Origin of the sequence: Streptomyces sp. MAR4 CNX-425 (assembly GCF_048656465.1) — a bacterium.
Classification (GTDB): domain Bacteria; phylum Actinomycetota; class Actinomycetes; order Streptomycetales; family Streptomycetaceae; genus Streptomyces.
In genome coordinates this window covers 57,672-170,982 of the sequence record NZ_JBMDLF010000008.1, presented here as the reverse complement: position 1 = coordinate 170,982, position 113,311 = coordinate 57,672, and the positions used below count along the sequence as shown (strand labels likewise).

The following is a 113,311-nucleotide window of genomic DNA, read 5'->3' as shown; positions in this document are numbered from 1 at the left end:
CTCGGAGTGGCTGGTCGCGGTGTCCGGGCTGGTGGCGCTCTCCGCGGTGCTGCCCTGGGGCATATGGCGGGTGGCGCGCAACGCCGTCACCATCGCGCATGAGGGCGGCCACGGCCTCGTCGCCGTGCTCACCGGGCGCCGGCTGGAGGGCATACGGCTGCACTCGGACACCTCCGGCCTGACCGTCAGCCGCGGCAAGCCCTCCGGCCTCGGCATGGTCCTCACCGCCGCCTCCGGCTACACCGCCCCGCCGCTGCTCGGCCTCGCCGGCGCCTGGCTGCTGGCCGACGGGCGCATCACGGCCGCGCTGTGGGGCGCGATCGCGCTGCTCGCGGCGATGCTGCTGATGATCCGGAACGCGTACGGGGTGGTGACCGTCGTCCTGACGGGCGCCGCGTTCTTCCTGGTCTCCTGGCTGACCGAGCCGGAGGTGCAGGCGGCGTTCGCGTACGGGGCGGTGTGGTTCCTGCTGCTCGGCGGCGTGCGGCCGGTCTTCGAGCTCCAGCGCAAGCGGCGCCGCGGCGAGGCGCCGCAGTCGGACGCCGACCAGCTGGGGCGGCTGACGCACACCCCCGCGGGGCTGTGGGTGCTGCTGTTCTACGTGGTCGCGCTCTGCGCCCTGGCCGGCGGCGCCCGCTGGCTGCTGGACCTCTGACCCGCCCCGCGCCCGCCCGGCTCCGGTCGGGGCCCGGCCGCCGGCGCCCGATCCCGGCCGCCCCGGTTGTCCACAACGCGGCGGTGGTCCACAGGCCGCGGCCGGTCCCTGCGCGGGGCGGGCCGGCCCGCATAGGGTGAGGACCATGAGCGCTTCAGAGAGCAGCCTGTGGCCCGCGCCGTCCGCCTCCGCCCCGGTGACCGCGGCCGTCACCGTGCCCGGGTCGAAGTCGGTCACGAACCGCGCGCTGGTGCTCGCCGCCCTCGCCGAGGGCCCGGGCCGGCTGCGCCGGCCGCTGCGCTCCCGCGACAGCGCCCTGATGGCGGGCGGCCTCACGGCCCTCGGCGTCGGCATCGAGGAGGCCGCGGGCGCGGACGGCGCCGAGGAGTGGCGCGTCAGCCCCGGCGGCGGGCTGCGCGGTGACGCCGCGGTGGACGTGGGCAACGCGGGCACGGTGATGCGCTTCCTGCCGCCCGTGGCGGCCCTCGCCGACGGCCCGGTCCGCTTCGACGGCGACCCGCGCAGCCACGAGCGCCCGCTGCACGGCGTGATAGACGCGCTGCGCGCCCTGGGCGCCCGGATCGACGACACCGCGCAGGGCAGCCCCGGCGCGCTGCCGCTGACGGTGCACGGCGGCGGCGCGCTTCAGGGCGGCGCGGTCGAGGTCGACGCCTCCTCGTCCTCCCAGTTCGTCAGCGCCCTGCTGCTGTCCGCGCCGCGCTTCGACAAGGGCGTCGAGCTGCGGCACACGGGCGACCGGCTGCCCTCCATGCCGCACATCCGGATGACCGTCGAGATGCTGCGGGCGGCCGGTGCCGAGGTCGAGGCGCCGGAGGACGGCGGCGAGCCGCATGTGTGGCGGGTGTCGCCGGGCGCCCTGCGCGGCCGGGACCTGACGGTGGAGCCCGACCTGTCGAACGCGCAGCCGTTCCTGGCCGCCGCGCTGGTCACCGGCGGCCGGGTGACCATCCGCGACTGGCCCCGGCGGACGACCCAGCCCGGGGACGCGCTGCGGGCGATCTTCACCGAGATGGGCGGCTCCTGCGAGCTGGTGGCCACCGCCGAGGGCACGGACCTGGTCTTCTCCGGCGCCTCCGCCGGCTCCTCGGCCGGCGGCGTGCGCGGCATCGACATCGACCTCTCCGAGGTCGGCGAGCTGACCCCGGGCATCGCGGCGGTGGCGGCGCTGGCGGACTCGCCGTCCCGGCTGCGCGGCGTCGGCCACCTCCGGCTGCACGAGACCGACCGGCTCGCCGCCCTCACCGCGGAGATCAACGGGCTGGGGGGCGACGTCGCCGAGACCGGGGACGGCCTGCTGATCCGCCCGCGCCCGCTGCACGGCGGCGTCTTCCACACGTACGACGACCACCGCATGGCCACCGCGGGCGCCGTCCTGGGCCTGCTGGTGCCGGGGGTGCGGGTGGAGAACGTGGCGACGACCGCCAAGACCCTCCCCGACTTCCCCGGGATGTGGGACGGCCTGCTCGCCGGGGCGGACGCCGCCCCCGCCCGGAGAGACTGACCCCGCGATGCGGCGCTACGGCAAGAACCCCGACGAGGACGACGTACGCGTACGCCCGGACCGCCGGGGCAGCCGGCCCCGCAGCCGCAACCGGCCCAAGCACGAGGGCGCCGCCGAGGGCTTCGTCCTGACCGTCGACCGCGGCCGGATCACCTGCCTGGTCGAGGAGCGCGCCGTCACCGCCATGAAGGCGCGCGAGCTGGGCCGCAAGGGCGTCGTCGTCGGCGACCGGGTCGCCGTCGTCGGGGACGTCTCCGGCGACCCGGGGACGCTGGCGCGCATCGTCCGGGTCGAGGAGCGCACGTCGGTGCTGCGCCGGACGGCCGACGACGACGATCCGTACGAGCGCGTGGTCGTGGCCAACGCCGACCAGCTGGCCATCGTCACCGCCCTCGCCGACCCGCCGCCCCGGCCGCGGCTGGTGGACCGCTGCCTGGTCGCGGCGTACGACGGCGGGCTCGACCCGCTGCTCGTGCTGACGAAGTCGGACCTGGCGCCCGCGGACGAGCTGCTGGAGTCGTACGCGCCCCTGGGCGTCCGGGCCGTCGCCTGCAACCGCGACGAGCTGGCCACCGGCGCGGGCGCCGCCCGCGTGCTCGACCTGCTCACCGACCGGGTCACCGCCTTCGTCGGCCACAGCGGCGTCGGCAAGACCACCCTGGTCAACGCGCTGGTGCCGGAGCACCGGCGGGCCGTGGGCGAGGTGAACACCGTGACCGGCCGCGGCCGGCACACCACCACGTCCGCGCTCGCCCTGCCGCTGCCCGACGACAAGGGCTGGGTCATCGACACCCCGGGCGTGCGGTCCTTCGGCCTGGCGCACGTCGACCCGTTCCGCGTCATCCACGCCTTCCCCGACCTGGAGCCCGGCACCGCGGACTGCCCGCGCAACTGCAGCCACGACGAACCCGACTGCGCGCTCGACGCCTGGACCGTCGAGGGCCACGCGGACCCCGCGCGGCTGGCCTCGCTGCGCCGGCTGCTGGCCACCCGCGAACGCCGGGAGGGCGACTGACGGAATGTCGGCCCGACGGGGGATCGGCGCCGTTCGGCAGGTCCGTCGCCCCCGCGGGGGCGCGTTGGGCATAATCGCAGAAGCGTCAACCGAATGGGAGGCACCACACGATGGCGTGGCTGCTGGTCGTCGTGGCCGGAATCCTCGAAACTGGCTTCGCGGTCTGCCTCAAGCTCTCCCACGGCTTCACCCGGCTCTGGCCGACGGTCGCCTTCTGCGCGTTCGCGCTCGGCAGCTTCGGCCTGCTGACGCTGTCGCTGAAGAAGCTGGACGTGGGCCCGGCGTACGCGGTGTGGACCGGCATCGGCGCCGCGGGCACCGCCATCTACGGCATGGTCTTCCTCGGCGACCTGGTCTCCGCGCTGAAGATCGTCTCGATCACGCTGGTGATCGTCGGCGTCATCGGCCTGCAGCTGTCCGGCTCGGCGCACTGACCGTCAGCAGCCCGCGGACCATCCGCTCCACGTCCTCGCCCCCGGCGGCCGGCGCGACCACGTACGACAGGGTCAGCCGGGTCACCGCCTCGCAGACCCGCCGGCGTTCGGCCGGCGCCCCCGGCAACTGCTCCGCGAGCGCCCGCAGTACCCCGTCGCGCACCTTGTCGACGAGCTCCGCGGGCGACTCCACGGGCCGCTCCCGCTCCGTACGCCGCGCCCCCGGCGCCCCGCCGCCCCGGGCGGGCACGTGCCGCGCCGGCGCCGGGAGCTGCTCGCTCCAGCACCCGGTGAGCGCGGCGCGCACCAGCGGGTTGCCGCGCGCGGCGCGCAGCGTCCAGGCGACCAGCGCGAGCAGCCTGCCGCCGGCGTCGGCGCCGGTCCTGCGGGTGCCGGACAGCGTCCGCTCCACGCCCGCGAGATAGCCGTCGATCTCGCGCCTGACGAGGGCCTGGGCCAGACCCTCCTTGCTGCCGAACTCGTTGTAGAGGGTCTGTCGGGACACCCCGGCCGCGGCGGCGACGTCGACCATCCGCACCCCCGCCCAGGGCCGGCTCCCGAGCGCCGCGAAGGCGGCGTCGAGGAGTCCTTCTCGCGCTGTGGGCATCGTGGCCTCCAGAGGGCGACCGTGCGCTCAGAATTGACGCACCGCCAGGTGCTGTCAAGGGTCCGTACGGGGGCCCGGGGACCCGCCACGCGCCCCGGCGGAGGTTGGCGGTGCACCTTTGGGGTTACTGTTCGTTGCATGGCCGGTTTTCATGATGATCTGCGTCTTGCCCACGTCCTGGCGGACGCCGCCGACGCCACCACGATGGAGCGGTTCAAGGCCCTCGACCTGAAGGTCGAGACGAAGCCGGACCTGACACCGGTGACGGAGGCGGACAGGTCGGCGGAGGAGCTGATCCGCTCCTCGCTGCGGCGCGCCCGGCCACGTGACGCCGTGATGGGCGAGGAGTACGGCACCGACGGCACCGGCCCGCGGCGCTGGATCATCGACCCCATCGACGGCACGAAGAACTACGTGCGCGGGGTGCCCGTCTGGGCCACGCTGATCGCGCTCATGGCCCCGGGCCCCGAGGGCAACCAGCCGGTCGTCGGCGTGGTGTCGGCCCCGGCCCTCGGCCGCCGGTGGTGGGGGGTGCAGGGCGGCGGCGCGTACACCGGGCGCAGCCTGGCGAAGGCGAGCCCGCTGCGGGTGTCGGGCGTGCAGCGCATCGAGGACGCCTCGTTCGCGTACTCCTCGCTGCACGGCTGGGACGAGCGCGGCCGGCTCGACGGCTTCCTGCACCTGACCCGCGACTGCTGGCGCAGCCGGGGCTACGGGGACTTCTGGCCGTACATGATGGTCGCCGAGGGGACGGTCGACATCTGCGCCGAGCCGGAGCTGTCGCTGTGGGACATGGCGGCGTGCGCGGCGATCGTGGCGGAGGCCGGGGGCTCGTTCACGGGCCTGGACGGCGAGCCCGGCCCGCACAGCGGCAACGCGGCGGCGTCCAACGGGCTGCTGCACCAGGAGCTGCTGAAGTACCTCGGCCCGTAGGACACCGGCCCTGCGCCCGGGCTCCGGCAAACCGGCGCCCGGGGGCGCGGCCCGGACCGTCCGGTCCTCTCCCGCCCCCTTGTTGCCCTCCGCGGAGCGTGCCAGTCTGACGGTGACCAACCTTGTGAACTTGTGAAAGGCTTCACAGGCACCCCACAGGGTCCCGCTACGCCAAGGAGGTGGCTCCACCCCATGCTCGTACGCGACGCCATGAGCACGGTGGTCCTCACCATCGGCCCCGCGCACACCCTCCGCCAGGCCGCCCGGCTGATGTCGGCGCGGCACGTCGGCGCGGCGATCGTCCTCGACCCCGACACCAGCGGGCTCGGCATCCTGACCGAGCGCGACATCCTCAACTCCGTCGGCGCGGGCCAGGACCCGGACGTGGAGAAGGCCGGCGACCACACCACGACCGACGTCGTCTTCGCGGCACCGGGCTGGACCCTCGACGACGCCGCCGAGGCGATGACCCGCGGCGGCTTCCGCCATCTGATCGTCCTCGCCGACGCGGAGCCGGCCGGCGTCGTGTCCGTACGCGACATCATCCGCTGCTGGACCCCGCAGCGGCCGGAGCCGGCGCGCCGCGAGACGGCCCTCGCCTAGCGCGGCCGCACGCGTCAGAGGGGCCGGGAGCCCGACCGGCGTCCCGACCCCTCTGTCCGGTACGGCAACCGGCCCGGGCCGCGAAGGGCCTGGACCGCGACCCCGCGGCCGATCGCCGCAGTCTCCGAGGGTGCCCACATTAGACACAGTCCAAGTCAAGATGTCAATGAAGTCCGTATGGGTTCTGGCCATAGAGCGTGACGCTGCTACCCTGAATGCATGAGCGACCTCCTGGAGCGACTGCGCGGCCGCGGCTTCCGGCTCACCGCACAGCGGCGAGTCGTGGCCGAGGTCCTGGACGGCGACCACGTGCACTACACCGCCGACGAAGTACTCGCGCGCGCCACCGCCCGCCTCCCCGAGATCTCCCGGGCGACGGTCTACAACACCCTGGGCGAGTTGGTCGCGCTCGGCGAGGTGCTCGAAGTCAGCACGGACGGCCGCGCCAAGCGGTACGACCCCAACGCGCACAGCGCCCACCAGCACCTGGTGTGCAGCCGCTGCGGCTCGATCCGCGACGTGCGCCCGGAGGGCGACCTGCTGTCGGCCCTGCCCGAGGGGGAGCGCTTCGGCTTCCGGGTCTCCGGCGCGGAAGTCACGTATCGCGGCATCTGCCCGGACTGTGCCTAGCCCCGCGGACAGCGATTTGCGCTGGTCGACCGGCCAGGGGTAGTGTTGGTTTCACCGACGCGGGGTGGAGCAGCTCGGTAGCTCGCTGGGCTCATAACCCAGAGGTCGCAGGTTCAAATCCTGTCCCCGCTACCAATGACGAAGGCCCGGACCACACGGTCCGGGCCTTCGTCGTGCTCCGCACGCGGATCGCGGCGCCGCCCGCGGTGCGGACCGGCGGCGAAGTACCACCGGTCCGCCCCGGGCCTTCCGGCCCGTCAGGCCGTGAGCTCCTGCGCGAGCGCGTCCCGCAGCCGGGCGGCGCGCTCGGCGACCTCCGCCGGGCCCAGCTCCACCGCCCGCGACGACCACCGCTGGCTCTCCGGCAGGTCGCCCCGCCGGGCCGCCAGCAGCGCGAGCCGCAGCGCGGCGCGGCCGTGGCCGTGCTCGGCCGCCCGGCGCCACCAGATCGCCGCCTCCGGCACGCTGCCCTCCCGGGCCAGCAGCAGACCCAGGTTGAACGCGCCGTTGCGGCTGCCCGCCTCGGCCGCGGCCCGGTACCACCGGCCCGCGGCCTCGGTGTCGCCGCGACCGGCCGCGCGCATGCCCAGCCGGACCTGCGCCCGCCGGTGGCCCTGCCGCGCCGCCTGCTCGTACCACCGCTCACACTCGGCCGCGGTCACGGCCGCAGACGCGCCGCCGGCGTCCGGTCCGCCGGAGCCGGCCGCGCCGCCCCGGGCCGCGCGGCGCGCGGCCCCACGGCGCGCACGCCGTCCGCCGCGCCGAGGGCGCCCACGGCGCCGGCGGCGTCCGCCCCGGGACCCGCTCCGGGCCCCGGGCGCCGGTCGTCCAGCAGCGCCGCCAGCCGGAACGCGCCCTCGGCGCTGCCGCCCTCGGCGGCCGTCCGCAGCCGGTGCTCCGCCCGCTTCTCCTCGCCGTCGCGCAGCAGCGCGATGCCGACCTGGAGCGCCGCCTCCACGTGCCCGGCCGACGCGGCGCGCTCGTACCACTGCCGGGCGCCCGTCTCGTCCTCGCGGCCCGCGTGGATGATCCCGAGGTTGAACGCGGCGTCGACGCTCCCCGCCTCCGCGGCCTTCGAGAACCACGGCTCCGCGCCGGCCGCGTCACCGCGCTGGAGCAGCAGCACGGCGAGCGCGTTGGCCGCCTCGCAGTGTCCGGTGTACGCGGCCTGCCGGTACCACTGCTCGGCCTGCTCCAGCCGGTTCTCCCCGGCGCAGAGCAGCGCCAGGTTGTACGCGCCGTTGACGTCGCCCGCGCCCAGCGCCGCGCGGTACCAGCGCTCGGCCTCCTGCGGCTCGCCGCGGTCCGCGTACAGCGCCCCGAGCGCGTTCGCCGCGTTGCCGTCGCCGTCCTTGGCGGCCTGGCGCCACCACACGGCCGCGCTGGCGTCGTCGCCGGCGTCGCGCAGCAGGAAGCCCAGCGCACAGGCCGCGCGCGGCTCGCCGCCCCGCGCGGAGATCACGTACCACCGGCCGGCCTCCTGCGAGTCGCCGCGCTCCTCCAGGAGCGTGCCGAGGTGCAGCGCCGCGCGCACGTGCCCGCGCGCGGCGGCCTGCCGGTACCACTGCTCGGCCTCGGCCACCGGGTCGTCGCCGGCCCCGGGCCCGCCGCGGACCAGGCTCACCGCGCCCGGCCGCCCCGCCGGCGGCGACAGCCGCGTGCCGGTCTCGACGCCGCTGCCGGAAGGCGCCCGGGTGCCGGTGTCGAGGATGCGCGCCAGGCGGTACGCCGCCTCGCGGTGCCCCTTGTCGGCCGCGCTGCGGAACCAGCGCTCGGCGCCCACGTCGCTGCGGTGCTCCAGCAGGTCCGCGAGCGCGTACGCGCCCAGCGCGTGCCCGGCCTCGGCGGACTGGCGCAGCCAGTACTCGGCGCCGGGCTCGTCGCCGTTCTCCCGGTAGTACCGCCCGAGCGCGTGCGCGGCGGCGGGCGAGCCGCCGACCGCGGCGATGCGCCACCAGCCGGCCGCCTCGTGGGCCTGGCCGCGCTGGTAGAGCAGCACGCCCAGGTTGTTCGCCGCCGCCCGGTCGCCCTCGGCGGTCGCGGCGCGCAGCACCGGCTCCGCGCTGTCCAGATCCCCCCTGCGCAGCAGGGCGGCGCCCCGCGCGCTCAGCTCCGCCACGGCCGGATCCGGGCCGTCGTGCGCAGCCGTCAGCTCACCGGCGGCGGGAGCCTTGCGCTCCGGCCCACCGGTGCCCCCTGTCCTACGGGCGTCCAACACCCTTGCCTCGTCCCCCATGAGGTCCATCGTCGCACCACCTGCAACCCGCGTACACCTGGTATACCGCAGCCAGGAAGGTCACTTCAGCGGTTTGTCGACTTCCCGACACGACGACTCATCAAACCTTGTCACGCCCACAACCCCCAAAGCAATGAGCCCAAGAACATCTGCACGACACGTCCGCCCCCCGCGCACCACCGCCCCCACAGACGCGCGGGGACCTCTCGTCTCACACACGTCGAGGCCCGGAGTCCGATGGACTCCGGGCCTCGATCTCGCGTAGCGGGGACAGGATTTGAACCTGCGACCTCTGGGTTATGAGCCCAGCGAGCTACCGAGCTGCTCCACCCCGCGTCGTGTGCCGTAAGGCTATCACGGTACGGAGGGGCCCGGCGCCGCCGGGCCGTCCGGCCGGTGGCCCGGCGGACGTCGACGTCCGCCGGGCCACCGCCGCCCTAGGCTCCGCCGCCTCCGCCGTCACCGGCATCACCGGCATCACCGGCATCACCGGCATCGCTGCCGCCTCCGCCGCCTCCGCCGCCGTCCGCGCCGCCGCCGTCGCCGCCGCCGTTCGAGCGGGCCTGCTGGGCCTCCTCGATCCGCTGGAGAGCGTCCTGCAGCTCTTCCTGGGCCCTGCCGTACGCCTCCCAGTCCTGGGGCTGCTCCCGGAGCGCCTGCTGGCCCTCCTCGTAGGCGTTGCGGGCGTCCTCCACGGCGTCCTGGAGACTGCCGCCGGCCGGCGGCTCCTCCTCCGGTGGTGGCTCCTCACCCGTGTCCTCGGGTGGTGTCGCCTCCTCCACCCCGAAGACGACGTTCAGCGCCTTGGGCAGCGTGTCCTCGAAGGCCGTCTCGTCGCCGTACGTGACGAGCACCTTGCGCAACAACGGGTAGCCGGTGCCGGTGCCTTGCACGTACACCGGCTCGATGTAGATCAGTCCGCCCTCCAGCGGCACCGTGAGCAGGTTGCCGTAGATGACTTCCGAGTCGCCTCTCTGAAGGATGTTGATCTGGTCGGCGATCGCGGCGTTGGAGTTGAATCTGGACTGCACGAGCTTCGGTCCCGGCACGGGACTGTTGGGCGGCAGTTTCAGGATTCTGATCTTCCCGAAGTCGTCGCTGCGCGCGTCCGCGCCCACGGCCATGAATGCGCCGAGGTTGTTGCGGTTGCGCGGCGTGAACGTGGTCGTCAGCGAGAACGTCCGGGAGTCCTGGTCCGGCATCTTCATGCTGAGGTAGTACGGCGGCACCGAGCTCTCGACCTTGGTGGTCGGGTCGTCCGGGATCTGCCACTGCTCACTGCCGGAGTAGAACTGCTTCGGGCTGGTGACGTGGTACTGCGTCAGCAGCTCGCGCTGGACCTTGAACAGGTCCTGCGGGTAGCGCAGGTGGTCCATCAGCTCGTCGCCGATCTCCGCGCGCGGCTTCACCGTGTCGGGGAACGCCTTCATCCACGTCTTGAGCACCGGGTCCTCGGTGTCCCACTCGTAGAGGTCCACGCTGCCGTCGTAGGCGTCGACCGTGGCCTTGACCGAGTTGCGGATGTAGTTGACCTGGTTCTGCTGCGCGATCACCTCGCGCTGGTCGTCCGTCAGCGAGTCGGTCGTCGTGGAGCCCAGGGTGGTCCTGGTCGAGTACGGATAGCCGTTGCTGGTGGTGTAGGCGTCGACGATCCACTTGATGCGGCCGTCGACCACCGCCGGATACGGGTCGCCGTCGATGGTCAGCCAGGGCGCGACGGCCTCCACCCGCTGCTTCGGGGTGCGGTTGTAGAGGATCTGCGAGCCCTCGCCGATCGCGCCGGAGTACATCATCTGCGGCTCGCTGAACGTCAGCGCGTACGCGGCCCTGTTGATCGGGTTGGACAGGTCGACGCCGCTGTCGCCCTTGTAGCGGTACGTCTTCTCGCCCTCGTCGTCGGCGTAGTCGACCTCGTCCTGCGGGCCGCCCACGATCGAGTAGTCCCGGGTCTGCTCGCCGTAGTAGATGCGCGGCTCGTACTCGCCCTCGACGAGCTCGCCCTCGGGCGGCAGGTCCTTCTCCGTGTACGACGGGTCGCCGTCGTCGGTGACCTCGGTGCCCTTGGCGGCCACCACGCCGTAGCCGTGGGTGTACCGGAAGTGGCTGTTGATCCAGCCCTTCTCCGGGATGCCGTTCACGTTGATCTCACGCAGACCGACGACGGTGTCCTGCGAGTTGCCGTCCTCGTCCTCGTACCGGTCGACGTCGAGCGTGCCGGGGAACTGGTAGTAGCCGCGGACCTGCTGTTGCTGCTGGTACGTCGGCGAGACCACGCTCGGGTCGAGCAGCCGGACGCTCGCCGTCGTGTCGACCGCGTTGCGCAGCTGCTCGTTGCTGGTGCCCTTGGGCGCCTGCCCGGAGTAGTCCCTCACCTGAGAACCGTCGATGCCGTACGCCTTGCGCGTCGCCTCGATGTTCTTCTTGATGAACGGCGTCTCCTTGGCCTGCTCGTTGGGCTGCACCTGGAACTTCTGCACGATCGCCGGGTAGAGCCCGCCGATCAGGATCGCCGACAGCGCCATGAGGCCGAGGCCGATGAGCGGCAGCTGCCACGTGCGCCGCCACAGCGTGGCGAAGAACAGCACCGAGCAGATGATGGCGATGACGAAGAGGATCGTCTTCGCCGGCAAGTAGGCGTTCGCGTCGACGTAGCGCAGACCGGTCCAGCCGTCGGTGGTCTTCAGGCCGCTGGTCTTGGTCGCCAGGCTGTAGCGGTCGAACCAGTACGCCACGGCCTTGAGCGCCACGAAGGTACCGAGCAGCACCGCGAGGTGCCCGGTCGCCGCGGAGGTGGCGCGGGCGCCGGGGCTGGAGATCCGCAGGCCGCCGTAGAGGTAGTGGGTGAGCGCGGCGGCGATCGTGCACAGCACGACCGCGACGAAGCCGAAGCCCAGCAGGAAGCGGTACCACGGCAGGTCGAAGGCGAAGAAGGAGATGTCCTTGTGGAACTGCGGGTCCTTCTCGCCGAACGACTGGCCGTTGACCCACAGCAGCCAGGTGCGCCACTGCCCGGTGGCGGAGGCACCGGCGATCAGGCCCACGAGCGTGGCGACGCCGAGCAGCACCCACTTCTTGTACGGCGCGAGGTTCATCCGGTAGCGGTCGAGGCTCTCCTGCTCCAGCGACATCGCGCTCAGCGGCGGCCGGAGCCGGTGGGCCAGCCACATGTTGAAGCCGACCGCGACCGCCATCAGCACGCCGAAGACGAAGAACAGCCCCACCTTCGTCCACAACCGGGTGGTGAAGACGGAGGAGTAGCCGACGGAGCGATACCAGAGCCAGTCCGTCCAGAAGCCGGCGAACATGACGAAGATGATGCCCAGGATGGCGAGCACACCCAGTGTCATCAGCAGCGTTCGTACTCGCCGGGACGGCCTGCCCACACTGATCCGTGGCCCGGTGGGGCCTCCGCCGCGGTCCGGCATCTGGAAAGCCAAGGTGGCACCTCGAGACTTGAACGTCCGGTCATACGGCCCCCGCGGGCACAGGGGCTCAATGTGGCAACTTACTAAAGCTTTACTCAGTTCCCGCCGGGGGGTGGCAGAGAGCGATGAGGCAGGATGGCGAGCATGTCCAACTCTCCCACCGGCGGACCACCCCTGGCAGCCGACCCGCTGACACGCGCGGTCCTGGAGCTCGACGAGTACGCGGCCGGATTCGGCTGGGACCGGCCGCCGCGGCTCTTCGCCCTCGTCGACACCGCGCAGCTGCGCGCGCAGGAGCCGGGGCTCGCCCGGCGGCTCGACCTCGACGCCGGGGACGGCGCGGAGGCCGACGCCGGCGCCGGGTCCGCGGCGGCGCCGGCCGCGCAGGTTTCGTACACCCCGATCGAGCAGCAGGAACTGCCCGAGGGGCAGCCGCTCGACGAGTTCCTCGGCACCATCGCCTGGCCCGACGCGGTCGGCGGCTGCGCGCTCACGGTCGAGCGGCTGATGCTCCCGCCCACGGCGGAGGCCCAGGTCCCCGAGGGTCTCGACGAGGCGGGGCTCGCCACCTGGGTCGCCGGGCACCCGGGGCGCGAGGAGGTCCGCATGACGGTGGGCGTGCTGCGCGACGGCACCCGGGAGGCCGCGCTGCGGCTGCGCTCGAAGGACGCCCCCACCGAGGTGCTCACCGGGCCGGACCTGGTCCCGGGGCTCGCCCGGGCGCTGGCGGCGACGTTCGACTGACGGCGTAGGGCCGGCCGGTCCTCCGGGGTGGCCGGCCCCGTCGCGCCGGACCGCCCGGCCTACGCACCGCGCGCCGCGGGGCCGTAGGCTAGCCCTCGCACTCCTCCAGCCGGTCGACGCTGCCCTCGCGGATGTGCTTCAGCGCGGCCATGGCGTCGTCCATCTCCCCGACCTTGACGAGCGTGAGCCCGTCGGGCACGTCGCGGGCGGCCGTGGGGCAGTTCTGGGCGGGCGTGAGGAAGTACTCCGCGCCCTGGTCGCGGGCGCCGATGGTCTTCATGTGGATGCCGCCGATCGGCCCGACCCGGCCGTCGGGGTTGATGGTGCCGGTGCCGGCGACGAACTCGCCGCCGGTGAGGTCGCCCTTGGTGAGCTTGTCGACGATGCCGAGCGCGAACATCAGGCCCGCGCTGGGGCCGCCGACGTCGGCGAGCTTGATGTCTATCGCGAACGGGAAGGTGTGCGCGGTGCCGGCCGTGATGCCGACCATGGCCTTGCCGGGCTCCCGGTCCGACTCCCCGGCGGTGACGGTCAGGTCCTTGCCCGGCAGCTTCCGGGGGTCGTCGCCGGCCTTCTCCGCCTTCGCGGCCCGGTCCGCGGGGACGACCCGGAAGGTGACCTTCTCCCCCGGCTTGTGGCCGGTGACCAGCTCGACCACGTCGCCCGGCGCCGTCACGGGCCGGCCGTCGACGGCCTTGATCACGTCACCGGCGTGCAGCGTGCCCTGCGCGGCGCCGCCCGCGAGCACGGAGGCCACGATCACGCGCGTGGTGAAGGAGATGCCCAGCTCCTCCAGGGCGGCGACCTTGGCGCTCTCCTGGGAGGCGGAGAACTGCTCGGCGTTCTGCTGGTCGACTTCCTCGGCGGTGGCGTCGTCCGGGTAGAGCGACTCGTGCGGCACGACCGCGTCGTCGGGCGAGAGCCAGCCGTAGACGGCCTCGACGAGGTTCATCTTGTACTCGGCGCCGGTGACGCGGACCGTCGTCATGTTGAGGTGGCCGCTGGTCGGATACGTCTTGCGGTCCTCGATGTGCAGGACGGGCTCGCCGTCGTGCGCCCCCAGGGTGTTCACCGTCGGCCCGGGCGACATCTCCGCGTACGGCACGGGGATGAAGACCCCGGCGATGAGGATGGCGAGGAGCGTCACGGTGGAGGCGAGCAGCGTCGCCGTGCGGCGTGGCATAGAACGACAGTACGGGACGCTCAAGCGGCCCCGGAACGGGAGTGGCTGCGCTCCATCGCCTCCCGGAACCGGGCGTACCCCGCGAGTTCCGTGCTGTCCCCCACCTTGCGACTGCGCGTCGCCCAGCCGGCCCATATCGCGGCCGCCCCGGCTGACGCGAGGGGTATGACCAACCAGGCTATCGCTGCCATCCCGTACTCCTAGCCGACGTGACTTCCTTCCGATAAGCCAACGCTTGCGCGGGCCCGGAAGTTACGCAACTCGACGGGCTCAGCCAGCGCCGACCCACTCCTCCGTCCCGTCCGTGAACTTCTGGTGTTTCCAGATGGGAACGTCCCGCTTGAGGGTGTCGACCAGGCGGCGGCAGGCGTCGAACGCCTCCGCGCGGTGCGGGCAGGAGACGGCGACCACGACGGCGAGATCGCCCACGGCCAGTTCGCCCACGCGGTGGACGGCGGCCAGGGCCCGTACCGGATAGTCGGCCGCGACCTTCTCCGCGATCCGGCGCATCTCCGCCTCGGCGGTGGGGTGCGACGAGTACCCCAGCGCCGTGACGCCGTCGACGCGCTCGGACGCCTCGCGGCGGTCGTGGTCGCGGACCGTGCCGACGAACAGCGCCGTGCCGCCCGCGGCGGGGTCGCCGACGGCGGCGAAGACCTCGTCGACCGAGAGCGGGGTCCCGCGGACGGCGACGAGGCGCACGGGGTCCGCGGCGGTCCGCTCGCCGGGGTGCTGCGGGGTGTCTGCCATGCGTCCATCCTGCCGCACGGCCCCGGCACCGCACCCGCGGGCTGCGCGCGGCTCAGATCTTGCCGCGCCGGGCCTTGCGCACCCGGCGGACGACCGCGGCCGTGCCCAGCAGCGCGACCGTCGCCCCGGCCGCCCCGGCGGCGCCCGCCGCGGCGGCGTCCTTGCGGCCCAGCCGGCGGCCCGCGACCGTGTGCCGGCCGGAGACCTCGTCCAGCAGCTCGGCCAGCACCTCCTCGTTGGTGTGCTGGGGGCGCCAGCCCGCCTCGTGCAGCCGGCTGCCGCTGACGACCCAGGGGTACATCGTGTACGCCAGGTCCCCCGCGGGCGACGGCGTGAGCCCGAGGCGGTGCAGCCGGGAGGCGGCGCCGAGCGCGACGGCCGACGGCAGCTCCATGCGCCGGATGCCGGTCAGCTCCTCGACCTCGTCCTGCTCCAGCCAGCCGTCGCAGCCGACCGCCAGCTCCCCCTCGGCCTTCTCCAGCGCGGCGAACGTCAGCGCCGCGGCCAGGTCGTCGATGTGGCAGAACTGCCAGCACGGCCGGGTGCCCTTGACCACCAGCAGCCGCGGCGACTCGAAGTACCGGGTCAGCGGGGTGTCGACGCCGCCGACGACGGCGGCGGGGCGGACCACGGTGACGTTCAGGCCGGGGTGCGCCCGGGGCGCGCGGCGGCCGAGGCGCTCCATCTCCAGCAGGTCGCCGACGCCGGTGGCCTCCTCGGTGGCGCGCAGCTCGGCGTCCTCGGCGAGCGGGACGGGGTTGTCGGGCAGGGCGCCGTAGACCATGGCGGAGGTGCACAGGACGACGCGGCGCACGCCGGCGGCCGCGGCGGCGGTGAGCACCGTCTGCGTACCACGTACGTTGTACGCGGTACGGGCGGTGGCGTCGGTCTCCAGGTCCAGGTCCATGGCGAGGTGCACCACGACGTCCGTGCCGCGCAGCTTGTCGGCGATGGCCGGGTCCCGCACGTCCAGCACGTGCCAGTGGGCCTCGGGCAGCTCGCCGCGCCGCTCGTCGATGGCGACGACCTGCCTGACCTCGTCGGAGGCCGCCAGCCGCTCCGTGACCAGGGCGCCGATGCCGGCCGCCGCCCCGGTCACGGCGACGACGGGGCGCCACGCCCCCGGGGCGGGCTCGTCGGCCGCGGCCCCTTCTGCGGCCTTTCGCGCTGCGCGAACGTTCGGTTCCGGGGAACTCACCGGGCGGCTCCAGCTGTTGTGTGCAGTAGTTCCATCCATCCTGCCCCAGCCGCGCCCCCGTCGGTGGCGGCGGGCGCCAGGACATCGTGCAGGCATACGAAGCGGCATAGGGTGGAGGTAGTGGAGGGCGTACGCCGCCGGCCCGGTGCAGGCGGCCCGACGAGCCGAGGAAACCGTGAGTGACACCCCATTCGGATTCGGCCTCCCCCAGGAGCCGGACGACGACGGCGAGGGCGACGGCAAGGATGCCCGCAAGGGGGACGGCGACCAGAGCGGACGGGACCCGTTCGGATTCGGGGGCGCCGCCGGCGACCCGCAGAACCCGTTCGCGGCCCTCTTCGGCTCCCTCGGCGGCGGCCCGGGCGGCGCCATGGGCCCGCAGGACCTGGGTGCGGCCTTCCAGCAGCTCGGCCAGATGCTGAGCTACGAGGGCGGGCCGGTCAACTGGGACATGGCCAAGGACATCGCCCGCCAGACCGTCTCCCAGGCCGGGGAGTCCGAGGGGGCGTCGAAGGACGCCAGCGTCGGGCCGGCCGAGCGCAGGGGGGTCGAGGAATCCGTACGACTCGCCGACCTGTGGCTCGACGGGGTGACGTCCCTGCCCTCCGGCTCGGGCACCGCGCTGGCGTGGAGCCGCGCCGAGTGGGTCGAGGAGACCCTCCCGGTGTGGAAGGAGCTGGTCGACCCGGTCGCCGAGCGCGTGGGCGCCGCCATGGGCGGGGTGCTGCCGGAGGAGATGCAGGCCATGGCCGGGCCGCTCATGGGCATGATGCGCTCGATGGGCGGCGCGATGTTCGGCACCCAGATCGGGCACGCGGTGGGCGTGCTGGCCGGCGAGGTCGTCGGCTCGACCGACATCGGGCTGCCGCTGGGGCCGGCGGGCAAGGCGGCGCTGCTGCCGGTGAACATCAAGAAGTTCAGCGAGGGCCTGGGCGTGCCCCAGGACGAGGTCCGGCTGTACCTGGCGCTGCGCGAGGCGGCGCACCAGCGGCTCTTCGCCCACGTGCCGTGGCTGCGCTCGCACCTCTTCGGCGCCGTCGAGGGGTACGCGCGCGGGATCAAGGTGGACACCTCCAAGCTGGAGGACCTCGTCGGCCAGGTCGACATCGAGCGCCCCGAGCAGCTCCAGGAGGCGCTGCAACAGGGCATGTTCCAGCCGGAGGACACCCCGGAGCAGAAGGCGGCGCTGGCGCGGCTGGAGACGGCCCTGGCGCTGGTCGAGGGCTGGGTGGACGCGGTCGTGTACGCCGCCGCGGAGCCGCACCTGGACGCCCCCTCGGTGAACTCGCTGCGCGAGGCGCTGCGCCGCAGGCGCGCCACCGGCGGTCCCGCCGAGCAGACGTTCGCCACCCTCATCGGGCTGGAGCTCCGGCCGCGGCGGCTGCGGGACGCCTCGCGGCTGTGGGCGTCGCTGGCGGACGCGCGCGGGGCCGACGGGCGGGACGCGCTGTGGGCACACCCCGACATGCTGCCGACGGCGGCCGACCTGGACGACCCGGACGGGTTCGTGCACAGCGAGCAGGCGGACTTCTCCGAGCTGGAGAAGATGCTGGGCTCCGGCGGGACGCCGGAGGGGCCGGATTCCGCCGCCGGCGGCGGTGACGGTGCCGACGGCGACGGCGGCGACGACGGGCAGGACGGCGGCAAGGGCGACGCGGACAAGTGACGCTGCGGGACGACGCCGAGCGCGTACTGAAGGAGTGGAGCGCGCCGGACGGCGGTCAGGACGCGCTCCGCGGGACGTACCTGGAGCATCTGGCGGCCCACCCCGACGGGATGTACAAGCCGTGCGCGACCGGGCACGTGACGGCCAGCGCGCTGATCGTCGACGTGCCGCGCGAGCGGGTCCTGCTGACCCTCCACCGCAAGCTGAACATGTGGCTGCAGACCGGCGGGCACTGCGAGCCGGAGGACGCCACGCTGGCCGCGGCGGCGCTGCGGGAGGCGGGCGAGGAGTCCGGCATGCCGGGTCTCACGCTGCTGCCCGGCGGTCCGGTGGGGCTCGACCGGCACCACACCCCGTGCGCCTGGCACCTGGACGTGCAGTACGCGGCGCTGGCCCCGGCGGACGCGGTGCCGTCGATCAGCGCGGAGTCGCTGGACCTGCGGTGGTACGGGTACGACGAGGTGGCGGCCGTCGCCGACCCGTCCGTGGCGCAGCTGATGGAGCGTACGCGCGCGCGGCTGGCCTGACGGCGGCGATCGGCCGGGGCCTGCCCGGGCCGTTCCGGGGCGGGGCTGGCGTGGGACGGCCCGTCGGCTGGTCGGCTAGTCGCCGATGGACGGGGGGCGGCCGGAGGGTGCGGGGCGGGGGATGAAGGGGAGGCTCTCGCCGGCGACCACGCCCTCCAGGTAGCCGCGGGCCCGCTCGGTGCGGGGGTAGGCGGCGACGAGGTTCCAGAAGCGGGGGCCGTGGCCCGGCACGAGCAGGTGGGCCAGCTCGTGGATCAGCACGTAGTCGATGACGTACTCCGGCATGCCCTTCAGCCGGTGCGAGAGGCGGATCGTGCCCTCGGCGGGGGTGCAGGAGCCCCAGCGGGTGTTCTGGTTGGTGACCCAGCGCACGCTCCTGGGCCGGGCCTGGCCGTCGAGGTACTGGGCGGACAGCCGCTCGGCGCGGTCGGCCAGCTCGGCGTCGCCCGGCATCCGCCGGTTCTCCTGGGCCTGCAATTTGTCGAGCATGACGGTCACCCAGCGCTGCTCCTCGGCCTCGCTCATGCGGGCGGGGATCAGCACGACGGTGCGGTCGCCCTCGCGATACGCGGAAACGGTCCTGCGCCTGCGCGTGCTGCGTCTGACCTCGACCGCTCGCGACGGTTTCGGCCGTCCTGGGCTGTGCTCTGGGTCAGCGGGCACGGCACGACGTTACCCGGTCGGGGCGGGGAAAGTCCCGGCCGGAAGCAGCCCTACGGCGCCGCAGCGGGAGCTGTGCCCAATTCGTAATACTTTTTCCGTCACCTGTGGATAACTTGCGATGAGTCGCGGCGCCGGCCGGCAGAGTGGCGGAGGAACGAGGGGGGCACGATGCATCCGATGATCAAGCCGGCGCTGCGCCGGAGCTGGCGCGGCAGGCACACCGTCCAGATGGGCGTGACCAGGGCACATGCGGTGTCGATCGAGCCGGTGGACGCGGCGACGGGGCTGTTTCTGCGCCGGCTGGACGGCACGCGCGGGCTGGAGTCGCTGCGCCGCGAGGCGCACGGGTTCGGGCTCCCGCCGGGCTCGGTGGACGCCCTGGTCGCCGGATTGACCAGGGCGGGGCTGATCGACGAGGGTCCGCCGCCGCGGAATACCACCGGAACTCCCCCGGACGACCACCCGGCCTCCACCGACCGTCCACGCGACGTCCACCGGACCGGGGCGATACCGGCACGGCTGCGCGGCGACCAGGCTTCGCTGTCCGTCGTGCACCCCGAGCCCGGGGCCGCCCGGGAGCGGCTGGCGGCGCGGCGGGGGCTGCGGGTGCTGGTGCGCGGCGCCGGGCGGGTGGGCGCCTCCGTGGCGGCGCTGCTCTCCGCGGCGGGGATCGGCGAGGTGGACGTCGTCGACGGCGGCCGCGTCGAGCCGTGGGACGTCGCGCCGGGTGGGGTCGGCCCCGGGGAGGTCGGCCGGCGGCGGGCGGAGGCGGTGCGGGGCGCGGTCCGGCGGGCGGGGCCGTGGCCCGCCGCCCGCGGCGGGCGCCGCCCCGCGGCGGTCTCGCTGGTGGTGCTGGCGCCGCGCGACGGCCTCGCGGCGTACGCGCCGGATCCGGACGTCGCGCGGCACTGTCGCGAAGCGGGCATTCCGCACGTGTACGCGGGTGTGCTGGAGGGCACGGGGGTGGTGGGACCGCTCGTGCTGCCGGGTGGTTCCGCGTGTGCCGGCTGCCTCGCGGAGGCCCGCGCGGAGCGCGAGCCGGAGTGGCCGCGGATGCTCGCCCAGTGGCGGGCGGGAGGTGACCGGGAGGGGGTCGCCGCGTGCGATGTGGCGTTGGCGACAATGGTGGCAGGGCTGACGGCCGCCCACGCGCTGACCTTTGTCGACGGACGGCTGCCGGCCTGCACGGGGGCCCGGCTGGAGTTCGCGCTGCCGGGCCTCGCCTGGGAGTTGACGAAGCTCGATCCACACCCGAGGTGCGGGTGCGGTGCGGCGGCAGCCGCTGACCGGGATACGGGAGTGGCCCATGACTGACCTTCCGCGCAAGGCGATCACACGTACCGCCCGGCTGGCCTCGCTGCCGGTGGGCTTCGCCGGGCGCGCCACCTGGGGAATCGGCAAGCGGATCGGCGGGCGGCCGGCGGAGCTGGTGGCCCGGGAGGTGCAGCAGCGCACCGCCGAGCAGCTGTTCAAGACGCTCGGCGAGCTGAAGGGCGGGGCGATGAAGTTCGGGCAGGCGCTGTCCGTCTTCGAGTCCGCGCTGCCGGAGGAGATAGCCGGGCCGTACCGGGCGGCCCTGACCAAGCTGCAGGAGGCGGCGCCGCCGATGCCGGTGCGCACGGTGCACGGCGCGCTGGCGGAGCGGCTGGGCCCGGACTGGCGGGACCTCTTCGAGGAGTTCGAGGACACGCCCGCGGCGGCGGCCTCGATAGGGCAGGTGCACCGGGCGGTGTGGCACGACGGCCGGGAGGTCGCGGTCAAGGTGCAGTATCCGGGCGCGGGCAAGGCGTTGCTGTCCGACCTGGCGCAGCTGGGCCGCTTCGCGCGGTTGCTGGGCCCGCTGGTGCCGGGGCTGGACATCAAGCCGCTGATCCAGGAGCTGCGGGACCGGGTCTCGGAGGAGCTGGACTACGAGCTGGAGGCGCAGGCCCAGAGCGCGTACGCGGCGGAGTTCGCGGACGACCCGGACGTGCTGGTGCCGGACGTGGTGCACCAGGCGGACCAGGTGCTGGTGACCGAGTGGCTGGACGGGGTGCCGGTCTCGGAGCTGATAACGGACGGCTCCCGGGCGGAGCGGGACCGGGTGGGCCAGTTGCTGGCGCGGTTCCTCTTCGCCGGCACGGCGCGCACGGGGCTGCTCCACGCCGACCCGCACCCGGGCAACTTCCGGCTGGTGAAGGAGGGCGAGCCGGAGGAGTGGCGGCTCGGGGTGATGGACTTCGGCACGGTGGACCGGCTGCCGGGCGGGCTGCCGGAGGAGATCGGCACGGCGCTGGGGATGACGCTGGCCGGCCAGGCGGACGAGGTCTACGAGCTGCTGCGGGAGCAGGGGTTCGTGAAGCCGGACGTCGAGCTGGACCCGGAGGCGGTGATCGACTACCTGCTGCCGATCATCGAGCCGGCCGCGGTGGACGAGTTCACCTTCGACCGGGAGTGGATGCGCACCCAGGCGGCCCGGATCGCCGACCCCCGCAATCCCGCGCACCAGTTGGGCCGGCAGTTGAACCTGCCGCCGTCGTATCTGCTCATCCACCGGGTGACGCTCAGCACCATCGGGGTGCTCTGCCAGCTCGGCGCCGAGGTGCGGATGCGCGACGAGCTGACGGAGTGGCTGCCGGGCTTCGCCGAGTACGCGGAAGGGGGCCGTCCGGAGGACGACCCCCACGAGGGTTCCGCGACGGAGGACCCGGCGCCGGCAAGCGCCTGACGGCCCCCGGAAGCCATCCGCGGCCCCCGCCGCCCACCCGGAAGGGCGGACGGCGGGGGCCGGTGCCGTACGTCGCCGGACGGAAGGCCGCCCTCGTACCGGGGTGGTCGGGCGATCCCGACCACGCGGCGAGGTGCGGCACCAGGCGTCGTGGCGCGGGCGGTGTGTGCGGATGGGTCCTTACTGCATGACCGCCATGGCCAGCGCGCGCCGGGCGCGCATGTGCGCGCGCTCGGCCCGGCGCTGCATCCGGCGGGCGATGATCAGGCGCATGGCCCTGCGTTCCTCTTCGGCAGCCGCCATCCGGTCCTGATACTGGGCCCGGGCGAGGGCTTCTGGCATGAGTTGCATCTCAAGGTTCCTGTTCTGGCGCTCGTCGTAGGCGCCTGCTTCGTGACGTGCTGCGGGGTAGTCGGTGGACGGGCTCATCGTCGTTTCCTGCTCTGCCGGTTCGTGCGGACGCGGACGGTCGATCGTGCCGTGGGCGTTCATGCCACGACCGGGTTCTTCCGCGGGCGACCACGCGGCCGCTTGCGCGGCACGACGACTCCCTGGACGAACAGCTCGCCGCCCCAGACGCCCCAGGGCTCGCGGCGCTCCTTCGCGCCCGCGAGGCACGCCTCACGCACGGGGCAGGTCTGGCAGAGGGACTTGGCGTACTCGACGTCCGCCGGGGTCTCCGCGAAGAACACTTCGGGGTCGTAGCTCCGGCAGGGCACGAGGTCGCCGAGCGCGTCGATGCGCTCGTCGAGCTCGGTGAGAGCGGTCAGCTGGGTCGTCAAGGGGACCTCCAGGTCGGTGGTGCCGGGCACGGGGTCGGGCGTGGGCCTGTGCGGGGTGTGCACGGGGAGGGACACGGTTCCGTCCTTGCTCGTCGTCTTGATCAACTTTTGCGTTGGGCAAATCAAAAGGGCCGCGGATCCCGATTCGGGTTCCGCGGCCCTGGAAGGTGCCGTCTCGATCTTGTCGATCAAGATGGTTCTTTCCAGGGATCAGGCCCGCGGAAGGCCCGCATGTGCTGCGTCGTGGCCGCGATGCCGCCGGCAAAGGCGCCATTGGCCCACTTCTGCTGGAGGTCGGCACCCGCTGCCGCCGCCGCATAGGCCGGAGCCTGCGGCGCTGCTACCAGGAGTGCCTTGGTCGGTCGCTCGTCACGGACATCGGCACCCAGACCGCCGAGGACACCGGACACACCGGTGGCACGGAGCTGAGCGTCGGAGACCGCGAGCAGGCAGGAGGAGACGACCTCGCGACCGGCGGCAGCACGACTGTCGAGTTTCGTGATGCTGATCATGGTTTCTCCTCCTCTCCGCTCTCGTCGGACCGGCGAGCCGGTCCAAGGTCTCCTAGTACAACACGGAATCACCGGCTCCGTGAAGAGCTGTTCTTCCGTGCCGGAAGGCTATGAGGCTCCCTCCGGGGATCGCAAACCATTTTTCGGGGAAATTTTTTCCGGGACCCGTCAGGGCTCCCCGGCGGCCTCGCCGGAGGGTTCGCGGCCCGCGCAGAGATCCAGGACATCGGCCCCATATCGGTCGAGCTTCCGCCGACCGACGCCCGAAATGACCGACAGCTCCTGCTCGTTGACCGGCATGGCCTCGGCGATGGCGATGAGGGTCTTGTCGGTGAAGACGCAGTACGCGGGTTGCCCCAGCTGCCGGGCCTGGTCCGCGCGCCAGTCGCGCAGGCGCTCGTACAGCCCCTCGTCCATGTCCGACGGGCAGTCCTCGCAGCGCATCAGCTTGATCTCGCCGGCGTCCGTCAGCGTCCGCCCGCAGACCCGGCAGCGCACCGGCCCGCGCCGCCGGCGCCGGGCGCCCGCGCCCCGCTCCGCGCCGCCGCGCTCCACGCCGCCCTGCGACACCGCCCCGGCGCCGCCCCCGCGCCCGGAGCCCGGCCGCAGCCCGGTCAGAAAGCGGCTCGGCCGCCGCCCGGCCCGCCCGCCCGGCGCGCGCGCCAGCGCCCAGGACAGCGACAGGTGCACCCGGGCCCGGGTGACGCCGACGTACAGCAGGCGGCGCTCCTCCTCGACCTGCTCGGGGGTCTTCGCGTACGTGATCGGGAGCATGCCCTCCGTGAGCCCCACCAGGAACACCGCGTCCCACTCCAGGCCCTTCGCGGCGTGCAGTGAGGCGAGGGTCACACCCTCGACCGTCGGCGCGTGCTGCGCCGCGGCGCGCTCGGCCAGCTCGTCGACCAGGTCCCCCAGCGACGCCTCCGGCCGGGCCCGGCCGAAGTCCTCGGCCAGCCGCACCAGCGCGGCCAGCGACTCCCAGCGGTCCCGCGCCGCGCCCGAGCCCGCCGGCGGCTCCGCGGACCAGCCCTTCGTGCCCAGCACGGCCCGCACCTGCGCGGCCAGGTCGCCGTCCCGGGCGGCCTCGGCCAGCAGCGCGTCGTTCCCGCCGGCCCGGGCCGCCCCGCGCAGCGCGACCCCGGCCTCGCGGACCTCGGGCCGCTCGAAGAACCGCTCCGCGCCGCGCAGCTGGTACGGCACGGAGCGGTCGGCGAGGGCCTGCTCGTAGACCTCGGACTGGGCGTTGATCCGGAACAGCACGGCGATGGAGCCGGGCGCCACGCCCGCGTCGATCAGCCGGCGGATGTGCCGGGCGGTGCCCTCGGCCTCCGCGGGCTCGTCCGCGTACTCCGTGAAGACCGGCTCGGGGCCCGGCTCGCGCTGCGCGACCAGCTCCAGCCGGGCGGCGGCGGCCCGGCCGGTGGCCTGGGCCAGCACCCCGTTGGCCAGGTGGACGACCTGGGGGGTGGAGCGGTAGTCCCGGACGAGCTTGACGACCGTGGCGTCCGGGTGCCGGACGCGGAAGTCGAGGAGGTGGTCGGGGGTGGCTCCGGTGAAGGAGTAGATCGTCTGGCTGGCGTCGCCGACGACGCACAGGCTGTCCCGGCCGCCGAGCCACAGGTCCAGCAGCCGCTGCTGGAGCGGGCTGACGTCCTGGTACTCGTCGACGACGAAGTGCTGGTACTGCCGGTGCACCTGCTCGGCGATGTCCGGCCGGTCCTGGAGCACCCCCACGGTGAGCAGCAGCACATCCTCGAAGTCGATGACGCCGCGGTCGCGCTTCAGCTGCTCGTACCCCCGGTAGACGCCGGCGATCTCCGCCGGGTCGCGCGGGGCGTCCCGCCCGGCCTTGGCGAGCACCGCGGCGTAGTCCTCGGGGGCGGTCTGGGTGACCTTCGCCCACTCCAGCTCGCCGGTGACGTCCCGCAGCTCGTTCCGGTCGAGGCGGATACGGGCGCGCGCCGCGGCCTCCGCGACCAGCTGGACCTTGCGCTCCAGCAGCCGCGGCAGCTCGCCGCCGACGGCCCGCGGCCAGAAGTACTGCAGCTGCCGCAGCGCGGCGGAGTGGAACGTCCGCGTCTGCACCCCGGGGGCGCCGAGCTGGCGCAGCCGGCCGCGCATCTCGCCGGCCGCCCGGTTCGTGAACGTCACGGCCAGGACGCTGGCCGGCTGGAGCACGCCGGCCCGCACCCCGTACGCGATCCGGTGCGTGATGGCGCGGGTCTTACCCGTGCCCGCGCCGGCCAGCACGCAGACCGGGCCGCGCAGCGCCGTCGCCACCTCCCGCTGCTCCGGGTCGAGCCCGGCCAGCACCGCGTCCGCCGAGCCCGGGACGGCGGGGAACTCCGTGGTCTCCGTGGGCTCGGTGGACAGGGTGGGCCGGGAGGACTGCGGGGGCTGCGGTGCTGCTGTCACCCCGCCATGCTGCCAGGTCCGCCGGGACCGGTGTGCCGGTTGTCCACAGCCCCCGCGTCCGGCCCCGGCTGTCCACAGGCGGGGCGGGCGGGCCGGCGGGAATGGCGGCGGTCCGGGGTACGTTGACCCTCCGGAACAGAGCGCGCCGCGACCCGGCCGACCCCTGACCCCGACCCCTGAGGAGCGCAGCGACATGGCGGGCACCGTCACGATGTACAGCACCACGTGGTGCGGCTACTGCCGCCGGCTCAAGAGCCAGATGGACCGCGAGGGCATCACCTTCGAGGAGATCAACATCGAGCAGGACCCGGACTCCGCCGCGTACGTCGAGAGCGTGAACAACGGCAACCAGCTGGTGCCCACCGTCGTCGTGGTCCCGAAGCAGGGCGGCGAGTCCGTCGCCATGCCGAACCCGTCGCTGGCCCAGGTCAAGGCCGCCCTCGGCGCCTGACCCGGGGCGCCGGCACCGCGGGGCGGTGCCGGCCGGCAGGACCCGCGGCGGCCGTCAGCCCGGCCGCCGCGGCAGGTCCGAGCCGTACCACAGCTCGATCAGCCGCCCCGCGATCGAGATCCCGAACGGCGGCAGCACCTCGCCCGACTCGTACGCGGCGGCCAGCTCCGCGCGCGAGAACCAGCGCGCCTCGTGCAGCTCCTCGCCGTCCACCTGGATCTCCGCGCCCTTCTCGTCCTCCGCGCGCGCGAGGAAGCCCACCATGAGGCTGGAGGGGAACGGCCACGGCTGGCTGGCCACGTAGTCCACGTCGCCGACCACCACGCCCGCCTCCTCGCGGACCTCCCGCCGCACCGCGTGCTCCAGCGACTCACCGGGCTCGACGAAGCCCGCGAGCGTCGAGAAGCGCCCCTCCGGCCAGTGCAGCTGCCGGCCCAGCAGGATCCGGTCCTCCGGGTCCGTCACGGCCATGATCACGGCGGGATCGGTACGGGGGTAGTGCTCGGCGCCGCACGCCGGGCAGCGGCGGATGTGGCCGGCGGCGGCGATGACCGTACGCTCGCCGCAGCGCGAGCAGAAGCGGTGCAGCCGCTGCCAGCTCTCCAGCGCGACGGCGTGCACCATCAGCCCGGCGTCCCGCTCCGACAGCAGCAGCCCCGCCTCCCGCAGCCCCGCCGCGCGCGCGGTGTCGTCCATGCGGCCGGGCAGCGCGTCCTTCTGCAGCGCGAAGTAGCGCACGCCGTCGGCGTCGGTGCCGAGGAAGTAGCGGTGCTGCTCGGTCGGCGGGGCCTCGAAGGCCGGCGTCGTCACCAGCCGGGTCCCGCCGTCGGGGGTGTCGTCGATGAGCACCTGGCCCTCGCAGACCACGAAGACGCGGGTCGTCGGATGGCTCCAGGCCGCCGCCAGCCACGCCTCGTCGAGGCGGTGGTGGGCGGCGCGGTCGACGCCGCTGTCCGCCGTGAAGGAAACCGGTCGAGAGGCCGCCCGGTCGGTGCCCGTGGTCACTGCTGCTCCCCTTCCGCCGCGCCGCTCACGGCCCCCTCGCACACGTCCCGCGGGCACGCCGAAAGGTCGGCGACGCTGCCGGAGGTGATGCACATGCCCCCGAGCCTAATCCGTCCGGCCGGACAGCAGGGCCTCAAGCTCAGCTCTGCCCGGCAGCGCGGGCGGGCGGACGATCTCCCCGGTGCGTACGAACAGGAAGGCGGCGGTCACCTCGTCGAGGGGAAGCCGCTCCTGCTCGGCCCAGGCGAGGCGGTAGACGGCGAGCTGGAGGGGGTCGGCGCTGCCGCTGCGGCCGGTCTTCCAGTCGACGATCTCGTAGCGGCCGGCGGGGTCGCGGTAGACGGCGTCGATGCGGCCGCGGATCAGGCGGCCGGCGAGGCCGAGCTCGAAGGGGGCCTCCAGGCGGTACGGGGTGCGCCGGGCGTACGGGGACCGCTCGAACGCCTCCTTGAGCGCGGCCAGGTCGCGCTCGTCGGCGATGTCCGGCGCGTCCGGCCCGTCCGGCCCGTCCGCCGCGCCGCCGGGCAGCTCGTCGGGGCCGAGCATGGGCAGCGGCAGCGCCTCGAAGCGGGACTCGACCCAGGCGTGGAACCGCGTCCCGCGGCGCGCGGCGGGCATCGGCGGCCGGGGCATGGGCCGGGCCAGCTCGCGGGTGAACGTCTCGGGGTCGGCGGCGAGGCGGAGGAGCTGGGAGGCGGTGAGGGAGGCGGGCAGGGTGACGTCCCGGACGGGCTGCCGGGCGGCGCGGAGTTCGGCTTCGAGGGCGTCGAGGTCGCGGTCCCAGGACTCGACGACCCGCGCGTCGGCGCCCCCGAGGACGGGCGGCGCCGCCGGCGCCACCGGGGCGCCCGGGGGCGGGACGTCGCCCGTACGCGCCCCGGCCCCGCCCGGCGCCTCCGGCGCGGGCGGGGGGTCCGTCGCGGGCCTGCCCGCGGACTCGCCGGGTGCGCCGGACCGGGCTCCTTCCGGACCGGACGCGCCCTCGGCCGCGAAGCCGTGCTCCGCCGCCGGTGAGAGCGCGGGGTCCGGCCGCGTGCCGCCACCCGGCGCCTCCGGCGCGGGGGCGGACGCGTGGGGCACGGACCCGCCGGACGCGGGCGGCTCGTCGCCGGGCGCAGGCACACCAAGCGCGGACCCACCGGGCGCGGACACACCAGGCACGGGCCCGCCGGCCACGGGCACACCAGGCGCAGGCTCGCCGGGCGCAGGCTCGCCGGGCGCGGACACACCAGGCGCGGGTTCGTCGGGTGCGGGGGGGTCGTTGCCGTCTGCGCCGGGGGTCGGGCCGTCGGCGGTGCCGCCGCCCGCCGTGCGGCGGGCCAGGGCCGCGCGTACCGCCGCCGCCGCCTCGCGGCGGCGGGTCGTCGCCGCCGGGTCCAGCGGCAGCGGCCACGCGCGCTCGGCCGCGTGCTCCGCCAGGGCCGGATTCTCGGCCTCCTTCGGGGGCTCCGGCGCCCACGCCTCGACCTCCCCGCCGCCCCGCTCGCAGTGCTCCCGCAGCGCGTCCAGGAACGCCGAGGGACCGCGTGCCTCCTTCTGCGTCGGCCCCCACCAGTGCCCCGAGCCCAGCAGCAGCGACCGCGGCCGGGTCACCGTGACGTACCCCAGCCGCAGCTCCTCGACCTCCTGGTGCTCCCGCATCGCCGCCTTGAAGTCCTTCAGCCCCCGCGCCGTCCACTCCCCCACGTCCGGCAGCGTCTCCGCGTCCCCCCGCAGCGCGTGCGGCAGCACCTTGCCCTGGGTGACCCACGACTCCCGCGGCTGCCGGCTCGGGAAGTGCTTCTCCACCAGCCCCGGCACCGCCACGACGTCCCACTCCAGCCCCTTGGCCTTGTGCGCCGTGAGCACCTTGACCGTGTCCCGGCCGTCCCCCGGCAGCGAGCTGTCGAGCCCCTTCTCGTACTGCGCCGCCGTCCGCAGGAACCCCAGGAACCCCAGCAGCGTCGCCTCCCCGTCCAGCGCCGCCGACGCCGCGTAGTCCGCGGCGACGTCGAGGAAGCGCGCCAGCGTCTCCCGCCGCCGGGCGGCCAGCGCGTGCGGCGAGGCGGACAGCTCGACCTCCAGGCCGGTGGCGCCCAGGACCCGGTGCAGCACGTCCATCAGCGGGTCCGCCAGCGACCGCCGCAGCTCCCGCAGCTCCGTCGCCAGCCGGGCGAACCGCTTCCGCGCCGCCGCGCTGAACGGCAGCCCGTCGTCGGCCTGCCGGGCCTGGAGGAACGTGTCCAGCGCGTCGGCCAGCGACGCCACCTCCGCCGGGTCGACGCCGTCGACGGCCCGCACCAGCCGCTCGTCCGCGTCCGGCTCGCCGTCCGGGCCCGCCGTGGCCACCAGCAGCCGCGCGCGGCGCCCCAGCAGCGCCAGGTCGCGGGCGCCGATGCGCCACCGGGGGCCGGTCAGGAGGCGTACGAGCGCGGCGTTGGCGGCCGGGTCCTGGAGCACCTCGCACATCGCCACCAGGTCGGCGACCTCCGGCAGGTCCAGCAGCCCGGCGAGCCCCACGACCTCCACGGGGACGTCCCGGGCGACCAGCGCCGCCTGGATCTCGCCGAAGTCGCCGGCGGTACGGCACAGCACGGCGATGTCGCCGGGGGCCGTGCCCGTACGCACCAGGTGCGCCACCGAGTCCGCCAGCCACGCCAGCTCCGCCCCGTACGTCGGCAGCAGCGCGCAGCGCACGGTGCCGTGCCGCTCCGCGCCGGCCGCCGGGCGCAGCGCCTCGACGCCGACGTGCCGTTCGCGCAGGGGGGCGGCGAGGCCGTTGGCGAGGGCGAGGAGGCGGCCGCCGCTGCGCCGGTTCTCGCTGAGCGCCTGGCGGCGCGCGGGTCGGCCGTCGGCGTACGGGAAGTGGACGGGGAAGTCGTCGAGGTTGGCGACGGACGCGCCGCGCCAGCCGTAGATCGCCTGGCAGGGGTCGCCGACGGCGGTCACGGCGTGCCCGGCGCCGCCGCCGGAGCCGCCGAACAGCCCCGCCAGCAGCCGCCGCTGGGCGACGGACGTGTCCTGGTACTCGTCGAGCAGCACCACCCGGCACTCGTCGCGCAGCTGCCGCCCCACCGCCGGGTGGGCCTCGGCGAGCAGCGCGGAGTGGGCGATCTGGTCGCCGAAGTCGAGCAGGTCGCGGCGGCGCTTCTCGCGCCGGTAGTCCCGTACGAGCCGCAGCAGCTCCTGCCGGGCCTGCGCGGCGCGGGGGGCCTTGCGCAGCTCGTCGTTGGTGAGCCGGACCCGGTCCAGGTCGGCGAGCTGCGCGGCGCCGAAGTCGGCGAGCGCGTCCGGGTCCACGAGGTGTTCGGCGAGCTCGGCGTCGAGGGCGAGGAGTTCGGTGACGAGGGCCGGGAGGGACTTCGTCAGCGCCGGGAACGGTCCGGGGGCGGTGCGCAGGACGTGGGCGGCGAGCTGGTAGCGGGTGGCGTCGGCGAGGAGGCGGGCGCCGGGTTCGAGGCCGATGCGTACGCCGTGGTCCTTGAGCAGCTGGCCGGCGAAGGCGTGGTAGGTGGAGATCCGCGGCTCGCCGGGCTCGGCGTCGCCGTCGCCGTACGCGCCGTCCCCGTACGCCGCGCCCGCGGCCCCGTCCGCCGGCGTGACCCCCGCCCGCGCCAGCGCCCGGCGCACCCGCTCCGCCAGCTCCGCCGCCGCCTTGTTCGTGAACGTCAGCCCCAGCACCTGCTCCGGCGCGACCTGGCCGGTGCCGACCAGCCATACCACCCGGGCCGCCATCACCGTCGTCTTGCCGGAGCCCGCCCCGGCCACGATGACCTGCGGTGCGGGCGGCGCGGTGATGCACGCCGTCTGCTCCGCGGTGAAGGGGATCCCGAGGAGCTCCTTGAGCTGATCGGGGTGGGTGAGACGAGCCGGCATCCCAGCGAGCGTAGCGGCGCCCGCCGACAACCGGGGCCGCCCGGCCGTCGACGGGCGCGGGGGACGGGGGATGCGCTACGGGGCGTACGCGCCCGGTGGCGGCCCGGTCCCCGGCCGGCGTCAGCCGCCCAGCTCGTTGAGGTTCACCGCGTCGGCCGGGGCCTCGACGTTCACCTTCTCGTTGAACTTCGAGAACTCGGCCGAGCCCGGCTCGTCCCCGCCCTCGGTCTTCAGGCTGAGGATGTACGCCTCGCCCTCCGTGGCGATGTTCACCGTGGTGGTCTCGCCGTCCTCCTTCGAGATCAGCTCGATGGTCGGGGTGCCCCGCACCTCGCCCTCGTCGCCCTTCTCGGTGTTCTCCTTCTTGTCGCCCTTGTCCTCGTCCAGGCCCTTGAGGAGCGCGTCGAGGTCGCAGAAGGACGCGAAGTCGTCCTGCCCGCTGCCCGCCTCCACCCAGCGGTCGCCCACCGTCGCCTCGATGAGCTGCGCCTGCTCCGGGCTGCCGACGCTCTGCTCCCAGAACTTCGTGTCCGGCTTCATGTACGTCGTGCCGTCGACGCGCCGGACCTCCGCGTTGGCGCCGTCCATGCCGAGCGTGCCCGTACACTCGCCGCTCTTGGTCAGTGACATGCTCGCGGAGATCTTCTGGCTGCCCGTCTGCTCGAAGTCCAGCTTCATCGACTTGGCGGAGCGCATGGCGTCCACCGTCTCCTCCTGGATCTCCTCGGCCGACTTGCTCGCGAGGCCGTCCTCCTCGCTGCCGCAGGCCGACAGGACCGTCACACCCAGGGCTGAGACCAGGACCCCCGCCACCACGCTCTTCCGCACGTTCATTCCTTACTCGATGTTTACGCCTGACTGATTGGTCATACGACCACATTCGAGTCCGCCTGTCACACCGGGTCTCACTCTCCGGGCACCCCCGCGACCTCACTCCACGACGTGCCGCCCCTCCGGGCGGGCGCTGCACGAGCTGCGGAAAGCGCACTGCGCGCAGTGGTCGCCGGGCGTCGGCCCGAAGCGCTCGTCCAGCACCCGGGCGGCGGCGGTCGCCAGCAGCCGCGGCACCCAGTCGCCCTCCGGCGGCGGCTGCCGCTGCACCTTCGGCAGCGCGTCGCCGCCCTCCCGGACGGGCGCGCCGATACGCAGGTGGACCAGCTCCGCGCCGCCCGGAACGGTACGCTCCGCGCCGGCCGCGCCCTCGGCCACCGCCGCCTGGTACACGGCCAGTTGGGCGTGCTCGGCCACCTCCGGGCCGGTCGGCCGGGACTTGCCGGTCTTGAAGTCGACGACGTACGCCCGGCCTTCGTCGTCCTCCTCGACGCGGTCCATGGTGCCCTTGATCTGCACCTCGTACGTCCCGGCCTTCAGCGTGACGTCGAAGTCCCGCTCGCTGGCCACCGGCCGGCGGCCCCGCTCCAGCACGTGCCAGCGCAGAAAGCGCTCCAGGGCGGCGCGGGCATGGCCCTTCTCCTGCGCGGACTTCCACGGCGCGTCGAAGGCGAGCCCGTCCCAGACCCCGTCCAGGCGCTCCATGAGCGCGTCGAGGTCGGCGGGGGTGCGCCCGGAGGCGACCTCGTCGGCGAGGGCGTGGACGACGAGGCCGAAGCCCTGGGCGGCGGAGGCCGGTTCACCGGCGCGCACCTCGCGGCCGAGGAACCACTGGAGCGCGCACGTGTCCACCAACTGCCCCACGGCGCTGCCCGACAGCGCGACGGGCAGGTCGCGGTCGCGCAGCGGGACCGTGTTCTCGGTCGGGTCGTCCAGCCCCCACCAGCGCTCCGGGTCCGCGGCCGGCGCCAGCGGGCGGCCGTCGTCCGCCGGCGCCGCCAGCCGGGCCAGCCGCTCGGCGGCGGCGGCGCGCAGGGCGTCGGACGCCTCGGGGTCGACGGTCGTCGCGCGCAGCTCGGCGACCATCGCGGCGACGGACAGCGGGCGGCGGGGGCGGCCGGTGACGTCCTTCGGGTCGACACCCAGCTCGCCGAGGAACCGCGACGGCTGGTCGCCGTCCTCCGCCGGCGCCTTCACCGCCGTGACGACGAGCCGTTCGCGGGCGCGGGTGGCGGCGACGTAGAAGAGCCGGCGCTCCTCGGCGAGGATCGCGCCGGGCGGCAGCGGCTCGGCGAGGCCGTCGCGCCCGATGCGGTCGGCCTCCAGCAGGGAGCCGCGGCGGCGCAGATCGGGCCAGAGCCCCTCCTGGACCTGGGCGACGACGACGAGCCGCCACTCCAGGCCCTTCGCGCGGTGCGCCGTCATGAGGCGTACGGCGTCGGGACCGGCCGGGCCGCCGGGGGCCGCGTCGGCGCGGCGGGTGAGGAGGTCGGCCGCGATGTCCTGCGCCTCCAGCTCCGCCAGGAAGTTCAGCGCGCCGCGGCCGCCGGTGCGGTCCTCGGCGCGGGCGGCGGCCTCGAAGAGGGCGCACACGGCGTCGAGATCGCGGTCGGCGTTGCGCCCGGCGGGGCCGCCGCGGGCGGCAGCCCGCTGGAGGCGGTCGGGCCAGGGGGTGTGGTGCCAGAGCTCCCACAGGGCGGCTTCCGCGGTGCCGCCGCGGGTGAGGGTGTCGCGGGCGGTGCGGAGGAGGCGGCCGAGGCGGAGGGCGCCGGCGGCGTAGGCGCGGTCGTGGGCGACGAGGCGTTCGGGCTCGGCGAGGGCCTCGGCGAGGAGCACGTCGGAGGGGCGGGGGACCGCGCGCCCGGCGCCGCGCTCCTCCTCGCGGAGGGCGCGGCCGAGGCGGCGCAGGTCGGCGGCGTCCATGCCGCCGAGGGGGGAGGAGAGGAGGGTGAGGGCGGTGTCGGGGGTGATCCAGGGGTCGGGCGCGGGGTTGGTGCCGGGGTCGGGGTTGGAGTCGGGGGCGGGCGCGGGGTCGGTGTCGGGGTCGGGGTCGGTGCCGGGTGCGGAGGCGCTTGGCGGCTGCTCGCCGCCGGGTGCGGGGGCGCTGTCGCGCTCCTTCGGGTTCGTCCCCGGGTCGGGTGCCGCGGCTTCCGTCGCGCCGGTCGGCGGCGCCTCCGGCGCCGGGTCTCCCACCCGCCCACCCGTTGCCGGCGTACGCCCGGTTGCCGCACCGTCACCCGGGACCGCCGCGTCCCCGCGCGCCCCGGTACCCGTCCCCGGGTCGGGTGCCGCGCCCTCCGTCGCGCCGGTCACCGTCACCCGCCCGCCCGGCAGGGCACCCGTGGCGGCGACCCGCAGCGCCGTCAGCAGCGGCTGCGCCGCCGGTTCGTGACGCAGCGGCAGGTCGTCGCCCGTGATGTGCAGCGGCACTCCCGCCGACGTCAGGGCGCGGCGCACCGACGGGATCGTGCGGGCGCCCGCGCGGACCAGGACCGCCATCTCGCGCCAGGGCACGCCGTCTTCGAGGTGCGCGCGGCGCAGGATGTCCGCGACGTTGTCCAGTTCGCCGCTGGCCGTCGGGTACGTGTACGCCTCCACCCGGCCCCCCGCGCGCGGCGACGCCAGCGCCCGGTGGGCCCGTACCGCCGCCGACGGCAGCCGCGGCAGCGGCATCCGGCGGGTCAGCAGCCGCGTCGCCGCCAGCAGCTTCGCGCCGGAGCGCCGCGACGTGCCCAGGACCGCGACCGGCGCGGGCCGGCCGTCGCGCCGGGGGAAGACCTCCGGGAATGTCAGGATCCCGCCGACGTCCGCCCCGCGGAACGCGTAGATCGACTGGTCCGGGTCGCCGAAGGCGACCAGCGTCCGGCCGCCGCCCGCCAGCGCCCGCAGCAGCCGCACCTGCGCCGCGTCGGTGTCCTGGTATTCGTCGACGAACACCGCGTCGTACCGGCCCGCCAGCTCCGCCGCCACCCGCTCGGTCTCGGCGAGGAGCACCGCCCGGTGCACCAGCTCCGCGTAGTCCAGCACGCCCTGCATGTCGAGCACGTCCAGGTACTCCGCCAGGAACTCCCCCGCCGCCGCCCAGTCCGGCCGCCCGGCCGCCGCCGCGAACCTCTCCAGCGCCGCCGCCCCCAGCCCCAGCTCCCGGCTGCGCGCCAGCACCGCCCGCACCTCGTCCGCGAACCCGCGCGTCGTCAGGCCCGCCCGCAGCTCGCCCGGCCAGGACACCCGGGCCCGTTCGCCGTCCTCCTCGTGGCCGGCGAGCAGTTCCCGTACGACGACGTCCTGCTCCGGCCCGGACAGCAGCCGCAGCGGCTCGACGAACATCTCCGCGTCCTGGTGCGCCCGCACCAGCGCGTAGCAGTACGAGTGGAACGTGCTCGCCTGCGGCGTCCGGGCGCCCGCGCCGGCCAGCCGGGCGGCCATCCGGTCGCGCAGCTCCACCGCCGCCCGGCGGCTGAACGTCAGTACGAGGATCCGCTCGGGGTCCGTGCCGCGCCTGACCCGCTCGGTGACCGCCTCCACCAGGGTGGTGGTCTTGCCCGTGCCCGGCCCGGCGAGGACGAGCAGCGGTCCGTCGCCGTGGTCAACCACCGCGCGCTGCCGCGCGTCCGGCACAGGAGGGGCCGGCCGCACGGGCGGGGTGCGGACGAGCCGGTAGGCCGGGGAGGAGACGGACGCAGTGCTCACATTTATCGCCGGGGTAAGAGGTCGGACAGCCGGGGGAGGTCGGGCGGCCCGGAGGGGCCGCGGTTCGGGAGCCGGTTGCCGAACCGTACTCCGTACGGGCGGCGGCCCGGGCCGTTTGGTGCCCGGTGTCGGAAGCTGTCAGATATGACTCCCGACACCGTCGCCGCCGCCGTCCCAGCGGGCGCGACGGAGGTCGATGCGCTGCTCACCGGCGGTGGTGGTGCGCAGCGGCGTGCCCTCCACGCGGTACTGCTCCAGGGCGTCGCGCTCGTGGCCGGGCAGCAGGCGGCCGTCCGCGCGCACCACGCGCCACCAGGGCACGGGGCCGCCGTAGAGGGCCATCACCCGGCCCACCTGGCGCGGCCCGCCGCGGCCTATGAACTCCGCCACGTCCCCGTACGTCATCACGTGGCCCGGCGGGATGTGCTCTGTCACGGAGAGCACCCGGTCCGCATACTCGTCGAGAAGAGCCGCTTCGGGGCCCGGGGTGCCGGCGGGGGGCGTCTCGTCGTCCATCCGCCCCATCCTGCCGCAGGCCGCCGACAGCCGGCGCCGCGGCGGGCGGGGGCGGGGGACGGGCGGCGGCCACACCGCCGCAAAGCACACCCGGATGCGACCATCGGAGACATGCTCGTGCCACCATCGTGCGGGCGGTGACTGGTGATACGAGACGAAGACGGGACAACTCAGGGCATGCGGCGCGACTCCGCGGCCGAGCCTCCGCCGGCAGAGCCGGCCACGGAGGCGCAGAGCCCTGCCCGCCGGGACACCGGGAACGGCCGGGAGGACGGCCAGGACAAGGGAGACGGCCGGGACGGCGGTGACGGCCGGGACGGCGTCGACGTCAGGGACGGTCGGGACGGCCCGGGCAAGGGAGACCGCCGGGACGCGGACGCACGGGACGGCCGGGGCGCCCGCAACGGTGACGGCCGCGCGCCGCGCGGGCACCACGACTCCCGCCGCCGCGCCGCCCCCGGCCCCCTCGAAGGCGACGACCCCCTCCTCCCCGCCCGCGTGCACCGCCCGTCCGACCTCATGCGGCTCCTCCTCGGCGTCCTCGGCATCGCCGCCGTCCTCGGCCTCGCCGCGGTCGCGCACGCCACCACCGAGGGCCTGGAGGAGGACATCACCAAGGGCGCCGAGTACACGCCCTCGTTCGTCGTCACCCTCGGCGGCCTGACCTCCAGCATCGCCGTCCTCATCGTCCCGGTCGCGTTCGCCGTCGAACGCCTCGTCAAGCGCGACGGCCTGCGCATCGCCGACGGCGTGCTCGCCGCCGTGCTCGCGCACGGCGCCGGCCTCGCCGTCTCCCTCTGGGTCTCCGAGGCCGCCCCCGGCTCCGTGCAGGGCGCGCTGACGCAGATCGCCCGCGACGGCGAGCGCACCGACCCCGTGCACGGCTATCTCGCCCCCGTCATCGCCTACATGACCGCCGTCGGCATGTCCCGGCACGCCCGCTGGCGCGTGCTGATGTGGACGGTCCTGTCGCTCGACGCCCTCGCGGTGCTCGTCGGCGGCTACACCACCCCGTTCGCCATCCTGCTCACCGTCCTCATCGGCTGGACCGTCGCGTACGGGACGATGTACGCGGTCGGCTCCCCCAACGTCCGCCCCACCGGCCGCAACCTCCTCGCCGGCATGCGCCGCGTCGGCTTCCGCCCGGTCAGCGCGCTGGTGCCGGACGAGCAGCCGGACCTGGACGGCGACGGCCGCGGGCGGCGGTTCGTCGTCACCCTGGAGGACGGCCCGCCGCTGGACGTCACCGTCGTCGACCGGGAGCAGCAGGCCCAGGGCTTCTTCTACCGCGCCTGGCGCCGGCTCTCGCTGCGCGGCGTCTACCAGCGGCGCAGCATGCAGTCGCTCCGGCAGGCGCTGGAGCAGGAGGCGCTGCTGTCGTACGCCGCGATCGCCGCCGGCGCCAACGCCCCCAAGCTCATCGCCACCTCCGACCTCGGCCCCGACGCGGTCATGCTCGTCTACGAGCACACCGGCGGCCGCCCGCTGCACTCCCTCCCCGACGAGGCCCTCACCAACGCGCTGATGGCCGAGAGCTGGCGGCAGGTCAGGGCGCTCCAGTCGCGCCGCATCGCGCACCGCCGGCTCGACGCGGACGCCGTGCTGGTGACCGGCGGGGGCGAGGTGGTCCTCACCGACCTCAGCAGCGGCGAGATCGCCGCCGGCGACGTCGTGCTGCGCATGGACATCGCCCAGCTCCTCACCACCTTCGCGCTGCGCGTCGGCGCCGAGCGGGCGGTCGCGGCGGCGGTCGAGGTGCTCGGCCCGGACACGGTCGCCGACGCCCTGCCGCTGCTCCAGCCGATCGCGCTGACCCGGGACACCCGCGCGGAGCTGCGCCGGCTCTCCCGGGAGCGGGCGGCGCGCGAGCGCGAGGCGGTCATCGAGGCGTCGCGGTCGCGCAGGCACCAGGCGGCCGGGGACCGCAAGAGCATGCGGGCCGCCAAGCAGGCCGAGAAGCGGGCGATCGAGGGCGCGCTCGACGAGGCCCGCGAGGAGGACGTGCTCACCCAGATCCGGCACCACGTGCTGCGGATGCGGCCGCAGGCGCCGGTGGAGCCGGTGCGGATCGAGCGGATCCGGCCGCGCACGCTCGTCAGCATCATCGCGGGCGTCTTCGCCGCGTACTTCCTGCTGACGCAGCTCACCCACGTCAAGGTCGACGACGTGCTGGCGCAGGCGAACTGGCGCTGGGCGGCGCTGGCCGTGGTCTTCTCCACCGCCACCTACTTCGCCGCCGCGCTGTCGCTGCTGGGCTTCGTGCCCGAGCGGGTGCCGTACGCGCGCACGGTGCTGGCGCAGGTCGCCGCCTCGTTCGTCAAGCTGGTCGCCCCGGCGGCGGTCGGCGGGGTCGCGCTCAACACCCGCTTTTTGCAGAAGTCGGGCGTGCGGCCCGGGCTGGCGGTGGCCAGCGTCGGCGCCTCGCAGCTCTTCGGGCTCGGCAGCCACGTGCTGCTGCTGCTCACCTTCGGCTATCTGACGGGGACCGAGCGGACGCCGTCGCTGTCCCCGTCCCGCACGGTCATCGCGGGGCTGCTCGCGGCGGCGGTGCTGATCCTGATCATCACCGCCGTGCCGCTGTTGCGGAAGGCGGTGGCGTCGCGGATCCGGTCGCTGTTCGCGGGCGTGGTGCCGCGCATGCTGGACGTGTTGCAGCGCCCGCAGAAGCTGGCGGCGGGCATCGGCGGCATGGTGCTGATGACGCTGTCGTTCGTGCTCTGTCTGGACGCCTCGGTACGGGCCTTCGGCGGCGACCTCAGCTTCGCGAGCGTCGCCGTGGTCTTCCTCGCCGGCAACGCGCTGGGCTCGGCGGCGCCGACGCCGGGCGGCGTGGGCGCGGTGGAACTGGCGCTCACGGCGGGTCTGACGGCGGCGGGGATACCGAGCGACACGGCGCTGTCGGCGGTGCTGCTGTTCCGGCTGCTGACGTTCTGGATGCCGGTGCTGCCGGGCTGGCTGTCGTTCACGCACCTGACCCGCAAGGGCGCGCTGTAGCGGACGCGGGGGGCGCAGCGCGTACGCGGGCGCAGCGCGTACGGGCCGCGCGCGGGGCGCCGCCCGCTCACCCGTACGCCCCGCGCAGCGCGCGACCGCCCCCGGGCCGCCGGACGATGGCAGAACGCCACCGCCGACCCCCGGGGAGCCGCCGTGCGGGCCACCGCCACCCTGACCACCGCCGTCGCCGCCGCCGCGGCCGTCCTGCTGACCGCCCTCACCGCGGGCGGGTGCGGCGTCGCGGCGTCGTCCGACAGCTCCAGCGGCCGGGAGGACGGGGCGGCGGGCACCGGCATCGACTGGACGGCGTGCAAGAACCTCCCCGCGCCCGCGCCGGGCGCGCCCGCCGCCGAGGTCGACTGGCAGTGCGGCACGCTCGACGTGCCGCTCGACCACGACCGGCCGGACGGCGAGAAGATCGGCATCGCCATGATCCGCGCCGCGGCCACCGGCCCGCGGCCGGAGCGCCTCGGCTCGCTGCTGTTCAACTTCGGCGGCCCCGGCGGCTCCGGCGTCGACACCCTCCCGGGCCTGGCCGACCAGTACAAGACGCTGCGCAAGCGCTACGACCTCGTCAGCTTCGACCCCCGCGGGGTCGGCCGCAGCGAGGGCGTGCGCTGCCTCGGCGACCGCGCCCTCGACACGTACTTCGCCGCCGACAACACCCCCGACGACAGGGCCGAGGAGAAGGCGTACCTCGGCCGGATCCGCGACTTCGCCGCCGCGTGCGAGAAGAAGTCGGGCCGGATCCTGCCGCACCTCGGCACCGAGAGCGCCGCCCGCGACATGGACCTCATGCGCGCCGCCCTCGGCGACGACAAGATGCACTACTTCGGCATCTCCTACGGAACCGAACTGGGCGCCGTCTACGCCCACCTCTTCCCCGAGCGGATCGGCCGGGCCGTGCTCGACAGCCCGGTGGACCCGACGCAGAACAGCGCGGAGCTGTCGCTGGCCCAGGCGAAGGGCTTCCAGCGGGCGCTGGAGAACTACGCCGGGGACTGCGCGAAGAACGGCGAGGACTGCCCCCTCGGCGGCGGCCCGGCCGCCACCGGCGAGGTCGCGGACCTGCTGAAGCGGCTGGACGGCACGCCGATCCCGGGCGCCTCCGGCCGCGACCTGACCGAGTCGCTGGCGACCGGGGGGATCGCGCAGTCGCTCTACTCCCGGCAGCTGTGGCCGCTGCTGACGCAGGGGCTGCGGCAGGCGGAGGACGACGACGGCGCGACCCTGATGCTCCTCGCCGACGCGCTCAACGGCCGCGACCCCGACGGCCACTACAACACGCTCCAGTCGTCCTTCGTCGCCATCAACTGCGCGGACACCCGGGACCGGTACTCGCCGGCCCGGATCCGCGAGCAGCTGCCGGAGTTCCGGAAGGCGTCGCCGGTCTTCGGCGACTTCATGGCCTGGGGCATGGCGTCGTGCGAGGGCTGGCCGGTGACGGGCGAGCGCTCCACGCCGGAGGTGAGCGCGGCGGGCGCCGACGAGATCCTGGTCGTCGGCACCACCGGCGACCCGGCGACGCCGTACGAGGGCACGCAGAAGATGGTCGACGCGCTGGGCGGTGACGTGGCGGTGAAGCTGACGCGCGTCGGCGAGGGGCACGGGGCGTACGGCAGCGGCAACCGCTGCACGCAGCGGGCGGTCGACTCCTACCTGCTCGACGGCACGGTCCCGGAGGACGACACGACCTGCCGGAAGTAGGGCGGGCGCACGCGTGCGCGCCGCCGGGAACCGGCTCCGGCGGCGCGCGTGCGTCATCTCTTAATAGACGGGCTTCTGCGGCTCGATCTGGTTCACCCAGCCGACGACGCCGCCGCCCACGTGGACCGCGTCGGCGAAGCCGGCCGACTTCAGCACCGCCAGGACTTCCGCGGACCGGACACCCGTCTTGCAATGCAAGACGATCTTCTTGTCCTGCGGCAGCCCCTCCAGGGCGTTGCCCATCAGGAAGTCGTTCTTCGGGATCAGCCGGGCGCCGGGGATCGAGACGATCTCGTACTCGTTGGGCTCCCGGACGTCGATGATGTCGATGTTCTCACCGTCGTCGATCCACTCCTTGAGCTGCTTCGGAGTGATCGTGGAGCCGGCCGCGGCCTCCTGCGCCTCGTCGGAGACGACGCCGCAGAACGCCTCGTAGTCGATCAGCTCGGTGACGGTCGGGTTCTCGCCGCAGACCGCGCAGTCCGGGTCCTTGCGGACCTTTACCTGGCGGTACTGCATCTCCAGGGCGTCGTAGATCATCAGCCGGCCGACCAGCGGGTCGCCGATGCCGGCGAGCAGCTTGATGGCCTCGTTGACCTGGATGGAGCCGACCGACGCGCACAGCACGCCGAGCACGCCGCCCTCGGCGCAGCTCGGCACCATGCCGGGCGGCGGGGGCTCGGGGTACAGGCAGCGGTAGCAGGGGCCGTGCTCGGCCCAGAAGACCGACGCCTGGCCGTCGAAGCGGTAGATGGAGCCCCAGACGTACGGCTTGCCGAGCAGCACGCAGGCGTCGTTGACCAGGTAGCGGGTGGCGAAGTTGTCCGTGCCGTCGACGATCAGGTCGTACTGCGCGAACAGCTCCATGACGTTGTCCGAGTCCAGCCGCTCCTCGTGCAGCTGCACCGTGACCAGCGGGTTGATGCCGAGGACGGTGTCGCGGGCGGACTCGGCCTTGGAGCGGCCGATGTCCGCCTGGCTGTGGATGATCTGGCGCTGCAGGTTCGACTCGTCGACCTCGTCGAACTCGACGATGCCGAGCGTGCCCACGCCCGCGGCGGCCATGTACATCAGGGCGGGCGAGCCGAGACCGCCGGCGCCCACACAGAGCACCTTGGCGTTCTTCAGCCGCTTCTGGCCCTCCATCCCCACGTCCGGGATGATGAGGTGGCGCGAGTACCTGCGGACCTCGTCGACGGTCAGCTCGGCGGCGGGCTCGACCAGCGGTGGCAGCGACACGGGGACTCCGTAAGCGTGTGAGAGCACAGTGGGTCTTCCCGTAACACTGCCACGCGCCTCCTCATTCCGAGACACCCTGTCCGAGACGCGAGACAAGGGTGTCCCAGTAACCGGGCAGGGCCTCCCAGCCGGGCCGGTCGGTGAAGAACACCGAGGCCGCGCCCTGCCAGCGGGCGATCCGCAGGGCCTCCTCCAGATGCGTCGAGGGCACGCCGTGGACCAGGTGGCAGAACCGCTCGGCGGGCAGCTCCGCGGTCCACTCCGCGACCTGCGACCAGCGGTAGCCGGCCCACGGGCCGGCGAAGGTGACGAGCTGGTCGGCGACCTCCGCGTAGCCGGGGTACGGGTGCGTGCCGATGCCGAGGACGACGTGGGCGCGCGGGGACAGGGCGCCCAGCGTGGCCGCGACGCGCCGGACCTCCGGCAGCCGGTCCCGGTCGGCGGGGCAGCGGCCGAGGTAGAAGCCGTCGACGCGGTACCACTCCAGGAACCGGTGCGCGTCGGAGACGAGTTCGCCGAAGGGCCGGTGGCCGTTGCGAAGGTCGAGGCGGCCGAGGGTGCGCACCCGGGCCGACTTCAGCCGCCCCGCGACGTCCAGGCAGTCCGGGTCGGGGCGGGCGCCGGGGCCGGCGGCGACGTCGAGCACCGTCCAGTGCACGGCGCCGGCGGCGGCGGGCCGGGTCAGCGCGCCCCACTCGACGGGGGCGAGCAGGGGGTGCGCGTAGCCGGGGACGCCGAGGCGGAGGGGGGTCTCGGCGGGCGGCGGCGAGGGGCGGCGCAGCGCCTCGGGGGCGGGCGGGGCTCCGGACGGGCCCCGCAGCCCGGCGCCCGTGGGGCCCGTGGGGCCCGTCCACGTTCCGGTCTCCTCAGACCTCAGATGCGGCATGCCGCCTCCATCCAGATATCCGCGAGGCTCTCCTCGATTCCGATCCGGGGCCGCCAGCCGAGACGGTCCCGTGCCGTCCTGATGTCCGCCTGCTGCCAGGCTCCGCACCCGTCCGGATACGGATACGCCGCGGCGACCGCCGGCGGTTCCGTGCCGGGCCCGCCGTTCTGCCCGTGGCCGGGTCCATGGCCGGGGCCGAGGCCGTGCCCCGGGCCGTGCCCCATGCCGTGACCGGGCCCGTGCCCCGGGCCGTGGCCGCCGTGGCTCCCGTGGCTCCCGTGGCCGAGGCCGTGGCCGGAGCCCGCCGGCTGCGGGATGCGGCCGGTCAGCGTCGTGTCGTACTCGTGCAGCTGGCCGCCGTACCCCGCGATCCGCGCCAGCGCCGCCACCGCGTCCCGCAGCCGCACCGCGCGCCCCCCGCCGATGTTCACCACCCCCTGCGCCGCCGACAGCGACGCGGCGTGCACCGCCCGCGCCACGTCCCGTACGTCCACGAAGTCCCGCTGCGCGCCGAGCCCGCCGAGCTTCAGCTCGCCGTCGCCCTGCTGCATCGCCCGCCGCAGCGCCTCCGCCAGCCGGCCCAGCGGCGAGCCCGCCGGGGTGCCGGGGCCCGCGGGCGAGAACACCCGCAGCACGATCGCGTCCAGACCGGAGCCGAGCACCAGCTCGGTCGCGGCCAGCTTGCTCACCCCGTACGGGCCGCCGGGGCGCGGCAGCGCGTCCTCGGCCGTCGACGAACCGGCCGGGGAGGGCCCGTACTCCGAGGCGCAGCCGACGTGCACCAGCCGCGCCGAGCAGCCGCTGCGCCGCATCGCCTCGCAGAGGGTGGCGACGGCGACGGTGTTGTGCCGGGTCAGGTCCCGGGCGCCGCCGCGGGTGGTGCCGGCGCAGTTGACGACGACGCCCGGGTGGACGGCGTCCAGGAACCGGGTCAGCGCGCCGGGGCTGCCGGAGGACAGGTCGAAGCGCACGTCGGCGTCGTCGCCGCGGCCGAGCGCGGTGAGCTGCACGGCGGGGTCGGCGAGCAGCCGGTCGGCGACGTAGCGGCCGACGAAGCCGGTGCCGCCGATGAGCAACACCCTCATCGCGCACCCCCGGCGGTCGAGGAGGGTGTGGCGGGTAGTGGTGCGGTCATGTCGTAGTGCTCCTTGCGGTGATGCGATGGGCGGAGGCTCGGGTGAGGACGCCGCCGGCGTACGCCAGCAGCGCGAGCGCGGCGGCGCCGCAGGCGACCGCCGGTACGGCGGCCAGGCCGGCCCCTGCGGAGCCGGCGACCAGCAGCTCGACCGGACGGCCGAGCACGGCCAGCCCGGGCACCCGGGCGGCCAGGACCAGCAGCAGCGCCGTGACCTGCGCGAAGCAGGCGGCGGCGAGGCCGTACGCGGCGGCCCGGGGGAAGCCGTGCACGGCGAGCAGGCGGGCGAGGAAGAGGAGGGCGCCGAGCGCGCAGGCGGCGGTGACGGCGCCGGGAACGCCGGCGGCGTAGGGGGTGTGGACGGCGGGCTGCCGCGGCGACTCGGCGAGCTGACCGACGACGGGTTCGGCGGCCACGGCGGCGAGTTGCAGCGCGACGAGGACGGCGGGCACGGCGGTGACGGCGAGGGCCAGCAGCGGGCGGACACGGGCGCGGAACTCGGCCAGGTCCCGGCTGTCCCGCAGCCGGGCCCGGGCCCCGGCGGCGAACCACCGGGCGACGCCGGCGGCGGGCAGCACGGCGGCGGTGAGCCCGGCGAGGGCGGCGGCGGTGGGATACGGCACGACGGGCGCACGGGTGACGCCGGTGGCGCCGCCGAGCAGCTCGCCGAGGAGCCAGTCCCCGTACACGGCGTACGCCAGCAGCCACCCCACCGCCAGCCCGGCCGCCGCCGGCAGCCCCGGCCTGATGCGCAGCGGCCCCCGCTCCGCCCCGAGCACCAGCGCGACCACGGCCCCGGCCACGCCGACGCCGGTGACGGCGGCCTGCGCCCGGCCGGGCAGCGCGGTGGCGCCGAGGACGAGGAGCCCGCCGAGGAGGGGGAGGAGGTGGGCGAGGGGCGCGAGGGGGGTACGGGCGCCGGGGCCGGGGAGCGGCGCGGGTGAGGCGGGCGGGGCGGAGTCGGGGCGGCGGGTCCGTACGTACATCTCCTCGGCGAGGGAGAACACGTCCCGGTGCCGGCAGCGCAGCGCCGTCCGGTCGGTCACCCCGCGCGCCTCCAGCCCGGCGGCGATCTCCAGCGGATCGACGGCACGGTCGCAGAGGTCCCGGTGCCGGTACATGAGCCCGGTCACGGGATCGGCGGGCCCCCGCCGCCCACCGCCTCCGGCACGGAGGGGGGCGGGGGCCGCGGGGGTTGCGGGAGCCGCGGGGGTTGCCGCAGCTGCCTCGCCCGCGGCGGGCGGGGGGTCGGTCGAAGGTGGGCTGGTGAGGGGGTGGAGAGACGTTACGGCAGTGGGGGTCGGGGGCGGGCCGAACGCGGCTTCCAGGGCTTCCGCCAGGTCCTCCGCCGGGGTCGCCGGGGACGGGTCCCCGGCCGTGGCTCCCGGCGCCCGCGGCTGCGGCTCCGCCGCTCTCGGTCCGTCGTTCATCGGCCGACCCCCTCGAACCCGGCGCCCGCCCCCGCCGCCACCGGCTCCGCGCCCGGTGCCGGCGCGGCCGCCCAGCCGCCCGGCAGCAGCGCCTCCGCCGGGCGCGCGAAGGGCCGCGGCGCCTCGCCCGCCGCACTGCCCACGCCCGGCCGCGGATTGCCCGACGCCAGCTCCAGGTAGATGTCCCGGAACGCCCGCACGTTCTGCTCCACCGAGAACAGCTCCACCGCCCGCGCCCGCGCCGCCGCGCCCAGCCGCGCCCGGCGCGCCGGGTCGCGGAACAGGGCCAGGCAGGCATCCGCCAGCGCCCGCGGGTTCCGCGGCGGGACCACGAGGCCCGTACCGCCGATGACCTCCCGTACCGCGCCGACGTCGGTCGACACCGTCGCCCGGGCGCAGAACATCGCCTCCACCAGCCCCACCGGAAAGCCTCCCGCGACGCTGGAGCGCACCGTGACGCCGCCCGTCGCGTACGCCGCCGCCGGGTCCGGCACCGTCGGGTCGCCGAGTTCCTCGAAGGACACCGGGCTGGCGCCCACCGCGTGTGCGTCGGCCGCCTCGTCGGGGAAGAGGTGGGCGGCCAGCGCCCGGCAGCGGTCGCGGTAGCCCGCGTGGGCGGCGGACGGCGGGCCCGTCTCCACCACGACGAGGTGCGCGGTGGGCTCCGCCCTGCGGATCTCCGCGAACGCGTGCAGCAGCCCGACCAGGTCGCCGGCCGGTTCCGTCCGGCCGACCCAGACCAGGGTCCTGTCGTCCGCCCCATCCGCGCCGTCCGCCCCCGCCGCCGCGGGTCCGGGCTCCCCCACCTCCGCGAACCGCGCGCTGTCCATGCCCGGGTAGACCGTCCGCAGCCGCCCGCGCGACGCGCCCAGGCGCAGCGCCCAGCGGCGCGCGTGCGCGTTCCCGGGGGTGACGAGCGCCGCCTTGTCGTACGCCTCCGCCGCCAGCCGGCGGTGGAAGGCGGCGGTCAGCGCCCGTACGGCCACGGACACGCCGGCGCGCGCCCCCGCGCCGCTCGCCGCGCTTTCCACGTAGTGCCGCCGCAGCCGCACCCCGTACTCCGTCACCAGCAGCGGCGTTCCGAAGAACCGCCGCGCCAGCAGCCCCGGCAGCACCGCGGGACCGCCGGACAGCGCGTGGCACAGGTCGACGTCCGCCAGCCCGCCGTACGCCGCCGGTCCCGCCGGCGCCGGCCCGCCGCCGCCGTACCACCCCGCCGCCAACGGCCGCAGCGCCCCGTCCAGGCACCCCGCGACGGCCAGCAACTCCGCCACGCGCGCCCCCCGCACCACCGGATGCGCGCCCCGCGCGCGGCAGGCCCGCTCCAGGATCCGCACCGCCTGCTCCGACCGCAGCGCCCGCCCCGGCCCGCCCGCGTCGGCGGCCAGCTCCGCCAGCCCGTACAGCCCCGAAGCGAAACGGTCCTGCCCGCCCGCCGCCGTGTCCCCCGCCGCCAGCGCGGCGGCCAGCTCGGCGAAGTGCTCCGCGAACCGGCGCCGCTCCGCGCGCCCGTACCGGCGCTCGCCGGGCACCGGGCGACCCAGCGGCGCGACGTGCACCGCGCGCACCTGCGGCGGCAGCGGTACGAGCCCGGCCGTCTCCTGTGCCGCGTCGGCGGCAAACGCGAAAACGTCGAACTCGTGGTGCGCGAGCCCGCGCACGAGCCGGTCGCACCACCCCGGTGACTCGCCCGCGGCAAACGGAAATCCGCCCTCCGCGAGAAGGCCGATGCGCAACGAGAACACCCCCGAAACTCCTGTGGCTCCGTCCAGTGGGAGGACGGTACGCACGGGGCGGGGCAGCGCGATGGACGGTTGTCCGTCGCACCACCGGAAGGGGTGAATACCCGTGACTATTCGGGGAGCAGGGCGTTTTGTACGCCCCGCCGGTGGGCCCCCGTCAGTCGCGCGGGTACGGCCAGGGGTTGGGCTTGCAGGTCGCGCCGTCCGTCGACAGGTCCTTCGTCTGCTGCATCATGACCGGCGCGAACGCGCCGTCGCGCGAGCAGCCGACGTGATCCCTCCCGAGCCGGTGGCCGACCTCGTGGTTGATGAGCATCTGCCGGTACCCGTGGATGTCGTCGCCGTACGTCTTCGAACCCTGCGCCCACCGGAAGGCATTGATCATCACGCGCTCGGTGGCGGCGGAGTCGCAGGACACGTCCTGCTCGCTGGTGTCGAGCCCGGACTTGGCGCACCACTCGTCCGTGGTCCCCGGGCTGGCCAGGGTGATCACGAAGTCGGACTCCTCGCCGGGGCGCACCCGCTCGAAGGTGATCTCGCCCCGCCCGCCCCAGCTGCGGTCGTCGTTGATGGTCTTGTGCACGGCGGCGGCGAACAGCTCGCCGTCGAGGGGCAGTCCCTCCTCGACGTCCACGCGGTACGCCACGACGTCGCCGCGGCCGGGCGCCTTGTCGCCGCCGGGGACCGCGGTGAGCTTGCCGGAGCCGGTGAGGTCGCGGCTGATGGGGTACGTGGCCGCCATCTTCTCGCCGTACGTCGCGGGGGCGGCCCGCGCGCCCCCGTCCCGGCCGGCGCCGCTGCCGTCGTCGTCCGGGGCCGCGGGGTCGCCGCGGTCGGCGGAGCGGGAGGCGTCGTCGGCGGCGTCGCGCTGCTTGCGGGCGTCGGAGGCCGCGGCGTCGGCGCGCTTGGCGCGGCCGTCGGAGACCTGGTTGGCGATGGCGGCGGCGAGCGAGCAGGTCACGAGGGCGGCGGCGACGCCGGTGGCGACGCGGCCGCGGTTGGCCGTACGGGGCCGGGGGCGCCGGTGGCCGCCGGCGGACCGCAGGGCGGTGGCGGGGCCGGACGGCCCGTCGCCGTCGAGGTCCGCGTCGAGGTCCCCGTCCCGGTCCCGGCCGCCGTCCCCGGCCAGGTCGCCGTCGCCGAAGCCGTCACCGCCGGCGCGGCCACCGCCGGCGAGCGGCGGCCGCCCCCCGCGGTCGTCCGCCGCGGGCGACGGCCCCGGCACGTCGCCGGTGCGGCGCGGCGCGGGCCCGGCGGCGTGGCCGGGCCCGTCGAAGGCGTCGAGGTAGTCCTGCCGTACCGGTGAGGGCGCGGCGGAGACGGTGGCGGTGCCGAGGCCCCGGGGCGGCCCGTAGGGCGGCGTGCCCCAGCCGCCGCCGGGCTCCCGGTGCTGGGGGTGGCCGAGGGGGGTCTCGCCGGTGTCGTCCGTACGGGGTACGCGGTGCATGCCCCCGGTGTCGGCCACGCGCCGCGCGGCCCCGGTGTCGCCGGCCGCACGAAAGCCGCCGGTGTCGCCCACCGCGGGAAACCCGCCCGTGTCACCCACCGCGGGAAAGCCACCCATGTCGCCCACCGCAGGAAACCCACCGGTGTCACCGACCGCAGGAAAGCCACCCGTGTCACCGACCGCCGGAAAACCACCCGTGTCACCCACCGCGGGAAAGCCACCCATGTCACCGACCGCGGGGAACCCGCCGGTGTCGCCGACCGCCGGGAACCCGCCCGTGTCGCCCACCGCAGGAAAGCCACCCGTGTCACCGGCCCGCGGCACGTTCCCCGTGTCGCCGAACGGCCGCATCGGCCCGGTGTCGCCGACCCGCGGCACGCCGCCCGTGTCGCCGAAACGCGGCATCGGTCCCGTACCCCTGACCGTGCCGCCCGCGCCGCCTCGCGGCCGCGGCCCGGGCTGCGGCACCCGCCGCATCGAACCCGTGTCCCCCACGCGCGGCACCGGGCCGGTGTCCGTCACCCGCGGCACCGGACCCGTGTCCGTCACCCGCGGGATCGGACCGGTGTCGCTGATCCGCGGGATCGGCCCGGTGTCCCCGCGCCGCGGCAGCGGCGGACGCGACCGCGCACCGGCGCCGGCCCCGCCTCCCGCCCCGGCGCTGCCGGCACCGCCGTCCCGCGGCTGCTTCCTGCCCTTGCCGCCCGCTTTGTGCCTGCCCACCGTCTGTGTCAGCTCCCGCCCGGGCTCGCGTCGGCGGCCCCTGTCTCGTACTCGTCCAGCAGCTCGGTGAAGGCCCTGGCCACCACGTCCGGGTACTCCATCATGGCCACGTGCCCCGCCGCCGGCAGGGCCAGCAGCCGTGAGTTGCGGAACGCGGCCTTCGCCCGCCGCGCCATCCGGAACGATACGAGTTGGTCGCGCCCGCCGTAGACGAGAAGCGTAGGGGCTAGGACCCGTTCCGCCAGCCGCCAGAGCGAGTGCTGCCCGCCCAGGGTGTACGCCCCGACGACTCCGCGCGCCGAGCGCTCCATGGCGTCCCAGTGGTACGGCAGCCGCATCCGCCGGGCGTACTCGCGCGCGTGCTCCGCGAAGCCCTCGGGGCTGACGCGGCGCGGGTCGCCGTAGCAGAGGCCGAGCACCGCGCGGGTGCGCTGCTCGGCGGTCCAGTCCCGGGTGAGCCGGGCGAAGAGCGCGGTGACGCCGGGGACGGCGAGCAGCGCCGTGGGCACCGCGGTGCGCTGCGGGCGCAGCTCGGGCAGCGCCGGTGAGACGAGGGTGAGGGTGCGGACCAGGTCGGGGCGGAGCGCCGCGACGCGGGTGACGATGGTGCCGCCCAGCGAGTTGCCGAAGAGGTGTACGGGGCCGCGCTCGCCGGCGTCGAGGTACCGGATGACGGCGCGGGCGTGGCCGGAGAGGGAGTAGTCGCCGTCGTCCGGGGGCGGGGAGTCGCCGAAGCCGGGGAGGTCGACGGCCTCGCCGTCGACGCGCTCGGCGAGCAGGGGGCCGAGGCCGGACCAGTTCAGCGCGGAGCCGCCGAGCCCGTGCACGTACACCGCGGGCGGCAGTCCCGGGCGGGCGCCGGGGTGGGCGCGGACGGCGAGGGTCAGCCCGGGGAGCGTCATCTGCCGTCGGGTGACACCGTCCCGGCCTGGGGCGGAAGCGGGCGGTACGGTCCCGGGCGGCGTCCCCGCGGCAGACGCCTCTACGCCCGCCAGGTGGGGCTCTGTCGACGGCATGGGGCAATGTTACGAGACAGTCACGCAGTGGTTCATGTGTTCGCGCTCACAGGCCGCCTCGCGCCCGAAAGCACCCTCTCTTACGCTCGTATGGAGGACATCGACCGAAACTGCGCCCGAAGTCCACCTGACACGTCGGCGCGGGCGGGGGGCGGCGGCGCCCGGCGGCGAACGCCGGTGGGGCGAAGGCGACCGAAGGGGAGAAAGCGCATGGCGGTGCACCCGCAGGATCCGGACAGGTTCGACGAGCCGGCCCGCGGCACGGGCCCCGACGGCGAGACCCCGGAGGCGGACGCCGCGGAGCAGCGCGCCGAGGTCGAGAGCGCCGGGACGGGCGACGATGACACCCCGCAGGGCGAGCGCCAGGGCACCGAGGCGGACCCGGCGGACGCCGCCGAGCAGGCACGCGTCGTCGAAGAGAGCGAGGACGAATACCGGTGAGCTGCTCCGGATTGCCCCGGTTCGGCAGGGGCCCGGTGCGATGAAATTTCGCGCAGCGACGGAGCGCCGGACGATTACCCGCACGTACGATGGCACCTGCGGTCGGCCCGCCGGACAGGCCCGGCGTCCCGGGGGCGATCATCTGAGGAACCAGGAGGCGCAGTGACAGCCATCGAGCAGGCCGAGACGCGTCCACGCAGTACGAGGCTCCCCCGTCGCGCGCGCCGCAACCAGCTCCTCGGCGCCGCCCAGGAGGTCTTCGTCGCCCAGGGCTACCACTCCGCCGCCATGGACGACATCGCGGACCGCGCCGGCGTCAGCAAGCCGGTGCTCTACCAGCACTTCCCCGGCAAGCTGGAGCTGTACCTCGCCCTGCTCGACCAGCACTGCGACGCGCTGCTCAAGGCGGTGCGCGCGGCGCTCGCCTCCACGTCGGACAACAAGCAGCGCGTCGCGGCGACGATGGACGCGTACTTCGCCTTCGTCGAGGACGAGGGCGGCGCCTTTCGGCTGGTCTTCGAGTCCGACCTGACCAACGAGCCCGCGGTGCGCGAGCGGGTCGACAAGGTCAGCCTGGACTGCGCGCAGGCGGTCAGCGAGGTCATCGCGGAGGACACCGACCTGCCGGTGGAGCAGGCGATGCTGCTCGCGGTGGGGCTGTGCGGCATGGCGCAGATCACCGCGCGGTACTGGCTGGGCTCCGGCCAGCCCATCCCGCGGGACGCCGCCGCGAAGCTCATCGCGTCGCTCTCCTGGCGGGGCATCGCCGGCTTCCCGCTGCACGGCGGCCCGGACCCGGCGTAGTCCCGCGGGGGCCCGCCGCGGCGGCGCGTCCGCCGCGGTGTTCGCTGCGGGCGTGCAGGCATCGGCCCCGCGGGGTGTACACGCCGGGTTAGTGTGCATCCGTACATCCAACTGACCGAAAGGGATCAGGCCGTGGAGGTCAAGATCGGCGTGCAGCACGCCCCCCGAGAGATCAGCCTGGAGAGCGGGCAGTCCGCCGAAGAGATCGAGAGCGCGGTGGCGGACGCGCTCGGCGGCAAGTCGGAGGTGCTGACCCTGGTCGACGACCGCGGCCGGAAGATCCTCGTACCGGCCGGCCGCATCGCCTACGTGGAGATCGGCGCCCCCAGCACTCGCAAGGTGGGATTCGGCGCGATCTGAGGGCGGATTCCCCCGCTTGCGCAGCCCGTACGGCCCCCCGGCGCCCGCCGCCGGGGGGCCGCCGTTTGCCCGCGTATCCATGCGGGTAGACCCGGAGCGTCCGATTCGCCCCAGCAGTGGGGGCCCAACGAAGGGCGGGCGCGAGATGGTCCTGGCAGCTGTGTGCTCCGCAGTCATCGGCCTGGCGATTGCGCTGGCCGCGCTCGCCCGCTATCCGGACCGGTTCCGCCACCGGAATCTGACGCTGGCCACCGGCCCGGCCGGCGCGACGCTCGGCGCCGCCCTCGCGCACACGGTGCTGGGCGGGGGGCACCTGCCGATCGTCCTGCCGGTCGCCGCGGCGTTCGCGGCGGCGATGCTGTCGCTGCTGGTGAAGCACCCGGAGCGGAGCCGCCCGGCGGCGGCGTACCTCGCGGGACGCCCGGTGCGCTGAGCACCCGCGGGGCCGCGCGGAGCGGCCGCGGGCCCCGGGGCTAGGCCGACAGCCCCAGCGCCGCCATCCGCTTGGTGTGCGCCTCGGTGATACGCGAGAACATCCGCCCCACCTCCGCCAGGTCGAAGCCGTCGGCGACCCCGCCGACCAGCATCATCGACAGCGCGTCCCGCTCCGCGACCACGCGCTGCGCCTGGCTCAGCGCCTCCCCCATCAGCCGCCGCGCCCACAGCGCCAGCCGCCCGCCCACCCGCGGGTCGGCCGCGATGGCGCTGCGGACCTTCTCCACCGCGAACGTCGCGTGCCCGGTGTCGTCCAGCACGCTCAGCACCAGCCCGCGGGTGTCGGAGTCCAGCCGGACCGCGACCTCGCGGTAGAAGTCGCTGGCGATCGAGTCGCCCACGTACGCCTTGACCAGCCCCTCCAGCCAGTCGGACGGGGCGGTCTGGCGGTGGAACTCGTTCAGCGCGGCGGCGAACGGCTCCATCGCCCGCGCCGGCACCTCGTCGATCCCGGCCAGCCGGTCCCGCAGCCGCTCGAAGTGGTGGAACTCGGCGGCGGCCATCGCCGCCAGCTCCGCCTTGTCCTCCACGCCGGGCGCCAGCTTCGCGTCCTCCGCCAGCCGTTCGAAGGCGGCCAGCTCGCCGTAGGCGAGGGCGCCGAGGAGGTCCACGACCGCGGCCCGGTACTGCGGGTCGGCGGCGGCCTCCGCCCAGCTCTCGGCCGCCACGCCGGAAACGGCGGCAGCGGTGTCTTCGGCGTCCTTGGCGTCCTCGGTCCGCTCGGGGGCCTGGTCGGGAGGGGGAGTGTCCATGGAGCGGAGAATAGCGGCCCGCGCCGACCTGGGAAGGGCCAGGTCAGCCTGTGGACTATGAGACATCGCACAACACAGCTGCACGATTTTAGGTAGAGTGGTATAGCGACCGCCGGTCACGGCGGGTCCCCCGTGCCCGGGCGTGAGTCCGGAGGCGCGTGGGAAGCATGTACTGAAGGATGCCCGGTCGGTGGCCCGATCGGCTCCGACCCCGACCGCTCTCAGCGGAGCCCGTACGGCCTGTCCCGCCGTGCGCACCCCGCCGGAGGGAATTCTCGCGGCTGGAGCGCCCGAGTGACGGAAGAAGTGGTCCCGCGCCACCCCGCGCGGTACGACCCCCGTCCCCCGCCGCTCGCCGCGACCGACAGAAGAGGCAAGCATCCTGTCCACGTTTCGAGACCTGGGGATCCTCCCCGAGACTGCTGAGGCCCTGGAGGCCGTGGGAATCACCACTCCTTTCCCCATTCAGGAGATGACTCTCCCGGTCGCCCTCGCCGGCACCGACGTGATCGGCCAGGCCAAGACCGGTACCGGAAAGACGCTCGGCTTCGGCCTTCCCCTGCTGGAGAAGGTCGTCGTCCCCGCCGACGTCGAGTCCGGACGCGCCGACCCCGGCGCCCTGACGGAAGCGCCGCAGGCGCTCGTCGTCGTCCCCACCCGCGAGCTGTGCGTGCAGGTCACCAACGACCTGCTGACCGCCGGCAAGGTCCGTAACGTCCGCGCGCTGTCGATCTACGGCGGCCGGGCGTACGAGCCCCAGCTGGAGGCGCTGAAGAAGGGCGTCGACGTCGTCGTCGGCACCCCCGGCCGCCTCCTCGACCTCGCCGGGCAGCGCAAGCTGGACCTGTCGAAGATCAAGGTGCTGGTGCTCGACGAGGCCGACGAGATGCTCGACCTCGGCTTCCTCCCGGACGTCGAGAAGATCATCCAGCAGCTGCCGGCCAAGCGGCAGACGATGCTGTTCTCGGCCACCATGCCGGGGCAGGTCATCGGCCTCGCCCGGCGCTACATGTCGCAGCCCACCCACATCCGCGCCGCCCTGCCGGACGACGGCGGCGCGACCGTCGCCGCGGTCGAGCAGCACGCCTTCCGGGCGCACTCGATGGACAAGCCCGAGATGCTCGCGCGCATCCTCCAGGCCGAGGGCCGCGGGCTGACCATGATCTTCTGCCGTACGAAGCGCACCTGCGCCGACGTCGCCGAGCAGCTGACCCGGCGCGGCTTCGCCGCCGGCTCGGTCCACGGCGACCTGGGCCAGGGCGCGCGCGAGCAGGCGCTGCGCGCCTTCCGCAACGGCAAGGTCGACGTGCTGGTCTGCACGGACGTCGCCGCCCGCGGCATCGACGTCACCGGCATCACCCACGTGATCAACTACCAGACGCCGGAAGATGAGAAAACGTACCTGCACCGCATCGGCCGCACCGCCCGCGCGGGCGCGTCCGGCACGGCGGTCACGCTGGTCGACTGGGACGAGATCACCCGCTGGCACCTGATCAACAAGGCGCTGGAGCTCGACCTGGAGAACCCCGAGGAGACGTACTCCACCTCCCCGCACCTCTACGAGGCCCTGAGCATCCCCGAGGGCACGAAGGGCGTGCTGCCGCGCGCCGAGCGCACCCGGGCGGGACTCGGCGCGGAGGAGCTGGAGGACCTGGGCGAGACGGGCGGCGGCGGCCGCCGCGGCGCGGGCCAGCGCCGCGGCCGCGGGCCGGCGGCCACGGAGGAGCGCCGCAAGCGGACCCGTACGCCGCGGCAGCGCCGCCGCACGCGCGGCGGCCGCCCGCTGGCGGCGGAGGCCGCCGAGGGCGGCGGCGAGACGCGGGCGTCCGCGCCGGAGCCCGCCGCGGAGGCGGCGGGCGGCGACGCATCGGCCCGCAAGCCGCGCCGCCGCCGTCGCCGCACCCGCGGCGGGGGCGCGGGGCAGCCGACGGCGGAGTAGCAGAACCCCGACGGGCCCGGACCGTACGCGACGACGTACGGCCCGGGCCCGCGGTGTGTCCGCGAGCGTGCCGCGGCACGGGGAGCGGCGACCCCGGGGCGACCCGAGCCGGCGCGGCGCCCACCGGCGAGCCCGGCTGTGCCGCGGCAGCTCCGACCGGGGCCACGGCGGTACGGACGGCCGTATCCGCGCGCGTGCCGAGGCACGGGGAGCGGCGAACCCGGGGCGGCCCGCGCGGGCGCGGCGCCAGGCAGCCGCGGCGAACCCGCCGCCACCGCCGAGCCCGGCCCTGCCGCGGCAGCTCCGACCGGGGCCACGGCCGTACGGACGGCCGTCGGCCAACGCCCACAGCCCGCACGACCACCGCGCGGCGAACTCCCACCACGCCGGACCCGGCCGGGACCACGGCCCCCGCCGCCCGCACAGACCGCCGACCACCACCACCCACACCCCGCACGACTACCGCGCGGCGCCCCCCGCCGCCGAGCCCGGGGCCGCCCCCCCGCCGTCCGCCGCGGAGCGGGCCCCGCGGCCGGGTACGTACCGGCAGGGCCTAGGGTCGGGGCATGAGCAAGCCGCCGTTCGTCGCGTTGCCGGCCGGGGCCGAGGCCGTGCGGGTCGAGACCCCGAGGGGGGCGTTCGCCGCGCTGCGGGCCGGGCGGCCCGTCCACGGCACCGCGCTCCTCCTGCCCGGGTACACCGGCAGCAAAGAGGACTTCATCGCCCTGCTCGAACCCCTCGCCGCCGCGGGCTTCCACGCGGTCGCGGTCGACGGCCGCGGGCAGTACGAGTCGGAGGGCCCCGCCGAGGAGGCCGCGTACGCGCAGGACGAGCTGGCGCGGGACGTGCTCGCGCTGGCCGCCGCCCTCCGCGCGCCGGACGATCCGCCGCCGCACGTGCTCGGGCACTCCCTCGGCGGCCAGATCGCCCGCGCCGCCGTCCTCCGCGATCCCGGTGCGTTCTCCTCGCTCACCCTCATGAGCAGCGGCCCGGGTCCCGTGTGCGACGAGCAGCGGTCCCGCGCGAAGCTCCTCGCCGATGCCCTGGCGACGTACGACATGGAGTCGGTCTGGCAGGCGATCCGGGCCATGGACCCGCCCGAGGCCGCGGACGACCGCCCCGCCGAGGTGCTCGACTTCCTGCACCGCCGCTGGCTCGGCACCCGCCCCGCGCAGCTCGTCGCCACCGGCCGGCAGTTGTGCGAGGGGCCCGACCGGACCGGGGAGCTGGCCGGGTTGCCGCTGCCGGTGCACGTCCTGACGGGGGAGTCCGACTACGTCTGGCCCGTGGCGGAGATGGACGACATGGCGCGCCGGCTGCGGGCCCACCGCACGGTGATCGAGGGCGCGGACCACTCCCCCAACGTCGAGAGCCCCGCCGCGACCGCGGCGGCGCTGGCCGCCTTCTGGGCGGCGGGGGCGGTCGGCTGACCGGGCATCGTCGCACCTCAACCGCGGTTCAGGTCACGTTACCCTGGCGGGCATGACGCACCACCTGTCCCCGCGGGCCAAGGAAGCGACGATCGGCGAGCTGTCGGACCGCAGCGGAGTGCCCCAGTCCGCTCTGCGCTTCTACGAGCGCGAGGGCCTGATCAGCAGCCGCCGCACCAGCGGCAACCAGCGCCGCTTCTCCCGGGACACCCTCCGCAGGGTCGCGTTCATCCGCGCCTCGCAGCGCGTGGGCATCCCGCTGGCGGCGATCCGCGAGGCGCTGGCGGTGCTGCCCGAGGGGCGGACGCCGAACCGCGCCGACTGGGCCCGCCTCTCGGAGGACTGGCGCGACGACCTCAACACCCGCATCCGCCGCCTGGAGCGGCTGCGCGACAACCTCACCGACTGCATCGGCTGCGGGTGCCTGTCGATCGACGTGTGCGCCCTGGCCAACACCGACGACCGCCTCGGCGAACGCGGCCCGGGCGCCCGCGGCCTCGGCGTCTGACCGCGCGGACAGGCCCTTCCGCCGGGCCCGGATCCGGCGTCAGCGGCGTACCGGGGACGCGCCCGTCGCGCGGTCCACGATCTGCTCGTACACCTCCGGGGCGGTCGTGAACTCGCCCAGGCGGCAGGTCTTGCGCGACCCGTGGTAGTCGCTGGAGCCCGTGGCGAGCAGGCACAGGTCGGCGGCGGTGGCGCGGAGGCGGGCGCGGGTCTCGTCGTCGTGGTCCATGTGGTCCACCTCGATGCCGTCGAGGCCGGCCGCGGCCAGTTCCGCCACGGCGCTCTCCGGCAGGCACACGCCGCGCTTGACGGCGAGGGGGTGGGCGAAGACCGTGACGCCGCCGGCGCCCTTGATGAGGCGGATGGCGTCGAAGGGGTCCAGTTCGTGCTTCTCCACGTACGCGCGGCCGCCGGAGCCGATCCACTCGTCGGTGAACGCCTCCTGCACCGAGGGGACGACGCCCGCCTCGACCATCGCGCTGGCCACGTGCGGCCGGGCGATGGCGCCCTCGCCGGCGATCTCCTGCACCCGCTGCCAGGTGATCGGCACGCCCAGCTCGATCAGCCGCTCGGTCATGAGCCGCGCCCGGCGCACCCGGTCGTTGCGCACCGCGTCGCGCTCGCGGGTCAGCTCCGGCTCGCCGGGGTCGAAGAGGTACGCGAGCATGTGCAGGCTGACGCCGTCCAGGTCGCAGGACAGCTCCATGCCGGGGACGAGGGTCAGTCCCTCGGGCAGCGCCTCGATCGCCTCGGCGTGGCCGCCGACGCCGTCGTGGTCGGTGAGCGCGACGACGTCCAGCCCCGCGGCCGCCGCGTTGCGCACCAGCTCGGCGGGGCTGTCCGTGCCGTCCGAGTCGGCGGAGTGGGTATGCAGGTCGATGCGCACGGACGGTACCTCGCACGGGCTCGGGGTCGCTGGGAAGCACCCAGCTTACGGGCCCGGCCGGGCGTCCCTCCGACGGCGGTACGCGTTCCGGGCGCGGGCCGCGCCGCCGCGGGCCGCACCGCCGCCGCCGTCCCGCGCGGCCTCCTACAGCAGCCGCGGCGACAGCGCGCCGCAGGGCAGCAGCTCGATCTCCGCGCCGGCGTCCCGCAGGTCGGTGAGCACCAGCTCGTCGTAGAGCAGCAGGCCGGACTGCTCCGGCCAGACGATCGCCCACAGCCACAGCCCGCGCGCCTCCCCGGCGAAGACGGCCCGGTCCACCGGCACCCCGCCGACGTGCCACAGCGGGGTGGGCCGCCCGGCGGCGATGACCTTGGCGTCCGGCGGCTTGTCCGTGCACATCCCGGGCCCGGGGTCGGGTCCCTGGAGGCCCGCGAAGCGCGCGCCGAGCCCGACGCCCAGCTCCTCGGCGACCAGGACCAGCTCGCCCGGTCCGCCCAGCGGGCCGGGGCCGGAGCAGGCGACGGCGGTGGCGCGGCCGCCGCTGCGGTCGTCGCCGGCGTTGGCGACCCCGGTGAACAGCCAGCCCAGGGGCAGCGGCCACGGCATCCACACCGGCACCCGGGCCCGGTGCACCACCACGCCCAGCGCCTCGACGCTGGGCGGTATGACGGGCTGGAGCGGCTGCACGGGCCCGTGCTGCTCGCACTGCCAGGAGTCGGTGAAGAGACCGGGCGCCCGGACCCGCCCGCCGCACTTCGGGCAACTGGGTTCGCCCCTCATAAGCACTTACGGTCCTCCCCGGCCGCCGCGCCGTCAAGGACGATCACCCGTCCGGGGCTGCCCGCCCGGGCCGCCGCGCCGCTACGCGCCCAGGTCGACCCCGCGCCGCAGCGGGTCCCGCAGGTCCGTGCCCGCCGCGAGCCAGCGCTCGCGCAGCGCCGCCGCGCCGTGCACCCGCTTCCACGCCGCCTCGTTCGGCGTCATCGGCAGCAGCGGCAGGAACCGCACCGGCTCCCGCGGCTCCGGCAGCGCCACGTCGTCCACCAGCCCGCCCGGCTCCGCGACCAGCACCGCGCGGAACGGCGCCCCCGGCCACAGCGGCTCCCCCACCTCCAGCGACGTCCCCGGCGCCACGACCACCCCCTCCACCTGCGGCGACGCGGCGAGGACGGCGAGCGGGCGGAGCACCTTGCCGGTGTCGGCGACCCCGGCCCGTACCGTCAGCAGCAGCTCGGCGCGCGGGCCGCGCAGCGGGTCGGCGAGCGCCTGTGCGGGGTCGGTCATGGGCTGCGCGGACATGCCGAGGGTGGCGTAGCGCAGCAGCGGCTCCTGCGCGGTCCCGGACGTGAAACGCGCCACCTCGATGCGGTCCGTGCCGACGAAGGTCACCGACGCCCGCGCGTCGGGCTCGCCGAAAGCCCCGGTCAGCCGCCGCTCCACCAGCGCGAGCACGTCGTCGTACGCCATGGGCCCCAGCCTAGGCGGCCGCGAAACCGGCAAGGCTGCGCGGTCGGTTCACCGGCGGCTGGTAACCTTGCGTGTCGGCTTGATGCGCGTCGTACGTGCCGTGCGCGTCGTACGCACCGGGCCGGTACGGCTTCGAACTCAACGCCCTTCGACAGGGCCCGGCCGGAGGAGGTGGCGACCGCGGTGGATCCCAGCCGACCTTGCAGTACCGACAGCTCGCCCGCCCGGCCCGGCGTTCGCTGACCCTCTCCGGCCCCTCCCGCACCGTCGCGGGGACTTCCGGGCCGCTCCCGGCCACGCCCTCCGGCGCCCCGCGGACGAGCACGCACTTTTCCGTCATCCACTGACGTGCCGTCGGCGCGCTCAGCGGTGCCCGCTTTGTGGGTGTACCTCGGCGTAGATCCCCATTCCCGGCAGCGTTGACCCGCGCCCGGCAGGAGCGTGAAGGAGTTCGCCCATGTCGATGATCCGCGACCTGCAAGCCGTCGTCCGTCCCGCCCGCAGGCGCCGGGGCCCGTCCGCCCACGGCTACGACCCCGCCCGCGACCACGCCGCCGGCACCGCCGTCGTCGACTGCGCCGTCTACCGCGGCGGCCGGCGCACCAGCGAACGGCTCTCCCCCGCCCAGGCGATGCGCCGGGTGCGCGCCGAGGGCGGGTTCGTCTGGATCGGGCTGCACGAGCCGACGGAGCGCGAGTTCGCCGGCATCGCCGAGGAGTTCGGCCTGCACCCGCTGGCCGTCGAGGACGCGATCGACGCGCACCAGCGGCCCAAGCTGGAGCCGTACGAGGACTCGCTGTTCACCGTCTTCAAGACCATCCACTACGTCGGCCACGCCGAACTCACCGCCACCAGCGAGGTGGTGGAGACCGGCGAGGTGATGTGCTTCACCGGCCAGGACTTCATCATCACCGTCCGGCACGGCGGCCAGGGCTCGCTGCGGGCGCTGCGCGCCCGGCTGGAGCAGGACCAGGAGCTGCTGGCCACCGGCCCGTCCGCGGTGCTGCACGCCATCGCCGACCAGATCGTCGACGGCTACCTCGCCGTGGCGAACGCCGTCCAGGAGGACATCGACGAGGTCGAGATCGACGTCTTCTCACCGAGCGACGGCCGCAGCGGGCGGGGCAGCGACGCGGGCCGGGTGTACCAGCTCAAGCGGGAGGTGCTGGAGTTCAAGCGGGCGGTGGCGCCGCTCATGCGGCCGATGCAGCAGCTCTCCGAGCGGCCGACGAGGTTCGTCGAGCCGGAGATCCAGAAGTACTTCCGGGACGTCGCGGACCACGTGGCGCGCGTACACGAGCAGGTGGCCGGCTTCGACGAGCTGCTCAACTCCATCCTCCAGGCCAACCTGGCGCAGGCCACCGTCGCGCAGAACGAGGACATGCGGAAGATCACGTCCTGGGCGGCGATCTTCGCGGTCCCGACGATGATCGCCGGGATCTACGGCATGAACTTCGACCACATGCCGGAGACCACCTGGGAGTACGGCTACCCCACCGTGGTCGCGGTGATCCTCGCCATCTGCCTGGCCATGCACCGCGGCTTCCGCCGCAACGGCTGGCTGTAGGGCCCGCCGCTCCCCGGCCCTCGCCGCGGCGGTACGGGGCCGGGGTCCGGCGGCTACCCTCGTGCCCCATGGAGCCGATCGCCGCCGCCCTCGCCGAAGAGGCCGCCAAGAAGTCCGGGCTCGTCTGGATCGAGGGCCCCGACGGCGCGCAGCGCGCGCTGTGGCACGTCTGGCACGACGGCGCCGTCACCCTCGTCGGCGACGGCCCGGACGAGCAGCCGCTCGACGGGCTCGGGCTCGCCGACGGGGCGCGGGTGACGGTCCTCGCGCGGAGCAAGGACAAGGGCGGCCGGCTGGTCGCCTGGCCGGCGCGGGTGACCGAGCTGGCGCCGGAGAGCGAGGCGTGGCGGGCGGCGGTGGACGAGCTGAAGGGCAAGCGGCTCAACGCCGTGGACGCCGACCGCGTCCCCGAGCGGTGGGCGCGGGAGAGCCGGGTGCTGCGGCTGGTGCGGGACGGCGAAGCGGCCACCGGGGCGGCGCTGCCCGCCGGTTCGCTGACCGCCCCGCCGCCGGCGACCCCGGCGACGACCCGGCGGCCGGCGCCGGCGGCGCTGCCGCGGCTGCTGTTCCGGCGGCGGCGGCGCGGCTGAGCGGATCCGCGACGCGGGGGGCGCGGGCCGTAGGCCCGTAGCTCCGCGGGTTTCGTAGCCCCGCGGGTTTCGCGGCTCCATGGGTTTCGCAGGCCCGCGGGTTCGTGGGCCGTACGAAACGAAGGCGGCGGACGGTGCCCCGGCCGGTCAGCTCGCCGAGATCTTTTTCCCGTAGTCCACGACGTCCTCCTTGCGCGGGGCGTTGACCTCGAACTCCTCGTCCCAGTCCAGCAGCCGCAGCTGGCCCGCGTTCCCCGCCCGCTCCACCAGCAGCGGGTACGGCCGCCCCTCCAGGGCCACCTCCAGCGCGCCGCCCGCGCCGCCCGCGGCCGTCACCCGGATCGTGGTGAAGCCGTCGACCTCGCCGTTCTCCTCGGCGGCCAGCTCGCCCTCGAACTTCAGCAGCCCGTCGAGCAGCACCTTCATCTCGGTGAAGCCGCTGAGCTGCTGGTACGCGGCGTCCTTGGGCGGCACCTTCACGTATTTGCCGTCGAGCTTCTGCGCCGCCGCGACGTCCGCGTCCGAGGGCTTGCCGCCGCCCTTGCCCTCGTCCTGGTGCAGCCAGAAGTCGTCGCCGGCCTTCAGGTACAGGTCCTTCTCGTCGCGCAGCAGCGAGAACCGCGTGCCCCCGGTGGCCACTTCGCCGACCCCGCCGGCCGACGACAGCCTCATGTCCAGCTTGACCGGTTCGCCGTTGCTCACCAGCGTGCCCGCGAGCCGCACCGAACTCGCGCCCGCCGCCGCCCGCTCCGCCTTGGCCCTGATGCGCTCGGGGGAGAGCTTCCCGACGCCGTTCTCGCCCGCCTCCGGACCGTCCTCGGCACAGCCCGCGAGAAGGGCGGCGGAGACAGCGAGCAGCGCTATCCGGAAGGCCGATCTCCTCATCACGTGCGGCAGCGTACCGGGCGCCCGGGTACCTGCCTTTCCCCACCCGTGGCACTCGGCCGTACGCTGGTGCCATGGCTGTCACAGATGAGGCGGTGCGCGCCGCGCTCGCGACGGTGAACGATCCGGAGATCCACCGGCCGATCACCGACCTCGGCATGGTCAAGTCGGTCGACATCGGGACAGACGGCACCGTCGCCGTCGGGATCTTCCTGACCGTCGCCGGCTGTCCGATGCGGGACACGATCACCTCGCGGGTCACCGACGCGGTCGAGAAGGTCGCCGGTGTGACGTCCGTCACCGTCGAGCTGGACGTGATGAGCGACGAGCAACGCAAGGCGCTCGCCGCGTCCCTGCGCGACGGCAAGGCGGAGCGCGAGATCACCTTCGCCCAGCCCGGCTCGCTCACCCGGGTGTACGCGGTGGCGTCCGGCAAGGGCGGCGTCGGCAAGTCGTCGGTGACGGTCAACCTGGCGGCGGCGATGGCGGCCGACGGGCTGAAGGTGGGCGTCGCCGACGCCGACATCTACGGCCACTCCGTGCCCCGCATGCTCGGCACGGACGCCGCACCCACCCAGGTCGAGGACATGATCATGCCCCCGACGGCGCACGACGTGAAGGTCATCTCCATCGGGATGTTCACGCCCGGCAACGCGCCGGTCGTGTGGCGCGGCCCGATGCTGCACCGCGCGCTCCAGCAGTTCCTCGCGGACGTCTACTGGGGCGACCTCGACGTGCTGCTCCTCGACCTCCCCCCGGGCACCGGCGACATCGCGATCTCCGTCGCGCAGCTGGTGCCGAACGCCGAGATCCTCGTCGTCACCACGCCGCAGCAGGCCGCCGCCGAGGTCGCCGAGCGGGCCGGCGCGATCGCCGTGCAGACCCACCAGAAGATCGTCGGCGTGGTGGAGAACATGTCGGGCCTGCCGTGCCCGCACTGCGGCGAGATGGTCGACGTCTTCGGCACGGGCGGCGGCAAGCAGGTCGCCGAGGGGCTGACGCGCACGACGGGCGCGGAGGTGCCGGTGCTCGGCGCGATCCCGATCGACGTGACGCTGCGGGCCGGCGGCGACGAGGGCAAGCCGGTCGTCCTGACCGACCCGGACTCCCCGTCGGGTACGGCGCTGCGCGACATCGCGGCGCAGCTGGGCGGGCGGCCGCGGGGGCTCGCGGGGATGGCGCTGGGCGTCACGCCGCGCAACAAGTTCTGAGCCGCCCCGCCGGTCCGCGCGCCGGGGCGTGCGGCAGCGGGCAGGGGCGCGGGGGCGCGGGGGCGCGGCCCGTACGCGATCCGCGCCCCGGACCGCCGGGTGCGGCTACCCCCGGCGGTCCTCGTACGTCGTGATGTCCTTGATCACCGAGAACGCGAGCCCGTACGCGCTCATGCCGCGCCCGTACGCGCCCAGGTGCACCTGGTTCGGCGTCGTCCCGGCCAGCACCCAGCCGAACTCCGACTCCCGGTAGTGGAACTGCGCCGCCTCGCCGTCCACCGGCAGCGACAGCGCCGACCAGCCGGGCCCCTCCAGGTCGTCGGCCAGTTCCCAGGCCACCGACGTCTGCTGGTCCAGCCACTCCTCGCGCATCTGCCGCTCCATCTGGGTCGGCCAGGTGCACGACAGCAGCCCGGAGCCCGCCAGCCAGGCCGCGGACGACACGGACGTCGCCTCCAGCACCCCGGTGCCGTCCGCGCTGCGCCGCACGGGGCGGCTCGCGACGGTCACGACCACCGCGAAGCGGTGGTCGCGCATGCCGGCCTCGGCGAGGTACGAGGGCATGTCCCCGTGGCCCACCGTGCCGTGCTCCACGCCGCCGTCGCCGCCCCCGGTGGACTGCAGCCAGCGCGGGCCCGCGAACGCGCCGTCCAGCCCGTACCAGGGGAAAGAAGCCCGCAGAAAGCTGTCCACCAGGCGTGGCTCGGAATCCTGAACCGTCCCCCCGGGCTCCGCCTCGCTCGTCATCTCCATCAGCGTGGTGCCTCCTCGTGGCCTGGACCTGTCAGTCGGCGGTCGCCCCCCGCCGGGGCGCACGCCCCGCCTGGCACACCGCATGCCGGGCGCTCACCCAGACACACGGGAGGATATCCACCTGCATACGCTAGGACAGGCAGGTGGTCTGATATGTGAGCCGATCAGGTGGCGTCCGAGTCGTACGGGGGGCGCTCGGCGGTGGCCGTGCCCTTGGCCTCACCTGCGGGGTCGCCCTTGCTGTCGCCGCCGCTGCCGCCGTCCTTCGTCAGGCTCATGCGCTTGCCGGCCGCGGGGGCGTCGTCCTCGATGTCCCCGACGGTGCGCGCCGCCTCGCCGATCTCGTCGACCTCCTTCTTGAGGTCGAAGCCGTTACGGATCTCCTTCAGACCCAGGTCATCGGTGTCGAGCAGGTGCTTCTTGGCGAAGTTCTTCGGGTTCAGGTCCTCGAACTCGAAGTCCTTGAACTCCGGGCCCAGTTCCTTGCGGATGTCCTCCTTGGCACCGTCGGAGAACTCCCGGACCTTGCGGACGAACCGCATCGTGTCCTGGATGACCTTGGGCAGCTTGTCGGGGCCGAAGACGATCGTGGCCAGGATGATGAGAGCGATCAGCTCTAGGGGTCCTATGTCGAAGAACACCTGGCACTCCTTGCTGTCCTGTCCGTCGTCGGCCCGCTGCCGGCAGGTCCGGGCGCCTCTCACGGTACCTGCCGACCCCGCCCCACCGGGAGTACCGCATCGGCCGCGGTGGACTGGTCCGCCCGCGGCCGGTGCGGTGTTTGCGGGCCTTTGGCGCCTTTCAGCCCGTCGACTCGCTCTCGCCGAGGGTGACGTCGACGGTCAGCTCCTCCCCGTCACGCTCGATGGTCAGGCTCAGGTCCTCGCCGGGACTGCGGCTGCGGACCTTGACGATCAACTCCTCGCCGCTGTGCACCGCTTCGCCGTCCACCCCGGTGATCACGTCCCCCGGCTCGATGCCCGCGGCGTCGGCCGGGCCGCCCGGGGTGACCGGCTCGGTGCCGCCCTCCACCGCGGCGGTGCCGACCTGGGCGCCGTCGCCGGCGTACTGCATGTTGAGCGTCACGCCGATGACGGGGTGGGTGGCCTTGCCGGTGTTGATCAGCTCCTCGGCGACCTCCGCGCCCTTGTTGACCGGAATGGCGAAGCCGAGGCCGATGCTGCCGCCCTGCTCGCCCTGCGGGGCGCCGCTGCCGTCGCCGGCGCCGCGGATGGCGCTGTTGATGCCGATCACGCGGCCCTCGGAGTCGAGGAGCGGGCCGCCGGAGTTGCCGGGGTTGATCGGGGCGTCGGTCTGCAGGGCGTTGACGTACGAGATGTCGCTGCCGTCGCCCTGCTCACCGCCGGCGGTGATGGGGCGCTCCTTGGCGCTGATGATCCCGGAGGTGACGGTGTTGGGCAGGTCGTACGGCGCCCCGATGGCGACGACGGGGTCGCCGACGGCGACGGAGCGGGAGTTGCCGAGAGGCAGCGGCTTCAGCCCGGAAACACCCTTGACGCGGACGACCGCGAGGTCGTACCCGGAGTCGCCGCCGACGACCTCGGCGGTCTTCGACTCGCCGCCGCTGAACGTCACCGTGATGTCGCCGCCGTCCTCCGCGGGCTGCACGACGTGGTTGTTGGTGAGGATGTGGCCGCGCCGGTCGAGGACGAAGCCGGTGCCGGTGCTCTGCTCGGAGAGCCCGCTGACGCGCAGCGTGACCACCCCCGGCAGCGCGGACCGGGCGATCCCCGCGACGCTGCCGGGCGGGCGCTTGCCGCCGCCGTCACCGGCGGCCGACTGGTCCAGCTCCACCTGGCCGGTGGTGCCGTTGCGCTCGATGTAGCTGCCGAGGGCACCGCCGATGCCGCCGGCTACGAGCGCGATGAGGAGCGCGCCGACGAGAACGGCCGCCCGCCCCCTGCGCCGCTCGGGCGCGCTCGCCGCGTGGGCGGCGTGCGCGGGGGCCCAGGGGTCGTAGCGCACGGGCCCCTGGGGGGCGCCCTGGGCGGCGCCGGGCGGGGCACCCTGCGGGTGCCCGTAGGGGCCGGAGGTGTACGAGCCGGGCGGGGGCCCGCCGGGCCCGCCGCCGTGCGGGGCGGCGCCGTGGGCGGGCGGCGCGTGCCCACCGTGGGCGGCGTGGCGCCCGTGCGCGGCGCGATCGCCGCCGGACGCGGGAGCGCCGGGCGCGGACGCGGGAGCGCCGGGCGCGGGTGCGGGAGCGCCGGGCGCGGGTGCGGGTACGCCGGGCGCGGGCGCGCCGCCGGGCGTCCGGGGCGGGGGCGCGCCGTGCGCGGCCCCGGGCGCGGGGGCGCCGGGCGCGGGGCGCCGTGCCTCGGGCGCCCCGGGCGCCTCGGGCCCGTGCGGGCGCCCCTGCGGGCCGGGCCCGGGGTGCCGGATGTCCCCGGCCGCGGGCGGCCCCGGTACGTCGCTCTCGCCGCCCCCGGCCGCCGCGGCGGGGCCCGGGGCCCGACGGGGGCCGGGAACGTCGCCGCCGGGCGGCGGGGTGGCGTCGGAGATGACGGCGAGCTGGGTGGTGTCGTCGTCCTCGACGGGATCCCGGTTCGCCGGCGGCCCGGCCCCGGCGGGGTCCGCGTGCGCGGTGCCGGACTGCGCGGAGGGGGCGTCAGCCCCGGGTGCGGCAACGTCGCGGCGAGCCGGTGCCGAGGGCACGGCGCCGGAGTCGTCGCCAGGCTCCTCACCGCCGACATGGCCCGCCGGCGCCGCCCCGGCGCCCTCGTCCGCGTCGGCCTCACGGCCACCCGCAGCAGCGGACCACTCACCGCCCGACACGGAGCCGCCCCTCTGCGGGCCCTGCCCGGGCACAGCGCCGGGAGCGCCGGAATCGACGGAACCCGCCCCGGCCGCCCGGCCAGGCTCCTCACCGCCCACATGACCCGCCGGCGCCGCCCCGGCACCCTCGTCCGCGTCGACCTCACGGCCACCCGCAGCACCGGACCACTCACCGCCCGACACGGAGCCGCCCCTCTGCGGGCCCTGCCCGGGCACAGCGCCGGGAGCGCCGGAATCGACGGAACCCGCCCCGGCCGCCCGGCCAGGCTCCTCACCGCCCACATGACCCGCCGGCGCCGCCCCGGCGCCCTCGTCCACGTCGGCCTCACGGCCACCCGCAGCAGCGGACCACTCACCGCCCAGCGCGGAGCCACCAGTCTGCGGACGCTCCCCGGGAGCGCCCGAATCGACGGAACCCGCCCCGGTCGGCGCAGCCCCGGCCGCCCGGCCGGGCTCCTCACCGCCGACCGCCTGCCCCGCGGCGCCCTGCCCGGGCTCTGACGGGCCCGAGGCGGGCGTACGGGCGGCGGGCGCGGACTCGTCCGGCGGTGCCGGGCGCGCGGCGTCCTGGGGCGTGCCCACGGGCTCGGCGTCGGGGGTCTGCGCGTCGCGTGGGGGCAGGGCGGCCCGGCCTGCCCGGGCGCCCGCTACGGCGGACACCGCGGCGGGTATGCCCCTGCCGCCCGGTGGGCCACCCTCCCCGGTCTCCCCGGCGCCCTGATACGGCCGTACACCGGCCTCCCAGGGCCGCGCGTCCACGGCGTCCGCGTCCGCGCCGCCCGCGGCGGCGTCATCCCGGGACGGCGCCGCCGACCCGCCGCTCACGTCCGTCACCGCGTCCGTGTCGCTCCCGGAGCCCGGGGCGTCCGCCGAGGCGGCCGCGGCCCCCGCCGGGGGCACCCCCGGGTCCGCAGCCGGGGACTCGACCGCATCCGGCGCCGCTGGCGCACCCGCGCCCGGCGCCGCAGACTCCACCACGGCCTCGTCGGCCTCCGGGGCACCGCCCCACGCATCCGCCGAGCCGGCCGCGCCCCCCGCAGGGGACTCCGCACCCGGCGCCCGCGTCGGCAACGCCCCCGCACCCGCGCCCGGCCCGCCGGACTCCGCATCCCGCGCCGCAGGCACACCCGCCCCCGGCGCCGCAGACTCCACCACGGCCTCGTCGGCCTCCGGGGCACCGCCCCACGAGCCCGCCGAGCCGGCCGCGCCCCCCGCAGGGGACTCCGCACCCGGCGCCCGCGTCGGCAACGCCCCCGCGCCCGGCCCGCCGGACTCCGCATCCCGCGCCGCAGGCACACCCGCGCCCGGCGCCGCAGACTCCACCGTCGCCTCGCCCGACGCACCCGCCGCGCCCCCCGCAGGGGACTCCGCCGAGCGGCTCCGCTCCCTGTGGTACTCGTCCTCCCCGTCGCGCCACTCCCGCAGCGCCTGCCGTACCCGGCGCAGCTGGTCCACCTCCGGGTCGTATCCCGGTGGCGGACCCGCGTCGTCCGGCGGGGCCGCCGGGGTGGTCTGCTGCGCGGAGGCGTCGGAGTCGGTGGGCGGTCCGGCGGTGTCCGATTCGGCCTCGCGCGGAGACTCGCCGGGCTCCTGCCTCCACCAACTCGGCTTCCCCTGGTCCATGTTCTCCCCACACGTTCCGCATGCGACTGGTCTCGGACCGTCGTGGCGGCCCGCGTCTGTTGCTCACCCGCCGGGCAGGCCCTTGCGATTCAACCAGGTGCATGCGGTCCGGCGCATCGCCCCGGGGGCGACGGTCACCGGGCCCTGTGGGCCGTCACCGCGGGGGTGGGGTGTTCATCCCGCTCAGCGCGGTTTTCGGCGCGGGTGGTGCGGGCTGCGCGGGCGGTGCGGCCGTCGACGGCTTGGTGACGGCGACCACCGACAGCAGCGGCGGCTGTGGCGTCGCGGTCGACGCCGCCGTCGCGGAGGCGGCCATCTGCAGCCCGCTCTGCGGGGAGTAGGGCTGCACCCCGCCGGTGTCCTGCGCGCCGCCGGAGGTGGAGAGCTGGGGGTCGTACGAGTAGCGCGCGGGCACGCCGCGGTCGCCGGGGGTGACGGCCGGGGAGCCGGCGGGGTCGACGGCCGCCTCGATGGGCAGCGCGCCGCCGAGGGCGAGGGCGGCGAAGGAGACCGCGCCGGCGGCGGCGAACGCGAAGCGCCGCCCGCGGGCGACGGCCGGCCGGTCGACCTCGTGGATGGGGAACCCCGGGCCGCCGTCGAGGACGCCGCCGTCGAGGACGCCGCCGCCGTCCAGCAGGCCGCCGTCGAGGACGCTGCCGCCCGGTCTGCTACGGGCCGCACCGGCACCCGCGCCCGCCGGTGTCAGCCCGGGCCGGGGCCGCGGTCCCGCGTCGCGCCGGCCGCCGAAGCCGCCGGTCCGCGGCGCGCGGGCGCCGCCGGCGCGGCCGCCCGTGCGGGCACCGCCGGGCTCCCCGTCCGCGAACGGCGAGCGGCGGGCCGCGCCGTCGAGGCTGTCGAGGTCGACACCCGGCAGGTTCTCAAGGCGGGCCAGCAGCCCGTCCGAGGGCGGCGGCGGCGCGGCGGCGGAGAAAACGCTCTTGAGCCGACGCTGCTCGTCGGCCTCCGCCTTGCACCGGGGACATGTCGCGAGATGCGCCAGCACACGATCGCGTGCGTCGTGCGGCAGCTCCCCGTCGACCAGCGCCGCCAGCGCTTCGCCCAGGTGCTGCTCGGCGGGCGACAGACCGCCCACGCTGCTCACAGCGTTCCGCCCTCCTCGTCCGAGCCGTGGGCGCCCTGCCCCGCGCCGGCGAGCGAGCGCTGCTCGGCCCTCGCCTCCGGGGAGCGGTGCTTGAGCGCCTTGCGCAGGTGGGAGCGGCCGCGGTGGATCCGGCTGCGGACCGTGCCCAGCTTGACGCCCAGGGTGGCGGCGATCTCCTCGTACGACAGGCCCTCGATGTCGCACAGCACCACCGCTGCCCGGAACTCGGGCGCGAGGGTGTCCAGCGCGTGCTGGACGTCGGCGTCGAAGTGCGTGTCGTTGAAGTGCTGCTGCGGCGACGGCTCGCGGCTCGGCAGCCGCTCGGCGGCGTCGTCGCCGAGCGCGTCGAACCGGATGCGCTGCTTGCGCCGCACCTGGTCGAGGAAGAGGTTCGTGGTGATGCGGTGCAGCCAGCCCTCGAAGGTCCCCGGGGTGTACGTCGACAGCGACCGGAAGACGCGGATGAAGACCTCCTGGGTGAGGTCCTCGGCGTCGTGCCGGTTCCCGGTGAGGCGATAGGCGAGCCGGTAGACGCGAGCGCTGTGGGTGCTGACGATCTCCTCCCACGAAGGCGGAGTCCACCCCTTGGACGACGCGTCGTCGGCCGGGAACGCGGAGAATCCGGCAACGGTCACGGTGTCGGTGGCGTGGCTGCGGTCGTCAGCATTGTCGGTCACGGATTTCGGCTCATCCGGTGCCTGTGTCCCCCGGCGGAATCGCCGCAGGACGCCCTGGTCGCCGGACGCGGCCGCACCTCCCCTGGTGGCTCTGGTGGTGTCCAGTAGGCCCCCTACCATATCCACCTCGCCCGTTAGCTCCGGATAAGCTCTTCCGACCGGTATTTTCCCGCATTCAGCGGAACCATCCCCGCCGGCATCCTTACCTCGTCCGTATCACTTCCGTCTCCCCCAACGCACGGTCCGGCCCGCAGGTTCCCGGACGCAGCGGATACAGTCACGCTTGCGACGGATGCAGGTGCAGGTGCCAACGGGGAACAGGAGAAGGCGATTACCGGCAACCGGCTGGCGAGCTGGTCGTTCGCGGAGGCGTACGGCACGGACGGTGCCGCGGACGCCGACAGCGGCCGGGACGGGGCGACCCCGCGCGACCCGGCGGGTTCGACGCGTGCGCAGGGCTCGGCGACGGCGGCGCTGCACTGGGCGCGGCAGCGGGCCCTGGAGTCGGGGCTGCGCCAGGTGTCGGCGGGCGCCGGGGCCGCGCTGCGGCTGCTGGCGGCGACGGCGGGCGCGAAGGCGGTGGTCGAGATCGGCACCGGCACCGGGGTCTCCGGCATCCACCTGCTCCAGGGCATGCGCCCCGGCGGGGTGCTGACCACCGTGGACCCGGAGCCGGAGCGGCAGCAGTTCGCCCGCCAGGCCTTCCGGGCGGCGGGGTTCGCCGCGAACCGGGCGCGGATCATCGTCGGCCGGGCGCTGGACGTGCTGCCGCGGCTGGCGGACGGTTCGTACGACATGGTGTTCTGCGACGGCGACCCGCTGGAGTGCCTGGAGTATCTGGGCGAATCGTTGCGCCTGCTGCGCCCCGGGGGCGTCGTCTGCTTCGAGGGGGTCTTCGCCGACGGCCGCACGGTGGACTCGGCGGCCCAGCCCGACGAGGTGCAGAAACTCCGCGAGCTGCTGCGCTCGGTGAAGGAGAGCCCGGCGCTGATGCCCGCGCTGCTGCCGGTGGGGGACGGGCTGCTGTGCGCCGTGAAGCGCGACGCGTGACGGCGCGTGGCGACGGTGCCGCGGAGGGTGGGCCCCGGCCGCGGGACGGGGCCGGAGGCCGATCCGCCCCGGCCACCGCGTGGCCGGGGCGCATACAGGGTTCTTCCGGACCTCGGTCCGACTAGCTGACGACCTTCTTCAGGGCGTCGCCGAGCGCGTCGGCTTCATCGGGGGTCAGCTCGACGACGAGCCGCCCGCCGCCTTCGAGCGGAACGCGCATGACGATGCCCCGCCCCTCCTTGGTCACCTCGAGCGGGCCGTCGCCCGTCCGCGGCTTCATGGCCGCCATGCTCGTTCCCCTTCCTGAAACCAGCTCTTCGTTGAGAAGCCGCGACGGCCCGTGGACAGGCTCGTCGCCACCGGCATCGAACACAGTGCTTCTCGCCCATTATCCCGCATTGCCGGTCCTGATGACCAACATCGGTCCGCATCCTCTCGACGACGTCCGACCGCAAAACCCCCCAATTCCCGCCAGAGGGATGCGATACTGCGCCCTTCCCAGGCGGGGCGCGCCGCGTTTCTATTTGACGCACGTCACATGTCGCGGAGCGGTGATCTCCGCCATGCTGACGGCACCGGACGAGACGCGGCACAGCCCCCGGTCACCGAAGGGGGCGGAGCGAAGGGAAGAACATGGCGGACACCGTGCTGTACGAGGTCGCCGACGGGCTCGCGACCGTCACCCTCAACCGCCCGGACGCGATGAACGCCCTCGACACCGACACCAAGGCGGCCCTCCGCGACACCCTGCGGCGGGCCGCGGACGACGCCGCCGTACGGGCCGTCCTGCTCACCGGCGCCGGGCGGGCGTTCTGCGTGGGGCAGGACCTCAAGGAGCACATCGGCACCCTGGCCGCGGCCCGGGCCGCGCAGCGCACGGACCACGCGATGGACACCGTCGCGGAGCACTACAACCCCATCGCCGCCACCCTCGCCGGGATGCCGAAGCCGGTGGTCGCGGGGGTGAACGGGGTGGCCGCGGGGGCGGGCGCGGGGTTCGCCTTCGCCGCCGACTACCGGGTGGTGGCCGACAGCGCGTCCTTCAACACCTCCTTCGCGGGCGTCGCGCTCACCGCCGACTCCGGCGTCTCGTGGACCCTCCCCCGGCTCGTCGGCCACGGCCGCGCCGCCGACCTGCTGATATTCCCGCGCCGGATCGGCGCGGACGAGGCGCTGGCGCTGGGCCTCGCAAACGTCGTCGTCCCGGCGGCGGACCTGGCCGCCGAGGCGCAGGCGGTGGCCCGCCGGCTCGCGGCGGGGCCGACGGGGGCGTACGCGGCGATCAAGGAGTCGCTGGCGTACGGGGCGGAGCACGGGCTGGCGGAGACGCTGGAGCGGGAGGCGGAGCTGCAGTCCCGGGCGGGGGCGTCGGAGGACCACAGGATCGCGGTGGAGGCGTTCGTGGCGAAGGAGGAGCCGCGCTTCACGGGCCGCTAGGCCCTCGCCGGGCGGGCCATTGCGGACCGGGGCGGGCCTCGGCGGGGCGAGCGGCGGGTGGCACCAGGTGGCGTGTGCGGGGCACGCACGCGGCGCCCGCCGGGCGGGGCGGACGGGACGGGGCGCTGGGCACGCACCGCCCCGGCACCGGGCACACCCGAAGGATCCCGACCCGCCCGGCCCCACACGGACACGTGCGCCGCCGGCCGTGCCGCGCGGGCGGCGGCGGACCGGGCGGTGCCGGGTGGCGTGTCCGGGGCAGGTACCCGGCAGCCCCGCCGCGACCGCACCGGACACGACGTGCCAGCGACCTCCCGGGCCCGCGCCGGACCGGGCCCGGTACCCCCGCCGGGAGGCGTGCCCCGCCACTGGTCCGGGCGCGGGGCACGCACCGCACGGCGCCGCCCGCCCGTGCTCGGCTCCGCCCTGCGGTCAGGTGGTGCCCCCGTCACCGCGGGCCTTCCCGGCAGGGGTCACGTGGCAGTCCGCGAGGTGGTCGTCGACCAGGCCGCAGGCCTGCATCAGCGCGTACGCCGTCGTCGGCCCGACGAACCGCACGCCGCGCCGCTTCAGCTCCTTGGCCAGCGCCGTGGACTCCGGCGTCACGGCGGGTACGTCCGCGAGCGTGCGCGGCGCCGGGCGGCCGGCGGGGTCCGGGGCGTACGACCAGATCAGGGCGTCCAGCTCGCCCGGGGCCCAGGCGGCGAGGGTGCGGGCGTTGGCGAGGGTGGCCTGCACCTTCAGCCGGTTGCGGATGATGCCGGTGTCGGCGAGGAGCCGCCGCTCGTCATCGGCTCCGAACTCGGCCACCGCGGCGATCTCGAAGCCGGCGAAGGCGGCGCGGAAGCCCTCGCGGCGGCGCAGGATCGTCAGCCAGGACAGCCCGGACTGGAACGCCTCCAGCGACAGCCGCTCGAAGAGCGCGTCGTCGCCGTGCACGGGCCGGCCCCACTCGTCGTCGTGGTACGCGACGTAGTCCTCGGCGGACATCCCCCAGGGGCAGCGCAGCAGCCCGTCGGGCCCGGCCACGGCCCCGCCGGCGGCGCTCACGGCCGCCCGCCCAGACCGCCGCGCGGGTCCGCCCCGCTGTCCGGCCCCGGCCCGCCCGGGCCCGGGCCGCCGAGGTCGCGCCCGCCGGGATCCGGGCCGCCCGGGCTCCGGCCGCCGAAGTCCAGGCCGCCCAGGTCGCGCGCGCCGCCGAAGCCCGGTCCGCGGTAGTCCGCGGGCCCGGGCGGCGGCGCGTCCTCGTACTCCGGCGGTCCCGCCGGGCCGCCGCGGTACGCCGCCGCGTGCGCCCCCGCCAGCGCCGCCTCCAGCTCCGCGATGCGGGCGTCCCGCTCCGCCAGCTCGGCGGCGACGCGGTCCAGCGCGTCGTCCACGTCCGCCATCCGGTACCCCCGGGGGGCGACCGGCAGCCGCAGGCCGTCGATGTCGGCGCGGCCGATCGGGCGGTCGGCGGGCAGCGGGTCGTGGAACCGGTCGGGCCGCGGCTCCGTCAGTTCCTCCTCGCCGTTGCCCGCCAGCACGACGGTGACCGCGGCGACGACCACGACCATGGCGATGAGCATGAACCAGAACACGATGTCTCCCCGTGGACAGCCGGGGCGCGCGCCGAGGCCGCGCCCGGTACGCCGGGTGGCTGCGCCCCACCTTAGCCGGGCCCTGTGACAGCCCCCGGATCCCCGGCTCCCGCACCCCGGGCCCGCACCGCACCAGGTCCGCCGCACCGCACGGCATCGCGCCGCATCGCCCGGCACCGCGCCGCGCCCGCGGGCTAAGGTCGCTGGAGGAGCCCGGGCCGCCGTCCCGGTGGGCGTCTAAGGAGGCAGCATGCTGCGACTGGGGTCGCGCACTTTCGCCGCGCACGAGCCGGTGATCATGGCGATCGTCAACAGGACCCCGGACTCCTTCTACGACCAGGGCGCCACCTTCCGCGACGAGCCCGCGCTCGCCCGCGTCGAGCAGGCCGTCGCCGAGGGCGCGGCGATCATCGACGTCGGCGGGGTGAAGGCCGGGCCCGGCGAGGAGGTGTCGGCAGCGGAGGAGGTGCGCCGCACGGCGGGCTTCATCGCCGAGGTGCGCCGCCGCCACCCCGACGTGGTGATCAGCGTCGACACCTGGCGCCACGAGGTCGCCGAGGCCGCCTGCACGGCCGGCGCGGACCTGCTGAACGACGCCTGGGGCGGCGTCGACCCGCGGCTCGCCGAGGTGGCCGCCCGGTACGGCGCGGGGCTCGTGTGCACCCACGCGGGCGGCGTGCGGCCGCGCACCCGCCCGCACCGCATCGCGTACGAGGACGTGATGGCCGACATCCTGCGGGTCACCCTGGGGCTGGCGGAGCGGGCCCGGGAGCTGGGCGTGCGCCGCGACGGCATCCTGATCGACCCGGGGCACGACTTCGGCAAGAACACCCGGCACTCGCTGGAGGCCACCCGCCGGCTCGGCGAGATGACCGCGGCGGGCTGGCCGGTCCTGGTCTCGCTGTCGAACAAGGACTTCGTCGGCGAGACGCTGGACAGGCCGGTCAAGGAGCGGCTGGTCGGCACGCTCGCCACGACGGCGGTCTCGGCGTGGCTGGGGGCGCAGGTGTACCGGGTGCACGAGGTGGCCGAGACCCGGCAGGTGCTGGACATGGTGGCGGCCATCGCGGGCCACCGCCCGCCCGCGGTCGCGCGGCGCGGGCTGGCCTAGCGTCCCGCCGTACGGCCCGGGCGGCCCGTACGGCCCGGGCGGCCCGCCGCTAGGGCGTCTCCTTCGTGACCAGCTCCACGGCCTCGGTCACCTCGTCCGTGATGTGGAACAGGTCGAGGTCGTGCTCGGCCGCCTTGCCGCCGTCCACGACGGTCTTGCGCAGCCAGTCGACGAGCCCGCCCCAGTACTCGCTGCCGAAGAGGACGATCGGGAACCGCGTCACCTTCTTCGTCTGCACCAGGGTCAGCGCCTCGAACAGCTCGTCCATCGTGCCGAAGCCGCCGGGCAGCACCACGAACCCCTGGGAGTACTTCACGAAACACGTCTTGCGGACGAAGAAGTAGCGGAAGTTCACGCCCAGGTCGACGTACCTGTTGAGCCCCTGCTCGAAGGGCAGCTCGATGCCGAGCCCGACGGACAGCCCGCCGGCCTCCAGCGCGCCCTTGTTCGCCGCCTCCATCACCCCGGGCCCGCCGCCGGTGATCACCCCGAAGCCGGCGTCCACCAGCCCTTTGCCGATCGCGACCCCGCGCGCGTACTCGTCGCTGTCCGGCGCCGTACGGGCCGAGCCGAAGACGCTGATCGCCGGGCCCACCTCGGCGAGCGCGCCGAACCCCTCGACGAACTCCGCCTGCATCCGCAGCACCCGCCACGGGTCCTCGTGCACGTACTCCGCGGCGCGCTCCCGGGTGTCGAGCAGGTGCTGGTCCATCGTCCCGCGCTGGATGCGGCTGCGGCGGCGGATGACGGGGCCGAGTCGCTGCTCCTTGAAGCCGTCCCGGTTGGCCACACGCGCTCCCTTCCTCGTGGTTCCTGGTTGTTCCTGGTGGCGTCTTGTCGTTCGATCTCCGGCCCAGGCTAGGCGAAGCCGCCCGAAGCCATGTGAACCCCGGCAGAAACCGCGACGGAACAGCCGGTGACGCCCCCGCCGCTCACGCGGTGAGCCAGGCCCGCAGCCGCTCCTCGCAGTGGTGGATACGGGCCGTGTGGACGTGCTCGTCGCGCTTGTGGGCGTAGTTCGGGTCGCCCGGTCCGTAGTTCACCGCGGGGACGCCGAGGGCCGTGAAGCGGGCGACGTCGGTCCAGCCGTACTTCGGCCGCGGGGTGCCGCCGACGGCGGCGGTGAACGCGGCGGCGGCGGGGTGGGCGAGGCCGGGCAGGGCGCCCGGGGAGCTGTCCTCGACGGTGATCTCCGCGACGCCGCAGCCGGCGAAGTAGTCCCGGACGAAGGCGGCCGCCTCCTCTTCCGAGCGGTCCGGGGCGTAGCGGAAGTTGACGGTGACCTCGCAGACGTCCGGTACGACGTTGCCCGCGACGCCGCCGGTGACGCGGACGGCGTTGAGGCCCTCGCGGTACTCCAGGCCGTCGATGACGGCGTGCCGCGGCTCGTACGCCGCGAGCCGCGCCAGCGCGGGGGCGGCGGCGTGGATGGCGTTGGCGCCGAGCCAGCTGCGCGCGGAGTGGGCGCGCTCGCCCTCGGTACGGAGAACGACGCGGAGCGTGCCCTGGCAGCCGCCCTCGATCTCGCCGTCGGAGGGCTCCAGCAGCACGGCGAAGTCACCGGCGAGCCAGTCGGGGTGGCGCTCGGCGAGCCGGCGCAGGCCGTTGCGGGAGGCTTCGACCTCCTCGTTGTCGTAGAAGACGAAGGTGAGGTCGCGGTTGGGCGCGGGGACGGTGGCGGCGATGCGCAGCTGGACGGCGACGCCGGCCTTCATGTCGGAGGTGCCGCAGCCCCACAGGACGCCGTCCTCGTAGGTGCCGTCGAGGCGGGACGGTACGTTGCCGGCGATGGGCACGGTGTCGAGGTGCCCGGCGAGCACCACGCGCTCGGCGCGCCCCAGCCGGGTCCGGGCGACGACGGCGTCGCCGTCGCGGTCGACCGCCAGGTGCGCGAGGTCCCGCAGGGCGGCCTCGACCGCGTCGGCGAGGGGCTTCTCGGCGCCGCTGACGGAGGGCGTGTCGACGAGCTGGGCGGTGAGCCGTGCGGCATCGAGCGTCAAGTCCATGCCGACGACCCTACGGGCCCGCCGGCGGGCGCCCGGGCACGCGGTACGGGCCGGTCCCGCCCGCTCGTACGGGCCGGTCCCGCGCGCTCCCGCGCCGGAGGCTGTCGGCCGCGAGCGCTACGGTGGGCGCGTGCCCGCCTCCGATGTCTTCCGCCGCCGGCTCCTCCGCGCGCTCGTCGCGCTCGCGGTGCTCGGCGGCGTGGGCGCGTACCTGCTGATCCACCTCAACACCGGCGGCGGGCCCGCGCCGCGCTGCGAGGTGCGCGGCAAGGGCGGCGAGGAGCCGTACGAGCTGGATCCCGAACAGGCCGCCAACGCCGCGACGATAAGCGCCGTGGCGTCCTCCCGCCGGCTTCCCGAGCGCGCCGTGACCATCGCGCTGGCCACCGCCATGCAGGAGTCCGGCCTGCGCAACATCGCGCACGGCGACCGGGATTCGCTCGGGCTGTTCCAGCAGCGGCCGTCCCAGGGCTGGGGCACGGAGGAGCAGATCCTCGACCCGGTGTACGCCAGCGGCAAGTTCTACGAGCACCTCGCGGAGATCCCCGGCTACTCCCGGCTCCCGCTCACCGAGGCCGCCCAGCGCGTGCAGCGCAGCGGCTTCCCGCAGGCGTACGCGAAGCACGAGACGGCGGCCGCCCGGCTGGCCGCCGCGCTGACGGGCCGCGCGGGCGGCGCCTTCACCTGCACGACGGCGAAGGGCGACACCCGCCCGGGCGACCCGGGGCTGCTGCGCAAGGAGCTGAAGCGCGAGTTCGGCGCCGGCGTGCTGCCGGAGTCCGGGCCCGGGGGCGCGGGCGGGGGCGACGGCGGGGTGCTCGTGCTGCCGACCGCCGAGGACGGCGGCGGCCTCACGGGCGGCGGCGCGGCAGGCGGCGCGGAGGCGACCGGCCGCGGCTGGGAGCTGGCGCACTGGGCGGTGGCGCAGGCGCCGCGGCTGCGTGTCGCGCAGGTGTCCTTCGCCGGCCGCGAGTGGCGGGCGGAGGACTCGTCGGCGGGCTGGCGGAAGGCCGACGGCGGCGCGGCGGGGGCGGCGTCGGTGCGTATCGTCATCGCGCCGTAGCGCACGCTCCTTCGCGCGAGGGAAGCCGGTCAACGCGGCTTGACGCGGGACGGGGGCTGACGCCGCCTCGCCGTGCCGGTTCCACGATCCGACAAATCCCCGGTGAGCAGCGGTCCTTGGCCCCTCCAACGACCCGCCCGACGCCCCGCTTTGCCCGGTTATCTGGTGAAGCAGATAATGCGACGCATTGCCAATTCTTTACCCTGGGCGACCGCAACCTTCCGGCGCCTCACGCGGTAGTCACGGCGTCCGCACGGCGGACATGACCTGTCAGCAACCCTCCTCTAAGGAGCACCATGTCCCACCCCCTCAAGCGCCACCTCGCCCGGGTCGCACTCGTCGTCGCCGCCGGTGCCGCCCCGGTCGCCGGCGCCGCGGGTGCCGCAAGCGCCGTCGAGCTGCCGAGCACGAACGGCCTGAAGCCGGTCAGCGCCCTGGACACCGGCGCGCTGCCCGAGACGGCCTCCAAGACCGGCGGCGAGGTACTCACCACCGGTGCCGAGACCGCGACGAAGCTGGGCGAGACCGCCGGGCCGACCACCGAGCAGGCTCTGGGCGCCCTCCAGGACACCACCGGCAAGACCGTCGACCAGGGCCAGGCCGCGGTCGGCGACGCCGCGGGCAACCTCGCCCCGGAGCTGCCCGCCGCCGGCGGCCTCGCCCCGGAGCTGCCCACCGCGGGCCTGGGCCTCGTCTGAGCCTGCCCCGGCCGACCCACGAGGCCGCCGGTGGCCCGCGGAGCCGTCCTCCGCGGGCCCGGCGGCTCGTCACGTCCGGGGCGCGGGTGCCTCCAGCCGCTCCACGGCGGCGGCCACACGCTCGTCGGTGGCCGTGAACGCCACCCGTACGAACCGCTCCCCCGCGGCCCCGTAGAACTCCCCGGGCGCCACCGCGATCCCCAGCTTCGCCAGCTCCGCGACCGTGTCCCAGCACGGCTCGTCGCGCGTCGCCCACAGGTACAGCGACGCCTCGCTGTGCTCGATCCTGAAGCCCGCCCCCGTCAGCGCCCCGCGCAGCGCGGCCCGCCGGCGGGCGTAGCGCTCGCGCTGCTCCGTCACGTGGCCCTGGTCGCCCAGCGCGACGACCATCGCCTCCTGCACCGGCTTCGGCACCATCATCCCGGTGTGCTTGCGCACCGCGACCAGCTCGCGCACCAGCGCCGCGTCGCCGCCGGCGAACCCGGCCCGGTAGCCCGCGAGGTTGGAGCGCTTCGACAGCGAGTGCACGGCGAGCAGTCCGTCGTACGCGCCCTCGCTGACCGACGGGTGCAGCACGGACACCGGCTCGGTCTCCCAGCCCAGCTCCAGATAGCACTCGTCGGAGGCGACGAGCACGCCGTGCTCCCGCGCCCACGCCACGACGCGGCGCAGCTCCGCCGCGTCCATGGTGCGGCCGGTGGGGTTGGACGGGGTGTTGAGCCACAGGAGCCGCACCCGCGCCGGGTCGAGGTCCGTGACCGGGTCGGCGTACGTCACGGGCTCCGCGCGCGCGGTCAGCGCCCCGATCTCGTACGTCGGATACGCCAGCTCCGGATACGCCACCTGGTCCCCCGGCTCCAGCCCCAGCAGCGTCGGCAGCCAGCCGACCAGCTCCTTGGTGCCGATCGCCGGCAGCACCGCCTCCGGCCCGACCGCCGCCCCGAGCCGCCGGCCGCACCAGCCGGCGATCGCCTCGCGCAGCCCGGGGGTGCCCCAGGCGAGCGGGTAGCCGGGGCTGTCGGCGGCGCCGGCGAGCGCGGCCCGTACGACCTCCGGGACGGGGTCGACGGGCGTGCCGACGGACAGGTCGACGATGCCGTCCGGGTGGCCGGCGGCCGCGGTCTTGTAGGGCTCCAGCCGGTCCCAGGGGAAGACCGGCAGCCGGGAGGTGACGGGTCGCACTCTCACTGTCCTTGGTCGGCGTCGGCGAGCGGCGGCCGACGCAACAACCCCCGCCGATCAGCCCGGAGCCGATGGGCGGGGGCGATGCGTGTGTCGCCGTGGTTCTCAGTTACTACTCGTCGCCACTACTCGTCGTGCTCCTGCGGCGGCAGGGCCGCGACGATCGGGTGGTCCCGCTCGATGAGACCGAGCTTCGAGGCGCCACCGGGCGATCCGAGGTCGTCGAAGAACTCGACGTTCACCTTGTAGTAGTCCTTCCACTCCTCGGGAGTGTCGTCCTCGTAGAAGATCGCCTCCACGGGGCAGACCGGCTCGCAAGCACCGCAGTCGACGCACTCGTCCGGGTGGATGTACAAGAACCTCTGGCCCTCGTAGATGCAGTCGACGGGGCACTCCTCAATGCAGGCCTTGTCCTTGAGGTCCACACAAGGCTCTGCGATGACGTAGGTCACGCTGTCGTTCCTCCTCGATCAGGCTGGCGGCGCGGGAGCGCGGCGTGTCGATGCCCGCACCTAGTATCTCCGTTCCCGGGCACGGAGCGAACAAGAGGGGCGTGGAGAGCTGTGGAATTCACCACTGGGGCTCGGCTCGAAGTCCGTATCACCCCCGCTGACGTGGGAAAACGAGTTTCGGTTCGGCGACTGACAGATGCCTGCGACAGGCCCGCGCGGTTTACGGACGCGGTCGGCGTGCTCACATCGTGGGACGCCGGGGAGCTCCGTCTCACGAGGCGGAACGGCGAGGTCGTCCGGATTGCGGAGTCCGCGGTGGTGGCGGCGAAGGTCGTCCCGGCCGCGCCGGCGCGCCGCCGCGGCCCGGCGGCCTCGGCGGCGGAGCTGACGCGGGTGGCGGCGCGGGGGTGGCCGCCGGTGGTGAGCGAGCGGCTGGGCGAGTGGACGCTGCGGGCGTCGGACGGCTTCACGAGCCGGGCCAACTCGGTGCTGCCGACGGGCGACCCCGGGCTGCCGCTGGACGCGGCGCTGGAGCGGGTCACCCGGTGGTACGGGGAGCGGGGGCTGCCGGCGCTGGTGCAGGTCGCGACGGGTGCGCAGGACGGCGGGGAGGCGCTGGCGGCGGAGCTGGACGCGCGCGGGTGGGAGGCGCGGAGGGCGGCGCTGCTCCAGGTGGGGGAGCTGGCGCCGGTGGCGGACGCGGTGTCCGCCGGCCCGGGCGGCGCGGCCGTGGAGCTGGCCCGTACCGTGTCCGCGGCGTGGTTCTCGCTGTACAGCCGGGCCGGGGAGCTGACGCCGGCGGCGCGGACGGTCCTGGAGGGCGGCCCGTCGGTGTGGCTGGCGACGGTGCCGGGCCCGGACGGCGCCCCGGCGGCGATCGGGCGCTGCGTGGTCGACGGCCGCTGGGCGGGCTTCGCGGCGGTGGAGGTGGCCCCGGACCAGCGCCGCCGCGGGCTGGCGCGGGCGGTGATGGCCGCCCTGGCGGACCGGGCCCTGGCGGAGGGCGCCTCGGCGGCGTACCTCCAGGTGGAGCCGGACAACGCCCCGGCCCTGTCCCTCTACGCCGCCCTGGGCTTCACCACGCACCACGCCTACCACTACCGGTACCGCCGGACGGAGGAGTGACCGGCGGGAGCACGGCGGCGGCGTACCGGGGGCGCGGAACGCCCGCGGCGCCCCACCCGCCTCTCCATTCGCGGGACGTGCGCGGGGGTGCGGCGCACAATGGAGGCATGAGCGTGTCCGGCGTCGGCTACCGGGCCCGGTTCGCGGAGGAGGCCCGCGCGCCGCGGCCCGACCTCGCGCTGCTCTGCCTGCTCGTGGGCGCCGAGACCGGCCCCGGGCTCGACGAGGACGGCATCGACGCCGTGCAGATCGAGCTGGACGAGCTGGCCGGGCAGCTGCCCTACGCGCCCGGCGGGCCCCGCGCGTGGGCGCGGGCCGCCGCCGAGCTGCTCGGGGAGCGCTGCGGGTTCCGCGGGACGCCCGGCGACTACCGCCTGCTGGAGTCGTCCCAGCTGCACGAGGTGCTGCGGCGCCGCCGCGGGCTGCCGATCATGCTCTCCGTGGTCTGGATGGAGGTCGCCCGCCGCGCCGGGGCACCGGTGTACGGCGTGGCCCTCCCCGGGCACTTCGTCGTCGGCTTCGGCCCGCCCCCCGTCGGCCCCGGCCGCCCCGCCGCCACCGCAGACCCCACCGCCACGGCAGACCCGGCCGCGGGCGACCCCGTGCTGGCCGACCCCTTCGACGGCGGCCGCCTCCTCACCCTCGCCGACGCCGCGTCCCTCGCCGCCGACGCCACCGGCGGCGAGCCGCTGCCCCCCGCGGCCCTCGCCCCCGCCGACCCGCTCGACATCGTGTCGCGCGTCCTCAACAACATCCGCGCCTGGGCCGCCCGCCGCCCCGAGCAGACCGCCGTCCAGCTCGCCGCCGTCGAGCTCTCGCTCCTCCTCCCCTCCCACCCGGCCCGGCTGCGCCACGAGCGGGCCCAGCTCCTCATCGCCCGCGGCGACTTCGTCACCGGGGCGGCGGAGCTGGAGGAGTACGCCTCGGTGATAGCGGCGATGGAGCCGCAGGCCGCCGACGGCCTGCGCCGCCAGGCCCGCGCCGCCCGCGCCCGCCTCAACTGACCCGCGCGCGGGCCGGAACGACGACGCGGGGGCCGACGCCGGGGAACACCCCGGCACCGGCCCCCGCGCGGCGCGCGGCGTACCCCCGCCGCTACTCCTTCACCGGCGCGTCGCCGGACGCGTCCTCCAGGGTCACCAGCGCCTTGTCCAGGATGACCTCCTGCGCCCGCGCCACCGTCGGCTCCTCCGGGAAGTGGCACGCGGTCAGGTGCCCGCCGCGGTTCCCGCCGATCTGCACCAGCGGCGGCTCCTTCTCCGCGCACAGGTCCTGCGCCTTCCAGCACCGCGTCCGGAACCGGCACCCCGACGGCGGGTTGATCGGCGACGGCACGTCGCCCGCCAGCCGGATGCGCTCCCGCGGCGCCTCCTCCTCGTCGTCGGAGAGGGTCGCCTCCGGGACGGCGGAGAGCAGGGCGTGGGTGTACGGGTGCCGCGGCCGGTTGTAGATGTCCTCCCGGTCGCCGATCTCGACGATCTTCCCCAGGTACATCACCGCGACGCGCTGCGAGAAGTGCCGCACGATCGCCAGGTCGTGCGCGATGAACAGGAACGCGATCCCCATCTCCCGCTGGAGCTCCTGGAGCAGGTTGACGACCTGCGCCTGGATCGACACGTCCAGCGCCGACACCGGCTCGTCCGCCACGATCAGCCGCGGCTTGAGGGCCAGCGCCCGCGCGACCCCGATGCGCTGCCGCTGGCCGCCCGAGAACTCGTGCGGGAAGCGGTTGTAGTGCTCCGGGTTGAGGCCCACGGTCTCCAGCAGCTCGCGGACCCGGTTCTCCCGGCCGCCGGGCGGTTCTATCCCGTTGACCTCCATCGGGCTGCTGATGATGGAGCCCACGGTCTGCCGCGGGTTCAGCGACGAGTACGGGTCCTGGAAGATCATCTGGATCTCGGACCTGATCGGCGCGAGTTCCCTGCGCTTGGCGTACGTGATGTCCCGTCCGCGGTACATGATCTTGCCGCCGGTCGGCTCCAGGAGCCGCGTCAGCAGCCGCCCGGTCGTCGACTTGCCGCAGCCCGACTCGCCGACCAGGCCCAGGCTCTCGCCCGAACGTACCTCCAGGTCGACGCCGTCGACGGCCTGCACCGCGCCGACCCGCCGCTTGATCGGGAAGCCGCCCATGATCGGGAAGTGCTTGGTGAGCCCTTCGACGGTGAGCAGTTCCTCGCCCGGCACGGCCGGGCTGTCGTCCCGGGCGGCGGGGAGGGTGAGTTTTTCGCTCATGGTGGTCAGTCGCTCCCTAGCCCAGCCCGGGCTTGATCTGCTCGATGAAGATGTCCTGCTTCTGTCCGGCGGTCAGGTGGCAGGCCGCGCCGCGGCCGTCGGGAAGCTCCGGCCGGTCCGTACGGCAGGCGGCGCCGCCCACCTCCTGGACGAAGCGGCACCGCGGGTGGAAGGGGCAGCCCGGCGGCGGGCTCAGCAGGCTGGGCGGGGTGCCCTTGATCGGGGTGAGCGGCACGTCCACGTCCGACGAGAGCCGCGGCATGCTGCTCAGCAGGCCCCAGGTGTACGGGTGCTGCGGCCTGCGCAGCACCTCGCGCGTGCTGCCCCGCTCCACGGCGCGGCCCGCGTACATCACCAGGATGTCGTCCGCGACGTTCGCGATGACGCCGAGGTCGTGAGTGATGAAGACGATCGCGGAGCCGAACTCGCTCTGCAAGTCCCGGAGCAGGTCGAGGATCTGCGCCTGCACGGTCACGTCGAGCGCGGTGGTCGGCTCGTCGGCGATCAGCAGGTCGGGGTTGCAGACCAGCGCCATCGCGATCATGGCACGCTGCCGCATGCCGCCGGAGAACTGGTGCGGGTAGTCGTCGGCGCGCATCTTGGCGTTGGGGATGCCGACCTTGTCCAGCATCTCCACGGCCCGCAGGTGCGCCTCGCGCTTGGAGACGCCCATGTGCTTGCGGTACGGCTCGGCGATCTGCCGGCCGACCGTGTAGAAGGGCGACAGCGCGGTCAGCGGATCCTGGAAGATCATCGCCATCTTGTTGCCGCGCAGCTTCTCCAGCTTGCGCTCGGGCGCGCCGATCAGCTCGTCGCCGTCGAGGCTGATGGAGCCCTCGACGTTCGTGTACATCTGGTTGTGCAGGCCCAGCACGGTCAGGTTGGTGACGGACTTGCCGGAGCCGGACTCGCCGACGATGCCCAGGGTCTTGCCGCGCTCGACGTCGAAGGAGAGACCGTCGACGGCCTTGACGACGCCGTCCTCGGTGGTGAACCGCACGCGCAGGTCCTGCACCGAGAGGAAGGCTCCGTCCGCGGACGGAGCGGATCCTTCCGATTCCTTGGTCAGGGTGGTCACTGCTCTTCTCCTAGGACAGACGGACGCGCGGGTCGATGAAGGCGTACGCCGCGTCGACGATGACGTTCATCAGGATGATCATGCCGGACGAGAACAGCAGCACACCCATCAGCACCGGCAGGTCGGCCTTGAACACCGAGGCGATGGAGAGGTTGCCGAGGCCCGGCAGCGAGAAGGTGAACTCGGTGATGATCGCGCCGCCGAGCAGCGAGCCGAGGTCGATGCCGAAGATCGTGACGACCGGGATCAGGGCACCGCGCCAGGCGTAGCGGAAGAAGACCGTCGGTCCCGACATGCCCTTGGCCTTGGCCGTTCTGACATGCTCCTCCTGCAACTGCTCGATCATCGTGGACCGCACCATACGGGTGTAGTTCGAGCCGAAGATCGTGGCGAGCACCATCCACGGGAGGATGAGCCCGACCGCCCACTGCCATGGGTTCTCGGTGAACGGGTTGTACTTCGGGTCGCTGAAGAGCCCGGTGCTGTACACCAGTGCCCACAGCACCAGCGGGCCGATGAAGTAGATCTGCAGCGAGCCGATGACCAGCGAGCTGCCGCTGACGAACTTGTCGACCGGGGTGCCGCGCCGCCAGGCGGCGATCATGCCGGCGCCGATGCCGAAGACGAGGAAGACGACGGCCGCGCCGATGGTGAGCGACAGCGTGGTGGGGAAGCGGTCCTGGATGAGGGTGAGGACGTTCTCGTCGTGCACGAACGAGCGGCCGAGGCAGGGCGCCGGGCACTCGCCCGTCGGGTAGGAACGGCCCGTGAAGATGCCGGACAGGAAGTTCCAGTACTGCACCGGGACGGGATCGTCGAGGCCGAGGGACCTGCGAATCAGTTCGAGGTTCTCGGGCGTGCACTTCTCGCCGCAGGAGATGCGGGCGGGGTCGCGCGGGATGGCGAAGAACAGGAAGAAACAGACCGCGCTGAGGATCAGCAGGATGATCAATGCGCCGATTGTCCGGCGAATCAGGAAACGAAGCATGACGGTGGGCTGCTTTCGAAGGACAAAGCGGCGACGTGGACTGAAGGTGGTGCGCGGGGCCCGCCGATCGGGCGGGCCCCACGCACCTGGGGTGGTGCTACTGCTTCAGGTACAGCTTGCGGGGGTCGATGGCACCGATGACGTCGTCATACTGGACGCCGCCGATGTTCGAGCCGTGGAGCTGGATCTGCTTGTAGTACGTCATCGGGATGTTGGAGATCAGGTCCTTGACCACGTACTGGGAGAGCTTGTTCCACTCCTTGGCGGCCTTGGCCGGGTCCGTGATCTTCTGGACCCGGTCGATCTCCTTGTTGAGGAAGTCGTCGTTGGTGTGCGAGTAGTTCGACGAACCGTCCTGGATCTGCCGGCCGTCGTACAGCGGCGGGACCACGGTGCTGGCGGACGGCCAGTCGGCGCCCCACGCGCTCACGTACATGTCGAACTTGTTGTCGACCAGGCCGATCTCGTCGTAGTACGTCTCGGACGAGATCTCCTTGCGCTGGACGTCGAAGCCCGCCTCCTCCAGCGTGGCCTCCATGGTGGGCGAGTAGTTCTGGCCCTCGGGGGTGTTGATGTAGCCCCAGGTCAGCTTGTAGCCCGTCTCGCCGGCCTCTTCCAGGATCTTCTTGGCCTTGGCCGGGTCACCCAGCGGCTTCTCCAGCTTGCCGAAGGGGTCGAAGCCGCCCTCGTAGCCGGAGACCGTCGGGCTGATCAGACCGCCGGCCAGCTCCATGCCCTGCGGGCCGCCGTACGCCTGCTGGTACGGCTGGATGGGCAGCGCGTAGGCGATGGCCTCGCGGACCTTCTTGTTCTTCACCCGGTCCATGTTGATGGCCATCTGCGAGACGTACGGCTGGTAGCCGGCGACCATGCGCTTCTGGGCCTCGGCGTCCTTGTTCAGCTTCGGCAGCGTGGCGGCGTCCACCTGGTTGTTGAAGCTGACCGAGTTCTTGTTCGCACCCTGGTCGGCCATCAGCCGCTCGGTCGAGGTCTCGTACTGGATGTTGAACGTGATCTCGTACTTGTCCGGGTAGGCGTTCCGCGTCGCGTCGGTCGCCGCGTCCCAGTGCTCGTTCCTGACCAGCGTCATCGACTTGCCGGTCTTGAAGGACTCGATCTTGTACGGGCCCGCGGTCATCGGGTCCTTGTCGTACTTCTCCTTGGTGTCCTTCGCCTCGGAGACCATCGAGTAGCCCGGCATCGCGAGGGCGTACGGCAGGTCCGGCTTCGGGTCCTTGAACTTGAAGACGATGGTCTTGTCGTCCGGCGTCTCCAGCACGGAGTCCGGCAGGTGGTCACCGTTGTACGGGCCCTCGGGCAGCATCTCGCGGTACTCGGTGCCCGGGGTGTTCGCCAGCCACTGCTGGATGAAGACCGGACCGTCGTTGATGAACTCGGCGAACTGCCGCTCGAAGGTGTGCCGGACGTCCTTGGACGTGATGTCCGTGCCGTCGGCCCACTTGATGCCGTCCTTGAGCGTGTACGTCCAGGTGCGGCCGCCGTCGGAGGGCTTGCCGCTGTCCGTGGCGAGGTCGCCGACGAGGGTCTGCTTGCCCTCGGCGTCCGACTTGTAGCCGGTCAGCCCACGGTGGATCAGCCGCGACAGGGAGCCCTCGTCCGAGACGTATATCTGTCCCGGGTCGAGGTGCGCGTAGCTGTCGCGCGCCATGACGTTGATCGTGCCGCCCTCCTGGGCGCCCTTCACCTCGGCGGCGGGGCCGGTGGACGCCTCGGCGTCACCGAACGGGATCTGCGCCTGCTGCTTCTGCGCCTTGTCCTTCTCGTCCTTCGCCGAGTCCGTGTTCTCCGAGCCGCTGCTGCAGCCGCTCAGGGCCAAGGCCCCGGCGGCGAGCACCGCTGCCACGGCGTGCGCTCTGCGTGCACCCCTGATTCTCACTGTCTAACCACCCTGTCTGTCGGTCTTGACTTGCTGTGTGCGTGTTCACCCGTTGCCACGGCGGTCGCACCCTGGCGGCGGTACGAACGTCAGCGCGCGGCCTTCGGATCGAACGCGTCGCGGACAGAGTCCCCCAGCAGGTTGAAGGCGACCACGAAGATCACCATGGCGATGCCGGGGAAGAACATGAACGTGGGAACGGTCTCGGACACGTCCGCGGCCCGGGAGAACATCAGGCCCCAGTCGGGGGTCGGGTTCACCAGGCCGACGCCGAGGAACGACAGTCCCGCGGCGCTCGTCACGACGAGCGGCAGCTCGAACGTTCCCTGCACGAGGATGGGTGTGACGAGGTTCGGCAGCATCTCCTTGCGGATGATTCGCCAGTTCGACGCCCCGCTCACCTTGGCGGCCTCGACGAACTCGCGCTCCCGCATCGCCAGCGCGACACCGCGCACGATGCGGGCCATACGCATCCAGCCCAGCGCCGCGAGCACCCCGATCAGCACCGCGACCCGCAACCAGGTCGGCGTCGCGTCCTCCGGAGCGACGAAGATCGTGGTGATGACGGGCATGAACGCCACGAAGAACAGCTGGCTGGGGAACGCCAGCATCAGGTCGGTGAACCGGCCGATCAACGTGTCGGTACGGCCCCCGGTGAAGCCGGCGGCCACGCCCAGCAGCACGCCGATGCCGACGGTGAGGATCGTCACCGCCACGGCGATGGCCAGCGAGGTCCGGATGCTGTAGATCAGCAGCGTGAAGACGTCGCGGCCGAGGATGGGCTCCAGGCCGAACCAGAACTCGCCGCTGATGCCGCCGTTGGGCTTGACCGGGTAGCCGAGAGCATCGAACAGCTCGGGCTTGCCGGTCGCCGAGTTGTAGAGCGTGTACGGAGACTTCCCGTACAGCTTCGAGATCAGCGGGGCGCAGATCGCGATCAGCACGAAGAAGCCGACGATATATGCGGATACCACCCCCGCGCGGTCGCGCTTGAAGCGCTGCCACATCAGCTGACCGGGCGATTTGCCGATGTGCTCGGCGGTGCCCCGGCCTTCGTCCCCCTCTGCCTTGACGGGTTCGAGCGTTGTGGGCTCGGACCCCGTCGGGGCAGCCTCGGATGGACTCGTCATTGGCGTTGTGCTCCCGAACCGGATGAGAGCCGCAGCGCCCGTGCACGCTGCGGTGGTTGAACGGGACTTTCGCAATCGATTCATCCCCCAGTCAAGGGGGTGACGGCCTCAGGCGAGGTGCGGAATCGCTTCTTGAGCGTAAGTTTTGCAGATTGAGGTCCGTACGTGCTTGACAAGCCGCCTTAGTGACCGACATGTCTGACAAATCGCCCCGAAGGTCGTTAACACGTCGGCAACCCGTCTGTCGCATCACCGATAGTCGAACGCGTCACTCTGGGGAGCGTACGGGCGGTCCTGCCGGGGGTGTTGTCCGGGGCTCCGGAGCGGTGTAGACCTGAGGCCAGTGGGCCCGCAAGGCGCACGGTTGCGTATCGGGGGTCGGCCGGCGATGGATCAAGGACACATACTGGGGCGCGGCGCGCGCGTTTTCGGTGCCGTGTGCTGCGCGCTCCTCGCCCTGCTCTCCCTCGTGTGGATGGGCCGCGACGTCGGCGTCGCCGCCGAGCCGCCCGATCTGTGGTGGTTCTGGACGGGCGCCCCCGAGGTGGCGCCCGGGACCGCCTGGGGCACCTCTCTCTACGATCCCGTCCTCGTCGGCGTCTACGCCGTCGTCGGCGTGACCGCCCTGTACTCCACCGCGGCCGCCGGCGCCCTCGGCACGGCCGGCGCGGTGACAATCCTGCTGCGCGCCCCCGCGCTGTGGACGCTGACGTCCGACTGGATGCAGGGCGTCGACCAGGACCTCCGCAACCGCGCGCTGCTCTCCGCCGGCACCGCCGTCACCCTCGGCGCGGTGCTGCTCATCTCCGTCGCCGCCGGCCGCCGGCCGGCGGACTCCGCCGCCGGCGGCTACCTCCGGCCCGACGAGCGGCCGCCGCACCGCCCCTCCCGCGGCGCCGCGGGAACCGGCCTGGTCTTCCTCGGCGCCGCCGCGGTGGCGTTCGCGGCGTGGGAGGTGCGCGGCGCGGTGGTCGCCGGCTGGAGCGTGTACGGCGACCGGCTCACCGGCGAGGGCACCTCGTACGCGCTGCTGATGCCACCGGTCGCGTACGGCAAGTGGGCGGTCGCCGCCCTCTGCCTCGCCGCCGCCGTGGCCGCCGCCCGACGTGTCGCGCTCGCCCGCCCGCTGGGCATGACCGCGGGCGCGCTGGTCCTGGGCTGGGGCGCCGCCGACACCTCCCGGTATCTGCGGGCCGAGGTCTTCGAGAACTTCGGCGCCCTGGCCACGGAGCAGCAGCTCCAGGCGGCCACCGCGGTGGGGCTGCTCCCGGCCGGCTTCGTCATCCTCTTCGCGTTCGCCGGCCGCGGCGAGCGCGACCCCGTGGCCGAGCCGCTCTCCCGCTGGCAGGAGCCCTCTTCCCCGCCTCCCTGGTGACCTCCCCGCGGGGGGCTCGCGGCGACGCTCCGCGCGGCCTCCGCGTGCGCCCCTCCATGCGCCGGTGCGCCGAACGATGCACGGGTACCGATAGTTATGATGCGTGCGCGCGGCGGGCATGCATCTCCTGGCCCGTCAGATGACCCGACCACAGGTCCCGGGAGGTGAGCCGCTGTGGCTCTGTCGATCTCGCTCGTGCTGCTGCTTGCGATCATCGTCTTCTTGCTCGTGAAGAAGAGCGGCCTGAAGGGCGGGCACGCGGTCGTGTGCATCCTCCTCGGCTTCTACCTGGCGAGCTCGTCGATGGCGCCCACCATCGACGACGTCACGCAGAACGTCGCGGGCATGATCGAGAGCATCAAGTTCTGATCCGGGCTCCGCTCCCGGGGCCCCCGGGGGCCCGCCGCCGCCTCGTCTAGGCTCTCCGCATGAGCAGGGAGCTTCCGGCGCGCAGGCTGCTGCTGGTGCACGCGCATCCGGACGACGAGACGATCACCACCGGCGCCACCATGGCGCGGTACGCCGCCGAGGGTGCCCACGTCACCCTGGTGACGTGCACCCTGGGCGAGGAAGGCGAGATCATCCCGCCCTCCCTCGCTCACCTGGGGCCCGGCCGGAACGATCGGCTCGGCCCGTACCGCGCCGGTGAACTCGCCGCCGCCATGCGCGCGCTGGGCGTCACCGACCACCGCTTCCTCGGCGGCCCCGGGCGCTTCCGCGACTCGGGCATGAGCGGCCTGGACACCAACGGCCGCCCCGGCACCTTCTGGGCCGCCGGCGTCGACGAGGCGGCGGCGCTGCTGGTGCCGGTGATCCGCGAGGTACGGCCCCAGGTGCTCGTCACGTACGACCCGGACGGCGGCTACGGCCACCCCGACCACATCCAGGCCCACCGCGTCGCCACCCGCGCCGCGGAGCTGGCCGCGGACGCCGCGTACCGCGCGCCCGGCGGGGACGCCGCCGCACCGTGGGCGGTGGCCCGGATCTACTGGACCTGCGTCGCGCGCACCGCGGCGGCCGAGGGCCTCGCCGCACTCGCCGCCGCCCCCGGTCCCTTCGCCGGCCCGGCGACCCTCGCGGACCTGTCGGGCGTCGTCGGGGACGACGAGGTCACCGCGGCCGTGGACGGCGGCGCGTACGCGGCCGCGAAGGCCCGCGCGCTGGCGGCGCACGAGACGCAGATCACCGTCGCCGACGGGTTCTTCGCCCTCTCCAACGGGCTGGGCCAGCCGATTCTGACCACGGAGCACTTCCGGCTCGCCGGCGGCGCGGACGCCGCGCGGCGCGGCGCGGGGGTCCCGGAGACCGACCTGTTCGCGGAGGTGACGGCGTGAGCGCCAGGAAGCGGGCCGTACGCCCCGGGCCGGCGGCGGCCGGCGGCAAGGGGAACGCGAACCCCGGGAAAGCGGGCGGCGCGGGCGGCGGCGACGGCGGCGGGGGCACCGGCGGGGACGCGGGAAAGCGGAACCGGGCCGCCGCCGCGACGAGCCCCCGCGAGCGCCCTGCCGCGCCGCCCCCCGGCAGCGCGCTCGCGCAGCCCGTGACGCTCGGGCGCGTCCTCGTGTACCTGGCCGCGCTGCTGCTCGGCGCCCTCGTCGGGATCGCCGGGTCACTCGTCCAGGCGGCCTGGTCGCCGGGCGGGACACTGCTCGCCCTCGCCGGCGTCGGCGCGCTCTGCTACGGCGCCGCGGTGGCCGCCGGCGGACGCGGCGGCGGCTTCGCCGCGGGCGGCGGCTGGCTGCTCGCGGTGATGGCCGTGGGCGTCAACCGCCCCGAGGGCGACTTCGTCTTCACCGGACTCGGCCCGCAGCTCTTCCTCTTCGGCGGGATGCTGGCCGCTGTGATCTGCACCACCCTGCTCCCGCTGCCCGCGCGGGACGACGCGGCGGCCCGACTCCCCGGGTGACGTGCTCAGTTGGACGCGGGCGGCGGCCGGGAGCGGTCAAGTACGCCGCCGGCGGAGCGGACCGGCGCGGGGGCGCCGGCCGCTGTGATGTGCACCACCCCGCCCCCGCCCGCCGCCCGGAACGACGCGGCGGCCCGACTCCCCGGGTGACGTGCTCAGTTGGGCACGGACGGCGGGCGGCGGCCGTCGAGTACACCTTCGGGCGGGTGGCCGAATGCGGTTGTCGGCCGTCGACGACGGAGCGGACAAGTATGGTGGTGCGCGCCGCCGAGCTGCCCGCGGGTGCCATGACGGGCGGCGGAGCACTACGGGAGACCTGCCGTGAGCCGAGAGAATGACAGTCCGCCATCCGGTCCCGAGGGACGCGGCGACGCCGCGTATCCGCCGGGAACCCCGCCGTACGCGGGACCGGACTCGCCGACCGCCGGTCCCCCCGCGCCCGCTCCGGGTACGGGCGCGGGCCGGGACGGCGACGCGGGCGTTCCCGCGACCGAGACGACGCTGACGACCCGGATCCGGATCAACATCCCCGGATCCCGGCCGATCCCGCCCGTCGTGGTGCGCAAGCCCCTCGAAGAGGGGGCGGAGGACCCCGACGCCGCCGCCGCGCCGGCGCCCCCGCCGCCCGGTCCGGCGCAGGCCGCCGCGGCGGGCGCGAACGGCCAGGGCGGCGACGCCAAGCCGGCGACGAGCGACTGGTTCTCGCCCCGCAAGGCGCCGCGGGAGCAGGCTCCCGCCCAGGGCGCCCCCGGGGCGGCGCCCCCGTCGCCCGCCGGCCCCCCGCAGGCCCAGCCGCCCGCCCAGCCGCCGATGGCGCCCCCCGCGGGCCCCACCGGCACCACGGACGGCTCCGGAACCCCGTTCCCCGCCTTCCCGCCGCCGGTCGAAGCGGGCGGTCCGGCCGGTCCCGGCGGCCACGCCGACACCCCGCCCGCCGGCGTCCCGCAGGCGCACCCGGCGCCCGCGGACACCGGGTCCGTGGAGGTGCCGGTCAGCGAGAGCGGACACGGCTTCGCCGGCGACGACCCGGCCAACGCCCTGCCCGTACGCCCCGCTCCGGCCCACGGCGCGCCCCGCGGCGGCCCGGCCGGGCCCGGCGGCGTGCCCTCCGGGCCCACCTCCGGCCCCGCCACCGGCGACATGCCCCTCGGGCCCGCCCCCGCCGCCGGCCGCACCCTGCGCGGCGCCGCCGCGCCGCAGGCGCCCACCGGCGGCATGGGCGACACCGCCGTCGGCGGCATCCCCGCGGTGCCGCCCGGCCCGGACCCCACCCCCGCGCACGGGGTGCCGCAGGGCCCGGGGCACACGCCGGCCCACGGCGTACCGCAGGCCGGCCCGCAGGGTGCGGGCCAGGGCCCCGGGCACACCCCGGCGCACGGCATCCCGCAGAGCGCCCCCGGGCCGGACGGCTCGCGGTACCCGCAGGGGGCCGCGCCCGCACCGGGGCTCACCCCCGGCCAGCCGCCCGCCGGCCCCGGCGCCGCGCCGCCCCCCGGCCCCGTACCGGGCGGCGACTCCCCGCCCGTACCGCCGCCCGCCCCCGCCTCCGCCGCGCGCTCCCGCTCCGGGAGCCCGTCGGGCCGCGCCCGCGGCGACCGCAAGAAGCTGGCGGTCATGGCCGGCGCCGGCGTCTTCGGGATCCTCTGCATCGCGTACGGCGCCGGGCTCGTCCTCAACAACGACGACGTGCCGAAGGGCACGACCGTCCTCGGCGTCGACATCGGCGGCAGCTCCCGCGACCAGGCGGTGGCCAAGCTGGACGAGGCGCTCCAGGAGCGTACGAAGGCGCCGCTCGTGCTCCGCGTCGGCGACGCGGAGCAGAAGCTGACCCCGGAGTCGGCCGGACTCGGCATCGACACCGCGGAGAGCGTCCGCTCGGCGATGGGCAGCGACTACAACCCGGTGTCCGTCATCGGCTCGCTCTTCGGCGGCTCCCGCGAGGTCGAGCCGGCGATGGTCGACGACGAGGACAAGCTCCGCGCCCAGCTCCAGGAGGTCGCCGACGAGACGGGCGGCGGCAAGGACGGCATGATCCGGTTCGTCGACGGCGAGGCGGTGCCCGTGAAGGGCGAGCCGCACGAGGCCGTGGACGTGGACAGGTCCATGAACGCGGTGCAGGAGGCGTTCGACGAGCGCGCCGCGGGCGGCCCGAACAAGCCGGTGACGCTGCCGGTCTCGCAGCAGCAGCCGGCCGTCAGCCAGGCCGAGTTCGACGCCGCCATGGACGGCTTCGCGAAGACCGCCATGGCCGGCAACGTCTCGGTGCAGGCGGGCGACCGCTACATCGAGTTCAGCCCGGAGCGGTCGATCTCGCAGTTCCTCACCATGCAGGCGACGCCGAACGGCAAGCTGGCGCCGAAGTTCGACCTGAAGGAGCTGGAGGCGCTGTACGGCAGCACCTTCGACGGGCTCCTCGTCCAGCGCGGCGACGGCAGCAAGACGGAGATCACGCCGAACGACGTGGCGAGCGCGCTGATGGGGCCGCTGCGCGAGACCGACCCGGCGAAGCGGGTGGGCGTGATCGAGATCGCGTAGCGCCTCCGGCGGGTCCTCGGACGGCCGGACGAGGCGCCGACGACGTACGCCGACGGGCCCCGCGGTGCCGCCGCGGGGCCCGTTCGCGTGCCGCCGGGGCGGACGGTCCGGCGCGCCTGGCCCCTACCCGCCCGCCGGCGGCTTCACCTCGTCCTCCCACTCCGCCGCGAAGTGGCACGCCGACGGGTGCGCCACCGCCCCCTCCGCCTCCCGGAACCACGGCGGCACGTCCAGCACCGGGTCCTTCTCCGCGCACACCGGCTGCGCCTTCCAGCACCGCGTCCGGAACCGGCACCCCGACGGCGGGTTCGCCGGCGACGGCACGTCGCCGGCGAGCAGGACCCGCTCGCGCGTCTCGCGGTCCTCGGGGTCCGGCACCGGCACCGCCGAGAGCAGCGCCTGCGTGTAGGGGTGGGTGGCGTGCGCGTAGATCGCCTCGTCGGTGCCGGACTCGACGATCCGGCCCAGGTACATCACCGCGACCCGGTCCGAGATGTGCCGGACCACGGACAGGTCGTGGGCGATGAAGATGTACGACAGGTGGAACTCGTCCTGCAACCGCTCCAGCAGGTTCACCACCTGCGCCTGCACCGACACGTCGAGCGCCGAGACCGGCTCGTCGGCGACGATGATCTCCGGCCGCAGCGCGAGCCCGCGCGCGATCCCGATCCGCTGCCGCTGCCCGCCGGAGAACTGGTGCGGGTAGCGGTTGATGTGCTCGGGGTTGAGGCCGACGACGTCGAGCAGGTCCTGCACCCGCGTGCGGCGGCTGCCCTTCGGCGCCACCTCGGGGTGGATGTCGTACGGCTCGCCGACGATGTCGCCGACCGTCATGCGCGGGTTGAGCGAGGTGTACGGGTCCTGGAAGACCATCTGGATGTTGCGCCGCACGGCCCGCAGCGCGCGCCCGGACAGGCGGGTGATGTCCTCGCCCTTGTACCGGATCCCGCCGGCGGTCGGCCGCTCCAGGTTGACCAGCATCTTGGCGATGGTCGACTTGCCGCAGCCGGACTCGCCGACGATGCCGAGGGTTTCGCCGCGGTGGAGGTCGAAGGAGACGCCGTCGACGGCCTGTACGGCGCCGACCTGGCGCTGGAAGACGATCCCCTGGGTGAGGGGGAAGTGCTTGACGAGTCCGCGCACTTCGAGGATGGTCTCGGCGGTGGCCTCGCCGGCCGGGCCGGACCGGGACGGGAGCCCGGCCACGGAGCCGGCCCCCGCCCCCCGGCCGTGGGCCTCGCCCCCTGCTGACACCTCACCGGCCATGCGACCCGTCCCTCCAGAAGTGACACGCGCGGCGGCCTCGCCGGCCAGACCCCACCGGCACGGGGACCCCCTCACCGGAAACCTCGACGGCCGAGCCCGGCCCACCTCCTCCTGACACCTCACGACCGGTCATGCAACTCGTCCTTCCAGAAGTGACACGCGCGGCGGCCTCGCCGGCCAGACCCCACCGGGACGAGAACCCCCTCACCGGAAACCTCGACGGCCGAACCCGGCCCACCTCCTCCTGACACCTCACGACCGGTCATGCAACTCGTCCTTCCAGAAGTGACACGCGCGGCGGCCTCGCCGGCCAGACCCCACCGGCACGAGAACCCCCTCACCGGAAACCTCGACAGCCGAGCCCGGCCCACCTCCTCCTGACACCTCACGACCGGTCATGCAACTCGTCCCTCCAGAAGTGACACGCGCTCCCCCGCCCGGCGAGAGGGCGCCCCGCGTCGTCCGTCACCTCGTACAGCGGCGGCCGGTCCGTCCGGCAGACGTCCTGCGCCCGCGGGCAGCGGGGGTGGAACGGGCAGCCCGGCGGGATCGCCAGCAGGCTGGGCGGGGTGCCGCGGATGGCGCTCAGCTCCTGGCCCTTCTGGTCCAGCCGCGGGATGGAGTCCAGCAGCCCGCGGGTGTACGGGTGCGCCGGCGCCTTGTAGAGGTCGTGGACCGGCGCCGTCTCCATGATCCGGCCCGCGTACATCACCGCGATCTTGTCGGCGACGTCCGCGACCACGCCCAGGTCGTGCGTGATGAGGATGAGCCCCATCCCCGTCTCCGCGCGCAGCTCCGCCAACAGGTCCATCACCTGCGCCTGGACGGTCACGTCGAGCGCCGTCGTCGGCTCGTCCGCGATGATCAGCTCCGGGCCCAGCGCCAGCGCCATCGCGATCATGATCCGCTGCCGCATGCCGCCGGAGAACTGGTGCGGGTAGTCGTTCACGCGCTGCCGGGCGGCCGGGATCCGTACCCGCTCCATCAGCTCGATCGCCCCGGCCTTCGCCTCCGCCCGGCTCGCGCCGCGGTGCACGCGGAACATCTCGCCCAGCTGGAAGCCCACGCTCAGCACGGGGTTGAGCGACGACAGCGCGTCCTGGAAGATCATCGCCATCCGCTCGCCGCGCACCCGGCGCCGCGCCTCGCGGCCCAGCGTGAGCAGGTCCTCGCCCTGGAAGAGCACCTGCCCGCCGGTGACGAAGCCCGGCGGCGAGTCGAGGATGCCCATCACCGCCTGCGCGGTGACGGACTTGCCGGAGCCGGACTCGCCGAGCACCGCCAGCGTCTCGCCCGCCTCGACGCCGTACGAGACGCCGTTGACGGCCTTCGCCACCCCCTCCCGGGTGCGGAACTCCACCTGGAGGTCGCGGACGTCGAGCAGCGCGGTCACGGGCACCTCACCCTCACCACCTCACCTGAGCTTCGGGTCGAGCGCGTCGCGGACCGCGTCGCCGAGCATGATGAACGCCAGCACGGTCAGGCTCAGCGCCCCGGCGGGCCACAGCAGGGCGTGCGGCGCGTTGCGGATCTGCTGGGAGGCGCCGGAGATGTCGCCGCCCCAGGAGATGGTGGGCGGCTTCAGGCCGACGCCGAGGAACGACAGCGTCGCCTCCAGCGCCACGTACGTACCGAGGGCGATGGTCGCGACGACGATGATCGGCGCGACCGCGTTGGGCAGCACGTGCCGCAGCATGATGCGGCCGGTGGAGGCGCCGAGGGTGCGGGCGGCCTGCACGTAGTCGTTCTGCTTGGCGGTGATCACCGAGCCGCGCGCGATCCGCGCCACCTGCGGCCAGCCGAGCAGTACGATCAGCCCGATCACCGGCCAGACGGAGCCGCTCTCGACCACGGAGAGGAAGACCAGGCCGCCCAGGAGGATCGGGATGCCGAAGAACACCTCGGTGAGCCGGGACAGGACCGCGTCGCCCCAGCCGCCGAAGTAGCCGGCGAGGCCGCCGAGCACGGTGCCGAGGAGGGCGGCGCCGAGGGTGGCGAGGGTGCAGACGGTCAGCGAGGCGCGGGCGCCGTAGACGGTGCGGTTGTAGACGTCGCAGCCCTGGCTGTCGAAGCCGAAGGGGTGGCCGGACTCGGCGCCGAGGTTCCGCTTGGCGATGTCGCAGTCGTACGGGCTGCCGCTGGCCACCACGCCGGGCCACAGCGACATGAAGACCAGGAAGAGGATGAGCAGCCCGGCGACCACGAAGACGGGGTTGCGGCGCAGGTCGTGCCAGGCGTCGGACCACAGGCTGCGGGCGGGCTGGTCCGTCCCGGCGGCGCCGCCGTGCTCGGCCTGGAGGACGTCGCTGCCGGGCAGCGACTCCGCCTCCTGGGTGGCGAAGTCCGCCCGCTGCTTCTCCCGGTAGCGCTCAGGCATAGCGGATCCTGGGGTCGAGCACCGCGTACAGGACGTCCACCAGCAGGTTCGCCAGCAGGTAGACGATGACGAGGACGGTCACGAAGCCGACGACCGTCGGGGCGTTCTGCCGCAGGACGCCCTGCCAGAGCTGGTAGCCGACGCCCTGGATGTTGAAGATCCGCTCGGTGACGATGGCGCCGCCCATGAGGTTGCCGATGTCGATGCCGAGGAAGGTCACGACGGGGATGAGGGAGTTGCGCAGCAGGTGGCGGACCGTGATGCGGCGGCGCGGCAGGCCCTTGGCGACGGCGGTGCGGACGTAGTCGGCGCGGGCGTTCTCGGCCACGGAGGTACGGGTCAGCCGCGTGGTGTACGCCAGCGACACCAGCGCCAGCACCACCGCCGGCAGGACCAGTTCGTTCAGCGGCGCCTCGGAGGACACGGCGGGCTTGACCCAGCCCCACTTGACGCCGAGGAGGTACTGCAGCACGTAGCCGGTGACGAAGGTGGGGACGGAGATGACCACCAGCGTCACGAACAGCACCCCGGTGTCCACCGCCCGGCCGCGCCTGAGCCCGGAGACCACGCCGAGGGCGACGCCGATGACCATCTCGAAGAGCACGGCGAGCAGGGCGAGCCGGACGGTGATCGGCCAGGCGTTGCGCATCAGGTCCAGCACCGGCTGGCCGTTGAACGCCCGGCCGAAGTCGCCGGTGAAGATGTTGCCCATGTAGAGCACGTATTGCTGCCACAGGGGCTTGTCGAGGTTGAGGTCCCGGCGGATCTGCGCGGCGGTCGCCGGGTCGGGCGCCCGGTCGCCGAACATGGCGGCGACCGGGTCGCCGAGCGCGTAGACCATGAAGAAGATGAGGAACGTGGTGCCGATGAACACCGGGATCATCTGCAACAGCCGCCGGATCACGTAGCGGCCCATGGGCGCCCCTCCTCTCGTCGCGTGCGCGCTCCCTCCGCTCTCCCGCTAGTTGACCTTGATGTCCGGGTAGAACGGCACGCTGAAGGGGTCGAGCTTGACGTCGGAGACCCGGTCGGAGTGGCCGGCGAGGCCGTTCTGGTACCACAGCGGGATCGACGGCACGTCCTCGGCGAGGAGCCGCTCCGCGTCCTTGTACTTCTCGACGGCGGCGGCGGTGTCCTCGGCGGCGTTGGCCTCGTCGATGAGGTTGTCGAACTCCTTGTTGCTGTACTCGCCGTCGTTGGACGAGGCGCCGGTGTAGTACGTGGGCGCCAGGAAGTTCTCGATCAGCGGGTAGTCCATCTGCCAGCCGGAGCGGAACGGGCCCGTGAACTCGCGGTCGACGACCTGGGTGCGGAAGTCCGCGAAGGTGCCGACCGGGTTGACGACGCAGGCGTTCTCCTTGCCGAGCGTCTGGTTGATGCTGTTGCAGACCGCGTCCATCCACTCCCGGTGCGAGCCGGTGTCGACGTTGGAGGAGATGGTCAGCTTGCCGTCGGGGAGGCCGCCGGCGTCCTGGATCAGCTTCTTGGCCTGCTTCGGGTCGTAACGGCACAGCTCGCCGCAGATCGTGGGGTCGAAGCCGCCCTTCTCGCCGATGACCGGGGAGGTCCAGTCCTTGGCGGGGACGCGGGTGTCGTTGTAGATCTGCTTGGTGATTGCCTCGCGGTCGATGGCCATGGAGATCGCGCGGCGCAGGTCGACGTTCTCCTCCCCGCCCCAGTCGTCGTCGTAGAGGGGAAAGGCGAGGGTCTGGATGATGCCCGCCTCCTGGTTGATGAAGCGGTCGCCGAGGTCGCTCTCGGCGTTGGCGAGCTGGCCGGCGGGCAGCTCGTCGGCGACGTCGAGGTTGCCGGCCTGGAGGTCGGTGTAGGCCGTGTTCTGGTCGGTGTAGACCTTCAGCTCGACGCCGTCGTTCTTCGCCTTGTCGTCGCCCTTGTACTTCTTGTCCTTGACGAGCTTCATCGACGAGCCCCTGGTGTACGAATCGATCTTGTACGGGCCGTTGCCGATGGGCCTGTCGAGGTAGGCGTCGTGGTTGTCGAAGAACGCCCGCGGCAGCGGCGCGAAGGCCGCGTAGCCGAGGGTGTCGGGCCAGATGGAGAACTTCTGCGACAGCTTGACGGTAAACGTGTAGTCGTCGACGACCTTCAGCCCGGAGAGCTTCTGCGCGGTCGGCTCGGCGCCCGCGTCGGTCGGGTGGACCTCGTCGTAGCCCTCGATGTACTTGAAGAAGCTGCTGTTGACCTGCTGGTTCTTGATGTTGGCCGCGTAGTTCCAGGCGTCGACGAAGGACTTGGCGGTGACCGGCTCGCCGTTGCTGAACCGGTGGCCCTTCCTGACCTTGACCGTCCAGTTCTGCTGGTCGTCGCTCTCGATGGACTCGGCGAGCATGTTCTGCGGCTCGGCGGTCTCCGGGTCGTACACGACGAGCCCGCGGGTGATCAGCCTGAGGACCTTGCCGCCCTGGACCTCGTTGGTGTTCGCCGGCTCCAGCGGATTCTGCGGATCGCCCCACTGCGCGGTGACGATGCCGTCCCCGCCCGACGAACCGCCACCGCCGTCACCGCTGTCGCTGCCGCAGGCGGTCGCGGCGAGCGCGGCGCAGACGACGCAAGCGGTCCACGAGGCGCGGGTGGCTCGGCGCATGGGTGCCTCCCAGGGTCCTGAGTATCACTTACGTGACATAAGACCCCACAAGGGGCATACGCGCCTGCGGGGGCACGCCATCGGGGGAGCACAACCGCCCGGATGGAGCGGTACGCCTGCGGTGCGCCTGCCGCGGGCGCGGCGCGGCGGAGCTTCGCGGCGGGGATGAGGCGAGGCGCCGGGGCGCGGGTCGCATGCCCTGTGGTGGTGTCGCCGACGGGGCCCGGGCAGGTCGCGTCCCTTGCGGTGGTGTAGGCACCCGGGCCCGGGCGCCCCGCTGCGATGGCGGCGCGCACGCTTCCGCGGGCGCCGGTACGGCGATCCTCGCCGGTCGCGGCTTGCCCGCCGGAGGAGGCCGCCGCAGCCTCACGACCTCGGCGTTCCGCTCGCCGAAAGGGCTACACCACCCGGCGGGACGCAGTCCCCGGGCGCGACCCCGGCACCGCCGACCTGGCGGCGCCGCGGCAGGCGCTACGCGGGGCCCGTCGCCTCTCGACACCACACCGCGCCCGGCGCACGCCGCCGCCCCCGCGCTCGCGGCCGTCCAGCACCACCTCGCGGATCCCCAGCGCACCCGGCGCGCACACCCACCAACCCGGCACCACGCCCGTCGCAAGCGTTCCACCACCGTCCGGCGCGCCCGGGCCGCACACCGCCGCCCCGGCGCCGCCGAACCCGCGGCGCCCGCGGCACGCGCTACGCGTGCTTGGCGCGTGACGCCGCCCGCGCGCGCTCGCGGCCGTCCAGCACCACCTTGCGGATCCGCACCGTGTCCGGCGTGACCTCCACGCACTCGCCGTCCCGGCAGAACTCCAGCGACTGCTCCAGCGACAGCTTCCGCGGCGGGACGATCGACTCGGCGATGTCCGCGGTGGAGGACCGGACGTTGCTGAGCTTCTTCTCCTTGGTGATGTTGACGTCCATGTCGTCGGCGCGGGAGTTCTCCCCGACGATCATGCCCTCGTACACCTCCGTGCCCGGTTCCACGAACAGCGTCCCGCGCTCCTGGAGGTTCGTCATCGCGAACGCCGTCACCGCCCCCGTCCGGTCCGCGACGAGCGATCCGCTGCTGCGGGTGCGCAGCTCGCCGACCCAGGGCTCGTGGCCCTCGAAGATCGAGTGCGCGATGCCGGTGCCGCGGGTCTGCGTCAGGAACTCCGTGCGGAAGCCGATGAGCCCGCGCGCGGGGACGACGAACTCCATCCGGACCCAGCCGGAGCCGTGGTTCGTCATCGTCTCCATCCGGCCCTTGCGGGCAGCGAGGAGCTGCGTGATCGCGCCGAGGTGCTCCTCCGGGGCGTCGATCGTCATCCGCTCGACGGGCTCGTGGACCTTGCCGTCGACCTCCTTGGTGACCACCTCGGGCTTGCCCACCGTCAGCTCGAAGCCCTCCCGCCGCATCGTCTCCACCAGGATCGCCAGCGCCAGCTCCCCGCGGCCCTGCACCTCCCAGGCGTCCGGCCGCTCGGTGGGCAGCACGCGCAGCGACACGTTGCCGACGAGTTCGCGGTCGAGGCGGTCCTTGACGAGCCGGGCGGTCACCTTGTGGCCCTTGCCGCCCTTCCCGACCAGCGGGGAGTTGTTCGTCCCGATCGTCATCGAGATGGCCGGCTCGTCCACGGTGATCAGCGGCAGCGCCACCGGGGTCTCCGGGTCGGCCAGGGTCTCGCCGATCATGATGTCGGTGATGCCGGCGACCGCGCAGATGTCTCCCGGCCCGGCCAGCTGCGCGGGCCGGCGGGTCAGCGCGTCGGTCATCATCAGCTCGGTGATGCGGACGCTCTGGATGCTGCCGTCGCGCTTGATCCACGCGACCGTCTGGCCCTTCTTCAGCTCGCCCTGCTCCACGCGGAGCAGCGCGATGCGGCCGAGGAAGTTGTCCGCGTCGAGGTTCGTCACGTGCGCCTGGAGGGGGGCGCCCTCCTCGTACGACGGGGCGGGGACGTGGTCCAGCACGGTGGAGAAGAACGGCTCCAGGCTGTCGCTGTCCGCCGGCACCGTGCCGTCCGCCGGCTGGGTGAGCGAGGCGACGCCGTCGCGGGCGCAGGCGTAGACGATGGGGAACTCGATCTGCTCCTCGTCCGCGTCGAGGTCGAGGAAGAGGTCGTACGTGTCGTCCACGACCTCGGCGATCCGCGAGTCGGGCCGGTCCGTCTTGTTGATGCAGAGGATCACCGGCAGCCGCGCCTGAAGCGCCTTGCGCAGCACGAACCGCGTCTGCGGCAGCGGTCCCTCGGAGGCGTCCACCAGCAGCACGACGGCGTCGACCATGGACAGCCCGCGCTCGACCTCGCCGCCGAAGTCGGCGTGGCCGGGGGTGTCGATGATGTTGATGACGACCGGGTCGCCGCCGCCCTTGGGGTGGTACTTCACCGCGGTGTTCTTCGCGAGAATGGTGATGCCCTTCTCGCGTTCCAGGTCGCCGGTGTCCATGACCCGGTCGTCGACGGACTGCAGCTGGTGCTCGGCGAAGGCGCCGGCCTGCTTGAGCATGGCGTCGACCAGGGTGGTCTTGCCGTGGTCGACGTGGGCGACGATGGCGACGTTGCGGATGTCCTGGCGCGTCGGCATGGCTGGGCGGTGCTCCCGGGCTAGAGGGGGTCTGCCGGGCGAATCGACCACGGCCGTCCCTATCGTACGTCCCGCCCCCGGCGCCCGCCCGCGCCGCCCACCGCCGCCCACCGCCGCCCGGCCCGGGGTCAGTCCTCGTCCGGGTCCCAGCCGTGCCGTTGCAGCCGGGCGCGGAGCGCGGCGGCGCGGTCGCGCCGGGGCCGGGGCAGCCGGCGGGCGGCGTCGTTCATCACGCGGTGGTGCTCGGCGCCCAGGAAGGCGGAGGCGACCACGCCGACGTGCCACTCGCTGAGGCCCTCGGAGAGGACGGCCAGCAGCGGGAGGTAGTCCTCGTCGTCGATTCCCGCGGGGAACGCCTCCTGAAGCACGGCCAAGACGGGTGTCAGACGGGGATCCACACGCGCGCCTCCGGTTCAGCGGTGAAGGGTGATCTGCTGCGGCAGGGTTCCTTCTTCCCACAGGGCGTCGAGCCTGCGGAACAGCGCGTCCATGCCTGCGCCGCGGAGTTCGTCGCGGTCGTCGGCGGAGAGCGGTTCCGGCAGCTCGAAGCGCCCGAGGTCCGGTCCCGTCCAGCCCTTGCAGCGCCGGCACGACGCGCACCACAGGTAGCTGATGATCGAGGGGGCGGCACGCTGGAAGCTGCGGTACGCGTACGTGCGCACCGCGACGTTTCCGCAGGCGGGGCAGCGACGCTCGGTCCGGTCCTCAAGGAAGCCGGGGCCCGCCAGCAGTTCCCGTTCGTGGTAGTGCGCAAAGGGCCGCATCGTCACCTCACTGCCCCCGGCTGTGTCGTCGGCGAAGCCGTGCGGCCCGGTGGGCCGTGCGCGGTGCCGAGGGCGGACAATCTCCGCGATCTTCTGCGAGGAGGACGTGTGCGGGGCGGCCGCCGGTTCCCGCCGGCCGGTGCGTCAGTTGCGGTAGCCGATGTCCTGGTAGCGGGGGGTGGCGAAGCCGAAGGCGCCGGCGTTGGCGAGGTCGCGGTCGGTGGCGACCAGCTCCGGGCGCTGGTAGAGCGGTACCGAGCCGGCCGCCGCCCAGATGCGGGCGTCGGCGCGGGTCAGCAGCTCCCGCGCGGCCTCGTCGTCCAGCTCGGCGACCGCCTGGTCGAAGAGCTGGTCGATCGCGTCGGTGCCGACGCGGGTGTAGTTCTGCTCGACGACCAGGGAGCCGTCGGGGGACGGCACGGGCTTGGCGTAGATGGGGCGGGCGTCGGTGGCCGGGTAGGGGGTGCCGGGCCAGGAGTAGAGCGCGAGGTCGTATTCGCCGGCCGCGACGTAGTCCTCGAAGTAGGCGGCCTCCCCGGCCTCCACGACCTCGGTCCGTACGCCGATGTTGTCCAGCATCTTGACCACCCGCGAGGCCACCGACCGCAGCTGCTCCGTGCCCGGTCCCTCCGGTACGACGAAGCGGAGCGTCAGCGGCTTGCCGTCCTTGACGAACGGCCGCTGCCGGGGCGGTTGCGCCACGCTCGACGCCCGCTCGGCGAGCTCCGCGCGCGCCGCCCGCGCGGCTTTCACGGCCTTCTTGTACGCCTTCGAGGACCTGCCGTGCTCCGCGGCGGCCGCCCACACCTCCGCCTGCCGGTCCAGCGCGATGCGCTGCGTCTCCGCCGGCCGCGTGACCGACAGCGGCAGGTCGTACGTGGGCAGCGCCGCGGCGGCGGGCTTGTCGTCGCCGGAGCCCTTCGCCTCCGCCGCGCCGGGCCGGGGGCCGCCCTTCCAGCCCGCCTCGGCCAGCATCTTCTGGGCCGCCAGCACGTCCTGCGAGCCGAGCGCGTCGCTCTGGTCGCTGTAGCCGGGCTGGCCCGGCAGGAGCAGGTGGCTGCCCAGCGGCTTCGCGGGCAGCCCGTGCGGGCCGAGGACGCTGCGCGCCAGGGTGCCGCGGTCCACGGCGCGGGCGACGGCGCGGCGTACCCGCTCGTCGGCGAGCGGGCCGGAGCTGCCGTTGAGCGCGAGCTGTGTGTACGCGGGCTCCAGCGCCCGGTGCACCCGGTACGGGCGGGGGCCGGCCTGCGGCAGGGAGACGCGGTCCGCCGGTTTGCCGTCCTGGTCCGGGTCGGGTTTGGCGACCTGCACGGTGGCCTTCGCGGCCGCGGCGGCGCGGGCGGCCTCCAGGGCCTCGTCCCGTTCGACCTCGGCGATGTCGAGGCGGCCGGCGGTCAGCGCCTCCTCGCGCGAGGTGCCGCGCGGCACCTCGGCGAAGACGAGCCGGTCGAGGAGCGCCCGGTCGCCCCACCAGCGGGGGTTGCGCACAAGGGTCACCGACTTCACGTCGTCCCCGGCGGTCTCGTCCCGCTTCCGCTTCTTCTTCCCGTCCTTCTTGCCGTCCTTCTTCCCGGCGTCCTTCTTCTTGCCGTCCTTGTACTTCTTCTTCTCCTTCTTCTGCTTCTCCTCGACGTCCTTGATCGTGAACGGGCCCGCGACCTCCGGCAGCCCGGTCCGCGACGCGTCGTTGAACGCCTTCGGCGTCTTCATCACGCTCATCGGGTAGAGCGGCGAGAAGAGGCCCTCCCAGTCCGCGTACGGCTTGTCGAAGACGACCTCCACCTCACCCGGGTCGTCCCCGGCCGCCACCGACTCGATCCGGTCGTACCCGGCGTTCCGCGCCGTCCAGTAGGCGGTGTCCTCGCCGTTCAGCGCGAGCCATTGGGCTTCGAAGTCCTCCGCCCCGATCGGCCGCCCGTCGCTCCACACCGCGCTGGGGTTCAGCCGGTAGACCACCCGCTGCTCGGGGGCGCGCTCGACGACCTCCACGCTCTCCAGGTAGTCCGGGTCCGCCGTGGGCCGCCCGTGCTCGTCGAGGGTGAACAGCCGCGGCAGCACGGCGCCCGCCACGCGGTCCGTCGCCTCGCCGGCGTCGGCCTGGAAGACGTTGAACGTCTCCGGCGCCTCGTCCACCGCCCAGCGGACCGTGCCGCCCGGCCGGAGCTGCTCGCGCGAGACGGCGGTCACGTCGGACGCGGCGGCGGCCGCGCCGTCCGGGGAGGTGTCGCACCCCGCCAGGGGCAGCGTGACGCCCGCGGCGATCAGCACGGCGGCGTACCGCCCGCGGCTGTGAAGGGACATGCTCGATACCTCCGTGATGCACACTTCCGGCGTCTTTTGCCGCTCATCACACTTCTGCGGTCCCGCCACCTAAATCGAGCGCCGCCCGGACCCCGGGGCGACACGGCGGGCGCGCCGCGCAACGCCACCCGTCCGGCCCAGTCGTAGGGAGATCGGCCCGTCAGTTTTCCGTACGGACCGGCAGGATCCGGCCTCGTCCTTCACCCCCGCAGGGGGAAATCTGCAGATGTCTTCCCAAGCGAGCGCGTGACGCGCAACACTTCCCCCCACAAGCGCCCCGAGCGCGCTTTCGCCGTGCGCGAAGGCCGCGGGGGGTGCCCAGTTAGCGCCGCCCGACCGAAGACGTGAGGGCATGTCATGACCCTGAACGAAGAACTGACCGCAGCGCAGCGCTGCGTCGACGACCTCGTACGCACCGTGGGCCGCCTGGAGCAGCGCATGGGCACCGGCGCGCTGGAGCTGCGCCGCGTGCGTGCCGACGCCGACCACCTGCGGGAGTCCCTCGCCCTGCTGCGCGAGGTCTCCGCCCAGGGCCCCGAGAAGGAGGGGCCGACCCTGGTCCCCATCACCGACCAGCCGTACGACCACACCCTGTGGCGCGACGCCGACGACGAGGGACTCGGCGCCGGCGGCCGGCACGCCCCCTAGCCGGGCGGCCGCCGGGCCACCCCCGCCACCCGCGGGGCGCCGGGGCCGCCGTCAGGCCCCGGTCCGCCCGCCGCGGCACCCCTGTCCATCCCCGACCCCACTACTCCCGTCCCGCCGGAGAGAACCTTGGCCACCGGAACAACCGAACGCCCGCCCAGCCCCGACCAGCCGGGCGGTGTCCACGCGCCCGGGCGCGCCGCCATCGCGGCGCGCCATCTGCGCACCGACCGCTGGTGGGTGCAGCCGACCGCCACCGTCGCCGGGCTGCTGGCGTTCGTGATCTACTCGACGTGGCGCGCCCTCGTCAACGACGACTACTACGCCGCGCCGTACGTCTCCCCGTTCTACTCGCCCTGCCTCGGATCCGACTGCGTGGACATGAAGGGCGGCCCGAACTTCGCGCTCTTCGGCGACTGGTGGTTCATGTCCCCGGCCGCCATCATCCTGATCTTCCCGCTGGGCTTCCGGCTCACCTGCTACTACTACCGCAAGGCGTACTACCGCGGCTTCTGGGCGTCGCCGCCCTCCTGCGCCGTCGCCGAGCCGCACAAGACGTACACCGGCGAGACCCGCTTCCCGCTGATCCTGCAGAACCTCCACCGCTACTTCTTCTACGCGGCGCTCGCGGTCGCCGCGATCCTCACGTACGACGCGATCCTCGGGTTCCGCAACAGCGACTACGAGTGGGGCCACGTGGGCCTCGGCACCGTCGTCCTGTGGATCAACGTCGTGCTCATCTGGCTCTACACCCTCTCCTGCCACTCCTGCCGGCACATCGTCGGCGGCCGGCTCAGGCACTTCTCCAAGCACCCGCTGCGCTACCGCGCCTGGGGCTGGGTGGGCAAGCTCAACGCGCGCCACGCGCAGCTGGCGTGGGCGTCCCTGATCAGCGTGGGGCTCGCCGACTTCTACGTATACCTGCTGGCCACCGGCGCCTTCGACGACCCGGTGCTGTTCTGAGCCGCAGGGAGCCGACCGATGGGAAAGGCGAAGCACAGAAAATGACGCAAGTCGAACGGCAGCAGTGGGACGTCGTCGTGGTCGGTGCCGGGGGCGCCGGGCTGCGGGCGGCGATCGAGGCCCGCGAGCAGGGGCTGCGTACCGCCGTGATCTGCAAGTCGCTCTTCGGCAAGGCCCACACCGTGATGGCCGAGGGCGGCATCGCCGCCAGCATGGGCAACGTCAACGCGGGCGACAACTGGCAGGTGCACTTCCGCGACACGATGCGCGGGGGCAAGTTCCTCAACAGCTGGCGGATGGCCGAGCTGCACGCGAAGGAGGCGCCGGACCGGGTCTGGGAGCTGGAGACCTGGGGCGCGCTCTTCGACCGCACCAAGGACGGCAGGATCTCCCAGCGCAACTTCGGCGGCCACGAGTACCCGCGCCTCGCCCACGTCGGCGACCGCACCGGGCTCGAACTGATCCGCACGCTCCAGCAGAAGGTCGTCTCCCTCCAGCAGGAGGACTTCAAGGCCGGCGGGGACTACGAGTCCGGGATCAAGGTCTTCCAGGAGTGCACGGTCACCCGGATCCTCAAGGATCCCGACGGCCGGGTCTCCGGCGTGTTCTGCTACGAGCGCGAGTCCGGCCGGTTCTTCGTGATCGAGACGCCGGCGGTGGTGCTGGCGACCGGCGGCATCGGCAAGTCGTTCAAGGTGACGTCCAACTCCTGGGAGTACACCGGCGACGGGCACGCGCTCGCGCTGCTCGCCGGGGCGTCGCTGATCAACATGGAGTTCGTCCAGTTCCACCCCACCGGGATGGTCTGGCCGCCCTCGGTCAAGGGGATCCTCGTCACCGAGTCGGTCCGCGGCGACGGCGGTGTCCTGCGCAACAGCGAGGGCAAACGTTTCATGTTCGACTACGTCCCGGACGTCTTCAAGGAGAAGTACGCCCAGAGCGAGGACGAGGGCGACCGCTGGTACGAGGACCCGGACAACAACCGGCGCCCGCCGGAGCTGCTGCCCCGCGACGAGGTGGCCCGCGCCATCAACTCCGAGGTCAAGGCCGGCCGCGGCTCGCCGCACGGCGGCGTGTTCCTCGACGTGTCCACCCGGCTGCCCGCCGAGGAGATCAAGCGCCGGCTGCCGTCGATGCACCACCAGTTCAAGGAGCTGGCGGACGTCGACATCACCGCCGAGGCCATGGAGGTCGGCCCCACCTGCCACTACGTGATGGGCGGCGTCGACGTCGACCCGGACACCGCGGCGGCGCTGGGCGTGCCCGGCCTGTTCGCGGCCGGCGAGGTCGCCGGCGGCATGCACGGCTCCAACCGGCTGGGCGGCAACTCCCTGTCGGACCTGCTGGTCTTCGGGCGCCGCGCGGGCCTGCACGCGGCCGAGTACGCGCGCGACGCGGCGGGTTCCGGTGCGGGGCGCGCGGAGGTCGACGAGGAGCAGGTCGCGGCGGCGTCGGCGGAGGCGCTGCGCCCGTTCAGCGCGGAGGCCGGGGCGGACGGTGCGGACGGTGCGGAGACCGGGGAGTCCGGCGCCGGGGACGGCGACGGCGCCCGGCCGCCGGAGAACCCGTACACGCTCCACCAGGAGCTCCAGCAGGCCATGAACGACCTGGTGGGCATCATCCGCCGGGAGGCGGAGATGAGCGAGGCGCTGAACCGCCTCGGCGACCTCCGCGCCCGCGCCCGGCGGGCCGGCGTCGAGGGCCACCGGCAGTTCAATCCCGGCTGGCACCTGGCGCTGGACATGCGGAACATGCTGCTGGTCAGCGAGTGCGTCGCGCGCGCGGCCCGGGAGCGCACCGAGTCCCGCGGCGGCCACACCCGGGACGACTTCCCGGCGATGGACCGCGACTGGCGCAAGCAGAACCTCGTCTGCCGCCTCGCCGACCCCGGCGGCGGCGCCCTGCCCGGGCGGGACGTCCCCGACCCCGAGCGCGGCCAGATCCGGCTGGAGAAGCGCGAGATGCCGCCGATCCGGTCCGATCTGCTCGATCTCTTCGAGAAGGACGAGCTGGTGAAGTACCTGACGGACGAGGAGCTGACGACCGAGTGACCACGGCACCCACCACGAGCACGGGTTACACCGCCCGTTTCAAGGTCTGGCGCGGCGACGCCGAGGGCGGCGGCCTGGAGGACTTCGCGGTCGAGGTGAACGAGGGCGAGGTCGTCCTCGACATCATCCACCGGCTCCAGGCCACGCAGGCCCCGGACCTGGCCGTGCGCTGGAACTGCAAGGCGGGCAAGTGCGGCTCGTGCAGCGCGGAGATCAACGGACGGCCGCGGCTGCTGTGCATGACCCGGATGTCGGTCTTCGAGCGGGACGAGACCATCACGGTCACCCCGCTGCGGGCCTTCCCCGTCGTGCGCGACCTGGTCACGGACGTCGGCTTCAACTACGAGAAGGCCCGCGAGATCCCCTCCTTCGTCCCGCCGGAGAAGCTGGCGCCCGGCGAGTACCGGATGCAGCAGGAGGACGTGGAGCGCTCGCAGGAGTTCCGCAAGTGCATCGAGTGCTTCCTGTGCCAGGACACCTGCCACGTGGTGCGCGACCACGAGGAGAACAAGGCGGCCTTCGCCGGCCCCCGGTTCCTCATGCGGGTCGCGGAGCTGGACATGCACCCCCTGGACGCGGCCGCGGACGAGGGGCTGGACCGCAGGACGACGGCGCAGGACGAGCACGGGCTGGGCTACTGCAACATCACCAAGTGCTGCACGGAGGTCTGCCCCGAGCACATCAAGATCACCGACAACGCGCTGATCCCGCTCAAGGAGCGGGCGGCGGACCGTAAGTACGACCCGCTGGTGTGGCTGGGGAACAAGATCTTCCGCCGCAAGGAGTAGCCGGACGGGTCCGCCACCGGTCGGACCACTGACACGGGCGGCAGGGTACTTGCCGCCCGTGTCCCGGTTCGGGATGCTCCACTGTCATGAGCAGATCCCCCGGAAGCCCTAAGTCAGCAGCGCGTACGTGGACTTGGCCGGCCGCCGCCGCGATGGCCGCCCTCCTCGCCGTCGGCCTCGGCGGCGGCGCCCCCGCCGGTGCGGAACCCGGCGACGACGGCCTCAAGCAGGCCCTGGACAACGTCCTCGCGGACGAGCGGCTGGAGGGCGCGCTCGCGTCCGTCGTCGTGGCCGACGCGGCGAGCGGCGAGACGCTGTACGAGCACTCCGCCGCCACCCGGCTCATGCCCGCCTCCAACACCAAGCTGCCCACGTCCGCCGCGGCGATGGAGCTGCTGGGCCCCGGCTACACCTGGTCCACGGACGTCCTGGCGGCCGGGGACGACCTGTACCTGCGCGGCACCGGCGACCCGACGATGCTCGCCGCCGACTACGACGCGCTGGCCGCGAAGGTCGCGGCGGCCGGGGTCGACGAGGTCGACCGGCTCGTCGCGGACGACACCCGCTTCGACGACGTACGCCTCGGCAACGGCTGGTCCGCCGACTACGAGTCGGACTACTACGCGATGCAGATCTCCGCCCTGACCGTCGCCCCGGACACGGACTACGACGCCGGGACGGTCGTCGTCGAGGCGTACCCCGGCAAGCGGCCGGGCGACCGGCCACGGGTGGAGGTGACGCCGCCCACCGGCTACGTCGAGATCGAGAACCACGGCCGTACGGTGGCGAAGGGGGAGGCCGACACGCTCCGCATCGCGCGCGAGCACGGCACGAACACCATCGTCGTCAGCGGGAACATCCCGGTGAAGGCGAACGCCACCAAGGAGTGGATCACGGTGTGGGAGCCGACCGGCTACGCGGCCGCGGTCTTCCGGGACGCGCTGGAGCGGCACGGCGTGGAGGTCGAGGGCCGGTCGCTGCTGGGCCGGGCGACGCCCGACCGGGCCCGCCCGGTGGCGAGCCACAGCTCGATGCCGCTGAAGGACCTGCTGATCCCGTTCATGAAGCTGTCCAACAACGGCCACGCGGAGATCCTGACGAAGACGATCGGCGTGGAGACGGCGGACGCCGGCACGTGGCCCGCGGGCCTGCGCGGGATCTCGTCGTACCTGGAGTCGGTGGGCGTGGACACGTCCACCCTGCGCCAGGTCGACGGCTCGGGGCTGTCGCGGGGCAACAACATCCCGGGCCGGGCGTTCGTGCAGCTGCTGACGGCGGTGCAGGACGAGCCGTGGTTCGGCGCGTGGTACGAGTCGCTGCCGGTGGCGTGCGACCCGGAGCGCTTCGTGGGCGGCACGCTGCGCTCGCGGATGTGCGACACCCCGGCGGAGGGCAACGCGCGGGCGAAGACGGGGTCGCTGACGGGGGCGTCGGCCCTGTCGGGGTACGTGACGGCGGCGGACGGCCGGGAGCTGGTGTTCAGCGTGGTGCTGAACAACTATCTGGCGGGTTCGGTGAAGGACATCGAGGACGATGTGGTGACGACGCTGGCGGGGTACGGCACGGAGTCACAGACGGCAAAGACGGCGGAGCCGCGGTCGCCGAAGAACCGGAACGCGGAACGCGGGGCCGATGTCGAGTGCGCCTGGCTGAAGCCGAGGGGGTGCTGAGAAGCTGCTCGCCGCGGGGCCCGGCGGGGCCCCGCGGGTAACGGCAAGGATCACTCGGGCGCCCCCCTTCCTTCTTCTTCCTCGTCCGCCTTCTGCTGGTGATCAGCGTTCACCCGCTTCTTACCGGGGCCCTTGATCAGCAGAACCAGGAAGATCACGGCGCCAATCAGGCCGGCATCGCCCCAGAGGGGGGACAGATCCGTATTCGGATTGCCGACTGAACTTACGGCTGTGAAGCAGAGTAACAAGCCGATTGCGGCTTTCCCACGCGTCATACGACGGATGATTCCACGCAGTCCCGGGGCCCCC

General features: G+C 74.4%; 97 protein-coding genes, 2 tRNA genes and 1 pseudogene (1 of these 100 running past the window's edge). 44 read left to right on the top strand and 56 right to left on the bottom strand.

The window, feature by feature from the left end; genetic code table 11:
• The 4 genes from ACHZ99_RS22660 to ACHZ99_RS22645 all read left to right on the top strand — a co-directional run.
• Window positions 1–655, top strand: the 3' portion of a protein-coding gene (locus tag ACHZ99_RS22660; RefSeq protein ID WP_420306533.1) for a M50 family metallopeptidase. Its footprint begins 59 nt before the window's first position; the window shows 655 of its 714 coding nt (coding positions 60–714); the start codon falls outside the window, past its left edge; the stop codon is at window positions 653–655.
• A 145-nt stretch (window positions 656–800) separates the two neighbouring features.
• Window positions 801–2,177 carry a 3-phosphoshikimate 1-carboxyvinyltransferase gene (gene aroA / locus ACHZ99_RS22655; RefSeq protein WP_420306532.1) on the top strand — a complete coding sequence of 459 codons (1,377 nt, stop codon included), beginning with the start codon at window positions 801–803 and terminating at the stop codon, window positions 2,175–2,177.
• Window positions 2,178–2,184: 7 nt separating this feature from the next.
• A complete protein-coding gene (gene rsgA / locus ACHZ99_RS22650) occupies window positions 2,185–3,192 on the top strand; it encodes a ribosome small subunit-dependent GTPase A (protein ID WP_420306531.1) in 1,008 nt (335 codons plus the stop codon).
• A gap of 110 nt (window positions 3,193–3,302) precedes the next feature.
• Window positions 3,303–3,626, top strand: coding sequence for a DMT family transporter (locus ACHZ99_RS22645; protein ID WP_420306530.1), 324 nt, complete (start codon window positions 3,303–3,305; stop codon window positions 3,624–3,626).
• Here ACHZ99_RS22645 and ACHZ99_RS22640 read toward each other — a convergent pair.
• On the bottom strand, window positions 3,592–4,158 hold the full coding sequence (locus ACHZ99_RS22640; protein ID WP_420306719.1) for a TetR family transcriptional regulator: 567 nt from the start codon (window positions 4,156–4,158) through the stop codon (window positions 3,592–3,594). The genes ACHZ99_RS22645 and ACHZ99_RS22640 overlap by 35 nt on opposite strands.
• Window positions 4,159–4,371: 213 nt before the next feature.
• Here ACHZ99_RS22640 and hisN point away from each other — a divergent pair, with 213 nt between their 5' ends.
• The 4 genes from hisN (at window position 4,372) to ACHZ99_RS22620 (ending at window position 6,534) form a co-directional block, all read left to right on the top strand.
• Entirely contained in the window at window positions 4,372–5,166 is a 795-nt protein-coding gene (gene hisN, locus ACHZ99_RS22635) for a histidinol-phosphatase (protein ID WP_420306529.1), read from the top strand.
• 192 nt (window positions 5,167–5,358) lie between these two features.
• Window positions 5,359–5,769, top strand: coding sequence for a cyclic nucleotide-binding/CBS domain-containing protein (locus ACHZ99_RS22630; RefSeq protein WP_420306528.1), 411 nt, complete (start codon window positions 5,359–5,361; stop codon window positions 5,767–5,769).
• 219 nt (window positions 5,770–5,988) lie between these two features.
• On the top strand, window positions 5,989–6,399 hold the full coding sequence (locus tag ACHZ99_RS22625; RefSeq protein WP_420306527.1) for a Fur family transcriptional regulator: 411 nt from the start codon (window positions 5,989–5,991) through the stop codon (window positions 6,397–6,399).
• A 58-nt stretch (window positions 6,400–6,457) separates the two neighbouring features.
• Window positions 6,458–6,534: transfer RNA gene (locus tag ACHZ99_RS22620), tRNA-Met, on the top strand.
• Window positions 6,535–6,656: 122 nt separating this feature from the next.
• On the opposite strand, the pseudogene ACHZ99_RS22615 reads toward ACHZ99_RS22620, so the two are convergent.
• The 3 genes and pseudogenes from ACHZ99_RS22615 to ACHZ99_RS22605 all read right to left on the bottom strand — a co-directional run bounded on the left by ACHZ99_RS22615 (window position 6,657) and on the right by ACHZ99_RS22605 (window position 12,060).
• A pseudogene (locus tag ACHZ99_RS22615) lies at window positions 6,657–8,635 on the bottom strand (tetratricopeptide repeat protein).
• 262 nt (window positions 8,636–8,897) lie between these two features.
• Window positions 8,898–8,971, bottom strand: a tRNA-Met gene (locus tag ACHZ99_RS22610).
• A 101-nt stretch (window positions 8,972–9,072) separates the two neighbouring features.
• The gene (locus tag ACHZ99_RS22605) at window positions 9,073–12,060 is read right to left on the bottom strand and encodes a UPF0182 family protein (RefSeq protein WP_420306718.1); all 2,988 of its coding nucleotides are present in this window, start codon (window positions 12,058–12,060) and stop codon (window positions 9,073–9,075) included.
• Window positions 12,061–12,204: 144 nt separating this feature from the next.
• Between ACHZ99_RS22605 and ACHZ99_RS22600 the strand changes: the two genes are divergently transcribed.
• On the top strand, window positions 12,205–12,804 hold the full coding sequence (locus ACHZ99_RS22600) for a PPA1309 family protein (RefSeq protein WP_420306526.1): 600 nt from the start codon (window positions 12,205–12,207) through the stop codon (window positions 12,802–12,804).
• Window positions 12,805–12,892: 88 nt separating this feature from the next.
• Here ACHZ99_RS22600 and ACHZ99_RS22595 read toward each other — a convergent pair whose 3' ends face one another.
• From ACHZ99_RS22595 to ACHZ99_RS22585, 3 genes are all read right to left on the bottom strand, one after another.
• Window positions 12,893–13,987 (bottom strand): PDZ domain-containing protein, encoded by a 1,095-nt coding sequence (locus ACHZ99_RS22595; RefSeq protein ID WP_420306525.1) that lies wholly within the window; start codon window positions 13,985–13,987, stop codon window positions 12,893–12,895.
• A 270-nt stretch (window positions 13,988–14,257) separates the two neighbouring features.
• Window positions 14,258–14,737 carry a molybdenum cofactor biosynthesis protein MoaE gene (locus ACHZ99_RS22590; protein WP_420306524.1) on the bottom strand — a complete coding sequence of 160 codons (480 nt, stop codon included), beginning with the start codon at window positions 14,735–14,737 and terminating at the stop codon, window positions 14,258–14,260.
• Window positions 14,738–14,789: 52 nt separating this feature from the next.
• Window positions 14,790–15,935 carry an SDR family oxidoreductase gene (locus tag ACHZ99_RS22585; RefSeq protein WP_420306523.1) on the bottom strand — a complete coding sequence of 382 codons (1,146 nt, stop codon included), beginning with the start codon at window positions 15,933–15,935 and terminating at the stop codon, window positions 14,790–14,792.
• Window positions 15,936–16,110: 175 nt separating this feature from the next.
• On the opposite strand from ACHZ99_RS22585, the gene ACHZ99_RS22580 reads away from it, so the two are divergent.
• Together ACHZ99_RS22580 and ACHZ99_RS22575 are read left to right on the top strand one after the other, a co-directional pair.
• The gene (locus ACHZ99_RS22580; RefSeq protein WP_420306522.1) at window positions 16,111–17,601 is read left to right on the top strand and encodes a zinc-dependent metalloprotease; all 1,491 of its coding nucleotides are present in this window, start codon (window positions 16,111–16,113) and stop codon (window positions 17,599–17,601) included.
• The gene (locus ACHZ99_RS22575) at window positions 17,598–18,128 is read left to right on the top strand and encodes an NUDIX hydrolase (protein WP_420306521.1); all 531 of its coding nucleotides are present in this window, start codon (window positions 17,598–17,600) and stop codon (window positions 18,126–18,128) included. Before ACHZ99_RS22580 ends, ACHZ99_RS22575 begins: the two co-directional genes overlap by 4 nt.
• Window positions 18,129–18,203: 75 nt before the next feature.
• Here the strand turns inward: ACHZ99_RS22575 and ACHZ99_RS22570 are convergent, their stop codons facing one another.
• Complete coding sequence (locus tag ACHZ99_RS22570) at window positions 18,204–18,791, bottom strand: M48 family metallopeptidase (protein WP_420306520.1); 588 nt, start codon at window positions 18,789–18,791, stop codon at window positions 18,204–18,206.
• A 168-nt stretch (window positions 18,792–18,959) separates the two neighbouring features.
• Here ACHZ99_RS22570 and ACHZ99_RS22565 point away from each other — a divergent pair, with 168 nt between their 5' ends.
• The gene (locus ACHZ99_RS22565) at window positions 18,960–20,105 is read left to right on the top strand and encodes a ThiF family adenylyltransferase (RefSeq protein ID WP_420306519.1); all 1,146 of its coding nucleotides are present in this window, start codon (window positions 18,960–18,962) and stop codon (window positions 20,103–20,105) included.
• Window positions 20,098–21,498: an ABC1 kinase family protein gene (locus ACHZ99_RS22560; RefSeq protein ID WP_420306518.1), complete on the top strand. Its 1,401-nt coding sequence runs from the start codon at window positions 20,098–20,100 to the stop codon at window positions 21,496–21,498. Before ACHZ99_RS22565 ends, ACHZ99_RS22560 begins: the two co-directional genes overlap by 8 nt.
• A 180-nt stretch (window positions 21,499–21,678) precedes the next feature.
• Here ACHZ99_RS22560 and ACHZ99_RS22555 read toward each other — a convergent pair whose 3' ends face one another.
• The 4 genes from ACHZ99_RS22555 to ACHZ99_RS22540 form a co-directional block, all read right to left on the bottom strand.
• Window positions 21,679–21,990, bottom strand: a complete 312-nt coding sequence (locus ACHZ99_RS22555; protein WP_420306517.1) for a hypothetical protein — start codon at window positions 21,988–21,990, stop codon at window positions 21,679–21,681.
• Window positions 21,987–22,310: a WhiB family transcriptional regulator gene (locus tag ACHZ99_RS22550; RefSeq protein WP_276314995.1), complete on the bottom strand. Its 324-nt coding sequence runs from the start codon at window positions 22,308–22,310 to the stop codon at window positions 21,987–21,989. Before ACHZ99_RS22550 ends, ACHZ99_RS22555 begins: the two co-directional genes overlap by 4 nt.
• Window positions 22,311–22,468: 158 nt before the next feature.
• Entirely contained in the window at window positions 22,469–22,792 is a 324-nt protein-coding gene (locus ACHZ99_RS22545; RefSeq protein ID WP_420306516.1) for a hypothetical protein, read from the bottom strand.
• 168 nt (window positions 22,793–22,960) lie between these two features.
• Window positions 22,961–25,105, bottom strand: coding sequence for an ATP-dependent DNA helicase UvrD2 (locus ACHZ99_RS22540; protein ID WP_420306717.1), 2,145 nt, complete (start codon window positions 25,103–25,105; stop codon window positions 22,961–22,963).
• A 295-nt stretch (window positions 25,106–25,400) separates the two neighbouring features.
• Between ACHZ99_RS22540 and ACHZ99_RS22535 the strand changes: the two genes are divergently transcribed.
• Window positions 25,401–25,658, top strand: coding sequence for a mycoredoxin (locus tag ACHZ99_RS22535; protein ID WP_420306515.1), 258 nt, complete (start codon window positions 25,401–25,403; stop codon window positions 25,656–25,658).
• Between the two features lie 54 nt (window positions 25,659–25,712).
• Here the strand turns inward: ACHZ99_RS22535 and nudC are convergent, their stop codons facing one another.
• The 5 genes from nudC to ACHZ99_RS22510 form a co-directional block, all read right to left on the bottom strand.
• Window positions 25,713–26,663 (bottom strand): NAD(+) diphosphatase, encoded by a 951-nt coding sequence (gene nudC / locus ACHZ99_RS22530; protein ID WP_420306514.1) that lies wholly within the window; start codon window positions 26,661–26,663, stop codon window positions 25,713–25,715.
• Window positions 26,664–26,768: 105 nt separating this feature from the next.
• On the bottom strand, window positions 26,769–30,518 hold the full coding sequence (locus tag ACHZ99_RS22525) for a UvrD-helicase domain-containing protein (RefSeq protein WP_420306513.1): 3,750 nt from the start codon (window positions 30,516–30,518) through the stop codon (window positions 26,769–26,771).
• Window positions 30,519–30,638: 120 nt separating this feature from the next.
• Entirely contained in the window at window positions 30,639–31,352 is a 714-nt protein-coding gene (locus tag ACHZ99_RS22520) for a hypothetical protein (RefSeq protein WP_420306512.1), read from the bottom strand.
• A 96-nt stretch (window positions 31,353–31,448) separates the two neighbouring features.
• Complete coding sequence (locus ACHZ99_RS22515; protein WP_420306511.1) at window positions 31,449–35,039, bottom strand: UvrD-helicase domain-containing protein; 3,591 nt, start codon at window positions 35,037–35,039, stop codon at window positions 31,449–31,451.
• 138 nt (window positions 35,040–35,177) lie between these two features.
• Window positions 35,178–35,555, bottom strand: a complete 378-nt coding sequence (locus tag ACHZ99_RS22510) for an MGMT family protein (RefSeq protein ID WP_420306510.1) — start codon at window positions 35,553–35,555, stop codon at window positions 35,178–35,180.
• Window positions 35,556–35,732: 177 nt separating this feature from the next.
• On the opposite strand from ACHZ99_RS22510, the gene ACHZ99_RS22505 reads away from it, so the two are divergent.
• Window positions 35,733–38,549 carry a lysylphosphatidylglycerol synthase transmembrane domain-containing protein gene (locus tag ACHZ99_RS22505; RefSeq protein WP_420306509.1) on the top strand — a complete coding sequence of 939 codons (2,817 nt, stop codon included), beginning with the start codon at window positions 35,733–35,735 and terminating at the stop codon, window positions 38,547–38,549.
• Between the two features lie 153 nt (window positions 38,550–38,702).
• On the top strand, window positions 38,703–40,256 hold the full coding sequence (locus ACHZ99_RS22500) for an alpha/beta hydrolase (RefSeq protein WP_420306508.1): 1,554 nt from the start codon (window positions 38,703–38,705) through the stop codon (window positions 40,254–40,256).
• A gap of 60 nt (window positions 40,257–40,316) precedes the next feature.
• Here the strand turns inward: ACHZ99_RS22500 and moeZ are convergent, their stop codons facing one another.
• From moeZ to ACHZ99_RS22465, 7 genes are all read right to left on the bottom strand, one after another.
• Window positions 40,317–41,495 (bottom strand): adenylyltransferase/sulfurtransferase MoeZ, encoded by a 1,179-nt coding sequence (moeZ, locus tag ACHZ99_RS22495; RefSeq protein ID WP_420306507.1) that lies wholly within the window; start codon window positions 41,493–41,495, stop codon window positions 40,317–40,319.
• Between the two features lie 61 nt (window positions 41,496–41,556).
• Entirely contained in the window at window positions 41,557–42,381 is an 825-nt protein-coding gene (locus tag ACHZ99_RS22490; RefSeq protein WP_420306506.1) for a spherulation-specific family 4 protein, read from the bottom strand.
• A complete protein-coding gene (locus tag ACHZ99_RS22485; RefSeq protein ID WP_420306505.1) occupies window positions 42,369–43,466 on the bottom strand; it encodes an NAD-dependent epimerase/dehydratase family protein in 1,098 nt (365 codons plus the stop codon). The genes ACHZ99_RS22490 and ACHZ99_RS22485 overlap by 13 nt, the downstream gene beginning before the upstream one ends.
• 46 nt (window positions 43,467–43,512) lie before the next feature.
• Window positions 43,513–44,649: a hypothetical protein gene (locus tag ACHZ99_RS22480; protein WP_420306504.1), complete on the bottom strand. Its 1,137-nt coding sequence runs from the start codon at window positions 44,647–44,649 to the stop codon at window positions 43,513–43,515.
• Window positions 44,650–44,942: 293 nt separating this feature from the next.
• Window positions 44,943–46,691 (bottom strand): DUF3492 domain-containing protein, encoded by a 1,749-nt coding sequence (locus ACHZ99_RS22475; RefSeq protein WP_420306503.1) that lies wholly within the window; start codon window positions 46,689–46,691, stop codon window positions 44,943–44,945.
• A gap of 154 nt (window positions 46,692–46,845) precedes the next feature.
• Window positions 46,846–48,135, bottom strand: coding sequence for a DUF3152 domain-containing protein (locus ACHZ99_RS22470; protein WP_420306502.1), 1,290 nt, complete (start codon window positions 48,133–48,135; stop codon window positions 46,846–46,848).
• A 731-nt stretch (window positions 48,136–48,866) separates the two neighbouring features.
• Window positions 48,867–49,760 carry an alpha/beta fold hydrolase gene (locus ACHZ99_RS22465; protein WP_420306501.1) on the bottom strand — a complete coding sequence of 298 codons (894 nt, stop codon included), beginning with the start codon at window positions 49,758–49,760 and terminating at the stop codon, window positions 48,867–48,869.
• A 324-nt stretch (window positions 49,761–50,084) separates the two neighbouring features.
• Here ACHZ99_RS22465 and ACHZ99_RS22460 point away from each other — a divergent pair, with 324 nt between their 5' ends.
• The 4 genes from ACHZ99_RS22460 (at window position 50,085) to ACHZ99_RS22445 (ending at window position 51,912) form a co-directional block, all read left to right on the top strand.
• Complete coding sequence (locus tag ACHZ99_RS22460; RefSeq protein WP_420306500.1) at window positions 50,085–50,315, top strand: hypothetical protein; 231 nt, start codon at window positions 50,085–50,087, stop codon at window positions 50,313–50,315.
• A gap of 162 nt (window positions 50,316–50,477) precedes the next feature.
• Window positions 50,478–51,119, top strand: a complete 642-nt coding sequence (locus ACHZ99_RS22455) for a TetR/AcrR family transcriptional regulator (protein WP_420306499.1) — start codon at window positions 50,478–50,480, stop codon at window positions 51,117–51,119.
• Between the two features lie 132 nt (window positions 51,120–51,251).
• Window positions 51,252–51,479 carry a DUF3107 domain-containing protein gene (locus ACHZ99_RS22450; RefSeq protein WP_420306498.1) on the top strand — a complete coding sequence of 76 codons (228 nt, stop codon included), beginning with the start codon at window positions 51,252–51,254 and terminating at the stop codon, window positions 51,477–51,479.
• 145 nt (window positions 51,480–51,624) lie between these two features.
• On the top strand, window positions 51,625–51,912 hold the full coding sequence (locus ACHZ99_RS22445; protein WP_420306497.1) for a hypothetical protein: 288 nt from the start codon (window positions 51,625–51,627) through the stop codon (window positions 51,910–51,912).
• A 40-nt stretch (window positions 51,913–51,952) separates the two neighbouring features.
• On the opposite strand, the gene ACHZ99_RS22440 is transcribed toward ACHZ99_RS22445, so the two are convergent.
• Window positions 51,953–52,726, bottom strand: a complete 774-nt coding sequence (locus tag ACHZ99_RS22440) for a ferritin-like fold-containing protein (RefSeq protein WP_420306496.1) — start codon at window positions 52,724–52,726, stop codon at window positions 51,953–51,955.
• A gap of 472 nt (window positions 52,727–53,198) precedes the next feature.
• On the opposite strand from ACHZ99_RS22440, the gene ACHZ99_RS22435 reads away from it, so the two are divergent.
• The 3 genes from ACHZ99_RS22435 to soxR all read left to right on the top strand — a co-directional run bounded on the left by ACHZ99_RS22435 (window position 53,199) and on the right by soxR (window position 56,603).
• Window positions 53,199–54,665, top strand: a complete 1,467-nt coding sequence (locus ACHZ99_RS22435) for a DEAD/DEAH box helicase (RefSeq protein WP_420306495.1) — start codon at window positions 53,199–53,201, stop codon at window positions 54,663–54,665.
• A gap of 566 nt (window positions 54,666–55,231) precedes the next feature.
• On the top strand, window positions 55,232–56,095 hold the full coding sequence (locus tag ACHZ99_RS22430; RefSeq protein WP_420306494.1) for an alpha/beta fold hydrolase: 864 nt from the start codon (window positions 55,232–55,234) through the stop codon (window positions 56,093–56,095).
• Window positions 56,096–56,147: 52 nt separating this feature from the next.
• The gene (soxR, locus tag ACHZ99_RS22425; RefSeq protein ID WP_420306493.1) at window positions 56,148–56,603 is read left to right on the top strand and encodes a redox-sensitive transcriptional activator SoxR; all 456 of its coding nucleotides are present in this window, start codon (window positions 56,148–56,150) and stop codon (window positions 56,601–56,603) included.
• A 39-nt stretch (window positions 56,604–56,642) separates the two neighbouring features.
• Here soxR and ACHZ99_RS22420 read toward each other — a convergent pair whose 3' ends face one another.
• The 3 genes from ACHZ99_RS22420 to ACHZ99_RS22410 form a co-directional block, all read right to left on the bottom strand.
• A complete protein-coding gene (locus ACHZ99_RS22420) occupies window positions 56,643–57,488 on the bottom strand; it encodes a PHP domain-containing protein (RefSeq protein ID WP_420306492.1) in 846 nt (281 codons plus the stop codon).
• Between the two features lie 144 nt (window positions 57,489–57,632).
• A complete protein-coding gene (locus ACHZ99_RS22415) occupies window positions 57,633–58,268 on the bottom strand; it encodes a DUF6758 family protein (protein ID WP_420306491.1) in 636 nt (211 codons plus the stop codon).
• Between the two features lie 81 nt (window positions 58,269–58,349).
• Window positions 58,350–58,955 (bottom strand): suppressor of fused domain protein, encoded by a 606-nt coding sequence (locus ACHZ99_RS22410; RefSeq protein WP_420306490.1) that lies wholly within the window; start codon window positions 58,953–58,955, stop codon window positions 58,350–58,352.
• Between the two features lie 457 nt (window positions 58,956–59,412).
• Here ACHZ99_RS22410 and ACHZ99_RS22405 point away from each other — a divergent pair, with 457 nt between their 5' ends.
• Both ACHZ99_RS22405 and ACHZ99_RS22400 read left to right on the top strand, forming a co-directional pair.
• Complete coding sequence (locus ACHZ99_RS22405) at window positions 59,413–60,522, top strand: magnesium and cobalt transport protein CorA (protein WP_420306489.1); 1,110 nt, start codon at window positions 59,413–59,415, stop codon at window positions 60,520–60,522.
• 68 nt (window positions 60,523–60,590) lie between these two features.
• Window positions 60,591–61,112 (top strand): hypothetical protein, encoded by a 522-nt coding sequence (locus tag ACHZ99_RS22400; RefSeq protein WP_420306488.1) that lies wholly within the window; start codon window positions 60,591–60,593, stop codon window positions 61,110–61,112.
• Window positions 61,113–61,259: 147 nt separating this feature from the next.
• On the opposite strand, the gene ACHZ99_RS22395 is transcribed toward ACHZ99_RS22400, so the two are convergent.
• Window positions 61,260–61,976, bottom strand: a complete 717-nt coding sequence (locus ACHZ99_RS22395; protein WP_420306716.1) for a hypothetical protein — start codon at window positions 61,974–61,976, stop codon at window positions 61,260–61,262.
• A gap of 95 nt (window positions 61,977–62,071) precedes the next feature.
• Here ACHZ99_RS22395 and ACHZ99_RS22390 point away from each other — a divergent pair, with 95 nt between their 5' ends.
• Window positions 62,072–63,208, top strand: a complete 1,137-nt coding sequence (locus ACHZ99_RS22390; protein WP_420306487.1) for an Mrp/NBP35 family ATP-binding protein — start codon at window positions 62,072–62,074, stop codon at window positions 63,206–63,208.
• A gap of 105 nt (window positions 63,209–63,313) precedes the next feature.
• Here the strand turns inward: ACHZ99_RS22390 and ACHZ99_RS22385 are convergent, their stop codons facing one another.
• The 3 genes from ACHZ99_RS22385 to ACHZ99_RS22375 all read right to left on the bottom strand — a co-directional run bounded on the left by ACHZ99_RS22385 (window position 63,314) and on the right by ACHZ99_RS22375 (window position 66,481).
• Window positions 63,314–63,961 (bottom strand): hypothetical protein, encoded by a 648-nt coding sequence (locus ACHZ99_RS22385; protein ID WP_420306486.1) that lies wholly within the window; start codon window positions 63,959–63,961, stop codon window positions 63,314–63,316.
• Between the two features lie 164 nt (window positions 63,962–64,125).
• On the bottom strand, window positions 64,126–64,602 hold the full coding sequence (locus ACHZ99_RS22380) for a sec-independent translocase (protein WP_420306715.1): 477 nt from the start codon (window positions 64,600–64,602) through the stop codon (window positions 64,126–64,128).
• A 160-nt stretch (window positions 64,603–64,762) separates the two neighbouring features.
• A complete protein-coding gene (locus tag ACHZ99_RS22375; RefSeq protein WP_420306714.1) occupies window positions 64,763–66,481 on the bottom strand; it encodes a S1C family serine protease in 1,719 nt (572 codons plus the stop codon).
• 372 nt (window positions 66,482–66,853) lie between these two features.
• On the opposite strand from ACHZ99_RS22375, the gene ACHZ99_RS22370 reads away from it, so the two are divergent.
• Window positions 66,854–67,255, top strand: a complete 402-nt coding sequence (locus ACHZ99_RS22370) for a hypothetical protein (protein ID WP_420306485.1) — start codon at window positions 66,854–66,856, stop codon at window positions 67,253–67,255.
• Window positions 67,256–68,531: 1,276 nt separating this feature from the next.
• Here ACHZ99_RS22370 and ACHZ99_RS22365 read toward each other — a convergent pair.
• Window positions 68,532–69,479, bottom strand: a complete 948-nt coding sequence (locus tag ACHZ99_RS22365; protein ID WP_420306484.1) for an anti-sigma factor family protein — start codon at window positions 69,477–69,479, stop codon at window positions 68,532–68,534.
• Window positions 69,476–70,276 carry an RNA polymerase sigma factor SigE gene (gene sigE, locus ACHZ99_RS22360; protein ID WP_420306483.1) on the bottom strand — a complete coding sequence of 267 codons (801 nt, stop codon included), beginning with the start codon at window positions 70,274–70,276 and terminating at the stop codon, window positions 69,476–69,478. The genes ACHZ99_RS22365 and sigE overlap by 4 nt, the downstream gene beginning before the upstream one ends.
• Window positions 70,277–70,630: 354 nt before the next feature.
• Between sigE and ACHZ99_RS22355 the strand changes: the two genes are divergently transcribed.
• Window positions 70,631–71,206, top strand: a complete 576-nt coding sequence (locus ACHZ99_RS22355; RefSeq protein WP_420306713.1) for an O-methyltransferase — start codon at window positions 70,631–70,633, stop codon at window positions 71,204–71,206.
• A gap of 121 nt (window positions 71,207–71,327) precedes the next feature.
• On the opposite strand, the gene ACHZ99_RS22350 is transcribed toward ACHZ99_RS22355, so the two are convergent.
• A complete protein-coding gene (locus ACHZ99_RS22350) occupies window positions 71,328–71,495 on the bottom strand; it encodes a DUF3117 domain-containing protein (RefSeq protein ID WP_018834979.1) in 168 nt (55 codons plus the stop codon).
• 344 nt (window positions 71,496–71,839) lie between these two features.
• On the opposite strand from ACHZ99_RS22350, the gene ACHZ99_RS22345 reads away from it, so the two are divergent.
• Window positions 71,840–72,643 carry an enoyl-CoA hydratase-related protein gene (locus ACHZ99_RS22345; protein ID WP_420306482.1) on the top strand — a complete coding sequence of 268 codons (804 nt, stop codon included), beginning with the start codon at window positions 71,840–71,842 and terminating at the stop codon, window positions 72,641–72,643.
• Window positions 72,644–73,075: 432 nt separating this feature from the next.
• Here the strand turns inward: ACHZ99_RS22345 and ACHZ99_RS22340 are convergent, their stop codons facing one another.
• Both ACHZ99_RS22340 and ACHZ99_RS22335 read right to left on the bottom strand, forming a co-directional pair.
• Entirely contained in the window at window positions 73,076–73,633 is a 558-nt protein-coding gene (locus tag ACHZ99_RS22340; protein WP_420306712.1) for a DNA-3-methyladenine glycosylase I, read from the bottom strand.
• 56 nt (window positions 73,634–73,689) lie between these two features.
• Complete coding sequence (locus ACHZ99_RS22335; protein ID WP_420306481.1) at window positions 73,690–74,223, bottom strand: DivIVA domain-containing protein; 534 nt, start codon at window positions 74,221–74,223, stop codon at window positions 73,690–73,692.
• Between the two features lie 250 nt (window positions 74,224–74,473).
• Between ACHZ99_RS22335 and folP the strand changes: the two genes are divergently transcribed.
• On the top strand, window positions 74,474–75,334 hold the full coding sequence (folP, locus tag ACHZ99_RS22330; protein ID WP_420306480.1) for a dihydropteroate synthase: 861 nt from the start codon (window positions 74,474–74,476) through the stop codon (window positions 75,332–75,334).
• A 49-nt stretch (window positions 75,335–75,383) separates the two neighbouring features.
• On the opposite strand, the gene ACHZ99_RS22325 is transcribed toward folP, so the two are convergent.
• Window positions 75,384–76,124: a TIGR00730 family Rossman fold protein gene (locus ACHZ99_RS22325; protein WP_420306479.1), complete on the bottom strand. Its 741-nt coding sequence runs from the start codon at window positions 76,122–76,124 to the stop codon at window positions 75,384–75,386.
• 142 nt (window positions 76,125–76,266) lie between these two features.
• On the bottom strand, window positions 76,267–77,340 hold the full coding sequence (dapE, locus tag ACHZ99_RS22320) for a succinyl-diaminopimelate desuccinylase (RefSeq protein ID WP_420306478.1): 1,074 nt from the start codon (window positions 77,338–77,340) through the stop codon (window positions 76,267–76,269).
• A 130-nt stretch (window positions 77,341–77,470) separates the two neighbouring features.
• Here dapE and ACHZ99_RS22315 point away from each other — a divergent pair, with 130 nt between their 5' ends.
• Both ACHZ99_RS22315 and ACHZ99_RS22310 read left to right on the top strand, forming a co-directional pair.
• Entirely contained in the window at window positions 77,471–78,403 is a 933-nt protein-coding gene (locus ACHZ99_RS22315; RefSeq protein ID WP_420306476.1) for a heavy metal transporter, read from the top strand.
• 296 nt (window positions 78,404–78,699) lie between these two features.
• Entirely contained in the window at window positions 78,700–79,101 is a 402-nt protein-coding gene (locus tag ACHZ99_RS22310) for a hypothetical protein (RefSeq protein ID WP_420306475.1), read from the top strand.
• A gap of 69 nt (window positions 79,102–79,170) precedes the next feature.
• Here ACHZ99_RS22310 and dapC read toward each other — a convergent pair whose 3' ends face one another.
• Both dapC and fdxA read right to left on the bottom strand, forming a co-directional pair.
• Window positions 79,171–80,283: a succinyldiaminopimelate transaminase gene (gene dapC / locus ACHZ99_RS22305; RefSeq protein ID WP_420306474.1), complete on the bottom strand. Its 1,113-nt coding sequence runs from the start codon at window positions 80,281–80,283 to the stop codon at window positions 79,171–79,173.
• A gap of 125 nt (window positions 80,284–80,408) precedes the next feature.
• Window positions 80,409–80,735, bottom strand: a complete 327-nt coding sequence (gene fdxA / locus ACHZ99_RS22300) for a ferredoxin (RefSeq protein ID WP_027754067.1) — start codon at window positions 80,733–80,735, stop codon at window positions 80,409–80,411.
• Window positions 80,736–80,846: 111 nt separating this feature from the next.
• Here fdxA and ACHZ99_RS22295 point away from each other — a divergent pair, with 111 nt between their 5' ends.
• Entirely contained in the window at window positions 80,847–81,860 is a 1,014-nt protein-coding gene (locus tag ACHZ99_RS22295; protein WP_420306473.1) for a GNAT family N-acetyltransferase, read from the top strand.
• Between the two features lie 107 nt (window positions 81,861–81,967).
• A complete protein-coding gene (locus tag ACHZ99_RS22290; RefSeq protein ID WP_420306472.1) occupies window positions 81,968–82,864 on the top strand; it encodes a transglutaminase family protein in 897 nt (298 codons plus the stop codon).
• A 91-nt stretch (window positions 82,865–82,955) separates the two neighbouring features.
• Here ACHZ99_RS22290 and ACHZ99_RS22285 read toward each other — a convergent pair whose 3' ends face one another.
• From ACHZ99_RS22285 to ACHZ99_RS22265, 5 genes are all read right to left on the bottom strand, one after another.
• Window positions 82,956–84,092 carry an ABC transporter ATP-binding protein gene (locus tag ACHZ99_RS22285; protein WP_420306471.1) on the bottom strand — a complete coding sequence of 379 codons (1,137 nt, stop codon included), beginning with the start codon at window positions 84,090–84,092 and terminating at the stop codon, window positions 82,956–82,958.
• 16 nt (window positions 84,093–84,108) lie between these two features.
• On the bottom strand, window positions 84,109–85,170 hold the full coding sequence (locus ACHZ99_RS22280; protein WP_420306470.1) for an ABC transporter ATP-binding protein: 1,062 nt from the start codon (window positions 85,168–85,170) through the stop codon (window positions 84,109–84,111).
• A gap of 10 nt (window positions 85,171–85,180) precedes the next feature.
• Window positions 85,181–86,158 carry an ABC transporter permease gene (locus ACHZ99_RS22275; protein ID WP_420306469.1) on the bottom strand — a complete coding sequence of 326 codons (978 nt, stop codon included), beginning with the start codon at window positions 86,156–86,158 and terminating at the stop codon, window positions 85,181–85,183.
• Between the two features lie 97 nt (window positions 86,159–86,255).
• The gene (locus ACHZ99_RS22270; RefSeq protein WP_420306468.1) at window positions 86,256–88,022 is read right to left on the bottom strand and encodes an ABC transporter substrate-binding protein; all 1,767 of its coding nucleotides are present in this window, start codon (window positions 88,020–88,022) and stop codon (window positions 86,256–86,258) included.
• Between the two features lie 122 nt (window positions 88,023–88,144).
• Window positions 88,145–89,185, bottom strand: a complete 1,041-nt coding sequence (locus tag ACHZ99_RS22265) for an ABC transporter permease (protein ID WP_420306467.1) — start codon at window positions 89,183–89,185, stop codon at window positions 88,145–88,147.
• Between the two features lie 388 nt (window positions 89,186–89,573).
• Between ACHZ99_RS22265 and ACHZ99_RS22260 the strand changes: the two genes are divergently transcribed.
• The 5 genes from ACHZ99_RS22260 to ACHZ99_RS22240 all read left to right on the top strand — a co-directional run bounded on the left by ACHZ99_RS22260 (window position 89,574) and on the right by ACHZ99_RS22240 (window position 95,001).
• A complete protein-coding gene (locus tag ACHZ99_RS22260) occupies window positions 89,574–90,560 on the top strand; it encodes a hypothetical protein (protein ID WP_420306466.1) in 987 nt (328 codons plus the stop codon).
• A gap of 174 nt (window positions 90,561–90,734) precedes the next feature.
• On the top strand, window positions 90,735–90,929 hold the full coding sequence (locus ACHZ99_RS22255; protein ID WP_420306465.1) for a hypothetical protein: 195 nt from the start codon (window positions 90,735–90,737) through the stop codon (window positions 90,927–90,929).
• Window positions 90,930–90,988: 59 nt separating this feature from the next.
• The gene (mshB, locus tag ACHZ99_RS22250; protein WP_420306464.1) at window positions 90,989–91,894 is read left to right on the top strand and encodes an N-acetyl-1-D-myo-inositol-2-amino-2-deoxy-alpha-D-glucopyranoside deacetylase; all 906 of its coding nucleotides are present in this window, start codon (window positions 90,989–90,991) and stop codon (window positions 91,892–91,894) included.
• The gene (locus ACHZ99_RS22245) at window positions 91,891–92,466 is read left to right on the top strand and encodes a DUF6113 family protein (protein WP_420306463.1); all 576 of its coding nucleotides are present in this window, start codon (window positions 91,891–91,893) and stop codon (window positions 92,464–92,466) included. The genes mshB and ACHZ99_RS22245 overlap by 4 nt, the downstream gene beginning before the upstream one ends.
• A gap of 555 nt (window positions 92,467–93,021) precedes the next feature.
• Window positions 93,022–95,001: a hypothetical protein gene (locus tag ACHZ99_RS22240; RefSeq protein ID WP_420306462.1), complete on the top strand. Its 1,980-nt coding sequence runs from the start codon at window positions 93,022–93,024 to the stop codon at window positions 94,999–95,001.
• Window positions 95,002–95,124: 123 nt separating this feature from the next.
• On the opposite strand, the gene ACHZ99_RS22235 is transcribed toward ACHZ99_RS22240, so the two are convergent.
• The 9 genes from ACHZ99_RS22235 to ACHZ99_RS22195 form a co-directional block, all read right to left on the bottom strand.
• Window positions 95,125–96,267: an ABC transporter ATP-binding protein gene (locus ACHZ99_RS22235; RefSeq protein ID WP_420306461.1), complete on the bottom strand. Its 1,143-nt coding sequence runs from the start codon at window positions 96,265–96,267 to the stop codon at window positions 95,125–95,127.
• Window positions 96,268–96,652: 385 nt separating this feature from the next.
• The gene (locus ACHZ99_RS22230; RefSeq protein WP_420306711.1) at window positions 96,653–97,660 is read right to left on the bottom strand and encodes an ABC transporter ATP-binding protein; all 1,008 of its coding nucleotides are present in this window, start codon (window positions 97,658–97,660) and stop codon (window positions 96,653–96,655) included.
• Between the two features lie 21 nt (window positions 97,661–97,681).
• A complete protein-coding gene (locus ACHZ99_RS22225; RefSeq protein ID WP_420306460.1) occupies window positions 97,682–98,644 on the bottom strand; it encodes an ABC transporter permease in 963 nt (320 codons plus the stop codon).
• The gene (locus tag ACHZ99_RS22220; RefSeq protein ID WP_420306459.1) at window positions 98,637–99,560 is read right to left on the bottom strand and encodes an ABC transporter permease; all 924 of its coding nucleotides are present in this window, start codon (window positions 99,558–99,560) and stop codon (window positions 98,637–98,639) included. Before ACHZ99_RS22220 ends, ACHZ99_RS22225 begins: the two co-directional genes overlap by 8 nt.
• 45 nt (window positions 99,561–99,605) lie before the next feature.
• Window positions 99,606–101,249: a peptide ABC transporter substrate-binding protein gene (locus ACHZ99_RS22215; protein WP_420306458.1), complete on the bottom strand. Its 1,644-nt coding sequence runs from the start codon at window positions 101,247–101,249 to the stop codon at window positions 99,606–99,608.
• A 696-nt stretch (window positions 101,250–101,945) separates the two neighbouring features.
• Window positions 101,946–103,820, bottom strand: coding sequence for a translational GTPase TypA (gene typA, locus ACHZ99_RS22210; RefSeq protein ID WP_420306457.1), 1,875 nt, complete (start codon window positions 103,818–103,820; stop codon window positions 101,946–101,948).
• A gap of 128 nt (window positions 103,821–103,948) precedes the next feature.
• Window positions 103,949–104,194 (bottom strand): DUF3349 domain-containing protein, encoded by a 246-nt coding sequence (locus ACHZ99_RS22205; protein WP_420306456.1) that lies wholly within the window; start codon window positions 104,192–104,194, stop codon window positions 103,949–103,951.
• 39 nt (window positions 104,195–104,233) lie between these two features.
• Window positions 104,234–104,584: a hypothetical protein gene (locus ACHZ99_RS22200; RefSeq protein WP_420306455.1), complete on the bottom strand. Its 351-nt coding sequence runs from the start codon at window positions 104,582–104,584 to the stop codon at window positions 104,234–104,236.
• Between the two features lie 144 nt (window positions 104,585–104,728).
• Window positions 104,729–106,885, bottom strand: a complete 2,157-nt coding sequence (locus ACHZ99_RS22195; protein WP_420306454.1) for an ABC transporter family substrate-binding protein — start codon at window positions 106,883–106,885, stop codon at window positions 104,729–104,731.
• Between the two features lie 357 nt (window positions 106,886–107,242).
• On the opposite strand from ACHZ99_RS22195, the gene ACHZ99_RS22190 reads away from it, so the two are divergent.
• From ACHZ99_RS22190 to dacB, 5 genes are all read left to right on the top strand, one after another.
• A complete protein-coding gene (locus tag ACHZ99_RS22190; RefSeq protein WP_420306453.1) occupies window positions 107,243–107,533 on the top strand; it encodes a hypothetical protein in 291 nt (96 codons plus the stop codon).
• 126 nt (window positions 107,534–107,659) lie between these two features.
• Window positions 107,660–108,493, top strand: a complete 834-nt coding sequence (locus ACHZ99_RS22185) for a hypothetical protein (protein WP_420306452.1) — start codon at window positions 107,660–107,662, stop codon at window positions 108,491–108,493.
• Window positions 108,494–108,534: 41 nt separating this feature from the next.
• Entirely contained in the window at window positions 108,535–110,544 is a 2,010-nt protein-coding gene (locus ACHZ99_RS22180) for a fumarate reductase/succinate dehydrogenase flavoprotein subunit (protein WP_420306451.1), read from the top strand.
• Entirely contained in the window at window positions 110,541–111,332 is a 792-nt protein-coding gene (locus tag ACHZ99_RS22175) for a succinate dehydrogenase/fumarate reductase iron-sulfur subunit (protein WP_420306450.1), read from the top strand. The genes ACHZ99_RS22180 and ACHZ99_RS22175 overlap by 4 nt, the downstream gene beginning before the upstream one ends.
• 86 nt (window positions 111,333–111,418) lie before the next feature.
• Entirely contained in the window at window positions 111,419–113,002 is a 1,584-nt protein-coding gene (dacB, locus tag ACHZ99_RS22170) for a D-alanyl-D-alanine carboxypeptidase/D-alanyl-D-alanine endopeptidase (RefSeq protein ID WP_420306449.1), read from the top strand.
• Window positions 113,003–113,052: 50 nt separating this feature from the next.
• On the opposite strand, the gene ACHZ99_RS22165 is transcribed toward dacB, so the two are convergent.
• Entirely contained in the window at window positions 113,053–113,277 is a 225-nt protein-coding gene (locus ACHZ99_RS22165) for a hypothetical protein (protein ID WP_420306448.1), read from the bottom strand.
• Window positions 113,278–113,311: the final 34 nt, after the last annotated feature.

Excerpts from the sequence above, each read along its gene's own strand:
- aroA (WP_420306532.1), top strand. The coding sequence starts at position 801 with ATGAGCGCTTCAGAGAGCAGCCTGTGGCCCGCGCCGTCCGCCTCCGCC.
- rsgA (WP_420306531.1), top strand. The coding sequence starts at position 2,185 with ATGCGGCGCTACGGCAAGAACCCCGACGAGGACGACGTACGCGTACGC.
- ACHZ99_RS22645 (WP_420306530.1), top strand. The coding sequence starts at position 3,303 with ATGGCGTGGCTGCTGGTCGTCGTGGCCGGAATCCTCGAAACTGGCTTC.
- ACHZ99_RS22640 (WP_420306719.1), bottom strand. The coding sequence starts at position 4,158 with ATGGTCGACGTCGCCGCCGCGGCCGGGGTGTCCCGACAGACCCTCTAC.
- hisN (WP_420306529.1), top strand. The coding sequence starts at position 4,372 with ATGGCCGGTTTTCATGATGATCTGCGTCTTGCCCACGTCCTGGCGGAC.
- ACHZ99_RS22630 (WP_420306528.1), top strand. The coding sequence starts at position 5,359 with ATGCTCGTACGCGACGCCATGAGCACGGTGGTCCTCACCATCGGCCCC.
- ACHZ99_RS22625 (WP_420306527.1), top strand. The coding sequence starts at position 5,989 with ATGAGCGACCTCCTGGAGCGACTGCGCGGCCGCGGCTTCCGGCTCACC.
- ACHZ99_RS22605 (WP_420306718.1), bottom strand. The coding sequence starts at position 12,060 with ATGCCGGACCGCGGCGGAGGCCCCACCGGGCCACGGATCAGTGTGGGC.
- ACHZ99_RS22600 (WP_420306526.1), top strand. The coding sequence starts at position 12,205 with ATGTCCAACTCTCCCACCGGCGGACCACCCCTGGCAGCCGACCCGCTG.
- ACHZ99_RS22595 (WP_420306525.1), bottom strand. The coding sequence starts at position 13,987 with ATGCCACGCCGCACGGCGACGCTGCTCGCCTCCACCGTGACGCTCCTC.
- ACHZ99_RS22590 (WP_420306524.1), bottom strand. The coding sequence starts at position 14,737 with ATGGCAGACACCCCGCAGCACCCCGGCGAGCGGACCGCCGCGGACCCC.
- ACHZ99_RS22565 (WP_420306519.1), top strand. The coding sequence starts at position 18,960 with ATGCATCCGATGATCAAGCCGGCGCTGCGCCGGAGCTGGCGCGGCAGG.
- ACHZ99_RS22560 (WP_420306518.1), top strand. The coding sequence starts at position 20,098 with ATGACTGACCTTCCGCGCAAGGCGATCACACGTACCGCCCGGCTGGCC.
- ACHZ99_RS22555 (WP_420306517.1), bottom strand. The coding sequence starts at position 21,990 with ATGAACGCCCACGGCACGATCGACCGTCCGCGTCCGCACGAACCGGCA.
- ACHZ99_RS22545 (WP_420306516.1), bottom strand. The coding sequence starts at position 22,792 with ATGATCAGCATCACGAAACTCGACAGTCGTGCTGCCGCCGGTCGCGAG.
- ACHZ99_RS22535 (WP_420306515.1), top strand. The coding sequence starts at position 25,401 with ATGGCGGGCACCGTCACGATGTACAGCACCACGTGGTGCGGCTACTGC.
- ACHZ99_RS22525 (WP_420306513.1), bottom strand. The coding sequence starts at position 30,518 with ATGCCGGCTCGTCTCACCCACCCCGATCAGCTCAAGGAGCTCCTCGGG.
- ACHZ99_RS22520 (WP_420306512.1), bottom strand. The coding sequence starts at position 31,352 with ATGAACGTGCGGAAGAGCGTGGTGGCGGGGGTCCTGGTCTCAGCCCTG.
- ACHZ99_RS22510 (WP_420306510.1), bottom strand. The coding sequence starts at position 35,555 with ATGGACGACGAGACGCCCCCCGCCGGCACCCCGGGCCCCGAAGCGGCT.
- ACHZ99_RS22505 (WP_420306509.1), top strand. The coding sequence starts at position 35,733 with ATGCGGCGCGACTCCGCGGCCGAGCCTCCGCCGGCAGAGCCGGCCACG.
- ACHZ99_RS22490 (WP_420306506.1), bottom strand. The coding sequence starts at position 42,381 with ATGCCGCATCTGAGGTCTGAGGAGACCGGAACGTGGACGGGCCCCACG.
- ACHZ99_RS22485 (WP_420306505.1), bottom strand. The coding sequence starts at position 43,466 with ATGAGGGTGTTGCTCATCGGCGGCACCGGCTTCGTCGGCCGCTACGTC.
- ACHZ99_RS22470 (WP_420306502.1), bottom strand. The coding sequence starts at position 48,135 with ATGCACCGCGTACCCCGTACGGACGACACCGGCGAGACCCCCCTCGGC.
- ACHZ99_RS22465 (WP_420306501.1), bottom strand. The coding sequence starts at position 49,760 with ATGACGCTCCCCGGGCTGACCCTCGCCGTCCGCGCCCACCCCGGCGCC.
- ACHZ99_RS22460 (WP_420306500.1), top strand. The coding sequence starts at position 50,085 with ATGGCGGTGCACCCGCAGGATCCGGACAGGTTCGACGAGCCGGCCCGC.
- ACHZ99_RS22445 (WP_420306497.1), top strand. The coding sequence starts at position 51,625 with ATGGTCCTGGCAGCTGTGTGCTCCGCAGTCATCGGCCTGGCGATTGCG.
- ACHZ99_RS22440 (WP_420306496.1), bottom strand. The coding sequence starts at position 52,726 with ATGGACACTCCCCCTCCCGACCAGGCCCCCGAGCGGACCGAGGACGCC.
- ACHZ99_RS22435 (WP_420306495.1), top strand. The coding sequence starts at position 53,199 with ATGACTCTCCCGGTCGCCCTCGCCGGCACCGACGTGATCGGCCAGGCC.
- ACHZ99_RS22430 (WP_420306494.1), top strand. The coding sequence starts at position 55,232 with ATGAGCAAGCCGCCGTTCGTCGCGTTGCCGGCCGGGGCCGAGGCCGTG.
- soxR (WP_420306493.1), top strand. The coding sequence starts at position 56,148 with ATGACGCACCACCTGTCCCCGCGGGCCAAGGAAGCGACGATCGGCGAG.
- ACHZ99_RS22415 (WP_420306491.1), bottom strand. The coding sequence starts at position 58,268 with ATGAGGGGCGAACCCAGTTGCCCGAAGTGCGGCGGGCGGGTCCGGGCG.
- ACHZ99_RS22410 (WP_420306490.1), bottom strand. The coding sequence starts at position 58,955 with ATGGCGTACGACGACGTGCTCGCGCTGGTGGAGCGGCGGCTGACCGGG.
- ACHZ99_RS22405 (WP_420306489.1), top strand. The coding sequence starts at position 59,413 with ATGTCGATGATCCGCGACCTGCAAGCCGTCGTCCGTCCCGCCCGCAGG.
- ACHZ99_RS22400 (WP_420306488.1), top strand. The coding sequence starts at position 60,591 with ATGGAGCCGATCGCCGCCGCCCTCGCCGAAGAGGCCGCCAAGAAGTCC.
- ACHZ99_RS22390 (WP_420306487.1), top strand. The coding sequence starts at position 62,072 with ATGGCTGTCACAGATGAGGCGGTGCGCGCCGCGCTCGCGACGGTGAAC.
- ACHZ99_RS22385 (WP_420306486.1), bottom strand. The coding sequence starts at position 63,961 with ATGGAGATGACGAGCGAGGCGGAGCCCGGGGGGACGGTTCAGGATTCC.
- ACHZ99_RS22370 (WP_420306485.1), top strand. The coding sequence starts at position 66,854 with ATGACCCGCCGGCGCCGCCCCGGCACCCTCGTCCGCGTCGACCTCACG.
- sigE (WP_420306483.1), bottom strand. The coding sequence starts at position 70,276 with ATGGTAGGGGGCCTACTGGACACCACCAGAGCCACCAGGGGAGGTGCG.
- ACHZ99_RS22350 (WP_018834979.1), bottom strand. The coding sequence starts at position 71,495 with ATGGCGGCCATGAAGCCGCGGACGGGCGACGGCCCGCTCGAGGTGACC.
- ACHZ99_RS22345 (WP_420306482.1), top strand. The coding sequence starts at position 71,840 with ATGGCGGACACCGTGCTGTACGAGGTCGCCGACGGGCTCGCGACCGTC.
- ACHZ99_RS22340 (WP_420306712.1), bottom strand. The coding sequence starts at position 73,633 with ATGTCCGCCGAGGACTACGTCGCGTACCACGACGACGAGTGGGGCCGG.
- folP (WP_420306480.1), top strand. The coding sequence starts at position 74,474 with ATGCTGCGACTGGGGTCGCGCACTTTCGCCGCGCACGAGCCGGTGATC.
- dapE (WP_420306478.1), bottom strand. The coding sequence starts at position 77,340 with ATGGACTTGACGCTCGATGCCGCACGGCTCACCGCCCAGCTCGTCGAC.
- ACHZ99_RS22310 (WP_420306475.1), top strand. The coding sequence starts at position 78,700 with ATGTCCCACCCCCTCAAGCGCCACCTCGCCCGGGTCGCACTCGTCGTC.
- ACHZ99_RS22290 (WP_420306472.1), top strand. The coding sequence starts at position 81,968 with ATGAGCGTGTCCGGCGTCGGCTACCGGGCCCGGTTCGCGGAGGAGGCC.
- ACHZ99_RS22285 (WP_420306471.1), bottom strand. The coding sequence starts at position 84,092 with ATGAGCGAAAAACTCACCCTCCCCGCCGCCCGGGACGACAGCCCGGCC.
- ACHZ99_RS22275 (WP_420306469.1), bottom strand. The coding sequence starts at position 86,158 with ATGCTTCGTTTCCTGATTCGCCGGACAATCGGCGCATTGATCATCCTG.
- ACHZ99_RS22265 (WP_420306467.1), bottom strand. The coding sequence starts at position 89,185 with ATGACGAGTCCATCCGAGGCTGCCCCGACGGGGTCCGAGCCCACAACG.
- ACHZ99_RS22260 (WP_420306466.1), top strand. The coding sequence starts at position 89,574 with ATGGATCAAGGACACATACTGGGGCGCGGCGCGCGCGTTTTCGGTGCC.
- mshB (WP_420306464.1), top strand. The coding sequence starts at position 90,989 with ATGAGCAGGGAGCTTCCGGCGCGCAGGCTGCTGCTGGTGCACGCGCAT.
- ACHZ99_RS22235 (WP_420306461.1), bottom strand. The coding sequence starts at position 96,267 with ATGGCCGGTGAGGTGTCAGCAGGGGGCGAGGCCCACGGCCGGGGGGCG.
- ACHZ99_RS22225 (WP_420306460.1), bottom strand. The coding sequence starts at position 98,644 with ATGCCTGAGCGCTACCGGGAGAAGCAGCGGGCGGACTTCGCCACCCAG.
- ACHZ99_RS22220 (WP_420306459.1), bottom strand. The coding sequence starts at position 99,560 with ATGGGCCGCTACGTGATCCGGCGGCTGTTGCAGATGATCCCGGTGTTC.
- ACHZ99_RS22215 (WP_420306458.1), bottom strand. The coding sequence starts at position 101,249 with ATGCGCCGAGCCACCCGCGCCTCGTGGACCGCTTGCGTCGTCTGCGCC.
- typA (WP_420306457.1), bottom strand. The coding sequence starts at position 103,820 with ATGCCGACGCGCCAGGACATCCGCAACGTCGCCATCGTCGCCCACGTC.
- ACHZ99_RS22200 (WP_420306455.1), bottom strand. The coding sequence starts at position 104,584 with ATGCGGCCCTTTGCGCACTACCACGAACGGGAACTGCTGGCGGGCCCC.
- ACHZ99_RS22195 (WP_420306454.1), bottom strand. The coding sequence starts at position 106,885 with ATGTCCCTTCACAGCCGCGGGCGGTACGCCGCCGTGCTGATCGCCGCG.
- ACHZ99_RS22190 (WP_420306453.1), top strand. The coding sequence starts at position 107,243 with ATGACCCTGAACGAAGAACTGACCGCAGCGCAGCGCTGCGTCGACGAC.
- ACHZ99_RS22180 (WP_420306451.1), top strand. The coding sequence starts at position 108,535 with ATGACGCAAGTCGAACGGCAGCAGTGGGACGTCGTCGTGGTCGGTGCC.
- dacB (WP_420306449.1), top strand. The coding sequence starts at position 111,419 with ATGAGCAGATCCCCCGGAAGCCCTAAGTCAGCAGCGCGTACGTGGACT.
- ACHZ99_RS22165 (WP_420306448.1), bottom strand. The coding sequence starts at position 113,277 with ATGACGCGTGGGAAAGCCGCAATCGGCTTGTTACTCTGCTTCACAGCC.